88 protein-coding genes, 1 tRNA gene and 1 other RNA gene are annotated in these 104,504 nt (G+C 67.3%); 52 read left to right on the top strand and 38 right to left on the bottom strand.

Going from position 1 to position 104,504, the window contains the following annotated elements; all coding sequences use genetic code 11:
- Positions 1–91 precede the first annotated feature (91 nt).
- Entirely contained in the window at positions 92–1,054 is a 963-nt protein-coding gene (locus AC1D1W_RS05420; protein ID WP_476943192.1) for an RluA family pseudouridine synthase, read from the top strand.
- Between the two features lie 27 nt (positions 1,055–1,081).
- Positions 1,082–1,717: a DedA family protein gene (locus tag AC1D1W_RS05425; RefSeq protein WP_243181527.1), complete on the top strand. Its 636-nt coding sequence runs from the start codon at positions 1,082–1,084 to the stop codon at positions 1,715–1,717.
- On the opposite strand, the gene AC1D1W_RS05430 is transcribed toward AC1D1W_RS05425, so the two are convergent.
- The 3 genes from AC1D1W_RS05430 to AC1D1W_RS05440 form a co-directional block, all read right to left on the bottom strand.
- Positions 1,714–2,019: a hypothetical protein gene (locus tag AC1D1W_RS05430; protein ID WP_018774310.1), complete on the bottom strand. Its 306-nt coding sequence runs from the start codon at positions 2,017–2,019 to the stop codon at positions 1,714–1,716. The two genes, AC1D1W_RS05425 and AC1D1W_RS05430, sit on opposite strands and share 4 nt — an antisense overlap.
- Before the next feature lie 187 nt (positions 2,020–2,206).
- Positions 2,207–5,020, bottom strand: a complete 2,814-nt coding sequence (gene ppc / locus AC1D1W_RS05435; RefSeq protein WP_243181526.1) for a phosphoenolpyruvate carboxylase — start codon at positions 5,018–5,020, stop codon at positions 2,207–2,209.
- 249 nt (positions 5,021–5,269) lie between these two features.
- Positions 5,270–5,950 (bottom strand): NADPH-dependent F420 reductase, encoded by a 681-nt coding sequence (locus AC1D1W_RS05440; RefSeq protein ID WP_476943146.1) that lies wholly within the window; start codon positions 5,948–5,950, stop codon positions 5,270–5,272.
- 166 nt (positions 5,951–6,116) lie between these two features.
- On the opposite strand from AC1D1W_RS05440, the gene AC1D1W_RS05445 reads away from it, so the two are divergent.
- From AC1D1W_RS05445 to AC1D1W_RS05460, 4 genes are all read left to right on the top strand, one after another.
- Positions 6,117–7,133 carry an aldo/keto reductase gene (locus tag AC1D1W_RS05445; RefSeq protein ID WP_243181524.1) on the top strand — a complete coding sequence of 339 codons (1,017 nt, stop codon included), beginning with the start codon at positions 6,117–6,119 and terminating at the stop codon, positions 7,131–7,133.
- Positions 7,130–7,723, top strand: coding sequence for a TetR/AcrR family transcriptional regulator (locus tag AC1D1W_RS05450; protein ID WP_243181523.1), 594 nt, complete (start codon positions 7,130–7,132; stop codon positions 7,721–7,723). Before AC1D1W_RS05445 ends, AC1D1W_RS05450 begins: the two co-directional genes overlap by 4 nt.
- Positions 7,724–7,823: 100 nt before the next feature.
- Positions 7,824–8,444 (top strand): TetR/AcrR family transcriptional regulator, encoded by a 621-nt coding sequence (locus AC1D1W_RS05455; RefSeq protein WP_243181522.1) that lies wholly within the window; start codon positions 7,824–7,826, stop codon positions 8,442–8,444.
- Positions 8,445–8,463: 19 nt separating this feature from the next.
- Positions 8,464–9,342, top strand: a complete 879-nt coding sequence (locus AC1D1W_RS05460) for a DUF1684 domain-containing protein (RefSeq protein WP_476943147.1) — start codon at positions 8,464–8,466, stop codon at positions 9,340–9,342.
- Between the two features lie 36 nt (positions 9,343–9,378).
- On the opposite strand, the gene AC1D1W_RS05465 is transcribed toward AC1D1W_RS05460, so the two are convergent.
- On the bottom strand, positions 9,379–10,581 hold the full coding sequence (locus tag AC1D1W_RS05465; RefSeq protein ID WP_476943148.1) for an acyl-CoA dehydrogenase family protein: 1,203 nt from the start codon (positions 10,579–10,581) through the stop codon (positions 9,379–9,381).
- Positions 10,578–11,399, bottom strand: a complete 822-nt coding sequence (locus AC1D1W_RS05470) for an SDR family NAD(P)-dependent oxidoreductase (protein ID WP_476943149.1) — start codon at positions 11,397–11,399, stop codon at positions 10,578–10,580. Before AC1D1W_RS05470 ends, AC1D1W_RS05465 begins: the two co-directional genes overlap by 4 nt.
- A 193-nt stretch (positions 11,400–11,592) precedes the next feature.
- Here AC1D1W_RS05470 and AC1D1W_RS05475 point away from each other — a divergent pair, with 193 nt between their 5' ends.
- The 6 genes from AC1D1W_RS05475 to AC1D1W_RS05500 all read left to right on the top strand — a co-directional run bounded on the left by AC1D1W_RS05475 (position 11,593) and on the right by AC1D1W_RS05500 (position 18,523).
- Positions 11,593–12,810, top strand: coding sequence for a glycoside hydrolase family 76 protein (locus tag AC1D1W_RS05475; RefSeq protein WP_243181518.1), 1,218 nt, complete (start codon positions 11,593–11,595; stop codon positions 12,808–12,810).
- Between the two features lie 153 nt (positions 12,811–12,963).
- A complete protein-coding gene (locus AC1D1W_RS05480; protein WP_243181517.1) occupies positions 12,964–14,019 on the top strand; it encodes an iron ABC transporter substrate-binding protein in 1,056 nt (351 codons plus the stop codon).
- Positions 14,020–14,129: 110 nt separating this feature from the next.
- A complete protein-coding gene (locus tag AC1D1W_RS05485) occupies positions 14,130–15,629 on the top strand; it encodes an ABC transporter permease (protein ID WP_043436715.1) in 1,500 nt (499 codons plus the stop codon).
- Positions 15,626–16,810, top strand: coding sequence for an ABC transporter ATP-binding protein (locus tag AC1D1W_RS05490; RefSeq protein WP_243181516.1), 1,185 nt, complete (start codon positions 15,626–15,628; stop codon positions 16,808–16,810). Before AC1D1W_RS05485 ends, AC1D1W_RS05490 begins: the two co-directional genes overlap by 4 nt.
- 129 nt (positions 16,811–16,939) lie before the next feature.
- Positions 16,940–18,079, top strand: coding sequence for an aminopeptidase P family protein (locus AC1D1W_RS05495; protein WP_476943150.1), 1,140 nt, complete (start codon positions 16,940–16,942; stop codon positions 18,077–18,079).
- Positions 18,080–18,241: 162 nt separating this feature from the next.
- A complete protein-coding gene (locus AC1D1W_RS05500) occupies positions 18,242–18,523 on the top strand; it encodes a DNA gyrase subunit A (protein WP_476943151.1) in 282 nt (93 codons plus the stop codon).
- Between the two features lie 83 nt (positions 18,524–18,606).
- Here the strand turns inward: AC1D1W_RS05500 and AC1D1W_RS05505 are convergent, their stop codons facing one another.
- Positions 18,607–19,308 carry a GntR family transcriptional regulator gene (locus AC1D1W_RS05505; RefSeq protein WP_476943152.1) on the bottom strand — a complete coding sequence of 234 codons (702 nt, stop codon included), beginning with the start codon at positions 19,306–19,308 and terminating at the stop codon, positions 18,607–18,609.
- A 237-nt stretch (positions 19,309–19,545) separates the two neighbouring features.
- On the opposite strand from AC1D1W_RS05505, the gene AC1D1W_RS05510 reads away from it, so the two are divergent.
- From AC1D1W_RS05510 to AC1D1W_RS05530, 5 genes are all read left to right on the top strand, one after another.
- A complete protein-coding gene (locus AC1D1W_RS05510) occupies positions 19,546–20,712 on the top strand; it encodes a mandelate racemase/muconate lactonizing enzyme family protein (protein WP_476943153.1) in 1,167 nt (388 codons plus the stop codon).
- 93 nt (positions 20,713–20,805) lie between these two features.
- Positions 20,806–22,182 carry a cation:dicarboxylate symporter family transporter gene (locus AC1D1W_RS05515; RefSeq protein WP_243181511.1) on the top strand — a complete coding sequence of 459 codons (1,377 nt, stop codon included), beginning with the start codon at positions 20,806–20,808 and terminating at the stop codon, positions 22,180–22,182.
- Positions 22,183–22,300: 118 nt separating this feature from the next.
- Positions 22,301–23,248, top strand: coding sequence for a phosphoglycerate dehydrogenase (locus tag AC1D1W_RS05520; RefSeq protein WP_243181510.1), 948 nt, complete (start codon positions 22,301–22,303; stop codon positions 23,246–23,248).
- 35 nt (positions 23,249–23,283) lie between these two features.
- A complete protein-coding gene (locus tag AC1D1W_RS05525; protein WP_476943154.1) occupies positions 23,284–24,468 on the top strand; it encodes a tartrate dehydrogenase in 1,185 nt (394 codons plus the stop codon).
- Positions 24,469–24,528: 60 nt separating this feature from the next.
- Positions 24,529–26,457, top strand: coding sequence for a glycogen debranching N-terminal domain-containing protein (locus AC1D1W_RS05530; RefSeq protein ID WP_476943155.1), 1,929 nt, complete (start codon positions 24,529–24,531; stop codon positions 26,455–26,457).
- Here the strand turns inward: AC1D1W_RS05530 and AC1D1W_RS05535 are convergent.
- On the bottom strand, positions 26,410–27,192 hold the full coding sequence (locus AC1D1W_RS05535) for a phosphatase PAP2 family protein (protein WP_476943156.1): 783 nt from the start codon (positions 27,190–27,192) through the stop codon (positions 26,410–26,412). The genes AC1D1W_RS05530 and AC1D1W_RS05535 overlap by 48 nt on opposite strands.
- Before the next feature lie 79 nt (positions 27,193–27,271).
- Entirely contained in the window at positions 27,272–27,871 is a 600-nt protein-coding gene (locus AC1D1W_RS05540; protein ID WP_028278064.1) for a YdeI/OmpD-associated family protein, read from the bottom strand.
- Positions 27,872–27,963: 92 nt separating this feature from the next.
- Here AC1D1W_RS05540 and AC1D1W_RS05545 point away from each other — a divergent pair, with 92 nt between their 5' ends.
- Entirely contained in the window at positions 27,964–28,740 is a 777-nt protein-coding gene (locus AC1D1W_RS05545; RefSeq protein ID WP_476943157.1) for a VOC family protein, read from the top strand.
- A gap of 77 nt (positions 28,741–28,817) precedes the next feature.
- On the opposite strand, the gene AC1D1W_RS05550 is transcribed toward AC1D1W_RS05545, so the two are convergent.
- From AC1D1W_RS05550 to AC1D1W_RS05570, 5 genes are read right to left on the bottom strand one after another with little or no spacing between them, the layout of a single operon-like run.
- A complete protein-coding gene (locus AC1D1W_RS05550; protein ID WP_476943158.1) occupies positions 28,818–30,080 on the bottom strand; it encodes a M20 family metallo-hydrolase in 1,263 nt (420 codons plus the stop codon).
- A gap of 9 nt (positions 30,081–30,089) precedes the next feature.
- Positions 30,090–31,850, bottom strand: a complete 1,761-nt coding sequence (locus AC1D1W_RS05555; RefSeq protein WP_476943159.1) for an amidohydrolase — start codon at positions 31,848–31,850, stop codon at positions 30,090–30,092.
- A 19-nt stretch (positions 31,851–31,869) separates the two neighbouring features.
- On the bottom strand, positions 31,870–33,297 hold the full coding sequence (locus AC1D1W_RS05560; protein ID WP_476943160.1) for a gamma-aminobutyraldehyde dehydrogenase: 1,428 nt from the start codon (positions 33,295–33,297) through the stop codon (positions 31,870–31,872).
- Positions 33,298–33,309: 12 nt separating this feature from the next.
- Positions 33,310–34,935, bottom strand: a complete 1,626-nt coding sequence (locus tag AC1D1W_RS05565) for a thiamine pyrophosphate-dependent enzyme (RefSeq protein WP_476943161.1) — start codon at positions 34,933–34,935, stop codon at positions 33,310–33,312.
- Complete coding sequence (locus AC1D1W_RS05570; RefSeq protein WP_243181502.1) at positions 34,932–36,269, bottom strand: MFS transporter; 1,338 nt, start codon at positions 36,267–36,269, stop codon at positions 34,932–34,934. Before AC1D1W_RS05570 ends, AC1D1W_RS05565 begins: the two co-directional genes overlap by 4 nt.
- A 153-nt stretch (positions 36,270–36,422) precedes the next feature.
- On the opposite strand from AC1D1W_RS05570, the gene AC1D1W_RS05575 reads away from it, so the two are divergent.
- From AC1D1W_RS05575 to AC1D1W_RS05600, 6 genes are all read left to right on the top strand, one after another.
- Entirely contained in the window at positions 36,423–37,616 is a 1,194-nt protein-coding gene (locus tag AC1D1W_RS05575; RefSeq protein WP_243181501.1) for a PucR family transcriptional regulator, read from the top strand.
- Between the two features lie 38 nt (positions 37,617–37,654).
- A complete protein-coding gene (locus tag AC1D1W_RS05580) occupies positions 37,655–38,194 on the top strand; it encodes an NUDIX hydrolase family protein (protein WP_079551800.1) in 540 nt (179 codons plus the stop codon).
- A 120-nt stretch (positions 38,195–38,314) separates the two neighbouring features.
- Entirely contained in the window at positions 38,315–39,397 is a 1,083-nt protein-coding gene (locus AC1D1W_RS05585) for a DUF6707 family protein (RefSeq protein WP_243181500.1), read from the top strand.
- A 52-nt stretch (positions 39,398–39,449) separates the two neighbouring features.
- On the top strand, positions 39,450–40,175 hold the full coding sequence (locus tag AC1D1W_RS05590) for an SRPBCC family protein (protein WP_476943162.1): 726 nt from the start codon (positions 39,450–39,452) through the stop codon (positions 40,173–40,175).
- 33 nt (positions 40,176–40,208) lie between these two features.
- Positions 40,209–41,507: a tRNA guanosine(34) transglycosylase Tgt gene (gene tgt / locus AC1D1W_RS05595; RefSeq protein WP_476943163.1), complete on the top strand. Its 1,299-nt coding sequence runs from the start codon at positions 40,209–40,211 to the stop codon at positions 41,505–41,507.
- 257 nt (positions 41,508–41,764) lie between these two features.
- Positions 41,765–42,706 carry a type IV toxin-antitoxin system AbiEi family antitoxin domain-containing protein gene (locus tag AC1D1W_RS05600; protein WP_476943164.1) on the top strand — a complete coding sequence of 314 codons (942 nt, stop codon included), beginning with the start codon at positions 41,765–41,767 and terminating at the stop codon, positions 42,704–42,706.
- 156 nt (positions 42,707–42,862) lie between these two features.
- Here AC1D1W_RS05600 and AC1D1W_RS05605 read toward each other — a convergent pair whose 3' ends face one another.
- The gene (locus AC1D1W_RS05605) at positions 42,863–43,558 is read right to left on the bottom strand and encodes a queuosine precursor transporter (protein WP_459383777.1); all 696 of its coding nucleotides are present in this window, start codon (positions 43,556–43,558) and stop codon (positions 42,863–42,865) included.
- Between the two features lie 358 nt (positions 43,559–43,916).
- Between AC1D1W_RS05605 and AC1D1W_RS05610 the strand changes: the two genes are divergently transcribed.
- Positions 43,917–44,741, top strand: coding sequence for an ABC transporter ATP-binding protein (locus AC1D1W_RS05610; RefSeq protein ID WP_476943165.1), 825 nt, complete (start codon positions 43,917–43,919; stop codon positions 44,739–44,741).
- Positions 44,741–45,523 (top strand): ABC transporter permease, encoded by a 783-nt coding sequence (locus tag AC1D1W_RS05615; RefSeq protein WP_476943166.1) that lies wholly within the window; start codon positions 44,741–44,743, stop codon positions 45,521–45,523. The genes AC1D1W_RS05610 and AC1D1W_RS05615 overlap by 1 nt, the downstream gene beginning before the upstream one ends.
- 138 nt (positions 45,524–45,661) lie before the next feature.
- Here the strand turns inward: AC1D1W_RS05615 and AC1D1W_RS05620 are convergent, their stop codons facing one another.
- On the bottom strand, positions 45,662–47,125 hold the full coding sequence (locus tag AC1D1W_RS05620) for an MFS transporter (RefSeq protein WP_476943167.1): 1,464 nt from the start codon (positions 47,123–47,125) through the stop codon (positions 45,662–45,664).
- A 157-nt stretch (positions 47,126–47,282) separates the two neighbouring features.
- Between AC1D1W_RS05620 and AC1D1W_RS05625 the strand changes: the two genes are divergently transcribed.
- Entirely contained in the window at positions 47,283–48,179 is an 897-nt protein-coding gene (locus AC1D1W_RS05625; RefSeq protein ID WP_476943168.1) for a hydroxymethylpyrimidine/phosphomethylpyrimidine kinase, read from the top strand.
- A gap of 31 nt (positions 48,180–48,210) precedes the next feature.
- Complete coding sequence (locus AC1D1W_RS05630; RefSeq protein WP_243181492.1) at positions 48,211–48,573, top strand: iron chaperone; 363 nt, start codon at positions 48,211–48,213, stop codon at positions 48,571–48,573.
- A 91-nt stretch (positions 48,574–48,664) separates the two neighbouring features.
- Here the strand turns inward: AC1D1W_RS05630 and AC1D1W_RS05635 are convergent, their stop codons facing one another.
- The 3 genes from AC1D1W_RS05635 to AC1D1W_RS05645 form a co-directional block, all read right to left on the bottom strand.
- On the bottom strand, positions 48,665–49,936 hold the full coding sequence (locus AC1D1W_RS05635; protein ID WP_243181491.1) for a serpin family protein: 1,272 nt from the start codon (positions 49,934–49,936) through the stop codon (positions 48,665–48,667).
- Between the two features lie 103 nt (positions 49,937–50,039).
- The gene (locus AC1D1W_RS05640) at positions 50,040–51,788 is read right to left on the bottom strand and encodes a pyruvate dehydrogenase (RefSeq protein WP_476943169.1); all 1,749 of its coding nucleotides are present in this window, start codon (positions 51,786–51,788) and stop codon (positions 50,040–50,042) included.
- Between the two features lie 237 nt (positions 51,789–52,025).
- On the bottom strand, positions 52,026–53,537 hold the full coding sequence (locus AC1D1W_RS05645) for a helix-turn-helix domain-containing protein (RefSeq protein WP_476943170.1): 1,512 nt from the start codon (positions 53,535–53,537) through the stop codon (positions 52,026–52,028).
- 142 nt (positions 53,538–53,679) lie between these two features.
- Here AC1D1W_RS05645 and aceA point away from each other — a divergent pair, with 142 nt between their 5' ends.
- Both aceA and aceB read left to right on the top strand, forming a co-directional pair.
- Complete coding sequence (aceA, locus tag AC1D1W_RS05650; RefSeq protein WP_459383768.1) at positions 53,680–55,011, top strand: isocitrate lyase; 1,332 nt, start codon at positions 53,680–53,682, stop codon at positions 55,009–55,011.
- Positions 55,012–55,227: 216 nt separating this feature from the next.
- A complete protein-coding gene (gene aceB, locus AC1D1W_RS05655) occupies positions 55,228–56,892 on the top strand; it encodes a malate synthase A (RefSeq protein WP_476943171.1) in 1,665 nt (554 codons plus the stop codon).
- 219 nt (positions 56,893–57,111) lie between these two features.
- On the opposite strand, the gene AC1D1W_RS05660 is transcribed toward aceB, so the two are convergent.
- The 8 genes from AC1D1W_RS05660 to AC1D1W_RS05695 form a co-directional block, all read right to left on the bottom strand.
- Positions 57,112–58,296 (bottom strand): MFS transporter, encoded by a 1,185-nt coding sequence (locus AC1D1W_RS05660; protein ID WP_243181487.1) that lies wholly within the window; start codon positions 58,294–58,296, stop codon positions 57,112–57,114.
- 106 nt (positions 58,297–58,402) lie between these two features.
- Positions 58,403–58,750 (bottom strand): cupin domain-containing protein, encoded by a 348-nt coding sequence (locus tag AC1D1W_RS05665; RefSeq protein ID WP_476943172.1) that lies wholly within the window; start codon positions 58,748–58,750, stop codon positions 58,403–58,405.
- A 35-nt stretch (positions 58,751–58,785) separates the two neighbouring features.
- Positions 58,786–60,201, bottom strand: a complete 1,416-nt coding sequence (locus AC1D1W_RS05670) for an NAD(P)/FAD-dependent oxidoreductase (RefSeq protein ID WP_476943173.1) — start codon at positions 60,199–60,201, stop codon at positions 58,786–58,788.
- 106 nt (positions 60,202–60,307) lie between these two features.
- Positions 60,308–61,912 carry a dipeptide ABC transporter ATP-binding protein gene (locus AC1D1W_RS05675; protein ID WP_476943174.1) on the bottom strand — a complete coding sequence of 535 codons (1,605 nt, stop codon included), beginning with the start codon at positions 61,910–61,912 and terminating at the stop codon, positions 60,308–60,310.
- Positions 61,909–62,766, bottom strand: coding sequence for an ABC transporter permease (locus AC1D1W_RS05680; RefSeq protein ID WP_476943175.1), 858 nt, complete (start codon positions 62,764–62,766; stop codon positions 61,909–61,911). Before AC1D1W_RS05680 ends, AC1D1W_RS05675 begins: the two co-directional genes overlap by 4 nt.
- Positions 62,763–63,782: an ABC transporter permease gene (locus tag AC1D1W_RS05685; RefSeq protein WP_476943176.1), complete on the bottom strand. Its 1,020-nt coding sequence runs from the start codon at positions 63,780–63,782 to the stop codon at positions 62,763–62,765. The genes AC1D1W_RS05680 and AC1D1W_RS05685 overlap by 4 nt, the downstream gene beginning before the upstream one ends.
- 2 nt (positions 63,783–63,784) lie before the next feature.
- A complete protein-coding gene (locus AC1D1W_RS05690) occupies positions 63,785–65,428 on the bottom strand; it encodes an ABC transporter substrate-binding protein (RefSeq protein WP_476943177.1) in 1,644 nt (547 codons plus the stop codon).
- Positions 65,429–65,465: 37 nt separating this feature from the next.
- Entirely contained in the window at positions 65,466–67,133 is a 1,668-nt protein-coding gene (locus AC1D1W_RS05695) for an amidohydrolase (protein ID WP_476943178.1), read from the bottom strand.
- A 171-nt stretch (positions 67,134–67,304) separates the two neighbouring features.
- Here AC1D1W_RS05695 and AC1D1W_RS05700 point away from each other — a divergent pair, with 171 nt between their 5' ends.
- Positions 67,305–67,997, top strand: coding sequence for a TetR/AcrR family transcriptional regulator (locus AC1D1W_RS05700; protein ID WP_476943179.1), 693 nt, complete (start codon positions 67,305–67,307; stop codon positions 67,995–67,997).
- A 94-nt stretch (positions 67,998–68,091) separates the two neighbouring features.
- Complete coding sequence (locus AC1D1W_RS05705; RefSeq protein ID WP_243181479.1) at positions 68,092–69,570, top strand: gamma-aminobutyraldehyde dehydrogenase; 1,479 nt, start codon at positions 68,092–68,094, stop codon at positions 69,568–69,570.
- 26 nt (positions 69,571–69,596) lie between these two features.
- Here AC1D1W_RS05705 and AC1D1W_RS05710 read toward each other — a convergent pair whose 3' ends face one another.
- Positions 69,597–70,808 (bottom strand): ROK family transcriptional regulator, encoded by a 1,212-nt coding sequence (locus AC1D1W_RS05710; protein ID WP_476943180.1) that lies wholly within the window; start codon positions 70,806–70,808, stop codon positions 69,597–69,599.
- A gap of 256 nt (positions 70,809–71,064) precedes the next feature.
- On the opposite strand from AC1D1W_RS05710, the gene AC1D1W_RS05715 reads away from it, so the two are divergent.
- From AC1D1W_RS05715 to AC1D1W_RS05770, 12 genes are all read left to right on the top strand, one after another.
- Entirely contained in the window at positions 71,065–71,820 is a 756-nt protein-coding gene (locus AC1D1W_RS05715; RefSeq protein WP_243181477.1) for a sugar phosphate isomerase/epimerase family protein, read from the top strand.
- On the top strand, positions 71,817–72,974 hold the full coding sequence (locus AC1D1W_RS05720; RefSeq protein WP_476943181.1) for a Gfo/Idh/MocA family protein: 1,158 nt from the start codon (positions 71,817–71,819) through the stop codon (positions 72,972–72,974). Before AC1D1W_RS05715 ends, AC1D1W_RS05720 begins: the two co-directional genes overlap by 4 nt.
- Positions 72,975–72,983: 9 nt before the next feature.
- Complete coding sequence (locus tag AC1D1W_RS05725; RefSeq protein WP_476943182.1) at positions 72,984–74,186, top strand: Gfo/Idh/MocA family protein; 1,203 nt, start codon at positions 72,984–72,986, stop codon at positions 74,184–74,186.
- Position 74,187: 1 nt separating this feature from the next.
- Positions 74,188–75,183, top strand: coding sequence for a sugar phosphate isomerase/epimerase family protein (locus AC1D1W_RS05730; protein WP_028278028.1), 996 nt, complete (start codon positions 74,188–74,190; stop codon positions 75,181–75,183).
- A 94-nt stretch (positions 75,184–75,277) separates the two neighbouring features.
- Positions 75,278–76,858, top strand: a complete 1,581-nt coding sequence (locus tag AC1D1W_RS05735) for a sugar ABC transporter ATP-binding protein (protein WP_476943193.1) — start codon at positions 75,278–75,280, stop codon at positions 76,856–76,858.
- On the top strand, positions 76,855–77,892 hold the full coding sequence (locus AC1D1W_RS05740; protein ID WP_028278026.1) for an ABC transporter permease: 1,038 nt from the start codon (positions 76,855–76,857) through the stop codon (positions 77,890–77,892). The genes AC1D1W_RS05735 and AC1D1W_RS05740 overlap by 4 nt, the downstream gene beginning before the upstream one ends.
- Complete coding sequence (locus AC1D1W_RS05745) at positions 77,889–78,998, top strand: ABC transporter permease (RefSeq protein ID WP_243181474.1); 1,110 nt, start codon at positions 77,889–77,891, stop codon at positions 78,996–78,998. The genes AC1D1W_RS05740 and AC1D1W_RS05745 overlap by 4 nt, the downstream gene beginning before the upstream one ends.
- Positions 78,998–80,218, top strand: a complete 1,221-nt coding sequence (locus tag AC1D1W_RS05750; RefSeq protein ID WP_243181473.1) for a substrate-binding domain-containing protein — start codon at positions 78,998–79,000, stop codon at positions 80,216–80,218. Before AC1D1W_RS05745 ends, AC1D1W_RS05750 begins: the two co-directional genes overlap by 1 nt.
- A gap of 91 nt (positions 80,219–80,309) precedes the next feature.
- Positions 80,310–81,158 (top strand): sugar phosphate isomerase/epimerase family protein, encoded by an 849-nt coding sequence (locus AC1D1W_RS05755; protein WP_243181472.1) that lies wholly within the window; start codon positions 80,310–80,312, stop codon positions 81,156–81,158.
- A 121-nt stretch (positions 81,159–81,279) separates the two neighbouring features.
- Positions 81,280–81,816, top strand: coding sequence for an N-acetyltransferase family protein (locus tag AC1D1W_RS05760; protein ID WP_476943183.1), 537 nt, complete (start codon positions 81,280–81,282; stop codon positions 81,814–81,816).
- Positions 81,817–81,871: 55 nt separating this feature from the next.
- Positions 81,872–82,606 (top strand): DsbA family oxidoreductase, encoded by a 735-nt coding sequence (locus tag AC1D1W_RS05765; RefSeq protein WP_476943184.1) that lies wholly within the window; start codon positions 81,872–81,874, stop codon positions 82,604–82,606.
- A gap of 130 nt (positions 82,607–82,736) precedes the next feature.
- On the top strand, positions 82,737–84,059 hold the full coding sequence (locus tag AC1D1W_RS05770; RefSeq protein ID WP_243181469.1) for a nicotinate phosphoribosyltransferase: 1,323 nt from the start codon (positions 82,737–82,739) through the stop codon (positions 84,057–84,059).
- Positions 84,060–84,110: 51 nt separating this feature from the next.
- Here AC1D1W_RS05770 and AC1D1W_RS05775 read toward each other — a convergent pair whose 3' ends face one another.
- Complete coding sequence (locus tag AC1D1W_RS05775; protein ID WP_243181468.1) at positions 84,111–84,653, bottom strand: ArsR/SmtB family transcription factor; 543 nt, start codon at positions 84,651–84,653, stop codon at positions 84,111–84,113.
- 74 nt (positions 84,654–84,727) lie between these two features.
- On the opposite strand from AC1D1W_RS05775, the gene AC1D1W_RS05780 reads away from it, so the two are divergent.
- Positions 84,728–85,978, top strand: coding sequence for an MFS transporter (locus tag AC1D1W_RS05780; protein WP_476943185.1), 1,251 nt, complete (start codon positions 84,728–84,730; stop codon positions 85,976–85,978).
- Between the two features lie 58 nt (positions 85,979–86,036).
- On the opposite strand, the gene AC1D1W_RS05785 is transcribed toward AC1D1W_RS05780, so the two are convergent.
- The 3 genes from AC1D1W_RS05785 to AC1D1W_RS05795 form a co-directional block, all read right to left on the bottom strand.
- Complete coding sequence (locus AC1D1W_RS05785; RefSeq protein ID WP_476943186.1) at positions 86,037–87,017, bottom strand: aldo/keto reductase; 981 nt, start codon at positions 87,015–87,017, stop codon at positions 86,037–86,039.
- A 161-nt stretch (positions 87,018–87,178) separates the two neighbouring features.
- Entirely contained in the window at positions 87,179–88,042 is an 864-nt protein-coding gene (locus AC1D1W_RS05790) for an SDR family oxidoreductase (RefSeq protein WP_243181465.1), read from the bottom strand.
- The gene (locus AC1D1W_RS05795) at positions 88,035–89,003 is read right to left on the bottom strand and encodes a helix-turn-helix transcriptional regulator (RefSeq protein WP_476943187.1); all 969 of its coding nucleotides are present in this window, start codon (positions 89,001–89,003) and stop codon (positions 88,035–88,037) included. The genes AC1D1W_RS05790 and AC1D1W_RS05795 overlap by 8 nt, the downstream gene beginning before the upstream one ends.
- Before the next feature lie 170 nt (positions 89,004–89,173).
- Here AC1D1W_RS05795 and AC1D1W_RS05800 point away from each other — a divergent pair, with 170 nt between their 5' ends.
- Positions 89,174–89,812, top strand: a complete 639-nt coding sequence (locus AC1D1W_RS05800; RefSeq protein ID WP_018774380.1) for a TetR/AcrR family transcriptional regulator — start codon at positions 89,174–89,176, stop codon at positions 89,810–89,812.
- A 33-nt stretch (positions 89,813–89,845) separates the two neighbouring features.
- Here the strand turns inward: AC1D1W_RS05800 and AC1D1W_RS05805 are convergent, their stop codons facing one another.
- Together AC1D1W_RS05805 and AC1D1W_RS05810 are read right to left on the bottom strand one after the other, a co-directional pair.
- Complete coding sequence (locus AC1D1W_RS05805) at positions 89,846–90,523, bottom strand: LytR C-terminal domain-containing protein (protein WP_243181463.1); 678 nt, start codon at positions 90,521–90,523, stop codon at positions 89,846–89,848.
- Complete coding sequence (locus AC1D1W_RS05810; protein WP_026266597.1) at positions 90,516–90,815, bottom strand: type II toxin-antitoxin system VapB family antitoxin; 300 nt, start codon at positions 90,813–90,815, stop codon at positions 90,516–90,518. Before AC1D1W_RS05810 ends, AC1D1W_RS05805 begins: the two co-directional genes overlap by 8 nt.
- A gap of 195 nt (positions 90,816–91,010) precedes the next feature.
- Here AC1D1W_RS05810 and AC1D1W_RS05815 point away from each other — a divergent pair, with 195 nt between their 5' ends.
- Complete coding sequence (locus tag AC1D1W_RS05815) at positions 91,011–91,925, top strand: Cof-type HAD-IIB family hydrolase (protein WP_476943188.1); 915 nt, start codon at positions 91,011–91,013, stop codon at positions 91,923–91,925.
- A 189-nt stretch (positions 91,926–92,114) separates the two neighbouring features.
- A complete protein-coding gene (locus AC1D1W_RS05820; protein ID WP_243181461.1) occupies positions 92,115–93,653 on the top strand; it encodes a stealth family protein in 1,539 nt (512 codons plus the stop codon).
- A 43-nt stretch (positions 93,654–93,696) separates the two neighbouring features.
- Here AC1D1W_RS05820 and AC1D1W_RS05825 read toward each other — a convergent pair whose 3' ends face one another.
- From AC1D1W_RS05825 to AC1D1W_RS05840, 4 genes are all read right to left on the bottom strand, one after another.
- Positions 93,697–94,638: a phosphodiesterase gene (locus AC1D1W_RS05825; RefSeq protein ID WP_476943189.1), complete on the bottom strand. Its 942-nt coding sequence runs from the start codon at positions 94,636–94,638 to the stop codon at positions 93,697–93,699.
- 243 nt (positions 94,639–94,881) lie between these two features.
- Positions 94,882–96,093, bottom strand: a complete 1,212-nt coding sequence (fdhA, locus tag AC1D1W_RS05830) for a formaldehyde dehydrogenase, glutathione-independent (protein WP_028278013.1) — start codon at positions 96,091–96,093, stop codon at positions 94,882–94,884.
- Between the two features lie 220 nt (positions 96,094–96,313).
- Complete coding sequence (locus AC1D1W_RS05835) at positions 96,314–96,799, bottom strand: glutathione peroxidase (protein ID WP_028278012.1); 486 nt, start codon at positions 96,797–96,799, stop codon at positions 96,314–96,316.
- 137 nt (positions 96,800–96,936) lie between these two features.
- Positions 96,937–98,370, bottom strand: a complete 1,434-nt coding sequence (locus AC1D1W_RS05840; protein ID WP_476943190.1) for a M23 family metallopeptidase — start codon at positions 98,368–98,370, stop codon at positions 96,937–96,939.
- Between the two features lie 285 nt (positions 98,371–98,655).
- On the opposite strand from AC1D1W_RS05840, the gene AC1D1W_RS05845 reads away from it, so the two are divergent.
- The gene (locus AC1D1W_RS05845; RefSeq protein ID WP_243181458.1) at positions 98,656–99,567 is read left to right on the top strand and encodes an oxygenase MpaB family protein; all 912 of its coding nucleotides are present in this window, start codon (positions 98,656–98,658) and stop codon (positions 99,565–99,567) included.
- 282 nt (positions 99,568–99,849) lie between these two features.
- Here AC1D1W_RS05845 and AC1D1W_RS05850 read toward each other — a convergent pair.
- A tRNA-Ser gene (locus tag AC1D1W_RS05850) sits at positions 99,850–99,934 on the bottom strand.
- A gap of 475 nt (positions 99,935–100,409) precedes the next feature.
- Between AC1D1W_RS05850 and ffs the strand changes: the two genes are divergently transcribed.
- The 3 genes from ffs (at position 100,410) to recR (ending at position 104,271) form a co-directional block, all read left to right on the top strand.
- Positions 100,410–100,506: signal recognition particle sRNA small type (ffs, locus tag AC1D1W_RS05855), an RNA gene on the top strand.
- 27 nt (positions 100,507–100,533) lie between these two features.
- Positions 100,534–103,620 (top strand): DNA polymerase III subunit gamma and tau, encoded by a 3,087-nt coding sequence (locus AC1D1W_RS05860; RefSeq protein WP_476943191.1) that lies wholly within the window; start codon positions 100,534–100,536, stop codon positions 103,618–103,620.
- A gap of 51 nt (positions 103,621–103,671) precedes the next feature.
- Entirely contained in the window at positions 103,672–104,271 is a 600-nt protein-coding gene (recR, locus tag AC1D1W_RS05865; protein ID WP_018774392.1) for a recombination mediator RecR, read from the top strand.
- The last annotated feature ends 233 nt before the right edge of the window (positions 104,272–104,504 follow it).

The following is a 104,504-nucleotide window of genomic DNA, read 5'->3' on the forward strand; positions in this document are numbered from 1 at the left end:
GGCCGCGGGGGGCGAGGGCTGCGCGGGGGCGCGGGGGGGGGCGAGGGCTGCGCGGGGGCGCGGGAGGCCGGGCCCGTAGAATGGTCGGGTGATGCAATCCCCCCTTCCCGTGCGCGACGGCGTCAACGCGACGCGTCTGCGCCTGCCGGACGAGGGCCCCTGGGCGACCGCGCTGGACTACATGATGCACCGCTGGGGGCACATCGATCCGCAGGGCATCGAGGACCGGTTCGACGCCGGCGAGATCGTCGGCGAGGCGGGGATCGCCCTGGACCGCAGCACGCCGATGCAGGACCATACGTTCATTTGGTACTACCGGACCCTGCCGCCGGAGACCCGGATCCCGGTGGAACTGAACATTCTGCACCAGGACGATCACCTGCTGGTGGTGGACAAGCCGCACTTTCTGCCCACCACCCCCGGCGGGACGTACATCCAGGAATCGGCCCTGGTCCGGCTCCGGAACCAGCTCGGCCTCCCGGACCTGATTCCCATGCACCGCCTGGACCGCATGACCGCCGGCATCCTGTTGCTCTCCACGAACCCCGAGACCCGGGGCAAATACCAGGTGCTCTTCGAAAAGCGCCAGGTCCAGAAGGAATACGAGTGTGTGTCCGCCGCAGAGCCCGCCCCGGGCCATCCCGCGGTGGACTTCCCTGTGGTGGTGCGGAACCGGATGACCAAGTCCCGCAGCTACCTGCTGGCCGAGGTTGTCGATGGCGAACCCAATGCGGAAACCCGGATCGAGCGGCTGCGCACGTTTGACGCTTCCGGCGCACCCGACGGCGCACCCGACGCCGACGGCGGCCCGCACCGCCGCGCGCTGTACCGGCTGGAGCCGCACTCCGGGAAGACCCACCAGCTCCGCGTGCACATGGCCTCACTGGGCCTCGGCATCGTCAACGATGCGTTCTACCCGGAACTGCTGGACAAGGCTCCGGACAATTACGCCAAGCCGCTGCAACTCCTGGCCCGCGGGATTCGCTTCGTGGACCCCATCTCCGGGAGCCCGGTGGAATACCGCAGCAGACTGGAACTCAGCGAGGCACGCTAGCGGCTGGAAGTGCGGTACCTTGTGCCCATGGACTTCGGAAATGCGGACAGCTGGGGCGCCGCGATCTATTTCTGGATCTTCCCCTTCGTGATCGGCGATGCGATTTTCCCGCCCGTCCCCTCGGAAATGCTGGTCATCACCGGCGGCGCGCTGTCCGCAGAGGGCCACATCAACGCGTTCCTCGTGGTGCTCCTCGCCGCGGTGTCCTCATGGCTTGGTGACCTTCTTGTCTTCCAGCTGTTCAAACGGCGGCTAAGCCACGTGCTCGACCGCTGGAAATGGGGTCTCCGGTTCCACGCGGCCGTGCATTCGGCGATCGCGAAAGCCGGCCGGTCCTCCACCTACGGCGCGATCATCGGCCTCCGCTTCATCCCCGGCGGGCGGCTGGCCACGACGGCCGCGGCGGGCATCGCCAACGTCTCCACCCGCGGGTTCAGCCTCTGCGCGGCCCTCGGCGGCCTGCTCTGGGCAGCCTGGTCCGTGGCGCTGGGCTATTTCATGGGCTCCGCCACCGGGCTGCCCTTCTGGGCGAGCTCCCTGATCGGCGTCGGCGTCGGGCTGCTGGTCGGAGCGGTCGTGGGCGTGATCGTGACGCGGCGCCGGGGCAGCCCCTCCCCCGTGGAGTCCGCCGTGGTTGACCCGGACGAGGAACTGGACTTTTAGACGGGTGCCCAGCGGCCGCGGCTGCGGCGCAGCACGGTCAGCGCACCGGTGAGCGCAACGCGTTCGACAGCGTCGCGCATCATGGCTGCCGACTCCAGCGCCTGGCTGTTTTCGGCGCTGTAGGCGGTGGCATCGACCAGGAAGCGCAGGTTCAGCTGTGGGACGCCGCCGGCGAGCTCAAGCTGGTGCGATTCGACGTGGTGCCGCGTCCCAAGCGCCTCGATGGCCGCGGCCATGACGGCCTCGGGAGCGGTGCCAGGCTTGAGCCCGGTGATCTTCAGTCTGGTCTGGAACGACGGCATGGAACAACCCTAGCCGCGCCGCCACGCTCCCTCACCTTCCGCACCCAAAACCCCAACGCTCCCTCACCGGGAGAGGGAGCGTCCGGGGAAGAACCGCAGGACCTGAGGGAGCGTTTGGAAATTCCCCGCAGAAGGTGAGGGAGCGTCGTGGGAAAGGCCGCCATACCTGAGGGAGCGTCGGAGGGGGCTACCCGGTGTTGCGCAGCCCGGCGGCGACTCCGTTGACCGTGATCAGCATGGCCCGCTGGAGCCGTTCGTCGATCTCGGCCCCGGTCATGCCCTCCGCGGCCTCGGCCCGGACGCGGCGCAGCAGTTCCACCTGGAGGTAGCTGATGGGGTCGAGGTACTGGTCCCGGATCTCGAGGGAGCGCTTCAGGGTGGGCTGGGCATCGAGGATCACGTGCTCGCCGGTAAGGTTCTGGATCTCCTCGACCGTGAGCTCATATTCGGCCCGGATGGCACGGAACAGGTGGTGCAGTTCCGCCGGCACCAGGGTGGAGACGTAGTAGCCGGCAATGTCCATGTCCGTCTTCGCCAGGGTCATCTCAACGTTGGAAAGCACCGAGCGGAAGAAGTGCCAGCCCTCGATCATCTCCTGGAGCTGGGCCGAGTTACCGGCCTCGCGCGCGGCTTTGAGGCCGGAGCCCACACCGAACCAGCCCGGCACGATCTGCCGCGACTGCGTCCAGCCGAACACCCACGGGATGGCGCGGAGACCCTCCAGCCCGGCGCCGGAGTCGGGGCGCTTGGACGGACGGGATCCGATGTTGAGGGATCCCAGCTGCTCCACCGGGGTGGACGCCATGAAGTAGGCGGGCAGATCGGGGTCATCAATCAGCGTGCGGTAGCGCGCAAACGCGGCGTCGGAGACGGTTTCCATGACGTGGCCGTAGCGCACCCGCTGGTCCTCCGAGGTGCGCGGGGTGCGGTGCAGGGCCGAGCCCTGCAGTACGGCGGCCAGGGAGAGCTCGAGGTTTTCGCGGGCCAGCTCCGGCAGGGAGTACTTGTCCGAGATGACCTCGCCCTGCTCGGTGAACTTGATCTCGCCCTCGAGCACGCCGTTGGGCTGGGCCATGATGGCATCGTAGGTCGGCCCGCCGCCGCGGCCCACCGAGCCGCCGCGGCCGTGGAAAAGGCGCACGCGGACTCCGTGCTTGGCCGCCACGTCGCGGAGCTTGCGCTGGGTCTTGTAGATTTCCCACTGGCTCGTCATGACGCCGGATTCCTTGTTGGAGTCCGAGTAGCCGAGCATGATTTCCTGCACGTCTCCGCGGAGCCGGACGAGTTCGCGGTAGGAGGCATCGGAGAGCAGCCGGTCCACGATTTCGGCCGAGGCGCGGAGTTCGTCGACGGTCTCCAGCAGCGGCGCGAAGCCGATCTTGGCGTAGGGCGCCTCGCCGAACAGGCTGACCAGGCCGGCCTCGCGGGCCAGCACGGCCGCGGCCAGGACGTCGTCCGCGCCGCGGGTCATGGAGATGATGTAGGTCTCGATCACGTCGGGGCCGTAGGTGCGCAGGGCGCGGCGGATCTCCCGGAAGACGTCGTAGGTGCCGTCGGCGACGCCGTCGAGCTTGATCGGGTGGCCGGAGAGCGGGCGCCGGGACGCAAGTTCGGAGCCCAGCACCTCGAGCCGCTCGGCGCGGCTGAGTTCCGCGTACCGGACACCGGGCCCGCCAAGGCGGTCCATGAGCTGCCCGACGGCGTCATGGTGGTGGTCGGCGTGCTCGCGGATGTCGAGGGTGGCCAGGTGCAGGCCGAAGGAGGCGATGGCGCGGCGGACCCGGGACAGGGCGCCGTCGGCGGCGAGGGCCGCGTGGTGGTTCCGCAGCGACCGTTCGAGCAGGCCGAGCTCGGCGAGGAGCTCCGCGGTGGCGGTGTAGTCGCGGCCGGGCTCGTGCGCGGATCCGGCCGCGACCCGGCGGCCGGTGTTGATCAGCTTGGCCTTGATGCAGGTGAGTTTGAGCCGGTAGGGCTCCTGAGCGTTCAGCTCGAGGACGCGGCGGTCCAGGCCAGGCAGGTTCCCCAGGTCGACGTCGATCGAGTCCAGGAGCTCCTGGTCCGCCCCGGCCAGCGCGGTCGAGTTGGACAGGATGGAGATGAGCCCGTCGATCAGGCCGATGCTGATCCGCACGGCGTGCTGGTTCTGGATCTGGAGGATTTCGCGGGTGACGGCGGCCGTGACGTTGGGATTGCCGTCGCGGTCCCCGCCGATCCAGGAGCCGAAGCGGATTGGGGCCTTCTGCGGCGGCAGCGTGACGCCGTGCTCGGCAAGCAGCTCGGAGAGGTCCGAGAGCATTTCCGGCATGGCGTCGCTGAGGATGCCGGTGAGGTAATAGATGGCGTTCCGGGCCTCGTCCACGGGGGTGGGCCGGACCTGGCGGAGCTCGTCCGTCTGCCACATCTGGTCGATCACTTCGGACAGGTGGCGGTCCTGGCGGCGGCGCGCGGACGTGCCCTCCGCCGTGGATTCGGACAGGATATCCGAAAGCCGGCGGATTTTGTCCAGCACGGAGCGGCGGGAGGCCTCGGTGGGGTGTGCGGTGAAGATGGGGCGGACGTCGAGTTCATTGACGACTTCCTGCAGCACGGAGTTGCCGGCCTGGTCCGCGATCTCCTCCACGGCTTTGGCGAGCCAGCCGTCCTTCTCCTGCCGGGTGCGCAACCCGCGGACCCGGTGGACCTGCTCGGCGGCGTTCGCCAGGTGGAAGTAGAACGCAAAGGCGCGGACCAGGTCGGTGGCCTGCTCCAGCGGCAGGGAACCGAGCAGTTCGCGGACCTGGGCGACGACGTCGTACGAGCTCCACGGCCCGGTAGCGTCGGCGCCGCCGCGGGCGGCTTCCTTGGATTCCTTGGTCAGCAGGCGCACCTGCTCCACCAGGTCCAGGAGCTCGGGGCCGTGCTGGCGGACCAGGGATTCGCCGAGGAGGGTGGAGACCCGGCGGACATCAGCCCGGAGTTCGGCGGCAAGATCGGTGTCGGAATGCATTGCAGTGTCAGCCATGGAAACTATCTTTCGAGGGTTCGACTTGGCTCGTACACTGCGCTGGATACTGTGAGCCCGATTACTTCTTCCCATGGGATGTTACCCGCAGGCACTCCCTGCTGGAATTCCGTCTCAGATAGTGTCATGCCCCGCCGCGCCGCCCCGACGTCCCTCCCCCGGGGACCCCCGGGACCCCAACCAGTTCGCAGCAGGGGTCGTTCCGAGCTCCCAGAACGGCCCCTGCTGCGAGCTTGGCGGGTGAAGGGGTTAGCGCGCGATCTTGAAGTTGAACTCGCCGGTGCCCAGCGCGCCCCAGATCCGCAGCCAGATCGGCAGGACCATTTCCGCACCGCGGGCACTCGTGATGTCGCCGAGGTCGATCACGTCGCGGTGGCCGAAGCCCTTGAGGAGTTCCGTCACGGCCGCCTTGGCGCCGGCCTCGTCCCCGGAGACGAACACCGTGTGGTCACCGCCGGCCACCCGGGCCGGATCGACCATCACGGACGCGGTCATGGTGTTCAGCGTCTTCACCACCTTGGCCTCCGGGAAGGACCGCTGGATCTCTTCACCGAGGCTGTCCGTGTTCACCGGGTTCAGCGACGGCGGCATGCCCTGCGAGAAGTCCAGCGGGTTGGCGATGTCCATGATGATCTTGCCGGCCAGGTTCGGGGTCCCCGCTGCGGCCAGCGCGGCCAGCGAGCCGGCACCGTTGGTGGCATTGACGATCAGCTCGCCGTCGGATGCCGCGTCAGCAAACGCGGCGACGTCGACTCCGGCGTTTGCGGCGTGCCACTCGGCGAACGGCGCGGTGCCCATCATGTCCGGTTCGGTCCGGGCGAGCGTCGCCTGCGGGTCGCGGGTGCCGATCACGACGTCGTGCCCCAGCCCTGCCAGTGCGCCGGCAATCGTGCGCCCCACCATGCCGGTTCCCAGTACTGCAATCTTCATGGCGTCCTCATTCTGAAGTCGTGGAGTAGACAGGTTCGTCTACGTATGGGCATGACGCTATCAGACAGACCTGTCTACGGCAATAAGCGCGCGCCCGACGCCCCGCCCGCCTCATCTCAGCTGACAAAGTTTGAAATCTGTCAGCTGATTGTTTTATGGTCATGGCATGACAACTTCTACTCTCGGCACCCCCCGCACCCTGGGCTCCACCGGCCCCAGCACCGCCGCCATCGGCCTCGGCATGATGGGCATGTCCGATCTTTACGGCCCCGCCGACGACGCCGAGAGCGTCGCCACGATCCAGGCCGCCCTCGACGCCGGCGTGACCCTGCTGGACACCGGCGACTTCTACGGCATGGGCCACAACGAAATGCTGCTGCGCGACGCGATCCGCGGCCGACGGCGCGAGAGCGCCCAGATCAGCGTGAAGTTCGGCGTCCTGCGCGATGCCCGGGGCGGATGGAACGGCGTGGACACCCGTCCGGTGGCCATCAAGAACTTCCTGGCCTACACCCTCCGGCGCCTCGGCACCGACTACGTGGACATCTACCGGCCGGCCCGCCTGGATCCGTCCGTTCCGGTGGAAGAAACCGTGGGAGCACTGGCCGAGCTCGTGCAGCAGGGCCTGATCCGCCACATCGGCCTCTCAGAGGTCGGCGCCGACACCCTGCGCCGCGCCAACGCCGTCCACCCGGTCTCGGACCTCCAGATCGAGTACTCCCTCCTCTCCCGTGGCATCGAGCAGGACATCCTGCCGGTGGCCCGCGAACTGGGCATCGGCATCACGGCATACGGCGTGCTGTCCCGCGGCCTGGTTTCCGGCCACTGGCCGGCCGCCGGAACCGGGAACCAGCGCGACTTCCGGGCCCACCTGCCCCGGTTCTCCGGCGAGAACCTGCAGCGGAACCTCGAGCTCGTCGAACGGCTCCGCGAAATCGCCGACCGCAAGGGCGCGACCGTCGCCCAGCTCGCCATCGCCTGGGTCCTGTCCCGCGGCGAGGACATCGTCCCCCTCGTTGGCGCCCGCCGTCGGGAACGGCTTTCCGAATCGCTGGGCGCGGTCGATCTGCTCCTCTCCGCCGAGGACCTGGCAGCGATCGAGGCCGCCGTCCCCGCCGACTCGGCCGCGGGCACCCGCTACGACGCCGGCCAGATGGCCATGCTCGACAGCGAACGCCGGTGACCCCTGTAGCCGCCGTCCTGACCGAGGAGCGCATCCTCGACGCCGCCGAAGACGTGCTGCGGCGCTTCGGACCGGCCAAGGCCACGGTGGTGGACGTCGCGAAGGCCTTGGGAGTCAGCCACGGCAGCGTCTACCGGCACTTTCCCACAAAGGTGGCGCTGCGGGACGCGGTGGCCCGGCGCTGGCTGGACCGCCTCGCGGAGCCGCTGGATCCTGCCCGCGATACGGAGGGCCCTGCCGCGGAACGCCTGCTCCGCTGGCTCGAACGCCTCGCGGCCATCAAGCAGGGCATGGCGCTGAACGATCCGGAGCTGTTTGCCACGTTCGGCCAGCTGACCGCCGAGGCGCGGGAAGTGGTGGCGGCCCACGTTGACCACCTGGCCGCAGCGCTCACCGAGATCATTGCCGACGGCGTCCGCAGCGGCGAATTCGCCGTCCCGGATCCGGTGCCGGCCGGCCGTGCCGTCCTGCACGCCACGGCGCGGTTCCACCACCCGCTGCACGCTTCGGAATGGTCGGCCCCGGCCATCGGGGCCGAGCTGCGCGAGGTCTGGCGGCTGCTCGTGCGGGGTCTGGCCGCCCGCCCGTAGCCGCCGGATCAGGCGGAGGCGGGCCGGCGGTCCGTCGTTGACGAGGCACAGGGCGAATGACACTGCGGCGTAGACAGACTTGTCTGTGTACGATTGAGCCATGACCTCGCCAGCAGCCACCGCCGCCCCGGCTGCCCGCACCCCTGCCGGGCATGCCAGGGAGAAGATCCTGGCCACGGCCTTCCGGCTCTTCTACGCGCAGGGTTTCCGGGCCGCCGGCATCGACACGATCATCGCCGAGTCCGGCGTCGCGAAAGCCACTTTCTATAAGTACTTTCCCGCCAAGGACGACCTCATGCTGGCCTACCTGGAGAAGGTGGACGGCGTCTGGACCGGGCAGCTGCACGCCGCCGCCGAGGCCGCCGGCGAGGACCCGGCCGAGCAGCTCGTGGGCCTGTTCGATGCCCTGACAGCCGCCTGCCGGCGCGACGGCTACCGCGGCTGCGCCTTCATCAACGCGGCCGCCGAGTCGGCCGCCGGCACCCGCGTCCACGACCGGACCGTGGCCCACAAGCGCCAGATCCGCGCCTGGATCCGGGACCTCGCCGCACGCGCCGGCGCCGGGGACCCGGACCAGCTCGCCCGCAGCCTGACCCTGGTACTCGACGGCGGCCTGGCAAGCGGGGTGCTCGACGGCGACCCGGCCGCGGCCGCCGCAGCCGGAACCACCGCGGCCCAACTCGTGGCGGCCAGCCTCAAAACCCCACCCGCCACCAGCTGAAACCCCCTTGGAGGTGCCCATGACCACCCCTGACCCTGAAACCGGGACTGGCTCGAAGCCCACGCCTGATGCAGTGCAGAACCCGCAGCTGGCCCGCTGGCAACGCTTCCGGAACAGCCGCAACACGGCCCTCGCCAGCGAGCACGGCTGGCTCACGCTGACCTCCTTCCAGTGGCTGGAAGGCGAGCCGGCCGCCGTCGAGCTCGCCCCCGGCCTCTGGTCCACAGACGGCACCGCGGCGTTCCTCACCGCCGCCGCGTCCGACGGTCTGACCCTCGTCGAAACCGGCGAACCCGTGGACGGGACCATCAGCGCCGTGCTCGCCGACGAGGAATCACTGATGTGGGTCCAGTACGGCGGCGACGACGGCCGCCAGGTGGTGGTGGAGCTCGCCATGCGGGCGGACAAGTACGCCATCCGCACGCGCGACTCGCAGTCGCCGGCGTTCACGGAGTTCGACGGCGTGCCCACCTTCGACTTCCGCCCGGACCTGGTCATCGAGGCCAGGTTCGCGCCCTATCCCGAGCCCGTGGATGTCCCGATCGGCACGGCCAACCCGCTCGTGGACGGGGTCCACCGCTCGGTCGGCGAGTTGGTCTTCCGGCTTCCCGGCGCGGACCACGAGTTCCACCTGCAGGCCGAGGAGGAGAAGCTCGGCGCCCTGACGGTGACGTTCCACGACGAGACCAACGGGGAAAGTACTGACGAGTGGCGGAAGGTCTCCACCGCGAGGCCCCGCGTCGACTCCTTGGGAAATAGGTCGGTGATCCTGGACTTTAACCGGGCCATCAACTACCCGAGCGCCTTCACCCCGTACGGCACCTGCCCCATGCCGGTGCGGAACAACAGCCTTGATGTGAAGATTGAGGCCGGCGAGAAGGAACCCGGCCTCTTCTGAACGGGTCTAAACGGTCTAAACGGTCAAAGCCGTCTTCTAGACGATCGCGGACACCCCGGTGATGGCGCGTCCCGTGATCAGGGTGTTGATCTCGAACGAGCCCTCGTAGGTGTAGATCGCCTCGGCGTCGGAGAAGATCTTGGCCATCCGGTAGTCGGTGACGATCCCGTTGCCGCCCAGCAGGGACCGGCCCATCGCGACGGTTTCGCGCATCCGGGCGCTGACATAGGACTTGGCGAGGGCCACCTGCGGCATGTCCCCGGCGCCGGCGTCCTGCAACTGGGCGATCCGGACCATCATGCCCATGCTGGCCACGGCGTTGCCCAGCATGGTGACCAGCTGCTGCTGGACCAGCTGGAACTTCGCCAGCGGGCGGCCGAACTGCTGGCGTTCGACGGCGTACTGCCGGGCGACGTCGAACGCCGCGAGCTGCTGCCCCACCCCCTGCCAGGCCACCATGATCCGGGAACCGCGCAGGAGCTCATTGGTGTCCTCGAAGCTGCTGATCCCGGCGAAGCGGTCCGTTTCGGCCACCCGGACGTCGGTGAAGACGATGTCCGCGTTCTGCACCGTGCGCAGGGCAATCTTGTTCTCGATCCGGCTCCGGCTCACGCCCGGCAAGGTGGCGTCGACGATGAAGCCGCGGATGCCGCCGTCGGCCTCGTCCCGGGCCCAGACCAGCATGTAGTCGCAAAACGTCCCGTTGCCGATCCAGCGCTTGGCGCCGTTGAGCACCCAGGCGTCGCCGCCGCCGGCCGCGCCGCCGGGGACCCGGCGGGCCCGGGTTTCCATGCCGCCGGCAACGTCCGAGCCGTGGTCCGGTTCCGTGAGGGCAAAGGCACCGGTGGTGCGCAGGCTTGCCGCGTCCTCGAGCAGGCGCGCTTTCTGCTCCTCGGAGCCGAAGCCGTAGAGCGACTCCACGAAGAGGTCGTGGTGGACCAGGAAGAAGGTGGCGAGCGAGGTGTCCACCCGGGTCATCTCGGCGATGACGATCCCGGCGAACAGGTTGCTGTAGCCGCGCTGGGCCGGGGCGCTGAGCTCCAGGGCGGCCAGCTTGGGCAGGATGTGGGCCGGGAATTCGGCCTTGTTCCACCAGTCCGTGGCGAACGGGGCAACCTCGGCGGCCAGGAACTCGCGCAGCTGCGCCAGCTTGGCCCGCTCCGCCGTGCTGAGCAGGGCTTCGTAGTCGAAGAAGTCCGCCGTGGGCAGCACAGTCCCGGCCATCTCAGACCCGGTCATTTCGGGCCCATGCGGATGGCACCGTCGAGGCGGATTATCTCGCCGTTGAGCATGGCGTTCTCCACAATGTGCGCGGCGAGGTTCGCGTATTCGGCCGGCCGGCCCAGCCGCGAGGGGTGCGGCACCTGCTGGCCCAGGGAGTCCTGCGCCTCCTGGGGCAGGCCGGCCATCATGGGAGTCTCGAAGATGCCCGGCGCGATGGTGACCACCCGGATCAGCGAGCGCGCGAGTTCGCGGGCAATCGGCAGCGTCATGGCGGCGACGGCACCCTTGGAGGCGGCGTAGGCGGGCTGGCCGATCTGCCCGTCGAACGCGGCAACGGAGGCGGTGTTGATGATGACGCCACGTTCGGGGCCGCCGAGTTCCGTGGCGGCGGGCTCGGTGGCTGCCATGGCGGCCGCGGCGAGGCGGATCACGTTGAAGGTGCCCACGAGGTTGACCTGGATGACGCGGTTGAAGGCCTCCAGCGGAAGGACGCCGTCGCGGCCCAGGACCTTGCCGGGGGTGGCGGTCCCCGCGCAGTTGACCACGATGCGCAGCGGGCCGAGGGCTGAGGCGGCGTCGACGGCGGCCTGCACCTGCGCCTCGTCCGTGACGTCGGCCGGGACAAAGACGGCCCTGCGGCCGCCTCCGGCAGCAGCTTCTCCGGCGCCGGCAGCGGCGGATGCGGTCAGTTCGGCGGCAAAGGCGTCCCCGGCGGAACCCGGCAGGTCCACGAGGACCACCGAGGCGCCGGCGTCGAACAGGCGCCTGGCCGTGGCCGCTCCGAGACCCGAGGCCCCGCCCGTGATCAGCGCGACAGTACCCTTGATGTCCATCCATCCTCCTTGATGTGGAACCGAACCCCGGCTGCGAAGCCTCGACGCGGGCGGCGCCTGCAGAGGCGGCACGCGGGGAACATTAGTTAGTGAATGTTAACTGGAATGCGGCCAATGCGCACCTTTGGGCCGCACACGCCGAGGCACAGTCACGGTCGCGGTCCGGACGGGCTCCCGCGATTACGCTTGAGCCATGACCCGAGCCGACGCCTCCGCCCCCAACTGGTCCTTCCGCGCGGACGAGGCCGCCCGCTCGGTGACCAGGCTCTTCGGGCAGCGGCTCTTCTTCCTCCCCGGGACCCACATCGCCGCGATCCTCCGGCCCTCGGGCCGGCTGAAGAACCTGTCCCGGCCCTGGCACTACTGGTGGCAGGCACACTACCTGGACTGCCTCGTGGACGCCGGCCGCCGGGAACTGGGGTCCCCCCGGAATCCTGGAACCAAGTTCGACGGCGAGAACCGGCCCAGCGCCGGCCGGCTCGCCTCCCGGCTCGTCACGGGCATCCGGCTGCGCAATTTCCTCACGGTGGTCAACAACTACTACGACGACATGGCCTGGCTGGCCCTTGCCACGCTCCGGCTGGACAAGCTCGCCGAGGACACCCGCAAACACACCGGCCGGGAGCGCAACGCCAAGGTCCTGCAAAGCCTGACCCTGCAGTTCGACTCCGCTTCCACGGACGATCTGGGCGGCGGTACATTCTGGAGCACGAAGCGCGACTTCAAGAACACCCCCGCCACCGCCCCGGTGGCCCTCTATTACGCGCGGACCGGCAACCGGACCAAGGCGCAGTCCCTGCTGGACTGGCTGGATGCCAGGCTGTACGAGCCCGGCCAGGGCCTGTACCGTGACGGCCTCCGGATTTCCGGGACGGGCGAAGCCGTGCTGGAAGAGACCATCTACACCTACAACCAAGGGCCCGTCCTCGGCGCACTGCTGGAACTCGGGGGCGAGCCCAACCTCGGGCGAGCGGCCGCATTGGTGGACGCCGTGGCGGGCAACCTCACGCAGCCGGCCCCGCTGCTGGGCCGCACCGCCGCGGTGCTGCGCTGCGAGGGGACGGGCGACGGCGGGCTCTTCACGGGGATCCTCGTCCGCTACCTGGCCCTCGCCGCCGTCGACGAACGCCTCCCGGCCGAAACCCGGGCCACGGCGGCGGCGCTTGTGAACGATACGGCCGAGGCCCTCTGGGAGGGCCGCCGGATCCTCCCTCCACACGACCGCCTCGCGCGCCGCGGCAGCCATCTGGTCTTCTCCGACCGCACCGACGCGCCGGCACGCCGCAGCTACCCGGAAGGGGCCGCCGTCGAACTCTCCACGCAGCTGCAGGCCTGGATGGTGCTCGAGGCGGCCGCCTCGATCGCGCAGGCGTCCGCCCCACAACCCGGCGACAATTACGTCACGCAATAGTATCGTAATTGATGTGATCCTCATCACTTAAACCAGCCTCAGGTTGGTCGCTTAGGTTTGGCTAACCTACAGTCTTTCTTAGTGAGCATGCCCTAACTTCCCCGCTCACGGGGGGCAGGGCACTACGACGACTTCCTTGTAGAAAGTAGCCCCATGAAGATCCGCACCAACGCGCTGGCGGGCATCGCCCTGGCCGCCACTGCCGCCCTGGGCCTGGCCGCCTGCGGCTCCGGTTCCTCCGCCACGGCCGGCAGCAGCACCGCCGCCAACGGCTCCTCCGCCGGTGAGATCACGGTCTATAACGCCCAGCACGAATCCCTGACCAAAGAGTGGATCGACGCCTTCACCGCCGAGACCGGCATCAAGGTGACCGTGCGCCAGGGCGACGACACCGAGATGTCCAACCAGATCGTGCAGGAAGGCCAGGCCTCACCGGCGGACGTCTTCCTCACCGAGAACTCCCCCGCCATGGCCCAGGTGGAAAACGCCGGCCTCTTCGCGGATGTGGACAAGGCCACCGTGGACCAGGTCCCCGCCGAATTCCGCCCCTCCACCAACAAGTGGACCGGCATCGCGGCCCGCTCCACCGTCCTGGTCTACGACAAGAACAAGATCAGCGCCGACAAGCTGCCCAAGTCCATGCTGGACCTGGCCAACCCCGAGTGGAAGGGCAAGTGGGCTGCCTCGCCGTCGGGCGCCGACTTCCAGGCGATCGTCTCGGCCCTGCTGGAACTCAAGGGCGAAGCCGCCACTGAGGCCTGGCTCAAGGGCATGAAGGAAAACTCCAAGCCATACAAGGGCAACAGCACGGCCATGAAGGCCGTCAACGCCGGCGAAGTCGACTCCGCCCTGATCTACCACTACTACTACTACGGCGACCAGGCCAAGACCGGCGAGAACTCCAACAACGTCACGCCGTTCTACTTCAAGAACCAGGACCCGGGCGCCTTCGTCTCCATCTCCGGCGGCGGCGTGCTGAAGTCTTCCAAGAACGCCGCAGCGGCCCAGTCCTTCCTGAAGTTCATCACGGGCAAGAAGGGCCAGGAAGTGCTCCAGAAGGGCACCTCCTTCGAATACGCTGTCGGCTCGGACGTCCCGTCCAACGACAAGCTGGTTCCGCTCAAGGAGTTGCAGGCCCCCACCGTGGATCCCGCCAAACTCAATTCCGCCAAGGTCACCGAGCTGATGACCCAGGCAGGACTGCTGTAGCCGCAGTGACTAACAAGCTGGCGGTCCCCGGTCCCTCTGGGGATTTGACGACTGACACGACGACGGCGGGCAGGGGTAAACGCCCCCGCCCGCCTTTCGGCGTCTCTGTCGTGTCCATCATCGCGGTCCTCATCGCCCTGTTTTCCCTGGTGCCCCTGGCCTACGTGGTCTTCATGACAGCCTCCACCGGCTGGGACACCGCAATGGCCCTGATCTTCCGCCCGCGCGTGGGCGAACTCCTGCTGAACACGGTGCTGCTGACCGTGGTGACGGTGCCGCTGTGCCTCGTCCTGGGCGTCGGCGGCGCGTGGCTCGTCGAACGCACGTCCCTTGTGGGCCGCAAGTGGTGGGCCGTGCTGCTCGCCGCCCCGCTGGCCATCCCCGCCTTCGTCAACAGCTACGCGTGGGTTTCCGCGGTGCCGTCCCTTGGCGGGCTGTGGTCCGGGGTCCTGATCGCCACCCTGTCCTATTTCCCGCTCGTGTACATCCCGGCCGCCGCGACGCTCAGCCGCCTGGACCCGGCGATCGAACAGTCCGCCGCCTCCCTCGGCCTCGGCGCCTGGCGCGCGTTCTTCCGCGTGGTGCTCCCGCAGCTGCGCATTGCCATGACTGGCGGCGGGCTGCTGGTCGCGCTGCACCTGCTGGCCGAATACGGGGCCTTCGCGATGATCCGCTTCGACACCTTCACCACCGCGATCATGGTCCAGTACCAGTCCACGTTCAATGGCACCGCCGGGAACATGCTGGCCAGCGTCCTGGTGTTCCTCTGCCTGATCCTGCTGCTCGTGGAGGTCCGCAGCCGCGGCAGCGCCCGGTACGCCAGGATCGGCTCCGGAGCCCAGGCGCGCGCCTTGCGCCTGCCCCTGCACGCCTACCAGCTCCCCGCCCAGCTGTCCCTGATCGCCCTCACCGGGCTGGCGTTCGGGCTGCCGCTGACGTTTGTGCTGCGCTGGATCGTCGCCGGCGGCCCGGAAATCTGGGCTGCCGAGGAATTCATGCCGGCCCTCCTGCAGACCTTGGCCTACGGCCTCGCGGCGGCCGTCGCCACCACCGTGGTCGCGTTCCCCATGGCTTACCTGGCCGTGCGGCGTCCCGGCTGGTTCAGCAAGTCCCTGGAGCTGTCCAACTACATCACCAGCTCCATGCCCGGGATCGTGGTGGGCCTGGCCTTCGTGACCGTGAGCATCCGGATGGTTCCCAGCATGTACCAGACCTCAGCGCTGCTCATCGCGGCCTACGTGCTGCTGTTCCTCCCCCGGGCCCTCGTGAACATCCGCTCGGGGCTGTCCCAGGCACCGAAGGAACTCGACGAGGCCGCCCAGGTGCTCGGCAAGCCGCCACTGCTGGCCTTCCTGCGCGTGACGCTGCGGCTCACGGCCCCCGCCGCGGCTGGCGGCGCCGCCCTGGTGTTCCTGGGGATTGTCAACGAGCTCACCGCCACCCTCCTGCTCTCGCCCAACGGGACCCGCACCCTCGCCACCGAGTTCTGGAGCAAGAGCAGCGAGATCGACTACGCTGGCGCCGCCCCCTATGCGCTGCTGATGATCCTGATCTCCGCGCCCATGACCTATCTCCTCTTCCAGCAGTCCAAGAAAGTAGCCGGACAGTGACCGATGTTTACCCGTCGCGTGAGGCCCCCTCGCGCCTCCCCGAGCCGCGGGTCGCGGCTTCCGTGGCCACCAGCACCAACAGCCACCTGGAAATCGACGCGGTCACCAAGAACTTTGGGCCCCAGGCCGTCCTCAAAGGCGTCAACCTCTCCGTCGCCAAGGGCGGAACGACGGCGATCGTGGGACCCTCCGGCTCCGGCAAGACCACGCTCCTTCGCCTGATTGCCGGCTTCGAGCACCCGGACACCGGCAGCATCTCGCTCAACGGGAGCAAGGTGGCCGGGGAGAACGCCTGGGTCCCCGCCCACAAGCGGCACGTCGGCTACGTCGCCCAGGACGGCGCCCTGTTCCCGCACCTGACGGTCGGGCAGAACATCTCCTTCGGCCTGGACGCCACCCAATTGCCCGGCGGGCGCCGCGGCGTCAAGTCGCGGGTGGGCGAGCTGCTGGAAATGGTCTCCCTGGACCCGGCCATGGCCAAGCGCCGCCCGCACCAGCTCTCCGGCGGCCAGCAGCAGCGGGTTGCCCTGGCCCGGGCGCTGGCCCGCAAGCCCGCGCTCATGCTGCTGGACGAGCCCTTCTCCGCCCTGGACGCCGGCCTGCGGGTGGCCACCCGCCGCGCCGTGGCCCAGGTCCTGAAGGACGCCGGCGTCACCACGATCCTCGTCACGCATGACCAGGCCGAGGCGCTGTCCTTCGCCGACCAGGTGGCCGTGATGCGCGGCGGCAAGCTGGCCCAGATCGGCAACCCGTTCGTCGTCTACACGCGCCCGGCTGACCGCGCCACCGCCGAGTTCCTGGGCGACGCCGTGATCCTGGATGCCTGGATGGAAGGCTCCCTGGCCACGTGTTCGCTCGGCGGGATCCCCGTGCGCCGCCCGCCGGCCCAGGGCCGGGTCCAGCTGATGCTGCGGCCTGAGCAGATCCGCATTTCCGAGGACGGCCCCATCCGCGGCACGGTGGTGGACACGGACTACTTCGGCCCCGAAACCACAGTGCGGCTCCAACTCCCCGTCCCGCCGGTCCTTGCCGCCGGCGCCATCCCGGACCACCGCTACCCCGGCGGCGGGGAAATCATCACGATCCGGCACTGGAACGCCTCGATCGCCCGCCCCGGCACGGAGCTGCGGCTTCGCGTGGTGGGCGAGGCCGTCGCCTTTCCGATGGATGAGCAGCCGTAACGTCGAGATTCGGCGTCCTGAGCCACTGTGCCCCGAAGGCTCACCCGCGACGGGTGATTCCAGGGTGACTGCAGCGGCTGTCCGGGCGATGGGTTGACCGGTGATGCCCCGCGCACGAGAATGCGAACCATGAGTGATCATCGCGGCCTTTCCGAGCCGGCTCCGTTCACCGCCGATGACTTCGCCGAGCGGTTGCGGCGAGCAGCCCACGCCGCCCAGGATGCCGGGCTCGACGGCATCCTGGTCACTCCCGGACCGGACTTGCTGTACCTCACCGGGTATGCACCCGTGGCCATCACTGAACGCATCACCATGCTCGTGATCCCCGTCGATGCGGAGCCCGCCATGATCGTTCCGAGGCTTGAGAGGCCCGACGCGGAAGCGGCCGCCGGCGCCTCGAATCTGCGGATCACCGACTGGACTGACGGGAGCGACCCCTACACGGAATCTGCCACGCTGATGGCCGGCACCGGACGTTATGCCGTCTCTGACTCGGCCTGGGCCATGCACCTCCTCGGCCTGCAGGATCGACTGCCCAAGTCGTCCTACGTCTCGATGACGACCGCCCTGCCGATGCTTCGGGCGATCAAGGATGACGACGAGATCGAGCGGCTGGCGGCGGCCGGCGCGGCTGCAGACCAGGCGTACGAGGAGATCGTCACCGTGCGGTTCGCTGGGCGCAGCGAGACCGACGTCGGTTCTGATCTCGCCGACCTGCTTCGCCAGTTCGGTCATTCGCAGATGGACTTCACCGTCGTCGGTTCGGGTCCGAATGGAGCCAACCCTCACCACGAGATCGGCCCGCGGATCATCAAGGACGGAGACATGGTGGTGCTCGACTTCGGCGGCCTCAAACACGGCTACGGATCAGACACGACGCGGACCGTGCACGTCGGCGAGCCCGCCGCCGAGGAGCGCGAGGTTCACGACGTCGTCAGACTCGCGCAGCAGGCCGGGTTCGAGGCCGTGCGTCCAGGCGTCGAGTGCCAGGAAATTGATCGCGTGTCCCGGGCGGTGATCACTGAAGCCGGCTACGGCGACTACTTCATTCACCGCGTCGGGCACGGAATCGGGCTGACGACTCACGAGCCGCCGTACATGGTCGAGGGCGAAACCCAGATCCTCCAGCCCGGCATGTGCTTCTCGATCGAACCCGGAATCTACCTGCCGGGCAGGTTCGGCGTACGGATCGAGGACATTGTGACGGTCGTTCCCGACGGCGGACGGCGACTCAATCAGACCTCGCACGAGATGAGAATCGTCCACTAGATAGCCGACCTGGTCCACGATCTGACGTGGCCTCGGAACGGGATCGCTTCACCTGCGGTGATTGCGAAGTAGATGACGGCGTTTCCCATGCACATCATGTGCTCGGCGCCGCCCTCGGCGGTCCCCTCCTCCGGCAATAGTCGTGCATGGAAGAATCGCACCATGAATGCGGAGCAGCGGAGGCGTGCTGAGGACACTCTGAGAGTCGTGGACGCCCTCGTGACGGCGATGGGTCGGCGGGAGCATGTCTTCCACGTGGTCGAGGATTCAGAGGACCTAGACGAAGCGATCCGTCGTCTGATGGAACTGTTGGAGCTGGATGAATTGTCCTGCCGGGTAATCCTGGACATGCAAGTCAAAGGGTTCACTCGCGAACGGCGCCGGATTATTGCTGCTCACGCGGAAGAAATCAGATCGAGCCTGTCGTCTGGCGGGGAACCATAGAAAGCCGTTATGCAGGGGCTCTCTGATTCCCATATGACCCGCCCGCGGCCGGTTCCTGACGACCGGAGGGAAGCCGGCGGATACTAGGCGGTTTTCTCCAGGGGCGTCGACTGGACGTTCTCGCGTTCCTCCAGGGCTCCGGTTACTGAGGCTGTCAGGCTGTTGGCGATGTGGGTGCGGGCGAGTTCGGCCGCACCGGCGCCATCCCCGGCAGTGACGAGCTCAAGGATCTGGTGGTGCTGGTTCAGGTCGATCGTGCGGGGCTCATCCCCGGAGGGGAGTTCGAGACCGATGCGGCGGTAGCGGTCGGATTTGTCCCACAGGTCATCAAGGAGCTTGATCATGACGTCGTTGTGCGAGGCGGCGTAGACGGCCCGGTGGAATTCCCGGTGAACTGTGATCGCTTCCTCGCCCCAGACCCGCGTGACAGGCAGGAGCTTCCCGGCGGCTGCGCGCATTGCTGCTATATCGGCGTCAGTCCGGCGGGAGGCTGCCAGTTCTGTTGCCGATGGTTCGAGTGAGAGACGGACTTCAAGGAGTTCCCGTGCCTCGGAGGCGCTCATGGTTGCCACCCTGGAATCCCGGTGGGTGTCCATGATGATCAGGCCCTCACTTGAGAGCCGGCGGATCGCTTCTCGCAGGGGGGTGATGCTCATTTGCATGTTGTCGGCCAGCTCGTACTGGGAGATGCGCGAGCCGGGGGCAAGGCCACCGGAGAGGATCAGCTGGCGGAGTTCGTTGTACGCGAGACTGCCCTTACTGGAAAAGACGTTCGTGGTGCTCATCTGCCGCTCCGAATCTCTTACCGAGGTGTGGCCCCCGTTGCTCACAGTGTAGTTCCTTGGAAACATCTTATAAGAAATTCCACGGGAAGGCTTGTGCCCCCCGTCACCCCTGGGCTAGCCTTTGATCCAAGGTCTTATAAGATATTCGCTCGAGGGGCTAATGTCCTTCATCGCTTGGGGTCAGTCTCGATGCAGGTCTTATAAGAAATAAGATTCCCACTCAGGAGAGATTCAAAGATGAAAATCGTTTCCGCCCACGTCGGCACCATTCCCATCAGTTCCTCGATCCGGAACGCCTTCATTGACTTCACCAAGATGGACTGCACGATCATCGCCCTCGTCTCCGATGTCTTCGTCGACGGCAAGCCCCTGGTTGGCTATGGCTTCAACTCCAACGGCCGCTACAACGCGACAGGCATCCTGAAAGACCGCATTCTTCCCCGCATCATGGATGCCCCGTCCGAAGACCTTCTCGATGAGGACGGCCAGCTCTCGCCGGAAGAGGCGTGGGACCTGATGATGTCCAACGAAAAGCCCGGCGGACACGGTGAACGCTCAGTCGCCGTCGGCGTCGCCGATATGGCCCTGCACGACCTCGCCGCGAAGATCGCTGGCGTCCCGCTCTACCGGTGGATCTCAGACCACTACGGCGACGGAAACCCGGACAAGGACGTCTTCGTCTACGCAGCCGGCGGCTACTACGCACCCGGCAAGAGCCTCGAGGACCTGCAGAACGAAATGCGCGGCTTCCTCGCCAAGGGCTACAACGTGGTCAAGATGAAGATCGGCGGCGCCGACCTCGCCGAAGACCTTCGCCGCATCGAAGCCGTGATCGAGGTCCTCGACGGCGACGCTTCCCGCCTCATGGTGGACGTCAACGGCAAGTTCGACCTCGAGACCGCGCTGGAATACGGCAAAGCCATCGACCAGTACGGGCTGTTCTGGTACGAGGAAGTCGGCGACCCGCTGGACTACGCCCTGAACGCCACCCTCTCTGAGCACTACAAGAACCCGATCGCCACCGGAGAGAACCTGTTCTCCCTCCAGGACGCACGGAACCTGGTCCGCTACGGCGGCATGCGCCCGGACCGCGACTTCATACAGGTCGACCCGGCCCTGAGCTACGGCCTGACCGAATACCGCCGGATCCAGGACATGCTCGCCCAGCACGGCTGGTCCTCACGCCGCTGCATCCCTCACGGCGGACACCAGTTCTCCCTGCATATAGCCGCAGCCCTCAAGCTCGGCGGCAACGAATCCTACCCGGGCGAGTTCCAGCCCACCGGCGGCTTCACTGACGATGCTGTCATCGTCAACAGCCGCGTGGCCCCTGGCGATCTGCCGGGCATCGGGCTCGAAGGCAAGGCTGAGTTCTACAAGGTCCTGAGCGCACTGCACAACTAAACCATCCGGCAGTGCCCCGGTCCCGGGCAGCACCACTGCCCGGGACCGCACCTCCCCAATTTTCTCAGTCTGACGTGCAAAGGAGCACCCACGATGTCGTCCCACACCATGCAGAACCCGCAACACTCAGCCCAACCGCCCAAGCAGCGATCCCGGTTCGGCCGGCTGCTGCGCGAGCTCTGGTTCCAAGTCGTCCTGGGCGCCGTCCTGGGCATCGCCGTCGGCCTGCTCCTGCCGTCCGTCGGCAAACAGCTCACCCCGCTCAGTGACTGGTTCATCGCCTTGGTGAAGATGATCGTCATACCTGTGGTGTTCTGCGTGGTGTCCTTGGGCATCGCCTCGATGGACAGCCTGCGCAAAGCCGGCCGCATCGGCGTCAAGGCCCTGGGCTACTTCATCGCCCTGTCACTAGTGTCGATGCTGATCGGCCTGATGGTCGCCAACGTCTTCCACCCCGGCACGGGCATGAACATCGATCCGTCCAAACTGGACGCAAGCAAAGTGCCGGCGGCCGCCAACAAAGGCTTCGATGGTCTCGAATTCGTCAGCAACATCATCCCGGAATCACTGTTCGGGGCCCTGACCGGCCACACCATCATCGCCGCGCTGATGGTCTCCATCGTGTTCGGTGCCGCCCTGAACGTCTCCGGAGAATCCGGCGCGTTCCTCACCAAGGGCATCCAGGCCCTGTCCGTTGTTATCTTCAAAATCGTCAGCTGGGTCATGCGCCTTGCCCCCATCGGCACGTTCGGCGCACTCGCGGCCGTCGTGGCCAACTACGGCACAGCCAGCCTCCAGCAGCTGGGCTACCTCGTCCTGCTGTTCACCGGAACCTGCATCGTGTACGTCGTCGTGGTCCTGGGCGCTATCGCCCGTGCCTGCGGACTGAACATCTTCACGGTGATGCGCTACCTCAAGGCCGAACTGCTGATCGCCCTGAGTACCTGCTCCAGCGAAGCAGTCCTCCCGCAGCTGATCAAGAAGCTCGAAAATATGGGCGTCGGCAAGTCGACTGTGGGCATCGTGATCCCGTCCGGGTTCTCCTTCAACCTCGACGGATCCGCCGTCTACCTGACCATGGCCTCCGTGTTCCTGGCCCAGGCTGTCGGCATGGACCTGTCCTGGGAACAGCAGCTCGTCATGGTCGGCGTCATGATGCTCACCAGCAAAGGCACTGCGGGCATCGCCGGCGGCGCATTCATCGTCCTGGCCAGCACCTTGAGCTCCGTGGGCGGCATCCCGCTGGCCGCCCTCGCACTCATCGTCGGCATCGACCGGCTCCTGAACGAAGGGCGCGTCTTCATCAACGTCCTCGGCAACGCGATGGCAGCAGTGGTCGTCGGCAAATGGGAAAAGGACTTCGACCCGGAACAAGCCCGCAAAGCCCTGCACGCCTCAGGCCAGAAAAAGAACGAGATCGAGTCAAACACACCGACCGAAGTGGAAGCAGAAAAGATCGAGGTCCACTAAMACCAAAGATCCCCAGGGCCGCCGCACAAGCCGCGGCGGCCCTGGCCCGCGTAGACCGGAAGCCACCGCCACCGACGGCCGCGCATCCGATCGAGCAAAGAGAGGACCCACCGGCACCATGGCTCCACGCATCCTGATCACCACCGACTACCTCCACCCCGGAGACACCGTTGACCAGCTCCTCCGGGAACGCGGTCTGGAACCGGTCTACTCGCCAGCCCGGGGGCCGCGGACCCTTGAGGAACGCTGCTCGTTGTTCGATGGCATGTCCGGCGCGATCCTCGCCAGCGAAACGGTCACGGCCGACATGCTCACCGGCGCTGGCGCTCTGCAAGTCATCGCGCGCAGCGGCGTGGGGTACGACTCAATCGACGTCGAAGCCGCCGCGGCGCGAGGGATCAGGGTCTGCAACGCCCCCGGAACAAACCACCACTCGGTCGCCGAACTGACCATCGGGCTGATCATCATGGCCGCACGCCGCCTCGTGGAGGTCACCGCCGCCGTACGTCAAGGCCACTGGCCACGGGAAGCCGGCCACGAACTGCACGGTTCCACCCTGGGCATCATCGGCTACGGCCCCGGCGGTCGCGCGACCGCGAACCTTGCTGTCGCCCTCGGCATGACCGTCCTGGTCAGCACCGCCCACCCCGACCGCGATAACACCGCGGTCCAGTTCACCGATCTCGACGCCGTCATCCGCGACGCCGACTACCTCTCCCTGCACACCCGCGGAGGCCAGAGCACAGGCAAACTCATCGATGCGCCCCGGTTGCAGGCGATGAAACCCACCGCCGTCCTCATCAACACGGCCCGCGGCTCACTCGTGGATGAAGAGGCCCTGGCCAAGGCACTTTACGACGGCACCATCGCCGGTGCCGCGCTGGACGTGCTCGAGAGCGAACCCCTGAACGGCGACAGTCCCCTTCGGGGCCTGAACAACGTGCTCATCACCTCCCACCTCGCCGGACAAACGATCGAGGCACGGACACGGGCCGGGCTGGCAGCCGCGCACGCCGTCATTGACGTCCTCGAAAACCGCGAACCGGCACACCCGGTGGACCGCTAACCCCGAATACCTAACAACGACAAAGAAGGATCCTGATGTCGAAACACCACCGCATCGCAGTCATTCCAGGCGACGGAATCGGCACCGAAGTCGTGCCCGAAGGACTGCGCGTCTTGGACGCCGCCGGCTCAGCGTTCGACCTGAACCTCACCTATGAACACTTCGACTACGCCTCGGCTGACTACTACACCCGGCACGGGAAAATGCTGCCCGACGGATGGTTCGAGGAACTGAACCAGTTCGATTCCATCTTCTTCGGCGCTGTCGGGTGGCCTGACGTCGTCCCCGACCACGTTTCACTGTGGGGCAGCCTCCTGCAGTTCCGCCGCCACTTCGACCAGTACGTCAGCCTGCGCCCGGTCAAGCTTCTGCCCGGCGTGCCCAGCCCTTTGGTCGGGAGGGTTCCGGGCGATGTCGACTTCTACGTCGTGCGCGAAAATACCGAAGGCGAGTACTCCAGCATCGGCGGGAAGATCTTCGAAGGCACCGACCGCGAAACGGTGATCCAGGAAACCGTCATGACCCGCACCGGTGTGGACCGGATCCTGAAGTACGCCTTCGATCTGTCCCAGAGCCGGCCCAAGAAGCACCTCACTTCCGCCACGAAGAGCAACGGAATCTCCATCACCATGCCCTACTGGGACGAACGGGTGCAGGCCATGTCCGCCGCGTACCCAGGGATCAAGGTGGACAAGTACCACATCGACATCCTGGCCGCTAACTTTGTCATGCACCCTGACTGGTTCGACGTCGTCGTCGCCAGCAACCTCTTCGGCGATATCCTCTCCGACCTCGGACCGGMCTGCACCGGAACCATCGGCATCGCCCCCAGCGGCAACATCAATCCCGAACGCAAGTTCCCCAGCCTCTTCGAGCCCGTCCACGGCTCCGCCCCGGATATCGCCGGCAAGGGCATCGCCAACCCCATCGGGCAAATCTGGTGCGCCGCCATGATGCTCGAACACCTGGGAGAACCCGAAGCTGCGGCCGCCATCACCACCGCTATGGAAACCGTGCTCGCCCGCGGGCAACAAGCCCTCACACCCGACATGGGCGGCAACGCCACCACAGAAGAACTGGGCACAGCGGTGGCATCAGCCCCTGACCGCACCATGACCCCGTCAACCGGACCCGGCACCCGGCAGGCATCCTTCGGAGAGCGGATCGATATCAGCCGGCGGACCTTCCGGCGGCCGGCGGCCGACGCCATGACCTGTTAGGCGGTCGGCAGCGGGCTGTGGCGCATTGAGACCGCCCAGTGCCCGGCATAGGGTAGGCGGATGACTGTTCAGCCAGGCCTGCACCGCCAACACTGCTCCGTTGCCGCCCCCACCCAGCTGTGGCTCGATCCGGAAGGCCGCCTGGCCGGGGAGGTCAAACCGCCCGGAGCCGGTGACTCCGCTGATCCGGCCGGCTTCACCGGGCTGCTCCACGGCGACACCCGGATGCTCTGCCGGGCGCTGGTGCGCGTCAACGGCCTGGAACCCGAACCGGCCACCGTCGAGACGGAGCCCGGCGGCGTCCTGCGCGTCCGGGGCCTGGTCCGGGGCATCCCGGGACCCACGGAGGATCCCGCCGTCGAGCTCCTCCAGACCTGGACGGTGACGCCGGGCGTGGTGCGGCACACCCTGCAGCTGCGCACCTCGCTGGATTCCCTCGACGTCGAAATCGACGTAGCCCTCGCGGCCGACTTCACCGACATGGCCCAGATCCGCCTCAGCCGCTTCCGTGACCCGTCCGCGCCGGTCTCTGCCGATGAGTCCACGCTGCGCTGGCAGGAGGGTGGCAAGACCCTGGCGGTCGCGGCCCCGGGCGCCGTCACCCCGGAAGGCCACCTCGCCTGGCGCGGAACCCTGGGCCGGGGCCGGCCGTTCGAGGCCGAATGGCAGGCCGTCCTCACCGACCATGATGACGCCGTGGTGGCTGCCCGCCCGCCCGCGGCCAGGTCGCCGCGGACCGGACCGGCCGGGGCCCTGGGCCTGCTCCTGGATAACTCCCTCGATGACGTGGCCGGGCTCCGCCTGGCCACCCGCCAGCTGCCGGACGCCCCGTTCATCGCCGCCGGGGCGCCCTGGTACTTCACGCTGTTCGGACGGGATTCGCTGTGGGCTGCGCGGCTGTTGCTGCCTCTGGACACCGGCACGGACAACGGGCTGGCGGCGGGCACTCTGCGCGCGCTGGCTGCTTTCCAGGGCACCCGGACGGACGCGGCGGCCGCCGAGGAACCCGGCAAGATCCTGCACGAACTGCGGTCCAAGGAACTGGTGCTGGAGAGCCAGAACCTGCGCCTGCCGCCGGTGTACTTCGGGGCGGTGGATTCCACCCCGTTATGGCTTTGCCTGCTCGGTGAACTCTGGCGCACCGGCCGGGACGAGGACGCCGTGCGGTCGCTGCTGCCGAACGCGGCTCGCGCCGCGGAGTGGCTGCTCGCCGCCGGCTCCACCGGAGCGGACGGCGCAGCCGGCAACGGCGGGTTCCTCAGCTACCGTGACTCCACGGGCCACGGCCTGAGCAACCAGGGCTGGAAGGATTCCCGGGACGCCATGCAGTTCCGCGACGGCCGGCAGGCCGAGGGGCCTATCGCCCTGTCCGAGGTGCAGGGCTACGCGTACCAGGCAGCCATGGAGACGGCGGAACTGTTCGACGCGTTCGGGGAACCGGGCGCTCAGGCGCTGCGCGACTTCGCCGTGGCCCTCCGGATCAGGTTCCGGGAGCGCTTCTGGGTTGAGGACGACGGCGGGCCGTTCCCGGCCATGGCCCTGGACGGGCACGGGGTCCCGTTGGACATCCCGGGCTCAAACATGGGACATCTGCTGGGCACGGGCATCCTGGACGCGGCCGAAGCCCGGATCGTCGCAGACCGGCTGGTGAGCCCCGAGCTGTTCTCCGGCTACGGCGTGCACACGATTTCGCGGCGGGCCGCAGGGTTTTGGCCCTTCAGCTACCACTGCGGCTCGGTCTGGAGCCACGACACCGCCATCGCGATCCGCGGCCTCCTAGCCGACGGTTTCGTCGCAGAGGCACGCACCCTCGCCGACGGCCTGATCGCGGCGGCGGCCTCCTTCGGGCACCGGTTGCCGGAGGTGTTCGCCGGGGTGCGGGCCGAGGACTCGAGCGTCGCGGTACCGTATCCGGCGTCGTGCCACCCGCAGGCGTGGTCCTCAGCCTCGGCGGTGGTGATCGCCCAGGCGATGGGCGTCGGACTCTGACAGTCCCGCGTCCACTGGGCTATGCCCGGACGGGGCCGCGGCGGCGCGCAGCCCGTCGGCCAGGATAACGATCCCGGTAACGGCGAGCGCCAGGCCCATGGAGGCGAGCACGTCCGTCAGCCAGTGATACCCCAGGTACAGGCGGCTGAAGGCAACCACCAGTGTCCCGGCAGCCGCTGCCGCGAAGCCGAGCACCGACGTCGTCCGTTTGCCCGTCCGCGTGCCGCGGGCCGCCAGCAGCAGGTAACTGAGGACGCACAGGAAGACGCCGGCCCCGAAGGTATGGCCGGAGGGAAAGGACAGGGCGTCGTCGGGTCCCAGCATGAAGCCGCTGGCGGCGGGCCGGCTCCGGCCGACGTCGTGCTTCACCAGCGTGGACACCGCGAAGGTGGCCGCCATAGCGCCGACCAGCAGGGCTGGACGCCAGACTTCACGCTTGAAGACCGCCCAGGCCAGTGCCACGGCGCAGCCGATCACCGTCATCCACAGCGGCGACGTCACCGTGGTCACGGCCGCCAGGATGGCGGTGGCCAAGGGGGTCCGGGACGCCACGATTCCGTCGTGCACGGGCGCGTCCAGGTCAGCCACGCCGCTGTTCGACTGCACGGCGGCGAGCACGGTCCAGAAGATCGTCTCACCCGCAATTAACAGGCCCGCTGCCACGAAGAAKAGCCGTTGTTGGGACGGCAGCGGCAGGCGGGCAGGGGGTCGCGGGGCACGCTGGGCAAGGAGCATTCGCCCAATCCTGCCAGAGGCAACTCCCTGCAGCCAGCAAGGCCGCTGGGAATTCTCTGGGATGCGCGGCGGGCGAGCGCTACGGTTCCGGGGGCCGCCTGGTCTGCGGGTACGGCGTGTCGAACCTGGCCAGCATCTCCACGAACCCGGCGATCTTCCTCTCCCGGGTGGAGGCCTGCTTGACCGAGTTGGTGCGGTAGATCAGGGCATACCGGTTCACGGACGTCAGGACCTCGAACATCGCCTGCGCCCGCGGGTCCGCCGCGATGGCGGCGGCGAGGTCATCCGGGACCTCCGCCGTCGCCGCGCCCGAATAGGCGGCCTCCCAGCGCCCGTCCGCCTTGGCGGCGGCGACGGCCGCCTGCCCGGCGGGGGCCATCCGCCCCGCCGCCTCCAGGCGGTCAATTCGCTCCACGTTCCGGGCCGACCACACGCTCTTGGGTCCCCGCCGGGTCATCCGCTGGAATGAGCTTTCCTCGTCCCGGCGCCGCCCCTGCCCGTCGATCCAGCCGAAACACAGCGCCTCCTGCAGCGCGGCCTCGTAGTCCAGCTCCGTCACCGATCCGCCCTTTTTGTGCAGCACGAGCCACACGCCGGGACTCTGCGCGTGGTGCTGCTCCAGCCAGGCGCGCCACTCGGCGGCGTCCTTCACCAGCAGTTCCTCAAGTTCAGCAGCCATGGCCCCATTGTGCCCTGCTGTGCTGACCGGAGGGGTGCTTTGGTGGCACCATGTCAGGAGGAGCCAAAAACCGTCCCTCGCAAGGAGATCCCATGCTGCGCGTCCGCCCGATCCACTACACCTCCCGCATGGACCGGTGGGAGGGCCTGCTGTCCGCCCTCGGCATGGTGCGCACGGTCGACGACGGCGACTGGCAGGAGTTCGACGCCGGCTCGGGCCGCCTCGCGCTGCACCGGGTAGCGGCGGGTGCCGCCGGGGCTGATGCCGCTGCCGGTGCCGGTGCCGGAATGGTGCTGGATGGAAAGACTGACTTCGGCGTCGAGGTCGGGGATCTGGCGGAGTTCGCGCGCCGCACCAATCTGGCCGGCGCGGAGGACGGGACCACCCCGGCCGAGCTGGTCAGTGCCCGCCACGGCGATACCTGCCGGATCACGGGCGAGGACGGGTTCGGCTTCTTCGCGGACAGGGCCGCCCACGGCGCGCAGTGCGCGGACGCCGATCCTGCCCTCGCCGTCGTCGAAGTCTGGTTCACGCCGGACGCTGCCGCCGCCGCGCAAACCCTGCGGAACATGGGCGCCCGGCTACGGCCGGCCCCGGACGACGACGAAACGGCGGATTTCACGGCGAAGAACGGCGGCGTGCTGATGGTCCGGCCCGCCAGCGGCGCCGCCCGGACCGGCCTGGGCTTTGAATACACCGGCGACCTCGGTGGCCTGCGGGACCGCCTGGCGGCCGCCGGCCACCGGGTCAGCCTGACGGAAGAGGCCTTCGGGCGGACCCTGCACGTGGCCAACCCGGACGCGGCTGACCTGCCTGAGAACCCCAACGGGGCGATGCTCTGGATCTCCCAGAAGCCGGAAGGCGCCTGAGACGGCACTGGCCAGGCGCCTGGGGGTTCCGCGGTGGCCGCGGAGGACCTGTGGAGTTCAGCCCTTGGTGGCCGCGGTCAGTCCTCCAGCGCCCCGTTGCAGAGCCGGTTCACTACCTCGGTGAGCATCGCCAGGCCGGCCACGATGTCCTCGTCCGTGGTGTATTCGTGCTCGTTGTGGGAGATCCCGTCCACACTGGGCACAAACAGCATCACCGTCGGGACCAGGTCCTTCATGTTGGTCGAATCGTGCCCGGCCAGGGTCATGACCTGCTTGTTCGCCAGGCCCAGGTCCGCCGCCACCTTGGCTGCGAGTTCCACGCCTTCGGGCTGGTAGGGGGTCACGGGCCAGGTGTGGGCGTGGTTGCGCTCCACCGTGACGTTCGCCAGCCGTTCGATCCCGGCGATCCGCTCGTCCAGCAGGGCGTCGGCCTCGGCAAGGACAGCCTCGTCGGCGCTGCGCAGGTCCAGCAGCAGGCTCACCCGGGACGGCACCACGACGGGCGAGTTGGGGTAGACGTTCAGTTGTCCCACGGAGGTGTGCAGCACGCCGGGGAAGGTGTCGGCGAGTTCCCGCGCGGCGACCACCATCATGGACGCGCCCAGCAGCGCGTCCTTCCGGTCCGCGATCACGGTGGAGCCGGTGTGGGCCTGCTCGCCGTGGACCACGAACTCGTATTTGTTGGCCGCCCAGTTGGAGTTCACCAGCCCGATGGTGATGCCTTCGCGTTCCATGCTCCGGCCCTGCTCAATGTGTATCTCGGCACAGTACGCGGCTTCGGGGCCCTCATAGCTGCCGCGGCAGCCGATCGCGTCCAGGGCCTCGCGGACCGAGACTCCGGCCGCGTCCGTGGTGGCCAGCGCGGTCTCGAGTTCGAGCTTTCCGGTGTAGACGGAGGAGCCCATCATGGACGGCTTGAAGCGGGAGCCCTCCTCGTTGAACCAGTTGACCACCGCGATGTTGAACCGGGGCTGCCCGGCTGCTCCGGCCGCGGCCCACTGCTCCACGAGCCGGAAGGCCGCGTGGGTTGCGGCGAGCACGCCGTACGCGCCGTCGTAGCGACCCGCCGTCGGCTGGGAATCCATGTGGGATCCCACCACCACGAAGGGGGCACCCGGCACGGCCTCATAGAGGCCCCACTGGTTGCCGACCCGGTCGAACCGTACGGTGAAGCCCTTGGCCTCCAGCAGGCCCGTAAGCCATTGCCGCTGCTGGCCGTCCGGCACGCTGGCGGCCTGGCGTTCCACACCGCCGTTCTCGGTAGCGCCGAATTCGCTCATGATGTGGAAGTCCCGCACGAACGCGGCGTCGCGGGTGCTGAAAGAGGTCTGAGTGGTCACGGTTTTCCCCTATGAACGATTGGTGGCTGTGCTGAAGAATGGACCGGTTGCGGCCGAATCGACCGCAACCGGGGACGTGAGGCCGGGGGTCCGGAACGTAAAGCTCCCCCCGACGGCGGTTGCCAGCACCTCGAGGTCGGCGATGCTGCCCGCGGTGAGCGGGGACCCGGACAGGACGGTGAAGTCGGCCAGCTTCCCGGTGGTCAGTGAGCCTTTGATGCCAGACGTGCCCGTGGCTGCGGCGGCTCCGGTGGTGTAGGCCGCCAGGGCCTGGAGCGGGCCCAGCCGCTCGTCCGGGTTCCCGAACACGGCCCCGGAGGCGGTGCGCCGGTCCACGAACGCCTGCATGCCGCGGAGCACGTTTCCGTCGGCCACGGGGCGGTCGGAGCTGCCGGCGAGTGTCACACCGGCGGACAGGAACGACGCCGCCCGATAGGCCCAACCGAGCCGTTCCGGGCCGAGGGACAGCGTCATGCCGTCCCCGCCGTCGGCGAAGAAGCTCGCCTGCGGGGTGACGGCGATGTCCGCGGCGGCCAGCCGTTGCAGCTGTTCCGGCCGGGTCATCGAGGCGTGTTCGATCCTGTTGGGCACGGTCCGGGGGCCGTATTTGGCGGCGCAGCCGGTGATGATGTCGATCGCGAGGTCAACGGCGCGGTCGCCGATGGCGTGCGCCGCGATCGACCAGCCGGCCGCGTAGGCGGCCTCGATCTTTGCCCGGAGCGCGTCCGGTTCGGCCTGGAAGTAGCCGGTGTTGCCGGTGTTGTCCGTCCCGCCGTGGCTGCAGTAGTCATGGCTGACCGCGGCCGTTTCGCCGAGCAGTGACCCGTCCAGGAAAACCTTCGCCGGGCCCAGGGACAGGAAGTCGCCGCCGAAGCCGCTGGCGATGCCCAGATCCAGTCCGGCCGGCGTGGTGCCCGGCGGGTGCTGCCCGCCGAGCGGGTGGAGGACATCCAGAACGGGCATCAGCTGCGCCCGGGCGTGGAGCCTGCCCGCGGAGGCCGCCCGCTGGTAGGCGGCCAGCTCCACAGGGCTGTGGCCGATCCAGCCGCCGCCGATCCCGGCCTCGGTGAAGCTCGTGATGCCCTCCGCGGCGTAGTAGCTGGTGGCCCGGTCCAGTGCGGCTTCGATCGCCTCGGACGAGTACGGCAGGATCAGCTGCTGGATCAGCTGCTGCGCGGTTTCCTGGACCAGCCCGGTGGGGCGGCCGTCGGCGTCGCGGACAATGACGCCGCCGTCGGGGTCCGGAAACGACGCCGGTTCGGCGCCGGCCAGCCGGAGCGCAGCCGTGTTGACTACGGCCATGTGCCCGGAGTTGTGCCGCATGAACAGCGGCCGGTTTCCCGTAATCCGGTCCAGGACGGTGATGTCCGGGAACTCGCCGCCGTGCTGCTGCTGGCTGAAGCCGGTGGCCAGCAGCCAGTCCGGTTCCGGCCCGGTCCCGGGCTCCGGCTCTGGCCCTGCCTCAGGCCGCGCGCTGTCTGCCGCCATGCCGGCCTCCAGCAGGGCGTAGAGCTGCGTCAGGCCGCGCGCGGCGGAGACGTCCAGTTCGCCCAGGCCGAGCCCGAACCAGGTGGTGTGGCAGTGGGCGTCGATGAAGCCGGGGGTCACGGTGGCGCCGCCGAGGTCCAGGACTTCGGCTGCGTCCAGGCCTGCCAAGTCGTCGTCGAGGCCCACAATCCGGCCCTGCCAGACTCCCAGCGAGGTGGCATGCGGGCGGCGCTCATCCATGGTGATGATGTCCGCGTTGCGCAGCAGCAGATCGAGTTTCAAGGGTTACCTACGCGGTTCTTTAGCGGTGGGAGGTGGTGACTGACTTGATGCGGGTGTAGTCCTCCAGGCCAAAGACGGAGAGGTCCTTGCCTGTCCCGGAGTGCTTGAAACCGCCGTGCGGTGCCTCGGCCGGGATCACCTGATGGCAGTTGATCCAGACGGCGCCGAAGTCCAGCTCATTGGAGACCCGGGTGACCACTCCGTGGTTGTTGGACCAGACGCTGGAGGCCAGCGCGTACTTGGTCCCGTTGGCCAGCTCCAAGGCTTCGGCCTCGTCCCGGAAGGGCTGGATGGTGACGACGGGTCCAAAGATTTCCTCGCAGACCACCTCGTCGGCCTGGAACACCCCGTCGATGACGGTGGGTTCGAAGTGGAAGCCGGCGCCCGTCCGCTTGCCTCCGGCCAGGACCCTGGCGTTCGCGGGCAACCGGGACATGAAGCCTTCTACCCGGTCAAGCTGGGCGGCGCTGTTCAGCGGACCCAGGTCCGCGGCGTCGCCGCCCACCTGCAGCGCTGCGGCTGCCGCGGCGAGCGCGGCGCCGAACTCCTGGTGGATGGAGTCCTCGACGAGCACACGGGTCACTGCGGTGCAGTCCTGCCCGGCGTTGAAGAACGCACCGAGCGCGATCTCCCTGGCCGCCAGGTCAATGTCGGTGTCGGCGAAAACGATCGCCGGTGCCTTGCCGCCGAGTTCCAGGTGGACGTCCTTGAGGGTCTTCGACGCCGCGGACATCACCTGAGCCCCGGCCCGGGTGGAGCCGGTGATGGACACCATTTCCGGGATCTCGTGATCCACCATGGCGGCACCGGTCCCCCGGCCGCCGCAGATGACGTTGACGACGCCGGCGGGGTAGGCCTCCTGCGCCAGTTCGCCCAGCACCAGGGTGGACCAGGGCGTGGTGTCGGCCGGTTTCAGGACCAGCGTGTTGCCGGCGGCGAGCGCCGGTCCGATCTTCCAGATGGCCATCATGAACGGGTAGTTCCACGGGGTGATCTGGGCGACCACGCCGAGGGGTTCGCGCCGGACGCTGGAGGAAAAGCCGCGGACGTATTCGGTCTGGGCGGTCCCGGACACCACGCGGCAGGCGCCGGCGAAGAAGCGCAGCTGGTCGGCGCCGCGGAGGATCTCGATCTCGCGGGTGATCTGGCGCGGCTTGCCGGTGCAGGCTACCTCGGCGTCCAAGAGCCTGTCGACGTTGGCCTCGATGAGGTCGGCGAGTTTGAGCATCATGGCCTGGCGTTCGGCCGGGGTGGTCCGCTTGTAGCTCTGGAAGGCGGTGTGGGCGGCCTGGAAGGCGCGGTCTACGGTGGCGGCGTCGCTGTCCGGGGCGGTGCCGAGCTGGACTCCGGTGGCGGGGTCGAAGAACGGCAGGGTGGCCGCGTCCGAACCGTCGGCGGCACTGCCGGGGACGATCTCACCGTTGATGATGTTGTGCAGGGTGATCATGACAGGCTCCGGTCAGTTGCTGGCGGTCTTGGGCGAGCGGGTGGTGGGGTCCTGTGGGAGGTGCAGGACTGCCGGCAGCCCGGAGTCGACGGCACGGCGGAAAGCGGCGCCGAAGTCCTCTGCCTTCTCGACCCGTTCGCCGTAGCCGCCGTAGGACCGGGCCAGTGCGGCGAAGTCCGGGTTGGTCATGTGTGTGCCCGAGGGCCGGCCCGGGTAGTGGCCTTCCTGGTGCTCACGGATCGTGGCGAAGATGCCGTTGTCCACCACGAGGGCGATGAACTTCCCGCCGTGGCCCATGGCCGTGGCCATTTCCTGGCCGTTCATCATGAAGCAGCCGTCACCGGCCACGGAGATCACCTGGCGGCCGGGGTAGGCCAGGGAGGCAGCCACCGCCGCCGGGATCCCCATGCCCATGGCCCCGTTGCGGGGTGCGGCGAGTGAGTTCGCGGTGTTGTGCTTCAGGTAGCGGGCCGGCCACAGCGAGTGGTTCCCCGCCCCGTAGGTGATGACGGCGTCGTCGTCCATTTCCTGCTTGAGGATTTCCATGACGACGGCGAGGTCCACCCCCGTGCCTCCATCCGGCTGCGCCGAGGAGAATTTTTCGTAGTCGGCACGGGCCCCGGCCAGCCAGCCGGCCTCGGGATCCGCCGCGGAATCCGTGGCGGCGAGTGCGGTGGCGAAGGACGCGACGTGGGCCGGAATGTGCTGGTCCAGCCGGCCGAAGTGGCCCAGCAGATCGGCGCCGGGGTGGACGACGACGGTGACGGCATCCAGTCCGCGCTTGTAGCCGTCGGAGAGCACGTCGGCGCGGACGCAGCCGACGAAGACCAGCAGGTCGGCCTCGTCGAGGCGGCGGGCGTTGGCGTCGCTACGGGCGTAGCCGAGGTAGCCGGCGTAGGAGTCGCTGCCGTGCGGGACGGCGTCATAGGCGCGGAAATCCGCGAGCACCGGGATGCCGTGGCGGGCGGCCCAGCCGGCCAGCGCGTCGGAGGATGCCTGGTTCCAGCCTTCGCCGCCCACCACGATCAGGGGCTTCTTGGCCGCGGCCAGGCGCGTCTCGAGGCCGGCGAGATCGGCTGCTGCAGGTTCAGTCCGGGCGACGGTCCGGGGCTCCACCGTGGCCGATTCGATCGCGTGGACCAGCACGTCTTCGGGCAGGCCGATCACCACGGGTCCCGGCCGGCCGCTGAGTGCTGTGAAGATGGCGTCGTCCACCACGCGGGCGGCGGAGGCGGCGTCGTCGAGCGTCACGACTTTCTTGGCGGTGCTGCCGAACCAGGCGTTGATGTCGAATTCCTGGAACGACTCCCGGCCGCGGTCCGCGACCGGGATGAGGCCCACGAACAGGATCATCGGGGTGGCGTCCTGGTGCGCGGTGTGGATGGCGATGAAGGCGTTGGCTGCACCGGGACCACGGGTCACCATGGCCACGCCCGGAAGCTCCGTGAGCCGGCCTTCGGCTAGGGCCATGAACCCGGCGCCGCCTTCGTGGCGGGTCACCACGGTTTCAATGGAGGATCCGTGCAAGCCGTCCAGCACATCCAGGAAGCTCTCCCCGGGAACACCGTAGACGCGCTGGATACCGGCTCGTTCCAGCTGGGCAACAATCAGGTGCCCGGCGGTGGTTGTTGCACTCAATGCTTCATTCCCTTTTCTTCGATACTCAGTGCGGGGAGGAAAATGCCGGACAGCGCGGTCAATACGGACACCACCAGCAAGATGATGGCGCCGGGCCAGAATGAGTTGCCATTGGCGGCCACGAGGGCGGTGGCGATCAGCGGCACGAAGCCGGAGATGACGCCCGCGCTGTTGGAGGTGATGGCGACGCCGGTGTACCGGACCTTTGTGGCGAAGAGTGCGGTCAGGGCCGTTCCGGACACCGCGTAAGGGATGGACAGGGTGCACACGCCGATGATCATGGCGATGATGACCAGGGCGGGGTTGGCGGTGTCGATGGCCAGGAAGACCGGCACGGCGATGACGGCGGATGCGATGCCGCCCCAGAGGATGACCTTGCTGGCACCGTATTTCTCGCCCATGCGGCCAGCCCAGATCAGGGCGAAGATTTCGAAGACGGCAGCGAGGAGCGAGCCGAGAAGCAAGGTTTCGTAGGGCATCTTGAGCACCTTGGTGCCGTAGAAGACTACGAAGCTGGTGATGAGGTAGAAGCCGCCGATGCCCAGCAGCGCCGAGCACATGCCCACCAGGATCTGGCGCCAGCTCTTCGTCAGGACGCCGCGGATGGGGGCGTGCTCGGTCTCGCCAGACTCCATGAGGGCTTCGAATTCCGGGGACTCGCTGAGCTTGCTGCGGATCCACATCGAGATGGCCAGCAGCGGGATCGCCGCGATGAACGGGATGCGCCAGCCCCAGGCATCGAAGTTGGCTTGGCCCACCAGGTAGAGCATTCCGAAGAAGCCGCCGGAGGACAGGATGGTGCCGATAGGCGAGCCGAGCTGCGGGAGGGCAGCGTAGCGGGCGCGCTTGGCAACCGGGGCGTTTTCGACTGCGATGATCACCGCGCCGCTCCACTCGCCGCCGACGGCGAGGCCCTGCAGGATGCGCAGGGCAACCAGCAGGATGGGGGCCGCGACGCCGATCGTCATGTAGTTCGGGAGCAGGCCGATGAGCCCGGTCACGAGGCCGATGCCCACGATGGTGACCATCAGGATCTTCTTGCGCCCCACCTTGTCCCCCAGGGCCCCGAAGATGAAGCCGCCGATCGGGCGGGCCACGAAGCCCACGGCCAGGGTGGCAAAGGAGCTCATGGCCGAGACGAAGGGGTCCTGGGACACGAAGTACTGCGCGTTGAACACCAGCGCTGCGGCCGTCGTGAACAGGAAGAAGTCGTACCACTCCAGCGCCGTTCCGACGAGGGCCGCGAGGGCGACTTTCTTGGCCACGCTCTCATCGACAACCCGGGGCAACTGCGGACTGGCGGTGGTGGTGGCGTTGCTTGCGCTGCTTGCCATGATTACTCCAAATAATGCGGAAGGGATGGAACCGGCCGATAAGGCCGACGGGGTGTGACTGCGCTCACCCGGTTTCTCTTGTTCCATTCTGCCAGTACATTTCGTCCAAAAAACTAGCATTGCATCACGCATTTCCATGCCTAAAATGTGTGAATGCACAATTTTCATTCGCCGGGTGATTCCCTGCGCTGGGCCGAACTGGTGGAGCTGCTCCACGGGCGGCTGGACACGCTGGCCGAAACATTTACGGCGAGGGTCCGTGACATCCCCGAGTATGCCGAAAAACAGGTGGGCTCCGGCGATCTCGAAGTGACTGCGCGCGAAACATTCAGGCGCCTGGTGGACGGGCTGCGCGGACAGGAACTCCGGCAGCAGTCCACCCTTGGTCCGGCGATGGAGTCGCTCCTCGAATTTGCTGCCGATCTGGGCGCCAAACGCGCCCGGGCCGGCATCCCGCCGGAGGCGCTCATCTCGGCCGTCCGGCTGGACTTCAGCATCATCTGGGAAGGCCTGCTGCAGATCGCCGATGCCGAGGACGCCGCGCTGCTGGCATCCAGTGTGGACAGGGTCTGGCGCGTCGTGGACCAATTCGCCACGCGCACCCACACGAGCTATCTGACCGAACGCGTGCGGATGGCCCAGGAGGAGTCCAGCATCCGCCGCGAATTCATTGCCCGGCTCTTCAACCAGGCTAGCCCCACCGCGGAGACCGTCAGCCAGGTCGCCGCCGCCCTCGGCGTGGACTCGACCGCCCGCTTCGGACTCGTGGCGGCCAGTGGCGACGCAGCAGTGAGTCTCCGAACGGCCGCGACCAGCCTGGGCTCCGGGCAACAGACTCGCAGCCGGTTCTTCGTCCACGAATTCGGTGGGAACACCTACGCGTTCTGGCCGCTCCCGCCATACCGGGACGGCGCCCGGCACTCTGTTCCCGCCGCGTTGACCGACATCCCATGCGGTTATGTTCCGGGCGTCGCCGGGCTGCGGGCGCTGCCCGCGGCCGCCCGCACGGCCGGAAGCCTCGCCTCCCTGCTGCGGCCTTCCGATTCCGGGCCCCTGTCAGCGGAGGCCGCCTGGGCCCGGCTGGCCAAGCAGCAAATGCTCGACGTCGGCCTGGACCTGCTGGCCGACCTTGAGGCCGGCCTGTCCGGGTGCCGCGGCGGCGAACGGGAGCGGCTGAAAGAAACCGTCCAGCATTACTTGGAAACAGGGAGCATTACGGCGACAGCGCAGCAGCTCTTCTGCCACCGCAACACCATCCTCAACCGGATCAGCCGCTTTCAGGATCTGACAGGCGTGGACCTGGCGGTCCCGGCGCAGACGGCCCGGCTCGTCGTCGCTTGGGCGTGACGCCGGGGTTCGGGGACGGGATGGGGTAGAACTTAACCATGAATGTGCGCACCCCTGACCCGAATCCCGGCTGGCTCTCCGACGACGACCTGTTCGAAGCGCGGGGCAGGCTGCCGATGGTCTATGTCGAGGCCGTTCCGGTCCGGCTGGACCCCCTAGGGTTCGTGAACGAGGTCGGCACCCTCCTGCAGGCCGACGAGGACGGCACCATGGTCCGGTCCCTGGTGTCCGGCCGCGTTCTCTACCGCGAGACCATCCGCGCCGCCCTGCTCCGCCACATGGAGAAGGACCTGGGCCCGCTCGCCTTCCCGCAGCTTCCGGTCAGCCCGGTGCCGTTCACCGTGGCCGAGTACTTCCCGTCGCCGTCCCATACCGGCTTCACGGACGACCGCCAGCACGCCGTTGCCCTGGCGTACATCATTCCTGTGACCGGCGAATGCTCCCCACGGCAGGACGCCCTTGAGCTGACCTGGATGACCCCGCAGGAGGTCATGGGCACGGACGTGCAGCTCGAATTCAGCGGCGGCCGGGGGGCCTTGATCCGGCAGGCCCTGGCTTTCGCGGGAGTCGGCAACTAGCCGGTTCCCTTGGGCCCGGCGCCGGCCGGGGACTCTCGGGGGCTCCCCTGCGTCCCCGACTTCGTGCGGCCGATTTTGTAGACTGTTGGGCGGACCGCAAGAGAACTTTAAGGACTCCCGATGACCCACCCCCCAGCCTCCCGGAACTACAGTGAACAGCAGGCTGGATCTCTGCGGGCCGGTGACCACCTGATTCTGCCCGACGGAAACCGCTCCGCCGAGATCCATCGCGTGGATGTCGAAACCGACGACTTTGGGACTCCCGCCATGGTGTTGGCGACCCTCAGCGGTGGCGGTGTGCTGCGGATCGCGGCGGGATCACTGGTCCGCGTTACGGACGACGCCGGGGCCGGCACCCCGGCGTCCGACGGCGGCGCGACCGGCACGCCAGCTCCTTCCGATTTCGGCGCCCCCGCGCCGGACGAGGCTGAGCCGGTCGCACCTGGGCCCGACGCAGCTGAATCCGACACTGCTGGGTCCGACGCACCTGGCTCCGACGCTGCCGGGCCCGACAATACGGCGGCCGCCGCCGTCGTCGTTCCTCCCCAGCCTGTTGCGCCCCCCGCCGTGAGCGGACCCAGCGAAGCGGACCTGGCGCTCATCCCGGCACCCGACGGCACGCCGGAGTCGGTGGTGGAGGCCGCGGCCGAGGCCCATCCGGGCGCCGTCGGGGTGCTCCTGCTCAGTGAACGGCTCGCCAAGGGCATCAACACCAAGTCCGGGAGCTGCCTGAAGGATCTCAGCGACCTCGCGCACGAGCTCTTCGTCACCCTCAAGGACCCCGACAACGCCCTGGCGGTCGCGGACCTGCTCAACGTCCTGCCGTTCGACGGCAACCCCGACCGCTGGGCCTCCGTGGAGTCATCGCTGGCGCTCTCTAGCTACATCTGCCGCCAGCTGGGTCAGGACCAGCGCGCCGGGATCTACGAGAAACTGCTCCGCGCGCCGGAGGCCATGGAAACGGACCCGTTCAAGGCCCGGATCAACGCCAAGGTGCGCCAGCGCTCGCTCAACGAGCCCAACCTGTACGACAAGGAAATCTTCCGCTCGATCGACAACGCGAACCAGGATGCGGAACGCGACTGGCGCCTGCTGCGGCTCGAGGCGCTCCTGTTCCTGCGCGCGCACGGCGGCTCCGAAACGATCGGCACCGTTGAGCTGGAACGCCGGATCGCCAACGAGCTCGAATCGGTCCGCGCCTGAGGTCTAGCGTTGGGCCCTACCCGTGGCGGGCACGGAGTTGTAGATTCACCCCATGACGAACAATCTGAGCGTTGTGATCAATTCCGACGCGCAGCAAGTTTGGACCATGCTGCGCGAACCCGCCAAGATCGCCCAATGGCACGGCTGGGTGGCCGATGACCAAGAGGCCGAAATCAACGAAATCTACTTCGGCCCCAATGTGGTCGAAGGCGCCGACCACACCTCCCTGGTAGTCGACGGCGGCGACGTTTTCACCCTGAAACCTGTCCCCACGGGCACGGAGGTCAGCGTCACCCGGGCGGCAATCGACCACAATTCCGAGTGGGCGGCCTGGGACGAGGACATCACCCAGGGCTGGCTGACATTCCTCCACCAGTTGCGCTTCTCCCTGGAACGGCACCCGCACGGCAAGCGCCGGACCTTCTTCTTCTCCGTGCCCGGCTCCGGCGGTTCCGCGATAGAGAAACTGGGGCTCAGCGATGTCCCGTCGCCGGGGGACCCGTATTCGCTCACCCTGCCCACGGGCGAGGAAATCTCCGGCAAAGTGTGGTTCCGCAGCAACCACCAGGTGGGCCTGACGGTCCACAACTATGCCGAGCACGGGGACGGCCTGCTGATCGTGGCGGACCAGCCCGCCATCGCCGACGTCCGGCCCGACGGCGGATCCCTCGCAATCGTCTCCACCTACGACCTCGGGGCCCACCAGCTGGAGGCGGTCCGCGACTACTGGGACAAGTGGCGGGCTGAGAACTACCCCACATCGGATCCCGTCCACTGAGTCCTGAGCTGCGTTAGCTGGCACACTTGAACCGTGCCAGCCAATCCTGACTTCGCGTCTTCGTCCCCCGCGCCCGCCCGGCAGTCCGAATTCTCCTTCCGCGTGGGCAAACGCCTGAGCGAGGCGTGCCCGCCGTCGGCCGGGCAGGTTGCCGCCAACGGCGGTGAGTTCCTGGGCCGGACCGGCACCATCGCCACCCCGCACGGGGAGATCCAGACCCCGGCGTTCATCGCCGTCGGCACCAAGGCCACGGTCAAGTCCGTGCTGCCGGAATCCATCGCCGAACTCGGCGCGCAGGCGGTGCTGGCCAACGCCTACCACCTGTACCTGCAGCCGGGCGCGGACATCCTGGACGAGGCCGGCGGCCTGGGCGCGTTCATGAACTGGCGCGGGCCCACGTTCACCGATTCCGGGGGCTTCCAGGTGATGAGCCTGGGCTCGGGGTTCAAGAAGGTCATCGACATGAAATCGGTGGACAATTCAGGGCCCGACGACGCCGTCGCCCCCGGAAAGGAACGCCTGGCCCACGTGGACGAGGAAGGCGTGTGGTTCAAGAGCCATCTCAACGGCGACCGGCACCGCTTCAGCCCCGAGATCTCCATGAACGTCCAGCACCAGATCGGCGCGGACATCATGTTCGCGTTCGACGAGCTCACCACGCTGCAGAACTCCCGCGGCTACCAGGAGGAGTCCCTGGAGCGGACCCGGCGCTGGGCCGAGCGGTGCATCACCGAGCACTTCCGGCTCACGGACGAGCGCGCCGGCAAGCCCTACCAGGCCCTGTTCGGGGTGATCCAGGGCGCCCAATACGAGGACCTGCGCCGCAAGGCCTGCCGCGACCTCGGCGCCATGAACTTCGACGGCTACGGGATCGGCGGGGCGCTGGAGAAAGAGAACCTCGGCACGATCGTGCGCTGGTGCAACGAGGAACTGCCGGAGAACAAGCCGCGGCACCTGCTGGGCATCTCCGAACCGGACGACATCTTCACGGCCATTGAAAACGGCGCGGACACCTTCGACTGCGTCTCCCCCACCCGGGTGGCCCGCAACTCGGCGTTCTACCACCCCACCGGCCGGTTCAACCTCTCCGGCGCCAAGTACAAACGCGACTTCGGCCCGCTGCAGGAAGGCTGCGACTGCTACGCCTGCCTGAACTATTCGCGGGCCTACATCCATCACCTGTTCAAGGCCAAGGAGATGGTCTCGGCCACCCTGATCTCGATCCACAACGAGCGCTTCGTGGTGAAGATGGTCGACGACGCCCGGCTCGCCATCGAGGCAGGCAAGTTCTTCGAGTTCAAGGCCGAGACCCTGGCGAACTACTACTCCTAGGGCGCCCCGGCGTCCAGCCGGACCTCATCGTCCGCGGCACCACCGCCCGCGTTCCCACCCGAAGCGGCCGGCCTCTCGAATTCGCGGGAAACCACCGACTTCGCCGTAACTTTGCGGCGCCCTCGCCACGTTCCGGCGAATTGGGCGGCGTCCAAAGCAGCCGTCCCCCAAAGAAGCCAAGGTGCGGCGCTCTCGTGTTATCCACATAGCGACGGCGGGGCCTCCCGCCTGCTCCTGCAGCGGCCGAAGCTGGTGGCATGACGCATAACCCCGTGTTGGAGCTGCCGCCGGCCGGTAACCTCTGGCGCACCGAACAGCTCCTGGATCTCGGCTTCAGCTCGCGCGCCGTCCGCTCGCTCCTCGATTCAGGCACCCTCGTCCGGCTCCGGCACGGCTGCTACATCCGCGCCAGCCTCTGGAACGCCCAGTCGCCTACTGTCCGGAGCCGGCAGCTCATCTACGCGCACGCCCACGGAACGCGTACGACGTCGACAGGAGCCTTCCACTACAGCCACACTTCCGCAGCGCGCCTCCGCCTCCTCCACCTGTGGGAAGTGGATGACATGATCCATGTCCTCCAGAAGGTACGGCCCTCGAACGAGCGACACGGCAGGGACGTCCGCTGCCACACGCGCCCCTTCGCCGACCACGACGTCGCCGTGGTGAACGGCCTCCGGACCACGTCCCTGGAGCGCACGACGGCCGACTGCGCCATGCTGCTGCCCTACAGGCCGGCGTTGATCCTCACCGACCACGCGCTTCGACTCGGCGCGGACCCGGGCGCCCTGCAGGCCATGGCAGATGATCTGGACGGCCGCCGGGGCATTCGGACTTTCCGCCGCGTCCTGGCCGCGGCCGATCCTCGCTCCGAATCTCCCGGTGAGACCCTGACCCGCGACCTGATCCTGCGGCTGCGGATCCGACCACCTGAGCCGCAGCTGGAAGTGTCGAGCCGCGCCGGGCGCCATCGCCTGGACTTTGCATGGAAGGAGGAAAAGGTCGCCCTCGAGTTCGACGGCAAGATCAAGTACTTCGACTACAGGCCCGCGGCCGAGGTGCTCTTCGAGGAACGGCGTCGGGAGAAGGCCTTGGTTGAAGAGGGCTGGCGGTTCGTCCGCGTGGAGTGGAAGGACCTCTTTCGCGAGCAGGAATTCAAGCACCGTCTGCTTCGTGCGCTGGCCGGCCGCCGGTGCCCCTGAGCGTCGAATGCGTTGCGGCGCCCGGCACCCCGCACCCCGCAGACTCGAATTCGCCGGTAGCGCGCCACGTCGTCGGACACTTACGGCGACACCGCGGGTTTCCGGCGAATTGGGCGGCTGCTGGCTCCGAACCGGCCGGCGCACGGCGGCGGAGTCCTAGGCGCCGTAGCTCGGTTCGCGCTTCTTGACCCAGCCGATGGCGAGCGAGGTCAGCGGCACGAAGGCGAACTCCACGAGGGTCTTGTAGAGGAAGCCCACGAGGACGTAGTTCACGAACATCGCGGCGTCGGTAATTCCGATCACGGATGCGGCGATGCTGCAGAAGATCAGGGTGTCCACGAACTCACCCGCCACGGAGGAGCCCATGATGCGCGCCCACAGGGACCTTTCCCCGGTCCGCGCCTTCATCTTCACCAGGATCCAGGAGTTGATGGTCTGGCCGGCGAGGAAGGCCAGCAGCGATGCCAGCACAATCTGCGGGACCGGCCCCAGTGCGCCTTCCAAGGCTGCCTGTTTGGCGGAACCGTATTCGTCGTCGAACCCCGGCAGGGCGATGATGACCCAGTAGCAGAGCGACGCGAAGACGGACAGCGCAAAGCTGGTGATGATGGCCTTGCGCGCCACTTTGAAGCCGTAGACCTCGCTGATGACATCGCCCAGGATGTACGCCAGCGGGAAGAGGAAGAAGCCGCCGTCGGTGATGACGGGGCCGATCGCCACGCCCTTGGACGCCCCGATGTTGGACAGGATCAGTACCACGGCCATGACAGCGAGCATGATGCCGAAATGCGGGGAGCCGATCGAGGCGAACCTTGGTGCGGCTGACGCCGGGAAGGTCTTGGCGGAAGTCATGGGTATTCCATTCGTAGTGGTTCGCTCGGCGGCCCACACCCGCAAAGGGAACACGCTGGGCGGCCGGCTGTATTAGCACTGGACGGTCCCGGTAACACAAGCAGCCGGAACCGCCTCCATTCTCGCACCCGACGGTGCGGGCACGGCGGTATGGGGGCGGCGGCATGGGAGTCTGGGCGGCGGCCAGGAGCCGCGAGTTCGCGGCAAGCCCTCGAGCTCGCGGTAAATGTACGGCGACCCGGCGCGCTTCCGGCGAATTCGAAGTCGCAGCGCTTCCGCACTGCCCATCCTATGAAGCTTGCCCACACCCTGTGAACGCTCCGGGCGTGGTGGCAGGATGGGGCCAAGGAGGAGCCCCATGCCTGACACCGCAGTTTCCACGCGCGCCCTCGTCAAGCGGTACCGCGACGTCACCGCCGTCGACTCGCTCAACCTCGACGTCCGCCGGGGCGAGATCTACGGGTTCCTCGGCAGGAACGGGGCGGGCAAAACGACAACCATCCGCATGATGCTCGGCCTGATCCGGCCGAGCAGCGGGGAGGTGAGCGTCCTAGGCCAGCGCATCATCCCTGGCGAGACCGCCGTGTTCGCCCGCGTTGGCTTCCTCGTCGAGACCGCGACCGCCTACCCCAACCTCACCGTGCGCGAGAATCTGGATATCCAGCGCCGGCTCACGGGCTCGCCGCCGCGGTCGGTCGCCGACTCGATCACGCTGCTGCGCTTGGATCCTTATGCCGATCGGCGTGCCGGGCAGCTCTCGCTCGGCAACAAACAGCGTCTAGCCCTCGCCCGCGCACTGCTGCACTCCCCCGAACTGCTCGTGCTCGACGAGCCCGCCAACGGCCTTGATCCGGCCGGCATAGTCGAGATCCGCGAGCTGCTCCGTTCGCTCGCCGACAAGCGCGGCGCCACCGTCTTCATGTCGAGCCACATCCTCGCCGAGGTCGCTCACCTGGCCGACCGCATCGGTATCGTCCACGACGGCCGTCTCATCGAGGAGTCGTCGCGCGACGAACTCGCCGCGAAGGCACGCGCGTTCGCGACTGGCGCCTACACCCCGGAAGAGCGCGAGCAGGCGCTGCTTACACTGGATCTGGAACGCTACTTCCTGGCGCGGACGGGCGATGCGCGCGGTGCCGATGGCCGGAGGAGCGGCGCTTCGTCCGAGGGCGGCGCGGTTTGATGTTCGGTCAGGTTCTTGGCACCGAGTTCATGAAGCTCCACCGTGCCAAGGCGACGTGGGCCACGCTGGCGGTGCTCGCGATCATGCCGCTCGGTATTGCGCTTTTCATGTGGATCGTGCGCGAACCGGGGCGGGCGGCCCAGCTGGGGCTTCTGGGTACCAAAGCCAGCCTTGCCGGGCTTGAGGCGACGTGGCTCCAATACTTCTACATGCTCACGCTGGTCTTCGGTGTCGGCGGGATGCTGCTGCTGACCTTCATCATCGCCCACCTGTTTGGCCGGGAGTACGGTGATGCCACCGCCAAGAACATGCTCGCGCTGCCCGTAGCCCGTCATTGGTTCGCCGTCGCCAAGCTGGCGGTCGCGGCCGTATGGTGGATGGCGCTCATCGTCATAGTCCTCGTCGAGGCCATGGCGATCGGACTGGTGTTGGGGCTGCCGGGGTTCTCGGCAGAGTTGGCCGCGGCGGGAATCGCACACGTGCTCCTCGCTGCGACGATCTCATTCCTGCTCGCGCCCGTGGTCGCCTGGATCGCTGTGTGGAGCCGAGGCGAAGTGGCCCCCATCGCTTTCTCGCTCGTTATGCTGGCCCTGGGCAATCTGTTCGGCAAGACCGGCTGGGCGGAGTGGTTCCCTTATTCGATCGTCCCGCTGCTGATCGGCATGGTGGCCGATCCTGTCGGCTCGCTCCCGCCAGGCAGCTATGTTGTGCTCGCGGGAACGTTCGTGGCGGGCACCGCCGCAACGATCCTGCAGCTGCGGTTCGCAGACAACGCCCAATAGCGTGGGCCCGGGCCGCCGTCGTTGTCGCCGTCCATTCGCGCCTTAGGCCGCGAGTTCGCCGGATACGCGCCAAGTCGCCGTGAACATACGGCGACCCGGCGCGCTTCCGGCGAATTCGAGGACGGCCTGCGGCCTGCCCTAGCGGCGCGAGGCGTCGATGAGGTCCTTGTCCTCGTCCCTGCCGCCGTCGCCCGGACCACCAGCAGCCGCATCCGCGGCCGCGCCCGGACCAGCAGCCGCCCCCGGGGCCGCGCCCGGACCAGCAGCCACCCAGGCGTGGCCCTGTTCGTGATCCAGGTGCGTGGACTTCTTGTTCTTCAGGGCGAAGATGTAGACCAGCAGGGAGATGCCGATGGCCACGGTGACGTAGGTGAAGAACAGCTCTTCCTGTCCGGTCTTCTGCAGTGCAGCGCCGATGAGCGGGACGGTGCCGCCGAAGAGAGAGTTGGCGATCGCGTAGCCCAGGCCCACCCCGAGGGCACGGATGGACGCGGGGAAGAGCTCGGCCTTCACCAGGGCGTTGATGGACGTGTAGCCGCCTACGATCAGCAGGCCGCCCATCATGAGCAGGAACGCGGTGATCGGATCCTTGGTACCGGCGAGCGCGGACAGGAGCGGCCAGGTAAACAGGACGCCGGTGATGCCGAACCACAGCAGCAGCGGTTTGCGGCCTACCTTGTCCGAGATGATGCCGTAGACCGGCTGGAGCAGCATGAAGATGAACAGTGCCCAGAAGTTGATGACCGACGTGTCCGTCTTGGCGATGCCGGAGGTATCGTTCATGAACTTCAGGATGAAGTTGGTGTACGTGTAGAACGCCACCGTGCCGCCAAGGGTGATTCCGATGCAGATCATGAGCGGCTTCCAGTAGCTGGTGAACAGCAGCTTCATGGTTCCGGGCTGCGCCTGGCCTCCCACGGCAGGGGCCTTTGCGGCCTCGAGCTGTTCGGCCGAGACGGTTTCCTCCATGGAGCGCCGCAGCCACAGGACCACCAGCGCGGCCACGCCGCCCACCGCGAACGGGATGCGCCAGCCCCACTCGGTCAGCTCGGCCTTGGGCATGGCGTTCTGCAGGACCACAAGGACCAGCAGTGCCAGCATCTGGCCGCCGACCAGGGTGACGTACTGGAAGCTGGAGAAGAAGCCGCGGCGCTTGGAGGTGGCAGCCTCGGACATGTACGTGGCGCTGGTGCCGTACTCACCGCCCACGGAGAAGCCCTGGATCACGCGGATGAGGACCAGCAGGATCAGGGCCCACAGGCCGATCACGTCCTGGGTGGGCAGCACCGCGATCGCGAAAGAGCCGGCGGACATCATGGTCACGCTCAGTGTCAGCGCGGCTTTGCGGCCCTTGCGGTCGGCGTAACGGCCAAAGAACCAGGCACCGATCGGGCGCATCAGGAAGGACGTCGAGAAGACGGCCATCGCCTCGAGGCCGGCCTGGAGCTCGTCCTTGGAGTTGAAGAAGTGCGCCTGGAAGTAGGCCGCGAACACGGTGTAGACGTAGAGGTCGTACCACTCGACAAGGTTGCCGGCCGAGCCTTTGAGGATGTTGCCGACGGCTTTCCGGGTCTGGGCCGCTTCGGTCAGTTGGGTGCTCATCAATGAACCTTCCTGGATCCGGCGCCGCCGGTAAGCAACACCGTCCGCCACCCTAGCCCGCGTGATCCGGAACACTCAGGTTTTGTTCATACTGTTCATGGAATGTTTGTTCATGAGCACAATGCTGGCGGATTTGGCGGGATGGCAGGATGGGACCATGACTTCTACCGCATTCGATTCCACCGCCCTGGCGGATGGCGCTGCTGCTTCCGATACAGCTACCGGGCCCGCCTCCTCCCCCGCCGTCGCGCTGACCATCGCAGGCTCCGAGGCGACCGGCGGCGCCGGCGCGCAGGCTGACCTGAAGACGTTCCAGGAACTCGGCGTCTTCGGGATCGCGAACCTGACCTGCATCGTGTCCTTCGTCCCCAAGGACAACTGGAACCACCGCTTTGTCCCGGTGGACCAGCAGGTCATCGCGGACCAGCTGGAAGCGACGACGGCGGCTTACGGTGCCGCGTCCGGCGCACCGGCCGTGCTGGACACCGTCAAGATCGGCATGCTGGGCAGCCCGGCGACGATTTCGACCGTGGCCGCGGCGCTGGCGGCCGGGCAGTTCGCCAACGTGGTGCTGGATCCGGTGCTGATCTGCAAGGGCCAGGAGCCGGGCCACGCCCTGGACACCGACCAGGCGCTCAAGTCCCACATCCTGCCGCTGGCCACCTTCGTCACCCCCAACCATTTCGAGGCCGAGTCGCTCTCCGGGCTGGAGATCACCGACGTCGAGTCCCTCAAGGCCGCCGCGGTCCGCATCCATGAGCTCAGCGGCGCCGCGGTGCTCGCCAAGGGCGGCGTGCGGCTCGAAGGCCCCGACGCCGTCGACGTCTACTATGACGGCGAAACCCTGGAAGTCCTGTCCGCCCCGAAGGTGGGCGAGGTGGCAGTCTCCGGCGCCGGGTGCTCATTGGCCGCGGCGGTGACGGCCGAGCTCGCCAAGGGCGCGACGCCGCTGGCCGCCGCCCGGACGGCGAAGGCGTTTGTGACCGCCGGCATCCGGAACCGCGTGGCCTCGGGCGCCCCGTTCGATGCCTTGTGGCAGGGCGGCCCGCGCTAACTCGTTGCTGGGATCATTGGAGGAAACGGCAATGGCACAGCACTTTGAGTCCGTGGAGGAATACATCGCCTCGTTTCCTGCTGACGTGCAGGAGGCGCTGCAGGAGATCCGGCGGCACTGCCATGCCGCGGTACCAGGATCAGGGGAGATGATCAGTTACGGCATCCCGACGATCACGCTCGGGGGCAAATACGTCGTCTATTTCGCGGGCTGGGCGCACCACATCTCCGTCTACCCCGTGCCCGACGGCGACGAATCGCTGAGCACGGAACTCGCCCCCTACCGCGCAGCGAAGGGCAGCCTGAAGTTCCCGTTGCGGAAGCCTGTCCCGTACGAGCTGATTGGAAAAGTGGCGGCGGCCTTGGCACAAGAGCGCCGGAGCGGGACTCCCTAAGCCGCCGAGTTCGCCGGAGTCCCTCCAATTCGCCGGAAGTTTGTGGCGAACTGGAGGGCTTCCGGCGATGTGGGTGCCGGTAGGCCACCCGTCAGCGCGGGTCCGCGACCTTCCCCATGAAGACCGGGAGCCCGGTTTCGGTGTGCACGACCTGGTAGAGGAACGGCCGGTCGAAGTCGATGGTCTGGTCCGGGAGGGGCCGCACACCGGTCACGGCGCCGTTGATCTGCGTCACGGCGGCGGCCACCGTTCCCTTCTCGGCAACGGTGATGTCGGCGGCCTGGGCGGCCTGCGTAAGCGTCAGCTTCGGCTGGATGGCGTCGAAATCTTCGGTGGTCACCAGGGTCCTGGCCAGTCCCAGCGCTTCAAATACCTTCCGCAGGTCGAAGGTGCTCTTGTGGTCCCACTTGGGCAGGGAGATCAGTGCGGAGACCTCCTGGGCCGTGTCCAGGGCCGCCGCAATTGCCGCCAGCTTGGCCGCCGTGAGGGTCTCCGGCCCAACGCCTGGACCGGGCAGCACCAGCCGCATGGCAAAACCTTCTGCGTATGGCAGCTCCACCGCCCGCCAGCCAGGGCCCTCCGCATAGGCCAGCTGCAGCGAGTTGTACATGGTCGGCACGCTGATTTCCTCGCCACCTGAGGTCGTGAAAGGTCCGTCCGAGGTGTCGTTCGGGTCGAAAGGAGACTGCCACGCCGCGGCGAAGTACAGGGCATTGAGGAGGCTGAACGTGTTGTCGCGATCGTACTCCGCGGGTGCTTTCTTGATCCGGCCGCCCGTGTTCCGGTCCACCCAGGCATCCAGGGCCGGCCTCGTGGCGGCCTCATCCCGGAAATCCACGGGGTACACCCCGGTGCCGTAGTGCCGGGCAAGGGTTTCCAGGTAGTTCCTCCCGGTTGGTACATCCTTGTCCACAAACAAACCGTTGGCCGCATGCATGACCGGCTTCCGGGGCGGATCCTTTTCGTCGACCGAGCCGGGATCACCGTCATACGCCGCCAGGGACTCGAGCAGGGCGTTCATGGCCTCATCCCGGTTGCCGTCCGGGAGCCCCAGCACCTGGTCCATTTCGACGGCGGTCTCCCCGGACGCCCCTGCCCGCAGCATGGCGAGCGCGATCAGCAGGCTGCCGGGGGACGACACCACGTTCCCTTCGGCCCCGTCACCGCCGTCGGCCAGCAGCGCGGCTCCCAACGTCAGGGCGGAAGCCCGGAATGCCTGGAATTCGGCAGCGTACGCGGCGCGGTCCACCGGAACCCGTTCGACGCCGTCGGCCTTCACAAGCCCTGGTACCGGGGGCGCACAAGCCGTGAGCACCGCGATGGTTCCCGCCGCCACAATTTTCGCCACGCGGTGATCTTTCATGGCCACACCTTTCGCCTCGATGGGTGCGCAGTTCGCCGGAATGTCTCCGGTTCGCCGGACATATCCGGCGAACCGGGCAGCTTCCGGCGAACTCGCCGGGCCCCTAGCGCCGCGGGACGTTCCGCAGGTTGCTCCGTGCCATACTGACGGCCTCGCCGGCACCCCGGTTCAGGACCACTTTGGACATGGCCGTGGCGAAGCCCAGGACCTGCGCGCCCTTGATCTTCGGCGGGAGGGACAGCGCCTTGGGGTCCGTGATGAGCTCCACCAGCGACGGGCCGGGGTGGGCGAAGGCTTCCCGGTACGCAGCCTCGATGCGGGACGGATCCGTGACGCGCTCGGCGTGGTAGCCCAGGGCCCGGGCAACGTCCGCGTAGTTGGCGTCCGGGACGTCGACGCCGAAGTCCGGGAGCCCGTCCACCAGCATCTCGAGTTTCACCATGCCCAGGGTGGAGTTGTTGAAGACCACCACGTTCACGGGCAGCCGGTGCGCGGCGACCGTGATGAGCTCGCCCAGCAGCATCGACAGGCCGCCGTCGCCGGAGACCGAAACCACCTGCCGGCCGGGGTAGGCCAGCTGGGCGCCGATCGCGTGCGGCAGCGCGTTGGCCATGGACCCGTGCAGGTACGAGCCGATCAGCCGGCGGGTGCCCAGCGGGTTGATGTACCGGGCGGTCCAGACATTGCACATGCCGGTGTCCGCCGTGAAAATCGCGTCCCTCGCCGCCACCTGGTCCAGCAGGGAGGCAGCATATTCCGGGTGGATCGGCTGTTTCGTCCCGACGTTGCGGGTGTACGCCCCCACGGCCTTGTTCATGAGCCGGTCGTGCTTCTTCAGCATCGCATCCAGGAAACGGCGACTCTTCTTGGCCGTGACCAACGGCATGAGGGCGGCAAGGGTGGGGAGGACGTCGCCGTGCACTGCGACGTCGACGTCGGTCCGCCGCCCCAGTTTGTGCGCGGCCCGGTCCACCTGCGCCGTCCGGGTTCCGGGGAGGAACTGGTCGTACGGGAAGTCCGTTCCCAGCAGGATCAGCAGGTCCGCGTCCTCGATGCCCTCGGCCGCGGCGCCGTAACCCAGCAGCCCGGTCATGCCGATGTCATAGGCGTTGTCGTACTGCATGAAGTCTTTGCCGCGGAGGCTGTGGCCGATCGGCGCCGCGATCAGCCCGGCGAGCGCAATCACCTCGTCGTGCGCGCCCTCGACGCCGGCACCGGCAAAGATGGCCACCTTGCCGGCGGCGTTGATGGCGTCGGCCAGTTCCTGCACACTCGCGGGGTCCGGCATCAGCGCCGCCGGCCGGAAGGTCGCCGGGGCCGGCGTTTCGGCCGTCGCCTCCAGGCCGGCGATGTCACCGGGAAGGGTCACGACGGCGACGCCCCTTAGGCCGACGGCGTGCTGGATGGCGCTGTGCATGACGCGGGGCGCCTGCTCCGCGGTGCTGATCAGCTCGGAATAGACCGAGCACTCGTTGAAGAGCCGGTCGGGGTGGGTTTCCTGGAAGAAACTGCTGCCGATCTGCTTGCTGGGGATGTGCGAGGCGATGGCCAGCACCGGCGCCCCGGAACGGTTGGCGTCATACAGGCCGTTGATCAGGTGCAGGTTGCCGGGCCCGCAGGAGCCGGCGCACACCGCGAGCCGGCCGGTCAGTTGGGCTTCCGCCGCCGCGGCGAATGCGGCCGCCTCCTCATGCCGGACATGGATCCAATCGATACCGCCCTGTTGCGAGCCGCCGGTCTTGCGGACGGCGTCGACAATCGGGTTGAGGCTGTCCCCCACAATCCCGTAGATCCGCTGCACGCCGGCAGCCTGGAGTTGTTCGATGAGCTGGGTGGCAAGTTCCTTGGCCATGGGCGCACGCTCCCGCGAGATAGATCGATGAGCTGACACAGGCCAATATAGTCTGCCCTGCGGTCAGCCACGCCCAAGGGGACGCTCCCTCACCTTCTGCAGCAAACTCCCGGACGCTCCCTCACCTGATGTGCGGGAGCGACGCACCGAAAGCCGCAGGAAATGAGGGAGCGACGAGCAGTAACGGGCAGGATCTGAGGGAGGGTCCAGGAGGAACCCGCAGGAACTGAGGGAGGGTCAGCTCCCCGAGTGCGCCTGCAGGAAGGAGTAGACCTCGGTCTCGTCCACGCCCGGGAAGGCGCCCGGCGGCATGGCCGCCAGCAGGTGGGAGTGGGCCCGGGCCGAGGGCCAGGCGTTCCCGGCCCATTCGGCGGTCAGCGACGCCGGCGGGCGGCGGCAGCAGCTTTCGTCCGGGCAGGTGGACTTGGACCGCTCGGTGGTGTCGCGGCCGCGGAACCACTTCACGTGCGCATACGGGACACCCACGGAGAGCGAGAACTCCCCGTTCGCGGAGCGTTCCGTCCTGGCCGTGCACCAGTACGTCCCGGCCGGGGTATCCGTGTACTGGTTGTAGGCGCTGAACTTGTCCGGGACGTCGAACACCACCCGGGACGTCCAGTTCTTGCATGAGGGCTGGCCCTCGATGGCGCCGGTGTGGTCCTGCGGAAACGTCACGCCGTCGTTTTCGTAGGCCTTGTAGATGATGCCGCTCTTGTGGGTCTTCTGGAAGTGGGTGCGGATGTCCAGGTGCTGGGTGGCGAGGTTGGTGAACCGGTGCGCGGCGGTCTCATAGGACACGGCGAAGGCGTCCCGGATGTCCTCCACCGCGATTTCCTTGGCCTGCTTGGCCCGCTGCAGGAACTCCACGGTGGCCTGCTCGGGCAACAGGAGCGCGGCGGCGAAGTAGTTCGTGGCCACGCGCTGCATCAGGAAATCGCCGTAGTTGTTCGGCGTCTGGTGGCCCAGGACGTAATGGCCCAGCGCCTGCAGCAGCACCGAACGGGGGTCGTGATCGCTGCGGGCGTTCTGCGTGAGATAAATTCGGCGGTTCTTAAGATCAGTCACCGAACGCGTGGAATGAGGGAGATCACCCACATGGTGGAGGCTGAATCCGAGATGCCCGGCGATGTCCGAAATGACGTGGTGGGACAGCGGACCGCTGGTGTGGCCCACCGAGGCCAGGACCTTCTGCGCCTCGGCCTCATACGCGGGGAAATAGTTGTTCCTCTCGCGCATCATCGCGCGCAGTTCACCGTTCGCGCGGCGGGCCTCCTCCGGCGTCGCGACCTGCTCATTGAGCCGGCGTTCAAGCTCATGCTGCAGGCCCACCATGGACTCCAGCACATCCATCGGAAGCCGCGAACTGATGCGGATCTTGGGCAGATTCAGGGACTCATAGATGGGGCTGCGCTGGTACCGTTCCAGCTCGATCTCCAGCGCCGCACGCCGGTTGGGCGGCTCCGCGCCGAGCAGTTCGTCGATGCTCACCCCGAGTGCCGCAGCAAGCTGCTGGAGCAGACCCAGCTTGGGCTCGCGTTTGCCGTTTTCCATCAGACTCAGCTGGCTGGGGGCCGTCCCGACGGCGGCACTCAGGTCGTCGAGCGTGAGCCCTGCCGCCTTGCGCAGATGCCGGACGCGCCGGCCCAAGCTGATGACATCCACCTCCGGCGCTGCGGGCGCGGACGACGCAAGGGCTTGGCGGTTCCAGCTGGTTGAGTGCATTTCTTGAGAATACGCGAAGAAGTGCATTTCTTTCCATAGCTTTGGTCTAGAAACCCCTTGGAAAGTGCAGAAAAGTAGAACTCACGGAAAGATTCACTATCCGGGAACAACCAACCAGGCTCTGCAGAGACGCAGACTGACCGGCCCCGGACCCACCAAGGAGACAAAGATGACTGCAGCATTTGAGCCCACCCAGCAGACGCCCGAACAGCAGGCCGCCGCACTGGAGCTCGAGTGGGCCGCCAACCCGCGCTGGGAAGGTGTGACCCGGGACTACAAGGCCTCCGACGTCATCCGCCTCCGCGGCCGCGTCTCCGAAGAACACACCCTCGCCCGGCGCGGCTCCGAAAAGCTGTGGAAGCAGCTCACCGAAGAGCACAAGACCGGCGGCTACACCAACGCCCTCGGCGCCCTGACCGGCAACCAGGCCGTGCAGCAGGTCAAGGCCGGCCTCCGCGCCATCTACCTCTCCGGCTGGCAGGTCGCCGCGGACGCCAACAACTCCGGCCACACCTACCCGGACCAGTCGCTCTACCCCGCCAATTCCGTTCCCACGGTGGTCCGGCGCATCAACAACGCCCTGCTCCGCGCGGACCAGATCGAGTTCTCCGAGGGCATCCAGACCGTCGAGGACTGGATGGTCCCGATCGTGGCCGACGCCGAGGCAGGCTTCGGCGGCCCGCTGAACGCCTACGAGCTCATGAAGTCCATGATCCAGGCCGGCGCCGCGGGCGTGCACTGGGAAGACCAGCTCGCCTCGGAAAAGAAGTGCGGCCACCTCGGCGGCAAGGTCCTGATCCCCACCCAGCAGCACGTCCGGACGCTGAACGCGGCCCGGCTCGCCGCCGACGTCGCCGGTACCCCGTCGGTCATCATCGCCCGCACCGACGCCGAGGCGGCCACCCTGATCACCTCCGACGTCGACGAGCGCGACCAGGAATTCATCCTCCGCGAAGGCGGCCAGCCGGTCCGCACCCCGGAGGGCTTCTACAAGGTCCGCAACGGGATCGAACCCTGCATCGCCCGCGCCAAGGCCTACGCCCCGTACTCCGACCTCATCTGGATGGAGACGGGTACCCCGGACCTGGAACTGGCCCGCAAGTTCGCCGAATCCGTCAAGGCCGAGTTCCCGGACCAGATGCTCTCCTACAACTGCTCGCCGTCGTTCAACTGGCGCAAGCACCTCGACGACGCCACGATCGCGAAGTTCCAGCGCGAACTCGGCGCCATGGGCTTCACCTTCCAGTTCATCACCCTGGCCGGCTTCCACGCCCTGAACTACTCGATGTTCGACCTCGCCCACGGCTACGCCCGGGAAGGCATGAGCGCGTACGTCGAGCTGCAGGAGAAGGAATTCGCCTCCGAGTCCCGCGGCTACACCGCCACCAAGCACCAGCGCGAAGTCGGCACCGGCTACTTCGACGACATCGCCACCGCGCTCAACCCGAACGCATCCACCCTGGCCCTGGTGGGATCCACCGAAGAAGGCCAGTTCCACTAGACACCCGACGGCGGCGCTTCCGCCCGGCCCTTCGGTCCGGCATTGCTCTGCCTGCTATTCCCCATGTCCGGGCCCGACCTCGCTGAGCGAGGACAGGCCCGGACACAGGGCCCCTTTTACGCAGGCTGCCGCAATACCGGCACCTTCGGCCTCGGGGGCACCGCACCTGACGCACGGCCCGCCGTCGAACTTGCTTCTTCTCTAAGGAGATTTGAAATGAACAGCTTCACTGACAACTTCACTATCAACGGGATCACGTTGACCGCGCAGCCGATTTGCCGGCAGGGCGAGGTCCTCACGCCGGACGCGCTGGCGTTTGTTGCCAAGCTGCACAAGGCCACGGCAGGGCGCCGTCGGGAGCTGCTGCAGGCACGGCAGGAACGCCGCCAGCAGATCTCCAAGGGCCAGGACCCGCGGTTCCTGCGCGAGACCGAGTCCGTCCGCAACGACCCGAACTGGCGCGTCGCTCCCCCGGCCCCGGGCTTGGAGGACCGCCGCGTGGAAATCACCGGGCCGGTCGACAAGAAGATGACCATCAACGCGCTGAACTCCGGCGCCAAGGTGTGGCTCGCGGACATGGAGGACTCCTCCACGCCGTCCTGGCGCAACGTGATCCAGGGCCAGCTGAACCTCACGGACGCGCTGGAACGCCGGATCGACTTCACTTCCCCGGAGGGCAAGGAGTACAAGCTGCGCCCGGCCGGGGAACTGCCCACAGTCGTGGTCCGCCCCCGCGGCTGGCACCTGCCGGAAAAGCACATGCTCATCGATGGCACGCCTATTGCCGGCGGGATCGTGGACTTTGGCCTGTACTTCTTCCACAACGCCCGCCGCCTGATCGCCCAGGGCAAAGGCCCGTACTTCTACCTGCCCAAGATCGAGAGCCACCTCGAGGCCCGGCTGTGGAACGACATCTTCATCCTGGCGCAGGACCTACTGGGCATCCCGCAGGGCACCATCCGCGCCACCGTGCTGATCGAGACCATCACCGCGGCGTTCGAAATGGAGGAGATCCTCTACGAACTCCGCGACCACGCCGCGGGCCTGAACGCCGGCCGCTGGGACTACATCTTCTCCCTGATCAAGAACTTCCGCACCCGCGGCCCGCGCTTCGTGCTCCCGGACCGCGGCCAGGTCACCATGACCCAGCCGTTCATGCGCGCCTACACCGAACAGCTCGTGCGCGCCTGCCACAAGCGCGGCGCCATGGCGATCGGCGGCATGGCCGCGGCTGTCCCCAACCGCAAGGACCAGGAGGCCAACGCGATCGCCTTCGAGAAGGTCCGCGCGGACAAGACCCGCGAGGCCGGCGACGGCTTCGACGGCTCCTGGGTGGCGCACCCGGACCTGGTGCCGGTCTGCCGCGAGGTGTTCGACGGCGTCCTCGGCGAGCGTCCGAACCAGCTCGAACGCCTCCGCGAGGACGTCACCCCGGACGACCGCGCGCTCCTGGACATCTCCACGACCACCGGAACCATCACCGAACAGGGCATCCGGAACAACATCGAAGTCGGCATCCGCTACATCGAGTCCTGGCTCCGCGGCAACGGCGCCGTAGCCATCCACAACCTGATGGAGGACGCCGCCACCGCGGAAATCTCCCGCTCGCAGCTGTGGCAGTGGATCTTCGTCCGCGCCATCACCGACCACGGCGACTTGATCACCCGGGAGTGGGTGGAGGACATGCTGGACGAGGAATTCGCCAAGCTGGAGCGCTTCGAAGGAGACCGTTTCGCCGACGCGCGGGACATCTTCGAGGAAGTCACCCTCAGCACCGAGTTCCCGGCCTTCCTGACACTGCCGGCCTACGACCGCTTCCTGCACGAAGCGCGCGACGGCGCCGGCGTCGCCAGCGGGGACCCCGCACTGCTTCCGGCGTAGGACTCCGCGTCCCGGGCAACCGGGTCCGCACAGATTTCCGTTGGCTGGGCTGCCAGGCCCTTCGCAACAGGCACCCCGAAATCCGGGTGGCAGTCCAGCAACGGAAAATCCCCCCGTACTCGACAACGGCGTCGAGACGACAGGTAAGGCCCATGTTCCCCGCGAACATGGGCCTTACCTGTCGTCGCGATTGACATCACCCCGGCGCGCGACAGCGAATCAGTGGGGCTTCGGCACCCGCCGCAGTGACAGCGAGGTGCCCAGGATGAACGCGGCCACCGAGCACAGGATCATCAGCAGCGGGCCCGTCCAGGCGCCGGTAGTCCCGTGGACGTAGCCCAGCAGGGTCGGCGCCACTGCCCCGAAGGAGTATCCCGTCCCCTGGACGACGGCGGACATCCGGGCCGCCGAGGCCTGGTCCCGCGCCAGCCGGATAATGGCCAGGAAGATTAGCGTGATGCCGCCGCCCTGGGCCACACCGCCGAAGGAACACCACAGCCACCACAGCTCCGGTGCGAGCAGCAGGCCCACGGGTACGGTGAGCCACAGCAGCCCAAGGGCGAGGCCCACCGCCGTCGTACTGGCGAACCGGGCCGCCAGCGGCACGCCTAGTCCGCCCACAATGGCCAGGATCTGGAAGAGCGAGGACCCCGCCCCGGCGGCTGCCGGCGACATGCCGAGTTCGTCAGAGAGCAGGCTTGGCAGCCAGGCGGTCACTCCGTAGTACGAGAACGCCTGCCCGGCGAACCCGAAGGTCAGCGCTGCCGTGATCCACCGCGAGGTGAGCTTGCCGGGCCGCCGCGGGTCCGCCGCGGGGATGGCAGCAGGTATGAATGCCCGCCGGCCAACCGCAATCACCCACACGGCGGCAGCCGCCACCGCGAACAGGCCACTGGCGGCAATCGCGGGCCGCCAGCCCAGCAGGTCAGCCAGCGGCGCCGACACCATGGAGGTCAGGAACGAGCCGATGTTCAGTGCCGCGGTGTAGGTGCCCATTGCCGCGCCTTGCCGGGCGGGGGTGAAGTCACGGCGGATGATCAGCGGGACCACGATGTTGCCGATCGTGATGGCGACGCCGAGGATCACCGTGCCCAGCATGACCAGGGCACCACCGCCGGCCGAGCGGACCACGACGCCGAAGAGCACGCCGAGCAGGGTCAGGGTGATGGCGAACTCGGGCCCCAGCTTGCGTCCGGCCAGCGAGGCCAGGGGCGCGGCGAGGGCAAAGCACAGCACCGGAATGCCGGTCAGGAATCCCAATTCCACCGGGGTAAACCCGAGATCGTCCTCCAGTTGGGCGATCACCGGGGCAACCGCCACCAACGGGCCGCGCATGTTCAGCGCGATCAGCCCGATCGCGAGCATGAGGAGCCAGCCGCGCGGCGCCCGGGCCACGCCGCTCATGGGGTGGGCCGTTGCCCGGCGGCCGGGCAGAAATATGCTTTCATCAGTCCCATTGCTATCACGGGCCCCTGCCGCACCCGCGGAATGTGACGTTTCCGGGGCGGGGCTATTGGCCCGCGAAATAGATCTTGCGAAGCGTCTCGGTGACGGTCCACGACGTCCGTTGACCTTGGCGCAGCCGTACGACGTCGCCAGTTGCGACGTCCAAGGTGCTTCCGTCGTCGAGGAACACGAGGCGGGCCTTCCCGCTCAGGACGACAAAGACCTCCTCGGCCTCGGTATCAGTGGCAGTGCCCGGGGTCATTTCCCATATGCCGACGCCGCATCCCGCCAGGTCCTCAAGCTCGCGAACCGCTGTGCTGGGATTGCCCAGAACAACCTTGTCGGCGGAAAGCGGCTCGTGTTTCAGGTCAAGACCGAGTGCCGCTGTGTGCTCGGCCGCTGAGTCCGTCATTGCTGGGTCTCCTCTGGTGGGGTCAATGGGGGTGTCTAGGAGTCGAAACCCAGCCCCACGGCGTCGAGCGTCTTGAGGATAAGGTTCCGCTTGCCCGCATTGTGATCGGCCCGGTCCATCGACCAGCGGGTCAGGTTGATCCCAATCGAAGCGAAGGGCTCGGGCGGGAACGGGAGCGGGCGTTTGCGCACCATCTCAAGGCGTGTCCGCTCGGTTTCGTGTCCGGCCAGCAGGTCCAGCATGACATCGGCGGCAAAGCGGGTGGACCCAACACCCAGGCCCGTGAAGCCTGCGGCATAGGCCACCCGTCCCTTTCGGGCCGTACCGAAAAAGGTGCAGAACTGGGTGCTGGAGTCGATGGCGCCTCCCCACTTGTGGCTGAACTTCAATCCCTCAAGCTGCGGAAACGTCGTGAAGAAGTGGCTGGCCAGCTTCCTGAACGTCTCCTCCCGGTCCTCGTACGCCTCCTTGACCTGGCGCCCCGCGTAATAGATGGCGTCGTAGCCGCCGAAAAGAATGCGGTTGTCCTTGCTCAAGCGGTAGTAGTGGAATTGATTGGCCATGTCGCCGATGCCTTGGCGTTCCTTCCAGCCAATGGCGGCGAGCTGTTCGTCCGTGAGCGGCTCGGTCATGAGCGCGTAGTCGTAGACCGGCACGGTCATGAAGCTGTTCCGTTTCAGGAGGGAGGGGAAGACATTGGTGGCCAGGGCTACCTGCTTGGCCCGAACGCCGCCGGATCCCGTGTGCACGCGGACGCCGCCAGGCAACCCTTCCAGCCCGCTGACGCGGGACTCTTCGAAAATTTGCACGCCGAGCTCCGTCGCCGCCCGCGCCAGTCCCGCGGCCAGTTTGGCGGGATGGATCATGGCGGCCCCGTCCTTGTGCCAACGGCCGGCGAGGTAGGTTGGCGAATTCACCGACGCGCGCATCGCATCGGTGTCAAGGAAAACCCCACCCCCGCCGTCGCTCTTAAGCGATTCAACATGGTGCGGTTCCACGGCCACGTTGAACTCGCCCGTGCGCTCGAAGTCGCAATCGATCTGATAACGCTCAACGGTCTCCTGGATCCCGTCCAGGTTTTCCATGCCCAGGCGCTCCAACTGGTCCAGTTCCTTGGGCCAGCGGTTCTTGCCGTTCTCATAGCCATGCGTCAGGCTCGCAACGCAGAACCCGCCATTGCGGCCGGACGCGGCCCAGCCGACGCGTTGCGCCTCGACGACGATTACGTCAAGTTCCGGATTGCGTTCTTTGGCCCGCAGGGCCGTCCACAGGCCTGTGTAGCCCGCGCCCACTACAACGAGATCGGCTTGAAGCTCACTCTCAAGCTGGGGGTACCGAACCACGTCATCGCCCAGATCGTCGATCCAGAATGGTCGGTGCACGGTGTCCGCCAAAGCCTGCTCAACAATTGCCGAGCCCGGGAAGCTCCGCTCAAAAACGGTCGTATGCACTGGAATCTCTCCTATTTGTGAGTGCTTTGTGAGCACTTTGCGAGTGCCCGAGGCACCTGGGTTGGTGGCACACGTTGGTTGTACAGGCGCCGGCATAGATGTCGAACTAAGCGGGCTGCTCTTCCCAGAGGGCCCTCGGCCGTGAGTCGAGGAGCGTGCGGGTGTAGTCGCTGGTGGGAGCAGACAAGATCTTCGCCGTGGGCCCTTGCTCCACGATCTGGCCTTGCTGCAGCACAAGAAGCTCCGCGCACAGCCTGGAAACCACCGCGAGATCGTGGGTCACGAAGAGAATGGTCAGGCCCAGCTGCTCCCGCACTTCCTCCACGAGCTCCAGCACTTGCGCCTGGACCGAGACGTCCAGGGCACTGGTGGCCTCGTCCAGGACCAGCAGCTTGGGCCGCGCAGCGAGGGCCTTGGCAATCGCCACGCGCTGCCGCTGCCCGCCCGAAAGTGCCCGCGGTTTGGAGTCGAAACGCTCCGGGCCGATGCCCACGCGTTCGAGAAGCTCCCGGGCGCTCTGCACGGCGTCTGCCCGCCCCTGTCCCTGGTGGAGCCGGAAAACATCCGCCACCGCCTTACCCACGGCAATCCTCGGATCCAGGGAAAGGTAGGGATCCTGGAAGACAATCTGAACGTCTTTGGCCAGGAGCTTGCGTTCACGGGCCCGGAGCGGACGTGGCGCCCGGACCCGGCCGTTGATCGCGAGTTCGCCCTCATCGGCCGTCTCGAGCGCGACAATCATTCGCGCCAACGTGGACTTGCCCGAACCTGACTCGCCCACAACGCCCAGGGAGCCGCCAGGGGCAAGGGTGAACGTGGCGTCGTTCAGGGCGGTCAGCATTTCCCCGCCCGGCAACTCATAGCGCCGGCCCAGGCCCTTGACCGAGAGCAGCGGCATGGTGCCGTCGGCCGCGGGCGCTGTCGGGACCTTGTCGAGCTCGATGCGCGGCGTGGCGCCGACCAGCTGGCGGGTGTAGTCCGCCTGCGGGCTCAAGAACACGTCGCATGCCGCGCCATGCTCCACAACTTCGCCCTTGCGCAAAACGTAGACCCGATCGCACAGGGAGGCGGCGAGGTTCAGGTCGTGCGTGATGAACAGCATGCCCATGGCCCGCGCCTGTTGCTGTTCGCGCAGCAATTCGAGAATCCCGGCCTGAGTGGTGACGTCCAGGGCTGTGGTCGGCTCGTCGCACAAGAGCAGTTCGGGCGAATCGAGCAGCGCGGCCGCAATCATGACACGCTGGAGCATGCCCCCGGACAGCTGGTGCGGATACTGCCGCATCATCTCTTTGGTCCGCCGCAGGCCCACCTGTTCCAGCTGCGTGATGGCCCGCTCGACCGATTCTTCCCGGCTCAGGCCACGCCATCTCACCAGCGTCTCGGTGAGGAAATCCCCCACCGTGCGTACCGGGTTGATGCCGGCGCGCGGGTCCTGGAAGATCATGGAGGCGCGGTTGCGGCGCAGTTGCAGCAACTTGGCCGCCGGGGCACTCGTCGTGTCCAGGCCCTGTACCTTCACAGACCCGGAAAGCCTGGAGGTTTCCGGAAAGAGCCCCAGAGCGGCCCGGGTGGTGAGCGATTTCCCGGAACCAGATTCGCCCACCAGGGCGACGGCCTCGCCATCGTCGACGTGCAGTGAGACCTCGTTCAGGAGCGCCCCGCGGCCGGGGAACTGCAGCGTGAACTGGTCAATTTCAAGGAGCTTGCTCATGAAAGCTTGCCTCCAATCCGGTCGGAGAGTTCCTCACCGATGACGTTGATGGATACGACAATAAGAACGACGACGAGCGCAGGCAGGAGGGCCGGCAGCACATGGCCGCCGAGCAGCGCGCCCCGGGCCTCCTCGATCATGGCGCCCCAGTCGGAGGTTGGCGGCTGGATGCCGAGGCCAATAAACGACAGTGCCGCGAGATCGGCGAGCACATAACCGAAATTGAGCGTGGACTGGGCGCCAACGGTGGGGACCAGGTTTGGCATGACCCGTCCCAGCACCACCCAGGGAGTCCGGAATCCCAGTACCCGGTAGGCCTGGACATACGGTCGGCCCCGTTCGGCGACCACCAACTGCTGCGTCAAACGCGCCACGTACGGGATGTAGCTGATGGTCATGGCCAGTATCGGCGCCATAAGGCCCTTGCCGAAGATGGCAATGGCCAGCATGGAGAGCAGCAGTGCGGGGAAGGCGAAGAGCAGATCGAAAATGCGGGTCAGGATCCTGCTGATCCAGCCGTCCGTCCATCCGGCTGCCAGGCCTAAGAGCAGGCCCAGGACCGTGGACGCTGCCACCACAATCAACGGGCCCATCAGCGACGTTCGCCCCCCGAACATGAGCCGGCTGAGGAGGTCGCGGCCCAGGGCATCGGTGCCGAGCCAGTGGGCGCTGCTTGGCCCGCTCAGCACGCTGGAGAGATCGACGAAGTCCGGATCGTACGGCGCCATGACCGGGGCGAGGAGGGAGAGCAACACGACGACGAGCGTCACCGTCACTGCCATCCAGCCCGTGACCGACAGGAGGCTTCCGTAGCGCCGGGTCCTCAGGAGGGGAAGCGTTCCTGTGAGAGTCATCGGGACTCCGTTCCTGCGGCGATCCGCGGGTCAATGAGGGGTTGGATGAGATCAACGACCGTGTTGGCCAGGACAAATGCCGTGACAACGATCATGACGATCGCCTGAACCACCGCGAAGTCGAGCCGGTCGATCGACTGGACCAGAAGCTGGCCGATCCCGGTCAGGCCGAATGTCTGCTCCACGATGGCGCTTGAGACCAGAAGGCCGGCGATCAGTACCCCGCTCACCGTCAGAATGGGGCCCAGGGCGTTGCGGAGCACGTGCCGGAACACCACGGAACTGCGTGTGAGGCCGCGGCTGGTGGCCACCTCCACGTGTTCGCGGATGAGTTGTTCGTTCATTGAGGAACGCGTCACCCGGGCCATGAAGGCAATGAAGGTCACGCCCAGCGCCAGGGCAGGGAGTGTCAGGTGCCAAAGCCGGCTCGGCCCTTCATCACCGCTGCCGAAGGAAGGAAACCACCCCAACTGGACCGCGAAGAGGGCGGTCAGAGCAATCGCCGCAACGAACGGCGGTATGGCACCGGCTGCCGTGACCGTGATGAGGATGAAGCGGTCCCAGCCGCCCTTGTTCAAGCTTGCGAGCATGCCGGCAATGAGGCCCAGAACTGTGATGAAGACGGCGGCCAGGGCCACGAGTTCCAGCGTCACGGGCAGGCGGTTGAGCAGCACATCGCTCACGCTCTGGCGGTAGGTCAGCGAGCGGCCCCAGTCACCGTGGAGGATGCCTCCGATCCACGTGACATACTGCTCGATCGGAGGCTTGTCCAGGCCGAACTGTTTGGTGATCTCCGCGAGGGCCTCCGGTTTGGGGCTCCGGCCGCGCAGGAGGAAGCGCGCCGGGTCGCCCGGCAGGACAAAGCGGGAGAAGAACACGATCAGTGAGGCGAAGAACAGGGTGATCAGCAGCGTTCCTACCTTGCGGAGCACCAGGGCTAATGGTGCCGCCGTCGGGCTTTTCTTCGTTGCGGGGGACGGTGGGGCGGGTGGTGCTGCCAGTTGGGTCACAGCCACGGCTACCGGCCTCCAATCGTTGCTGCCCAGGGGTAGTACATGTAGTTGATCGACGGCGTCACGCCCGTGATGCGCTTGCCGAGCCACAGTGCGGTGACGGTCTCATAGAGCGGAGACCAGACCACGTCCTGGCTGGCGATTTTCGCCGCCTGGGCCGTGAGCCGGTTTCGCTCGGCGTCGTCTTCGGTGCCGACCGCGCTGTTGATGAGTTGGTCATACTCGGCGTTGGACCAGCCACCGTAATTGCTGAAATCGCCGGTACGGAGCACGGAGTACATTTCAAGGGGTTCGGCGCTGGAGAGGTACCAGGACGTCTCGAAGAGATCGACACCCTTGCGGGCCTCGGGGTCGGAGAACAGCGTCGTGTACTTGTCATTGGACATGGTCTGAATCTCCGGTGCCAGGCCGATTTCCCGGGCAGCGGAAGCAACGGCACGCGAGGTGATGTCGAAGGCCGCGGTGAGGGACGCCGTCGCGTAGACGAATTTCTTGCCTGTAGCGTCGGCTTCCTTGATGAGGCGCCTGGCCTCGTCAAGGTTGTAGTCCTGTTTGTCGGGCGATTCGAAGGCCGAATTGACCGTGGAAGGCTGGGCACCAACCCACACGTTCCTGGTGGTCAGCGCATYGGTCGTCTTGCCGTAGCCCTGCTCTGCCGCCTGAAGGAGCGCCTCACGGTTGATGGCCATCATGAGGGCCTTGCGGACCCGGACATCGCCGAAGACGCCGTTGAGATTTGATGTGACCAGGCTTTGCACCGAGGTGTCGTTGCCGAAGTAGACGTTTCCGGCGTCGGTGTTGGCTTTGAGGATGTCCAGTGCGTTGGAGGGAACCTGCCAGCTGCCATCGATCTCGCCGGTCTGCAGGGCGTTAACCCGGGCATTGGCGTCGGGGAGGATCTTAAAGGTCATCTGCTTCGCCTTGGCCCTGAGGCTTGGATCCCAGTAGTCGTCGAAGCGCTTGAGCGTGATGCCYTCCCCGGCCTCCCAGTGGTCAAATTCAAAGGGGCCCGTGCAATTCACGCCTGTGGTGGCGTTGCCGTAGTCCGCGCCGTCCTTGGCGAGGGTCTTGGCGGATTCCACAACGCCGGGCGCCCCGACCAGCGCGGAGTTCAAGGCGTAATCCGGGACACTGGTGGTGATGGTGACCTCGTAGTCGCCGGTCTTCCGGATGTCGGCCACTCGTTCAAAGGAGGAAGCCCAGAAGGAACCGACCTTCTCATCGACATGCCGCTTGAGCGAGGCCACCACGTCCGCGGCCGTCAGGAGGCTGCCGTCGTGGAAGTGGACTCCCTGCCGGATGGTGTATACCCAGGTCAGGTCGTCAGGGTGCTCAAATTTGGTTGCCAGCCCCGGCGCGGAGGTCAGGTCGGGGTTCCAACGGAAGAGCGATTCGCACATGTTTGCCAAGACCTGGTTGTCCGGGTAGTCGAACGCGTAGGCGTAGTCGAGCGAAAACGGCTCGGCGTAGAGCGCCCAGCTGAACTGGTCAATTTCCTTGTTGGGTTTGGGCGTCGAATTGCTCAGGGTGAATTTGGCGGCGACGGTGCCGCCCGCAGTTGTGCCGCACCCGCTGAGCATGAGGCCAATGGCCGAGCAACCGGCGACGACGGCGCCCAGCCGTCGACGCGATGTGCGTGTGGGAGCCATGCGCATCCTTCCTCTAATCATGAAAGGCGTCCCGGTTCTATGACGGATCCAGCCGGGCAAAGACGCGCTCGCCGGCAATCCAGGTTTCGTCCACTTGGGCGGTATGCAGTTCCTCCGCGGGAATGTCGAAGAGGTTCCGGTCAAGGATCGCCAGGTCGGCGAGGGCCCCGGGGCGGATGATGCCGGTGTCCGAGTCCATGTGGTTGATCCATGCGGCGCCCTGGGTGTAGGCATCAAGGATCTGCTTGAGGGAGAGTTTGTGGTGTTCCGGGCCGAGCGGTTGCTGCGAGCCACCTGGCTCCACTCTGTTCACGGCAACGTGGATGGCCAGGACGGGGTTGGGCGACGAGACTGCCCAATCACTTCCCGCGGCAAGATGTGCCCCTGCCGCCGCGAGTTCGCCGAAGGGGTAGTGCCTTTCCTCAGCATCGGCCTCCAGGAACGGCAGCGTCAGTACGTCCAATTGTTCTTCGTGGCAGGCCCAGAGTGCTTGGAGGTTGGCTGCTGCCCCGAGGGCCGCGAAACGCGGCACGTCCGCCGTGCGGACCACCTGAAGGTGGGCGAGATGGTGGCGGTTAGTGCCGGGGCCATTGACAGTGCGTGCCCGCTCGACGGCGTCGAGCGCATTGGTGACGGCGCGGTCGCCCAGTGCGTGGAAGTGGACCTGGAACCCGTTGGCGTCGAGGTCTGTGACGAACTCCCGCAGCTGCGCGGGGTCAAAGAACTCGATGCCGTGGTTGTCCGTGTGGTGTCCGTGGCGATCGCGGTACGGCGTGTGCATGGCGGCTGTGAAGTTCTCCGCCACCCCATCCACCATGACCTTCACCGTTGCCGCGGACAACCGCAGCGGATCGCAGGCGTCGGCGACACGATCGCGGCGCGCCAGGATTTCGGCGAGCTGTCCCCGGCCGGCTGAGCGGTCCCACCACTGCGCTGCCCGGACGCGGACCCGGAGTTCATCGGCGTCGAGCGCCTTGAGGTAAGTCTCCAGGGTGTCCCCGAATGGGCTCTGGGAGGTACCCACCCAGGCATCCTGCCACGCCGTGATGCCATAGGAGAGCATGAGCTCCTGCGCCCAGAGCAACCCTTCGTAGGCCTGTTCCGGGGAGATGCCCGGGTGCACGTGGTCAAAGAGTCCCATCGCACCCTCATGGATGGTGCCTGCGGGGTAGCCGTCGGCCTCACGTTCGAGACGGCCGCCGTCGGGGTCCGGCGTCCCGGCGTCGATCCCCGCCAGTTCAAGGGCCTTTGTATTGGCCCAGGCCCCGTGGTGGTCCCGGTTCTGGACCAGCACCGGGCGGTCAGATACCACCGCGTCCAGCATCTGCCGGGTGGGCGTTCCACCAGCAAAGCAGTCCATCGACCAGCCCGCGCCGAGGATCCACGGCTCGTCGGGATGTGACTCGGCGTAGCCGCGCACCGCGGCCACTGCCTCCTCGGCACTGGTGGTCCGGGTTAGGTCGCACTGCAGGTGTTCGACGCCGGCCATGATCGGGTGGACGTGGGCATCTTGAAACCCGGGGATGAGGAGGCGTCCGCGCAGATCCACGCGGATTGTGGCGCTGGTGGCCAGCGAGGCTAATTCCGCGCCGTCCCCTACTGCCAGTACACGCCCGCCGGCAACAGCCAAGGCGGCGCGGACAGGGCGCTCGTCCTCGCCCGTGTATATCCAACCGTTCTCAAAAATCGTCTCAGCGCAGGCCATGGGTTCCCTTCCTCGCAAACTTCTGGTGTCCTGCGTCACACTATGTGGCCATCAACAGAATGTCAACGACGTTGACAACGGCAATGACAATACCTTTGACTAGGAGTGCCGGGACTCGTGTACCGTGGGGATCGCACGCAGGGAAAAGAACTTCAGGAGAGGCGGTGATACGTGGCCCAGCCCAGGCCCGGTCGAGTCGAGGAACAGCCCACGGACCGGCGAGTACGTCTCGATGCAGACATGATCGTCGACGCCGTGCTGGAACTTGCACGGGACGAACCCCAGTCCCGCTTCACGTTCAAAAGCCTCGGCGAGGCACTCGATGTGAACCCCACCGCCATGTACCGCCACTTCCGCAACCGGGACGCGATCCTGCGCGCGGCGCTGGACAGGCTCTTCTCCATGGCGCTTGAAGAAGCAACCGCTTCGGACGCGCCCCTGGACTGGCGGCCCCGCCTGGAGCGCTACCTCCACACCCTGATCGAAGTCTTCATCAAGTTCCCGTCGATTGGCTGCGACGCCTTTGCCACCGACACCTTCGGCCAGGGCGAACTGCACTGCATCGAATTCGTCCTCGGTTGCCTGCGGGACGCCGGTCTATCCGGGGACCGGCTCGTGCACTACTACGGCGCGCTGGAGAGCTACACTCTGGGGCACGGATCCGGCATCGCCCAGGAAGTGCTGGCCAAACCGAGCTCTGACGGCCACGAGCCCTGGCTCCAGGCGGTTGCAGTCGCTTCGGTCAGCGGCTTCCCGCTGATCGAGGAACACCGCGATCGACTCCTGGGGCTTGACGGCCTGAACGTCTTCGCCGCGGGCCTCAGCGCCATTCTCGATTCCGCCGAGCGCGAGGGCACCCGCTAGCCGGGAACCCTCCAACAGGGGGTCCGGTAGTAGGGAGCCGCGTCACGGGCGTCGCCCCGGCATCAACTACCCATCCATCCCCCGAGGGAGCATCATGTACCAATTCATCAACGGCCGCACCGAGCAGGGCACTTCCACCCACACGCACGACGTCGTGAACCCCGCCACCGGCGGGGTGGTGGCCACCGTGGACCTTGCCAGTGCGGCCGACGTTGACCGCGCTGTCGCGGCAGCCCGCGCGGCCTTCGCCACGTGGGCCCGCACGGCACCGGGCGAACGGTCCGCGATACTGCACCGTTTCGCGTCGATCCTGACGGAGCGAGCCGAGGAATTCGCCCGTGTGGAGAGCAGCCAGACCGGCAAACCCCTCCGGTTGACCAGGGGTTTTGACGTCCCGGGCACCATCGACAACATTGAGTTCTTCGCAGGCGCCGCGCGCCACCTAGAAGGCAAGGCAACGGCCGAGTATTCGCCAGATCACACCTCCAGCATTCGTCGCGAACCCATCGGCGTGGTGGGCTCAATTGCACCCTGGAACTATCCCCTCCAGATGGCGGCATGGAAAATTCTTCCCGCCATCGCCGCCGGCAACACCATCGTCCTCAAGCCGGCCGAGATCACACCCCTGACGTCAGTAATGTTCGCCCAGGCGCTCAACGACGCCGGGCTGCCGCCAGGCGTCGTCAACGTCCTGGTGGGCACCGGCCCCGAAGTGGGCGCGGCACTGATGCGCCACGAAGGCGTAGACATGGTTTCCTTCACCGGCTCCACCGCGATCGGCCGCACCGTGCTGGAAGCCGCGGCCGTCAACACCAAGCGGGTTCATCTCGAGCTGGGCGGCAAGGCGCCGTTCGTGGTCTTCGAGGACGCCGACGTGGACGCCGCAGTGCACGGCGCGGTCGCCGGGAGCCTGATCAACTCGGGCCAGGACTGCACGGCGGCCACACGGGCCATTGTGCACCGTTCCATCTATCAGGAATTCGTGGACAAGCTCGCGACGCGTTTCCGGGACATCCGCCTGGGCTTGCAGGACGACGAGGGCGCGGACCTCGGTTCCTTGGTCTCAGTCAAGCACCGCGAGCACGTCGCGGGAATGGTTGAGCGTGCCCGCGGCTATGCGAAGGTGCTCACCGGCGGCGAAATCCCCAGCGAAGGCGTCCTGGCCCGTGGTGCCTTCTACCCGCCAACGCTCATCATTGACGCCGCCCTGGACAGCGAGATCGTCAAGGATGAAGTGTTCGGCCCGGTGCTGGTGGTATTGCCTTTCGACGACGATGACGAGGCCATCCGCCTGGCCAACGACACTGTCTACGGGCTGGCGGCCTCCGCTTGGACCAGCAATGTGCACCGGGCCATGCGCGCGACCCGGGAGATCAACGCGGGCTGCGTGTGGGTCAATGACCACATCCCGATCATCTCCGAGATGCCGCACGGCGGCTTCAAGCAGTCCGGCTTCGGCAAGGACATGTCCGCCTACTCCTTCGAGGAATACACCCAGGTCAAGCACGTGATGTTCGAGCTGAGCGGCAGCGCGGAAAAGGACTGGCACCGCACCATTTTCCAGCTGCGCTGAAAATTCCGGGCCGGGGCCGGCGGGCCCTAGCCCGTGGCCTGCAGGGTCGCCTCAATGACGGCGGGCGAGAGTACGTGCTGGGTGACCATCTGGCTGGCACCGAGGATCGCGGCCTGGTCCCCGGCCCGGGACACGCCGATCCGCAGGTGGGTCGTGGCCAGGGGCAGCGAGCGCCGGTAGACCACCTCGCGGACTCCGGCCATGAGGTGCTCCCCGGCCTGGCCGAGGCTTCCGCCGATGACAATCATTGAGGGATTCAGCAGGTTCACGACCGTGGAGAGGACGTCGCCGAGGTCCCTGCCGGCCTGCCGCAGCGCCTGGATGGCCCGCAGGTTGCCCTCGGCGACCAGGCGCAGCACATCACCGCCGTCGTGCGCCGGCAGGCCCTGCTGCGTCAGCGCCTTGGCGACGGCAGGCCCGGACGCCAGGGCTTCCAGGCAGCCGTAGTTCCCGCAGCGGCACAGCACGTCATCGCCGCGCGGAACCCGGACGTGACCAAGGTCGCCGGCCGTCCCGTTGGCCCCGCGCTGGAGCTGGCCGCTGCTGATGATGCCCGCCCCGATGCCGGTGGCCACCTTGATGAACAGGAAGTTTTCGTCGTCGGGCCAGTGCGCCGTGCGCTCCCCCAGCGCCATGATGTTCACGTCGTTGTCCACCAGGACCGGCACCGGGAGGGACCGCTGGACATGGCGGACGACGTCGAACCCGTCCCAGCCGGGCATGATCGGCGGCTTCACCGGCATGCCGGTGGCGTGCTCCACCGGCCCCGGGAGCCCGATCCCGGCGCCAGCCAGATCCGCGGCGCCCCGGCCGGCCCCGGCGAGCAGCCGCAGCCCTTCATCGACCACGCGGTCCAGGACAACCACCGGGCCGTCGGCGACATCCTGCGCCAGCCGGTGCTCGGCGAGTACCTTCCCGCTGAGATCCGTAACGGCGATGATCACGTGGGTGGCCCCGACATCCACGGCCAGGACGACGCGGGCGGCCGGGTTGAAGGCAAAGCGCGACGGCGGCCTGCCGCCGCTGGAGCTCGCCTCCCCCGCCGGGCCAACAAGGCCAGAGACCATCAGCGCGTCGACGCGGGAAGCGACAGTGGACCGGGCGAGCCCGGTGGTCAGGGCCAGCTCCGCGCGGGTCCGGGCCTTGCCGTCGCGCAGGAGCTGGAAGAGGTCTCCGGCGCGGGACAGGCTGCCGCCGGCCCCGGGGGCTGCGGGCTCGGTGCCGGTGGGCGTACTCATGAGTAAGTGATAGCACGGAGATCTTCTGCATGTCACGCTTCACAAAGATCGACACGTGGTTTCCACCTTTTGCTTGACGCCCGGCAAAAGCTTCCCTAGCTTAGAGCCATCGTGTTCCTCCGCTCCAGACAAATCATCTCGCTGCCCATGGGCGTGCAGTCCTTCCTCGCGCAGAATCAAACGGAGTGGACGCCCCCTTCCCGCTGTCAGGGCTGTCCCTCTCACCTTCGAAGCCGAACTCGTGCAAAGGAATCCCGTGTCTTACTCAATCCAGCTGTACACCCTCCGCAACGCCCTCCAGGAAGACCTGCCCGGCACCATCAAAAAGGTCGCCCAGCTCGGCTTCACCCAGGTTGAGCCCTACAACTTCGTGGCGACGGCCGCCGAGCTCGGCGCCGCCCTGAAGGAAAACGGCCTGACCGCCCCGTCCGGCCACGCCCCGCTGCTGAGCCAGGACCAGGACGAAATCTTCGCCGCGGCCAAGGAGTTGGGCATCAGCACGGTGATCGATCCCTACCTGCCAGCCGAGCACTGGCAGTCGGCCGAGGACATCCAGGCCACCGCAGCGAAGCTCAACGCCGCGGCCAAGAAGGGCGCCGGGTACGGCATCCGCGTCGGCTACCACAACCACGCCTGGGAGCTGGAGTCCAGCATCGAGGGCCAGACCGCGCTGGAGTACTTCGAGGGACTCCTCGACCCGGAACTCGTCCTGGAAGTGGACACCTATTGGGCGGCCGTCGGCGGCCAGGACCCGGTGCAGCTGCTGCAGCGCCTCGGCGACAGGGTCAGGTTCATCCACATCAAGGACGGCCCCGTCTCCACGGACACCAAGGCGCAGCAGCCGGCCGGGCAGGGCAAGATCGCCGTGCGGGACGTCATCGCCGCGGCGCAGTCCCTGGAAGTCGGCGTCGTGGAATTCGACGACTACTCCGGCGACATCTTCGACGGCATCGCCCAGAGCCTGGGCTACCTGCAAAGCGGTTCCGCCAACGCGCAGGGCGTGAATGCATGAGCGCCGCAGCGAACCGGGTAACGGTGAACCAGGTATCACCGAACCGTGCCACCGGCCGCGGCCCGGTGGGCGTCGCCGTCATCGGCGCCGGCAACATCAGCAAGCAGTACCTGGACAACCTGACCGTCTTCCCCGACCTTAAGGTCCACGTGATCGCCGATCTCTTCGAAGAGGCGGCCGAGGCGCGGGCCAAGGAATACGGCATCCCGGAGTGGGGCGGGGTGGACGCCGCCCTGAACCACCCCGACGTCGAAATCATGGTCAACCTGACCATCCCGGCCGCGCACGTGGAAGTGGCCACGGCCGCCGTCAATGCCGGCAAACACGTCTGGACGGAAAAGCCGTTCTCGCTCGACCGCGATTCCGGCCTGGGCCTGCTGAAATTGGCCGACGCCGCGGGGCTGCGGCTGGGCTGCGCCCCGGACACGTTCCTGGGCGCCGGGCTGCAGACTGCGCGGCGGCTGATCGAACGCGGCGACATCGGCACCCCGCTGACGGCCATGACCACGTTCCAGACGCCCGGGCCGGAATCGTGGCACCCCAACCCCGCATTCCTCTTCCAGCACGGCGCCGGTCCCCTGTTCGATATGGGCCCGTATTACCTCACGGCCCTGGTGCAGACGTTCGGCTCCGTGCGCCGCGTGGCCGCGACCGGTTCCAAGGCCAAGGAGGTCCGGGTCATCGGTTCCGGGCCCCAGGCCGGCGAGGAATTCACGGTCGAGGTCCCCACCCACGTCTCCGCCATGGCCCAGTTCGAGTCCGGCGCGTCCTCCCACAGCGTGTTCAGCTTCGAGTCCCCGCGGCTGCGGATGGGCTTCGTGGAGATCACCGGGACGGAGGCCACCATCTCGCTGCCGGATCCGAACTACTTCGACGGCGACATCAGGCTTTGGCGCGCCGGCGACGAGGAATGGACCGTTATTCCGGCCACCGGCCCCAGCCAGGGCCGCGGCATGGGCGTGCTGGACATGGCCCGCTCCATCCGCGCCGGCGTCCCGCACCGCGCCACCGGCAACCTCGCCTACCACGTCCTGGACACCATGGTCTCGATCTCCGAGTCGGTCGGTTCCGGCACGTTCATCGATGTGGAAAGCTCGGCCCCCACCTCCGCAGCCCTCCCCGAGGACTGGGACCCCGCCGCTTCCACACTCTAGGGACCAGCAATGAATTCCCACGAAACCACCCCCGGCCGCGCACCCGGTTCACGTTTGGGAGTGGCCATGATCGGGTACGCGTTCATGGGCAAGGCCCACTCGAACGCCTGGCGGAATGTTGCCAGCTACTTCGACGTCCCGGCGTTCGAACGGTGCGTCCTGGTCGGCCGCGACCGGGACGGCGTCGCCGAGGCGGCCGCAAAGTACGGCTGGGCCGAGTCCGCCACGGACTGGCGCGAGGTGATCGCCCGCGATGACATCCAGATCGTCGATATTTGCACGCCGGGGTTCATGCACGCGGAAATCGCCATCGCCGCGCTGGCCGCCGGCAAGCACGTCCTGGTCGAGAAGCCGCTGGCCAACACCCTCGCCGAGGCCGAGGCCATGGCGGAGGCGGCCCGGGCCGCGCAGGAGGAAGGCGTGCAGTCCATGATCGGCTTCAACTACCGCCGGGTCCCGGCCCTGGCGCTGGCCCGGGAGCTGATCGCGGAGGGCCGGCTCGGCGCCGTCCGGCACGTCCGCGCCGCCTACCTGCAGGACTGGCTCGTGGACCCGGACGTGCCCATGACCTGGCGGCTGAACAAGGACACCGCCGGCTCCGGCGCGCTGGGCGACATCGCCTCGCACGCGATCGACCAGGTGCTGTTCCTCCTAAGCGAGCCGGTCACCGAGGTCTCCGGCCGGCTGCACACCTTCACCCGGCAGCGCCCGGGCGCCGCCGGGCTCGAGGAGGTGACGGTCGACGACGCCGCCTGGGTCATGCTGACCCTCGCCTCCGGGGCCATCGCCTCCGTGGAGGTCTCCCGGGTGGCCACCGGACAGAAAAACTCGCTGAAGCTGGAGATCTATGGTGACAAGGGTGCCTTGCTGTTCGACTTGGAGGACCTAAACGAGCTCGGCTTCCTGGACGCCACACTGCCGGTCCGCGAGCAGGGCTTCCGCCGCATCCTGGTCAGCGAACCCGAGCACCCGTACCTTGAAGCATGGTGGCCGCAGGGCCACGTGATCGGCTGGGAACACACGTTCACGCACGAGATCCGCGACTTCCTCGTCGCGGTGGGCACCGGAACCCAGCCGTCGCCGTCGTTCGAGGACGGCCTGAGCGTCCAGCGGATCCTCGCGGCCGTGGAGGAAAGCGCCGCCGCCAAAGGTTCACTCATCCAGCTGACCCCGTCCGCACGGACCACCCAGACCACTACCGAAGGAGCCTGACATGCCCCGCCCGTACACCCTGTTTACCGGCCAGTGGGCCGACCTGCCCTTCGAGGAAGTCGCCCGCCTGGCCTCCGGCTGGGGCTACGATGGCCTGGAAATCGCCGTCTCCGGCGACCACCTGGACGCCTGGCGCTGGGACGAGCCCGGCTACGTCGAGTCCAAGCTGGCTGTGCTTCAGAAGTACAACCTCAAGGTCTGGGCCATCTCCAACCACCTCAAGGGCCAGGCCGTGTGCGATGACCCGATCGACTTCCGGCACGAGGCGATCGTCGGGGCCAGGGTCTGGGGCGACGGCGACCCCGAGGGCGTCCGGCAGCGCGCGGCTGAGGAAATGCAACACACCGCCCGGCTCGCCAAGGCCCTCGGCGTCGACACCGTGGTCGGGTTCACCGGATCCTCGATCTGGCAGTACGTCGCGATGTTCCCGCCCGTGCCGGAGAAAGTCATCGAGGCCGGCTACCAGGACTTCGCGGACCGCTGGAACCCCATCCTGGACGTCTTCGACGACTGCGGTGTCCGCTTCGCGCACGAGGTCCACCCCTCCGAGATCGCCTACGACTACTGGACCACCGTCAGGACCCTCGAGGCGATCAGGCACCGTGCGGCCTTCGGCCTGAACTGGGACCCGTCGCACTTCATGTGGCAGGGCATCGACCCGGTCTCCTTCATCTGGGACTTCAAGGACCGGATCTACCATGTGGACTGCAAGGACACCAAGCTGCGGCCCACCGGCCGGAACACCGTTCTGGGCTCGCACCTGCCCTGGGGGGACCCGCGCCGCGGCTGGGACTTCGTCTCCGCAGGCCGCGGGGACGTGCCCTGGGAATCCTCGTTCCGGGCACTCGCAGCGATCGGCTACGACGGCCCCATCTCGATCGAATGGGAGGACGCGGGCATGGACCGGCTCCACGGCGCCCCCGAAGCCCTCGCCGCGCTCAAGAAGTTCGACTTCCCGGCCTCGAACACCTCCTTCGACGCCGCCTTCAAGCAGTAAGAGACCGGCCGGAAAGCGGCAATAGTGAACGCTCGTTCACTTCTTGACGGATCAGAACCGGTGCTGTAACAGTTAGCTCGTGGAGGGCGCATCGATGGAGAACCACAACGAAACTGATGCCGTGAATGCTTCCGAGGCGCTCCATTCCGGCTCTCCGGCTCCCCCGCCAATCCTGGAAGTCCGCGGACTGACCAAGAGTTTTTTCGGCGTACCCGTACTGGAGGATGCCCATCTCAGCCTTCACCGGGGCCAGGTACACGGGCTCGTGGGGGAAAACGGCGCGGGCAAGTCCACCCTGATGAAGGTGCTGGCCGGGGTGTACCAACCCGACGCCGGAACCGTACTCCTGGACGGCCAGGAAGTGACTTTCAGCCATCCCACGAAGGCACACGAAGCGGGGCTGTCATCGGTGTTCCAGGAGTTCAACCTCCTCCCCGACCGGACGGTGGCCGAGAACATCTACCTTGGCCGGGAGCCGCGCCGCGGACTGCTCGTGAACAAGACCCTGATGAATTCGCAAACGGCGGAGTTGCTTGACTCCCTGGGGATCGCCGCCATCCGGCCCAGCACGCAGGTGCGGAGCCTGACGGTGGCTGAGCAGCAGGTAGTGGAGATCGCGAAGGCGGTAAGCTACGACGCCCGGATCATCTCCATGGACGAACCCACTGCGGCCCTGGCCGGCGCCGAGGTCGGACTTCTCTACGAGATAGTGGCACGCCTCCGTGAACGTGGCACGGCCATCCTCTACGTCTCCCACCGGCTCCGCGAAGTGTTCGACCTTTGTGACGTCATCACCGTCCTGAAAGACGGCAAGGTGGTCAGCACCCTACCCGCCTCCAAACTCGACGACGCCCAGCTGGTCCGGCTGATGGTGGGCCGGCCCATCTCGGCGTTCTTCCCGGACAAGTTACCCCGGGAGGATCTGACGCCAGACGGTCCCGAGGAGAAGCCGATCCTCGAGTTGCAAGGCGCCGGAAACGGCCAGCTGGACGGGATCAGCCTCAGTATCCAGCCCGGCGAGATTGTCGGCCTGGCAGGACTTCAAGGGTCCGGGCGCACGGAATTGCTTCATGCCATTTTTGGCGCAGCACCGTTCACCCGCGGAACGATGAAAATGGCCGGTGGGGAGCTGCTGCCCAAGTCGCCCCGCCAAGGCGTGCGGTCCCGGATGGCCCTGATCACAGAGGACCGCAAGGCTGAGGGCCTGAGCCTGAACCAGTCCATCCTGGACAACGCACTCAGTGTCATCAGGTCGGTCTTTCCGCGCCGCACGGGAGCCGTCAGGACAGAAATCCCGGGCGTATTCTCCTCCCTCGAGGTTATCGCGCGGGACCTGGACCAGGAGGTGCAGTACCTGTCGGGCGGCAACCAGCAAAAAGTGGTCCTCGCCAAGTGGCTGGCTATCCGCCCCCTGCTCGTCCTGCTGGATGAACCCACCCGTGGCATTGACGTGGGAGCCAAGGTGGCGGTGTACCGGCTGATGCGCCAGCTCGCGGCGGAGGGCAAGGCCATTTTGATGGCCTCCAGCGAGCTTCCGGAGGTTATCGGAATGTCGGACCGGATCCTTGTCATGCGTGATGGCCGGCTCGTCGGCGAACTGCCTGCCGGTACGTCGGAAGAAGCCATCCTCCAGCTGGGAACCGGCGCCAGGACAGCACCCGAAGGAGAGGCATGAAACAACGAGCAAGCTTCTTCCAGAGACTGTCCTCCACGCAGATCGTCTACCTGGTGGCGCTGGTGACACTCATCCTGGGAGTGTTGCTGGTGAACTCCATCGGGCGGAGTTTCTTCAGCCCGGGAAATATCTCGAGCATCCTGACAGGAACCAGTGTTCTGGGCTTCATCGCGATCGGCCAGACACTGGTCATCCTGGCAGGCAGCCTGGATCTGTCAGTTCCCTACGTCACCAGCCTGGCCAGCCTCATCGCTGCCGGGGTGATGGCCAACAATCCAAACAACGTCTTGTCCGGAGTCCTGCTGACGCTGGGCACCGCAGCGGTCATTGGACTCGCGAACGGGCTGATCGTCGCCCGCCTGAATGTGCATGGATTCATCGCCACGCTTGGTGTGGGCCTGATCATCAGTGGCTTCCTCGCCACCAATTTTAAGGGCAGCTTCGGCGAGACACCGCTTGCGTTCCGCCTCGTCGGAGCCACGGGGATCGGCCCGGTCCCGATCTCCACGATCATCATGCTGGCCTGCGCGGGCCTGGCCGGCCTGCTCCTGCACCGCACCCGCGTCGGCCACCACCTGTACGCTGTCGGCGGCGACATTGCCGTCGCCCGTACATCGGGAATCCGCGTTGACGTGCCGGTCATTACGGCGCATGTCATCTGTTCAGTACTGGCGGGAATGGCAGGGCTGCTCCTTGCCAGCAGGCTGGGCGTGGGCAGTCCCACTGTGGGTTCCCAGGGCGGCTACGACCTGCTCTCCATCGCAGCAGTTGTGCTCGGGGGCACGTTGCTCTCCGGCGGCAAGGGGACTATCACCGGCACCCTCGGCGGCGTGCTGATCTTTGCCATGTTGGACAACATCATGTCCGTCATGCAGGTCAACCCGTTCCTGAAGGATGTGGTCAGGGGCGTAGTCATCGTCGTCGCCGTCGCCGTCTATGCCCGTCGCCGGATCGTCAGCAGACCGGAACGGTTCCCCGCAAAAGGGTCCGTGGAAACGCCCGCGGCCCAGCCTGTGCCCGTGGAGGGGCCATGAGTACGGCTTTGAACTCCGAGCGCAGCGCCATTCTCAAGCAGAACCGTGCCAGCCGTTCCGAGCGGCTCCTGCGCGCCGTGCGCACCCCCGGCGGCGCCGTCTTCGTCCTGCTGACCGGCCTCCTGGCGACGATCATCGTCCTAAACCCGTCCTTCGGGGAGCCGGGTTCCTTCATCCGGTTCGTCGGCAGGACTGCCCCCATTGCCATTGCCGCCATCGGCCAGTACTTCGTCATTGTCGCCGGGGAATTCGACCTGTCGATGGGATCGGTCGTGACGATGCAGGTCATCGTTGCCGGCAACCTGATACGGCAGGACGATTCCAAGGTGATCCCCGTGCTGGTCCTGATGCTGGTGCTGGGCGCCTTCATCGGACTGGTGAACGGATTGATCACAACCTTGCTAAAAGTCCCGAGTTTCATTGTCACGCTGGGCATGATGCTGGCGCTTCTCGGGCTGGTCCTCTACTGGACCGGCGGCGCGGCCCAGGGGAACCCTGCGGACAGCTTCCGGCAGATCGGGCGCGGCGGCATCCAGGACGTTCCGGTTCTGGACATCATTCCGTACCCGGTCATTATCCTGACAGCGGCGGCGGTCGCGGGGTTCGTCCTGATGCGCCGCCCCTACGGCCGCATGCTTATCGCGGTCGGGGACAATCCTTCGGCGGCCGCACTCGCCGGCTCGCGCGTCTGGTGGGTGCGGACGCGGGCCTTCATGATGTCTTCGCTGTCGGCCACCGTGGCCGGCATCCTGCTCGTGGGTTACGCGGGCGTGCATCCGTCGGTTGGGCGCGGGTACGAGTTCACGGCGATTACCGCCGTCGTCCTCGGGGGCGTTGTGCTGGGCGGGGGGCGCGGCTGGGTCCTGTCCGCCGCGGCGGGGGCGTTCGCCCTCGAGTCCTTGTTTACCCTTCTGAACTTCATGGGTCTCCAGGCGACGTGGCGGGACACGGTCCAAGGAGCAATCATCATCATCGCCGTGGCCGCAGCATCCAGGTCGTGGCAGCGCAAGCGCAAGGGGGCCAGTTCCGCTGCCCATGACGAACAGCACCAATTGGCCGCAGCACCCACGCCCGCCGAGGGCACCGAACAAGGAGGAAGAGTCTGATGCGCAATAACTCTGTCCGCGCGATCGCCCTTGCCGCAGCATTGCCGCTGGTGGCCCTGACCGGATGTACCACCGAACCATCCGCCACCCAAACGACAGGGACTGGCACCGGCTCTGCGGCGGCATCCAGTCCGGCAAGCAAAGACTGGTTTGACCAGTCGCTCTACGACACACAGAACCAGCAGCGGTCGGCAACCTTTGAAGGGAACCCGGAGCAGCCCTATCTGCAGTACATCGCGGGCCCGATGAGGGACACGTCCAAGTTCAAGGCCCCGGGAGCGCACAAGGTCTGCTTCGCCAACGCCTCCATCTCCAACCCCTGGCGGCAAACCGGGTGGATCACCATGAACCAGCAGCTCAAGGCACTCCAGGGCACCGGCGTCATTTCTGAAATGGAGACCCGGGACGCCAAGGACAATGACAACACCCAAATTGCCGACATTGACTATTTCATCGCCGAGGGCAAATGCGATGCGTTCGTCATTTCACCTAATTCCACGGCCGCCCTCACCCAAGCCGTTGAACGTGCCTGCGAGACAGGCAAACCCGTGGTGGTGTTTGACCGCGGTGTAGAGACTGACTGCGCCACCACGTTCATCCACCCGATCGGTGGGTTCGCCTGGGGCATCGACACCGCCACTTTCCTGAGTGAAAGGCTTCAGTCCGGGGACAAGGTGGTTGCCCTTCGCATCCTCCCGGGTGTGGATGTCCTGGAGCACCGCTGGGCGGCGGCCAAGAAGATCTTCGAGGAAAAGGGAATTCAGGCCAAGGACTACTTCACCGGCGCCGACCCCACGAAGATCAAGAACATCATCTCCGATGAATTGGCCACAGGTGACGTCAAGGGCGTGTGGATGGACGCCGGAGACGGTGCGGTGGCTGCCCTCGAGGCCTTTGAGGATGCCGGCAAGAAGCTGCCCGTGATGACCGGCGAAGATGAGATGAGCTTCCTGACCAAGTGGAAGCAAACCGGGATCGACGCCATGGCCCCGGTCTATTCCAACTTCCAATGGCGGACCCCGCTGCTGGCCTTGGAAAAGGTCTTCAAGGGCGAGCCGATTCCGGCCGAATGGGTCCTGCCGCAGAAGCCCATCCTCAAGGACGAACTGGACCAGTGGCTACAGCGTAACCAGGGCATGCCCAGCGGGCACTACGCCAAGTTCGGCGGCGAGGACCTGGCCGGCTACCCGGAGGTCTGGCAGAAACGGCAGATTCCCTGACGCAGCCCCCGCGGTCCCGCGATATACCCCCTCCCCGCGGGACCGCCGCGTCTGGAACAGTCGGCAGGACAAACAGATGGAAGGAGACAGCTTGGAGCGTCTGACCGGAATCAGCACCTGGGTCTGGGAATCCCCCTTGACCGACTCCAACCTTCCCGGGCTGTTGGCGAAAATCGCCACCATAGGGTTTGACGCCGTCGAACTGCCGCTGGAAAACGAGGGCGATTTCACGTCCGCAGCAGTGGTGGAATCCCTCGAGAGAAACGGGCTGAAACCGTTCGTGGTGGGGGCCATGGCACCGGGGCGAGACCTGGTGGCGGCGGATCAGGCTGCCGTGGAAAGGACCCAGGCCTACCTGTCAGCCTGCATCACCATGGCCAGCAGCATCGGTTCGCCTACTGTCTGTGGGCCGTTCTACTCCCGAACTGGCCGGGTCTGGCGAATGTCGCGGGAGCAGCGACGGGACGCCTACGCGGAGCTGCGCCGAAACCTCCAGCCGGTCGCGGCCCGGGCTCAGGAGGCGGGCGTGGTGCTTGGCATCGAACCCTTGAACAGGTATGAAACATCGCTGATTAACACGGTGGACCAGGCACTTGAGGCCCTTGGACCGCTGCTCGGGAACGGAGTCGGCCTCGCGTTGGACAGCTACCACCTTCACATCGAGGAGCGTTCGGTGGCCGCGGCGGTCCGGACCGCCGGAGAGCATCTGGTGCACGTGCAAGTCTGCGGCAACGACCGCGGCGCGCCCGGTGGGGACCAGACCGATTGGAAAGGCTTCCTGCAGGTCCTGAATGAAGTGGGCTACACGGGGCCCCTCAACATTGAAAGTTTCACGGTCGACAATGCCGCCATTGCCGTCGCGGCGTCGATCTGGCGTCCCCTGGCTCCAAGCCAGGACGAGTTGGCTGAAAGTGGCCTGGCTTTCCTGCGCAGCCTGTGAGTGCGCTGCAGGGCATGGCGACCACCACCGCTAGAGTCTTCTAGGGACAGCCAACGCCGCTGGATGCGCCGTTTGACGGCGTTGGCCGGAGAGAAATTCACCATCTGCCGGGAGATCCCCCATGACCCACATACTCCGAACAGCCACCGCGGACGACGCCGGGAGGCTGGCAGCGCTTGCGGCCGTCACCTTCCCGCTGGCGTGCCCGCCGGAATCCCGGCCGGAGGACATCGCGGCGCACCTCGCCAATACCCTGAGCGAGGCCAACTTCCGGGCTTATCTGGCAGATCCGGCGGTCACGGTGCTGGTGATCGACGCCGACGGCGACCTCCGCGGCTACAGCCTGCTGGTGGCCCGCCCCGCCCGGGACCCGGAGGTGGCCGCGGTCCTGAGTGAACTGCCGTGCACCGAGCTCAGCAAGTGCTACGTCCACCCGGAGCACCACGGGCTCGGCGCCGCGGCCGAACTGATGCATGCAAGCATCGGCGCGGCCGCGGCGGCCGGCGCCCGCGGGCTCTGGCTCGGCGTCAACAGCCAGAATGCCCGGGCCATCCGGTTCTACGAAAAGTCCGGCTTCCGCAAGGTCGGCACCAAGTCCTTCCAACTGGGCACCACCGTGGAACACGACTTCGTGATGGAGCGCCCGGTTGCGCCGTGACGAAGCCGACAGGCCGCCGGGGAATGGACCCGGCGGCGGCGCGGTTGTTGCGGGCATGAAGATTGAGATCTGGTCCGACGTCGCCTGCCCCTGGTGCTACATCGGCAAACGCCGTTTCGAAACCGCCCTCGCGGCCTTCCCGCACCGTGATTCCGTGGAGGTGCAGTGGCGCAGCTACCAGCTGGACCCCACGCTCCCGGAGCACTACGACGGCACCGAACTGGACTATCTCAGCACGCGCAAGGGCATGGCTCCGGCGCAGGTATCGCAGATGTTCGAGCACGTTGCGGCCCAGGCCAAGGGCGAAGGGCTGAACTACCGGTTCGACGCCGTCGTGGTCGCCAACAGCTTCACGGCCCACCGGCTGATCCACCTCGCGGCCGCCCATGGCAAGCAGGACGCTGCGAAGGAACGCCTGCTCAGCGACCACTTCGAGCACGGCAAAGACATCGGCAGCCAGGAGTACCTGACCGCTCTGGGCCTTGACCTCGGACTCGACGCCGGCGACCTGGCCGAACTGTTCAGCACGGACACCTACGCCGACGCCGTCCGCAACGACATCGCCGAGGCCCGCGCCCTGGGCATCAGCGGCGTCCCGTTCTTCGTGATCGACCGGAAGTTCGGACTCTCCGGCGCCCAGCCCGCCGAAACCTTCACCGCCGCCCTCGAGCAGGCGTGGCAGGACAGCCACCCGCTGGTCATGGTGGGCGCCGGCGCGGAAGCTGCGGATGCCACCACCGATTCCCACGCGGAATCCGGCGCCTGCGGCCCGGACGGCTGCCCCGTCTGAGCCCGGCATCGTCGAAGTCGCCGGAGACTCCCGGACTCGCCGGAAGTTTCCGGCGACTCGGGGCGTTTCCGGCGAACTCCCGGCACTGGCGGCATCCTGCGGCTTCGGGCGGCCCGGCCTAGAGTTGATCATGGACACTTCGGCCGGACCGGACGGACCCCGGACCTCCCTTTTTACCGACCACTATGAGCTGACCATGTTCCAGGCGGCCCTCCACTCCGGGGCCGCGCACCGCCGGTCCGTCTTCCAGGCCTTCGCCCGGGGACTGCCGGCCGGGCGCCGGTACGGCATCGTGGCCGGCACCGGCCGGCTCCTCGAGGGGATCGCGAACTTCCGCTTCGACGAGGACGACCTCGCCTTCCTGGCCGCCACCGGCGTGGTCCACGAGGACACCCTGGAACACCTGGCCGCCTTCCGGTTCTCCGGCGACATCTGGGGTTATCCGGAGGGCGAGGCCTACTTCCCGCACTCCCCCGTCCTGATCGTCGAATCGACGTTCGCCGAGGCCTGCGTCCTGGAGACCTACGTCCTGTCAGTGCTGAACCATGACAGCGCTATCGCCTCGGCCGCATCCCGGATGACCAGCGCCGCCGGCGGCAGGCCCTGCATTGAGATGGGCTCCCGCCGCACGCACGAGGAAGCGGCCGCCGCGGCGGCCCGCGCGGCTGTCATCGCGGGCTTTTCCGGCACGTCCAACCTGGCCGCCGGACGGCGTTACGGCCTGCGGACCATCGGCACCGCGGCCCACTCCTTCACCCTGCTCCACGACTCCGAGCGCGACGCCTTCGCGGCGCAGCTTGCCTCGCTCGGGTCCGGCACCACGCTGCTCGTGGACACGTACGACGTCGAAGCGGCCGTCCGCACCGCCGTCGACCTCGCCGGAGACAAACTTGGGGCCATCCGGCTGGACTCCGGAGACCTCGTGGCCCAGGCACGGTGGGTCCGCGAACTCCTGGACAGCCTCGGCAACGTGCACACCAGGATCGTGGTGACCTCGGACCTGGACGAATTCGCCGTCGCCGCGCTCCGCTCCGCCCCGGCCGATTCCTATGGCATCGGCACGTCCCTGGTAACCGGATCCGGGGCGCCAACGGCCGGGATGGTCTACAAGCTGGTGAGCCGGGCTGGTGACTCCGGTGAGCTGGCTGCTGTGGCGAAGACCTCGAAGGACAAGATCAACATGGGCGGGCGCAAATTCGCCGTGCGCCGCCTCGACGACCGCGGCACCGCCACCCACGAGGTCCTCGGCGTGGACCACCCACCGGCCGCCGGAAGAAACGGACGCCCCCTCCTGCAGCAGTTCATGAAAGACGGCGAAATCCAGCCCGGCTGGACGGGCCCGGACGCGGTGGGGCGGGCCCGGGACCGGCACACGGCTTCCATGGCGGAGCTGCCCCGGGTGGTGGACAGGCTGCAGCCCGGCGAGCCGGCCATCCCCACTATCTACGAATAAAGCCCGCTAAGGCGACGCAAGACCCAAAGTTCGTTCTGGGAGGACGGCGACCTAGTCTGACGTCCGGTGCAGGACAAAGATGCCGCCGTAGGCGGGCTGGTCCAAGCGCTGCCTGTCGCTGTCGGTGTATTCACTCAGCACAGCGTGGATGCGGGTGGTGAGGTCCTCAGCATCTTCCTCGGAGAGGTGCAGAACGAAGCGTGAGAGGCTGGCGAGCGCTTCCGGTCCTGCTTCTGTCAGCTCTTCCCGGAACGCCTCGAGCGGGGCCAGCGGACCGGCGGGACCGGCTTCACTCAGTGCGGTGTCGAGCTTCCAGGACCGCCCCGTGGAACGATACGGCTTCTCCAGCGCGCCACTCTCGCCCGTGCGGACCCCGGCAGGTTCAAGGAACCCCGTTGAGAGCAACTGCCGCACGTGATAAAGCACCGTTCCGGGATCCTGGCCCAGCCGGTCGGCGAGTTGTTTGTTGGTCAGTTCGTGGAGCCCGCACAGGCGCAGGATCCTCAGGCGCAGCGGATGGGCCAGCGCCTTAATTTCCCGGGCGCTCGCGACGGGTCTTTTTTGGTCCGCCCTCGACTGCTCTGGGTCCGTCATGTCCCAATCCTACAATCCGATGTACTGGATTCAATCACCTTGAATTTTCTCAATCACTGTGGAATGGTCCACCTATGACTAGTCACGCTGCGCAGGTGAAGGAACGGCATCGTGCGCCGCTGGGTGCGTCCTACTGGAAGCTGTGGACCTCCTCCGGGCTCTCCAACCTCGCGGACGGCGTCTTCAAGATCGCGCTGCCGCTGCTGGCCATTCAGTTCACCCAGTCACCCACTCTGGTTGCCGGGCTGAGCGTCGCAGCGACGCTTCCCTGGCTCCTCTTCGCCCTCACTGCCGGCGCGCTGACCGACCGGCTGGACCGGCGCAAGCTCATGTTGTGGGCCAACCTCAGCCGGGCGGTGCTGCCCGCCCTGCTGGCCGCCGTCGTGTTGCTGGATGTGGGCTCCATTTGGGCTCTGTACGTTGTCGCACTGATGGTGGGTGTGGCTGAGACGCTTTACGACACCTCCGCGCAGTCGATCATGCCGCAGCTGGTGCACAGGGATCAGCTCTCGCGCGCCAACGGCCGGCTCTACGCCGTCGAGCTCACCACCAACCAGTTCATTGGTCCCCCGCTGGGCGGGCTGCTGGTGGCCATGGGTCTGGTTGCGGGCGTTGCCGTGCCGGCGGCCCTGTGGCTTGCGGCCGTTGGCGGCCTGCTCCTGGTCCCGGGGGCATTTCGCACAGAACGTGAGCAGAAGACGACACTGCGATTCGACATTGCTGAGGGGCTGCGGTTCCTCTGGAACCAGAAGATCCTGCGCACACTCGCGGTGATGACCGGGGTGTTCAACTTCGCATCCAGCGCGGCCTTCGCGGTCTTGGTGCTCTTTGCCGTGGGCCCGGCTTCACAGATGGGGCTGTCCGAAGTGGGGTTCGGCCAGCTGTTGACCACCTCCGCTCTCGGCGCCTTCGTTGGCTCGTTCATGTCCGAGCGGGTGGAGGCCAGGCTCGGCCGGTCGACGTCCCTGATGCTGACGATCTTCGGGGCCGCGCTGTTCGTGGGCGCGCCCGCCCTGACCGACAACCCCTATGTTCTTGGCCCAATCTTCTTTGTGGGCGGCATGCTGATCGTGCTTTGGAATGTCATCACCGTATCCCTGCGCCAGCGCATTACTCCCAACCGCCTGCTGGGCAGAGTCAACAGCGCCTACCGCCTGCTGGCGTGGGGCACCATGCCGCTTGGTGCAGCAGCCGGCGGTCTGCTGGCCCAATGGCTGGGGCTGCAGGTCATGTTCGGCATCATGGGAGTGCTGACGCTCGCGCTACTGGGGATGATGCCCGTCCTCACAAACAAGGCAATGGCCGCGGCCGACGTCGAATCCTAAGTTGCTGCCAGGGGCGCGGATCGGGCATCCGCGCCCCTTGTTTGGTGCYGGATGGCTGTCAGCTGTCGATCGAGGCCATGTTGGCTTCGTCGTGGCGTTCCCCCGCGGCGGGCCGGAGCGCGTTCAGCCGCTCCAGCTGGTCACGGGTGAGTGCGATCCCGTCGGCCGCGGTGTTTTCCTCGACCCGGGAGACCCGGCGGGTGCCGGGGATCGGGGCGATGTCGATCCCGCGGGTCAGCAGCCACGCGAGGGCGGTCTGCGCGGGGGTCGCGCCGATCTCGGCGCCGATGGCCTTCACCTCGTCGACGATCGCGAGGTTGCGGCGGAAGTTCCCACCCGTGAACCGGGGGTTGGTCTTGCGCCAGTCGTCGTCGGCGAAGTCATCGACGGAGCGGATCTGGCCCGTCAGCAGCCCGTGTCCGAGCGGCGAATACGGAACGAACCCAATTCCGAGGCCGCGCAGCAGCGGCAGGATCTCCGCCTCCACGTCCCGGGTCCACAGCGAGTACTCCGTCTGCAATGCCGAGACCGGCTGCACGGCGTGTGCCCGGCGGATGGTTTCCGGGGAGGCCTCGGACAGCCCGAAGTGCAGCACCTTGCCCTCGGTGATCAGGTCAGCAACCGCGCCGGCCGTCTCCTCGATCGGGGTGTTCCGGTCGATCCGGTGCTGGTAGTACAGGTCGATGTGGTCGGTGCCCAGGCGCTTGAGGGAGCCCTCGACGGCGGCCCTCACGTTCGCCGCGCTGCTGTCGACCACGCCGGGGCCGCCCCCGGAATGGGAGACCAGGCCGAACTTCGTTGCAATCCTGACCTGATCGCGGCGTCCCTTGACGGCTTGGCCGACGATCTCCTCGCTCAGGAACGGCCCGTAGATCTCCGCGGTGTCGATGTGGGTGACCCCGAGGTCAAGGGCGCGGTGGATCGTCCGGATCGACTCCGCGTTATCCAGGGCGCCCTCACTGGTGTAGGTGCCGGCCATGGTCATGGCGCCGAGTCCGACGCGGGAGACTTCCAGGCTTCCGAGGAGTGCGTTCTTCATGGTGTATTTCCTTTGGGTGTGGTTCCCCGGCCTGGAATGCGGGCACTGCCCACAGCGTGGCAAGGGTTTTGGGCGGCCGGTAGCCATTGGCGTCCAGCGGATATGTCGAGACTGGGTGGACGACGACGGGACGCTCCCGACGTCGTCAGTTTGCGTCGGTGTCAGGCGTCGTCGTGGGCCAGGTTGCTGGAGAGCTCGCGGTGGGCGTCGGCCTGGACCTGGAGTTCCTTGGCCCGGGCCTCAAAGACTCCAACGGCGTCCGCTCCGGCGGCGAAGCGCAGCGGCGGTTCATCCAGCTCCGCCAGTTGGACGAGGGCGACGGCGAGCTTGGCCGGGTCCCCGCCCTGAAGGCCGTTCATCCCTTTCCACGCGGTGACTGTCTGCTCGGTCCGCTCGGAATAGTCCCCGATAGTGGATGCCGCGTAGCTGGTGGATTCCGGGGTGAGGAGCTCGGTGCGGAAGAATCCCGGCTCAACGATCATGGTGCGGATGCCGAACGGGTCGACTTCGGGGGCCAGGGATTCGGCCCAGCCCTCGACACCGAACTTCGAGGCGGCATATGCGGAAAGGAACTCCCCGCCGGCGATGCCGGCGGTCGAGGAGATTGTGACCAGCAGGCCAGAGCGCTGGGCCCGCAGGACGGGCAGGGCCGCACGGGTGACGTTTATGGGTCCGAACATGGTGGTTTCGATCTGGGCCCGGAAGTCCTCCGGGGAGATTTCCTCGAAGAACCCGGCGTAGAAGTTGCCGGCATTGTTTACGAGCACGTCGATCCGGCCGAACCGGTCCACGGCGGCGGCGATGGCGGCGGTGGCGTCGGCGGGGTTGGTGACGTCGAGTTTTACGGCCAGCAGGTTCTCGTTCTCGCCGACTGCCAGGGCGGCCTTGTCGGGGTTGCGGCCGGTGGCGACGACTGCGTGGCCGGCGGCCAGGGCGGCCTTGGCGATGTCAATGCCCAAACCGCGGCCTGCCCCGGTGATAAACCAGACTTTCTGCCCGGTCTTGGCGTCGTTTTGCTCAGTCATGTTCTGTCTTTCCTGGGTTAAGTGTTCCGGGCCGCGCGTGGGAGCGCAGATCCGGGATGGAAGAGTCGCCGGGTGTGGTTTTCGTCGGAGGCGTTGCCGCCCAGCTGGCAAGGAACGCCAGCGCGTTTTCGGACGCGGACCCCGGCTCCGCAGTGAAGGTGTACAGAGTTTGTCCCTCATCGCCGGGAAGGTAGAGGGTCTCGAACTGCAGCGACACGTCGCCTGCGACCGGATGGTGGAAGCGCTTGGTTCCCGTGGTGTGGATCCGTACGTCATGGCCGGCCCACAATGCGGCGAAGTGCCCGCTGCGTGTGGTCAGCTCGCCGACTAGTTCGTTCAATGCGCGGTCATGGGGATTCCGTCCCGCTTCCGATCGGAGCATCGCCACCGTGGTGGCGGCGATTGCGGACCAATCGGGGTAGAAGTCCCCTGCCCCCGGATCGAGGAAGAGGTACCGTGCCTGGTTCGGCAGCTGGCCCGGAGCCTCCGGGCCAGCGGCTGCTGTGGACTCGAACATCGGCCCGTACAGCGCGCGCCCCAAGGAGTTGGCGGCCAGCACGTCCGAGCGTCCGTTCTGCACCAGGGCCACCGCTCCGGTCATCCTGTCCAGCAAACGCACTACTCCGGGACGGACCCTCTGCTGCGGTGGCCGGCGCACCGGCCGCCGGGAGGACGGCGTGTCGGCCGTTCTGGCCAAGTCCATCAGATGCGTCCGCTCTGCCTCATCCAGCTGAAGGGCGGAGGCCACAGCGTCGAGGACCGAGTCCGAGACGCCGCGGATGCTGCCGCGTTCCAGCCGCGTGTAGTAGTCCGTGCTTACCCCGGCGAGCTGGGCGACTTCCTCCCGACGCAGCCCCGGCACGCGGCGCAGCCCGCCATAGTTGGGGAGGCCGGCCCGATCCGGGGTGATCTTCGCCCGGCGCGAGATCAGGAAGTCTCGGATTTCATCTTTTCTGTCCACATCCACCACGCTACGCAGGCCGGACGGGCGGTGGCAGTGTCTATCAGACACCCCCAGTTGAGGCGGTGGATACAGGTGTGGCCCCTCAGAACCGGTCGATGTTCATAGCCTGGCCGTGTCACAGTCCGCCGCCCGGCTGCTTTGGTGACAGATCGCGCTAAAGTGTGCGTATGCCTAGGATTTCGGCCGCGAGCAACGCCGCCCAACGTGCCGAGACCCAGCGCCGCATCCTGACCGCGTTCGGGGAACTCCTCTTCACCCACGGGCTCCCCGGCCTGACGATGACGGACGTCGCGCGCCATGCCCAGATCGGCCGGACCGCCGTCTACAACTACTACGCGGATATCGAAGAGCTCCTCATCGCCTACGCGCTGGATGAGACCGAGCGGTTCCTGCTCGATCTGCGCGAATCCCTCGATGCACTGGAGAACCCGGTGGAGCGCCTGGCCGTCTACGTCCGCGCCCAGGTGGAGGACCTGAGCCGGCGCCACCTGCCGCCGGGCCCGGCCATGGCGGCGGTGCTCTCGCCGTCGTCGTTCGCCAAACTGGCCGACCACGTGGGTGAGCTCAGCGTGCTCCTGCGGGGCATCCTGCGCGACGGCATGGCCCAGGGGTACCTGCCCGAGTCGGACATTGCCCAGCTGGCCCAGCTCATCCACGGCACGCTCTCCTCAAGCGCTGCGCGGGGCGACGGGGCGGGCCAGGACGCCGAGGCCGAGGCACGGCTCGCCCGGACGGTGCGGTTTGTCCAGCTGGGGGCCGGGGCCAGGTTTGACGACGCCGGCCGGCCGGTCCGCACCATCCGCTAGGTCCCGCGCCGGGAAGGCCGGAAAGCTGTGCCTTTAGCCCGTGCCGGGCGTCGCCGTGGGTACGGCGGGCAACGTGGCCTCATCCACGATGCGCCGGTTCTCGCGGGGGCAGCTGAGCTGGCCCGGCGTCTGGTCCACGAGTTCCGGCTTGGCCAGTTCCTTGAAGTCGCCGGTAATGATCACGTCCACGCTCGCGTCCGCGCGGCCGTCCTGGACATAGTCCGAGCCGGGCACGTGGCGCTGGACGCTGAAGGCGGCCGACTGGCCCGCGGCACCGGAGACCACCAGCGCCACGCCGCGGTAGCTCGACGTCGTGTTCCCCACGGTACCCACCAGGAACTTCCGGGCGGCGAGCTGGTCGGCCACGCTCCGGGCCAGGCCCGGCCGGCTCGTGGAGTTGTAGATGTTGACGTGGACCTTCTGCGGCGGCGCGTAGTCGTAGGTGGCCGCCGGGCACACCGACACTGCCGCCCTGCTCCGCTCCGCCCCGGGGATCTTGATCTGGCCGTTCATGATGGCGAGGGCCACCACGATCGCGGCCACGATGAGGCCGACAAGCATCACCAGGACAACGCCGTGCAGGATCCTGCGCCGCAGCCGGTGGGGGTTCTTTGCCGTATCGTCCTGCTCCACGAACGTGGCCCTCAGCTCGGAGCCACTGATGACGCGGTGCCCGTGCAGGACTCTGACGTCTGGCGGCTTCCTAGCCATTTATCACGAGGACCCGCGCATGAATTGCGGTGCGCTGGTGCAGCGCGGTGCGGACTGCCCGGTGCAGGCCGTCTTCAAGGTAGAGGACGCCGCGGTATTCCACGACGTGCGGAAAGAGGTCGCCGAAAAACGTGGAGTCCTCGGCCAGCAGGGCTTCAAGGTCCAGTGTGCGCTTCGTGGTCACCAGCTCATCAAGCCGGACAGGACGCGGGGGCAGGGCCGCCCAGTCCTTGGGCGTGGTGTAACCATGGTCGGGGTACGGGCGGCCCTCGCCCACAGCTTTGAATATCACCTTGCCAGCCTAGGGAACTTCGACGCCCGAAGGAACGAATGTCCCCCGGCGGCGTGAGGTTGTGGCCAAACGGTAACCATTTGTCACACGACGCGTTGACACGACCAGCGCCTGCCGCCTGTCACATCCAGCGCAGGGCCGTCGATCTGCTGCGCGGCTCACCCAAACGTCCCGTGCGGCTGACAGAATGGCCGTATGACTTCACCCGAGACTGCCCCTGTTCCGTCGTCGTCGGCCCCCGTGCTGGCGCTGCTGCTCGACGTCGACGGTCCGGTCGCGAGCCCGGTCACCCGCGAGGTGCAGCCCGGCATCATCGCCGACTTGGTGGCCCTGGCCGCCGCCGGCGTGCCGGTCATCTTCAACACCGGCCGGTCGGACGCGTTCATCCGCGAGCAGGTCATGGAACCGATGATCGCCGCCGGGATGCCCGCCGGCACCCTCATCCACGCCATTTGCGAGAAGGGCGCCGTCTGGTTCAGCTACACGGCGGAGGGCCCCGGCCCGGTCCACATGGACCACGAGCTCGCCATTCCGCAGGCCTTCGGCGATGACGTGCGCCGCCTGGTGGCTGAGGACTACTCCGCCCACATGTTCTACGACGAAACCAAGCGGGCCATGGTCTCCGTGGAGCAGCACATTGCCGTCCCCAACCCCGACTACCGGGCCGAGCAGGAACTCTTCGACGCCGACGCCATGGGCATCATGGCCCGGCACGGGCTCGGTGTGGTGCGGCTGGACCACCACGTCCCCGATTCGGATGACCAGGTCGACTTCCGCGTCGATCCGACCATCATCTCCACCGATATCGAATCGGTCCGGCTGGGCAAGGACCTGGGCGCGAGCCGGGCCGTGGAGTTCCTGGCCGCGCAGGGGATCACGCCGCAGGCTTGGCGCACGGTGGGCGATTCCCGCACGGACTACGCCATGGCCGACTGGCTGCACCACAACGACCACGCCGTGAAGCACGTCGACGTCCGGCCCGCGGACGGTATCCCCGTCAAACCCTACGAGGTTCTCACCGCCGCCGATCTGGGGCTCGGCGAAGACGTGATCCACGACGACGCCGGTGCCGCCTTCCTGCACCACTGGCTGGCCATCGTCACCGGCTGAGCCCCCGCTCCGCCGTTACGGTCGGTCACATTTCGTCGTCACGCACGCCGCGCGGCGGCCGGTTTTCCGCGGCAATTTTGAGGCCCGCGTTATCATGCAAGTAGACACCAACGCACTCAAAGAAGCGGGAGCTCAGACATTACAGAAGCAGCGATCCAAGACGAGATTTACTATGGCAGCCAGGCATCTGTGGACGCCCACGCCGAGGTCACGTCGGCGGCCGCAGTCGCCAGATTCCGGACCCGCTCCGATGTTGTCCGCCACCGCGGCCGCTATGCGCTGATCAACGAAAACCGCACGCCGTACCAGGCCATGGTCGAGGACCTGATGTTCCTGCGTTCCGTCCTGGCCGGCGCCGGTATCGGCTACCTGCTGGTCCGCGGCAACAACCATCGCCCTGTGGTCGCCGTCGACTGGAAGGACCGCAAGGAACTCCGCGACGCCCTCGTGGAGGCGTGCCGCGACGAGCCGATGTATTCCATGAGCGTGGACGCAAAGAAGAAGTCGTCCGTGCTGGTGGCCGACGGCGAGCTGTCGCCGAACCGCCAGGCCCGGATCTTCCGGCTTTACCGGCCCAGGGTCGAACCCGAGGGCGGTTTTGAATTCGGGGCTTCCGCCGGCGTCCAGCTGGAGCTGTGGAGCTTCGAAGGCGATCAGCTGATCCTGCCGATCGAGAACTCCCTGACGCGCCGCACCATGCTGGCCCAGGACGCAGTGCGCGGCACGGTGGAACGCTACGGCCACACGTGGCCCACCATCGAGAACATGTTCGCGGACCACGCCAGCGACATCAGCTTCGACGTCGACCTGGTCTTCTCATGGGTTGACGGCAGCTCCCCCGAGTACATCGCGGCCCGCCGCGCCCGCATGGCCGGCGTGGTGGTGGGCGAGGGCGATGACCACGAGGCCCGCTTCCGCCAGATCGATGAGCTCAAGTACGCCCTTCGCTCGGTGTACATGTTTGCGCCGTGGATCCGCCGGATCTTCATCGCCACGGACTCCCCCGCGCCGTCATGGCTGGCCGACCACCCGAGTGTGACGATCGTCCGGAGCGAAGAGTTTTTCGCCGACACGTCGGTTCTGCCCACGCACAATTCGCAGGCCGTGGAGTGTCAGCTGCACCACATCGAGGGGCTCTCCGAGCACTTCCTGTATTCGAACGACGACATGTTCTTCGGCCGCGCCGTGGGCCCGGACATGTTCTTCACTCCGGGCGGCATCACGAAGTTCATCGAGGCCGAAACCCGGATCGGCCTGGGCGACAACGACGCCGAACGCAGCGGCTTTGAGAACGCCGCCCGGGTGAACCGCAAGCTGCTCCGGAACCGCTTCGGCCGCATCACCACCCGGCACCTTGAGCACACGGCGGCCCCGTTGCGGCGCAGCGTGGTCGAGCAGATGGAGCAGGAGTTCCCGGCCGAGTTTGCCAAGACCGCCGCGAGTACCTTCCGGGCAGCGGACAACATCTCCGTGACCAACTCGTTCTACCACTACTACGCGCTGCTCACGGGCCGGGCCGTAACCCAGACAGCTGCCAAGGTGAGGTATGTGGACACCACGGCGCGGGCCGGCCTGAACTACCTGCCCAAGCTCCTGGCCAAGCGGAACATGGACTTCTTCTGCCTCAACGACGGCAGCTTCCCCGAGGTCCCGGCGGAAGAGCGGGCCGAACTGGTCACGGACTTCCTGGAGAAGTACTACCCCATCAAGGCGCCCTGGGAGAAGTAACGGACCGTGACCAAAACGGGCGCCGCGTCGGCCGGGGAGTGAATCAGTTCAGGGTGGTGTACCTGCGGTTCGCCGGCGTCCGGGACGGGGCCTCGAGCTTGGCCTTCTCAGGGACATGGATCCCTGCGGCCGCGAGCCGGCGCTGGACTTCCTCCGGGGAGACCAGCTCCCCCACCGCCGGCGAGTCGCCGAGCAGCACCACGGAGTGCACGATCGTGTGTTCGTAGACGTGGACCAGGTTGAACGCCTGCCCTCCGTCGCGGCCTCGGGTGCCGCCGACCGGAACGTTCAGATCCTGCGTGTAGCAGGTGGCCGAAGCCACGGACACAGGGATGCCCGCGAACGTTGCGGTGGTCGAGTAGTGCAGGTGGCCGCCCAGGATGGCGCGGACATCGGAGTTGCGCAGGACGCCGGCAAGCGCCGGCTGGCCCCGGAGCTCCACGAGCACGGCAAGGTCCAGCACGGACGGTACCGGCGGGTGGTGCAGGGCAAGGATGGTCCCGTCCGGGGCCGGGGTGGCCAGTTCAGCAGCGAGCCAGTCCAGCTGGTCGTGGCTCAATTCACCGTGGTGGAAGCCGGGCACGGAGGTGTCCAAAGTGATGATGCGCAGCCCGTTGACGAAGTAGCTGTGGTCCACGGGCGCGTCATTGTCGGCCTGGTCCAGGAGCCCGGCCCRGAAATTGGCCCGGTTGTCGTGGTTGCCCATCGCCCAGATGACCTTGGCCCCCAAGGCCTCGCACGCCGGGTCCACGATGGCGCGGAGCTTGGCATACGCCTCGGGTTCGCCCAGGTCAGCCAGGTCGCCCGTGAAGATTACGGCTTCGGGGCGGGCTCCGGAGGCGTGGACCTCCTCGAAGAGTTGCCTGAGCAGGGCTTCGCTGTCCACGACGCCGTGCAGGGGTTGCGGACCCCCCAGCAGGTGGGGGTCGCTCAGGTGAAGTAGGAAATGACGTGGCCGGGGGTGTTCGGCCTCGATGCGCTCCATTGCTGCCTTCTTGGTTGGGTGGAAGCGGTGCTTCCAGGGTCCCTCTCAGTAAGAACTATCCAACCAGACATTGGGCAAACAATGTAAAAACTGGGACAGGCATATTGGAAAAATGGGCGTTAACAGGTGGCGTGCCCTCACATGCCCTTTCCGGCATATACGGGGCGGGGAGGCCCGGCGGCACTCCCGAAACCCCGGGGCTTCGGGGCGGGACGGACAGTGCCGCCGGGTTTACGGTTTCCGCTAGCTCAGGTAGCCGTTCGGGTTAAGCACGAACTTCGTCGCCGCGCCGGCGTCGAATTCCGCGTAGCCCTTCGGCGCGTCCTCCAGGGTAATCGCCTTCGCGTTGACGTTCTTGGCGATATGCACCCTGTCATGCAGGATCGCCATCATCAGCTGCCGGTTGTACTTCATGACCGGACACTGTCCCGTGGTGAAGCTGAGCGACTTTGCCCAACCCGTTCCGAGGCTGAGTGAGAGCGAACCTTTCTTCGCGGCCTCGTCCACGCCACCCGGGTCCCCGGTGACGTAGAGCCCGGGGATGCCCAGGGCACCGCCGGCGGCCGTTACCTCCATCAGCGAGTTCAGGACGGTGGCGGGGGCCTCGTGGGCTCCGGCCCCGTGCCCCTTGGCCTCAAATCCCACGGCATCCACGCCGCAATCGACTTCCGGGACGCCCAGGAGTTGCTCGATCTGTTCGGCCGGGCCGCCCTTACTCAGGTCGATGGTCTCGCAGCCGAAGCTGCGCGCCTGCGCCAGGCGGTCCGCGTTCATGTCACCCACAATCACGACGGCGGCACCCAGGAGCTGGGCACTGGTCGCCGCGGCCAGGCCCACGGGCCCTGCGCCTGCCACGTAGACGGTGGACCCGACGCCGACGCCTGCGGTGACCGCACCATGGAATCCGGTCGGGAAGATGTCCGAGAGCATCGTCAGGTCCATCATCTTTTCGAGGGCCTGGTCTTTGTCCGGGAACTTCAACAGGTTCCAATCGGCATACGGCACCAGGACGTAGTTGGCCTGGCCGCCTACCCAGCCGCCCATGTCCACATAGCCGTAGGCGCTGCCCGGCCGGTCGGGGTTGACGTTCAGGCAGATGCCGGTCTTGCGCTCCTTGCAGTTCCGGCAGCGCCCGCAGGCGATATTGAAGGGGACGGAACAGATGTCCCCCACTTTGATGAATTCAACATCCGGGCCCACTTCGACCACCTCGCCGGTGATCTCGTGGCCGAGCACCAGGTCGGCGGGTGCCGTGGTGCGCCCCCGGACCATGTGCTGGTCCGAGCCGCAAATATTCGTGGCCACGGTTTTGAGGATTACGCCGTGGCGCACCTGCCGGCCCACGTTGGCGGGGTTGACCCCCGGGCCGTCCTTGAGTTCGAAGGTGGGGTAGTCAATGTCGATCAGTTCGACCTTGCCAGGCCCCTTGTAGGCAACGGCTTTGTTCCCTGTCATCTATTTCCTCCTGCTTTCACGGGCCCCGTGGTGGGCGCCCTGGTGTGATTCACGAAGTTCTTTGATGCGCCCTCCACAGGAACACCCGGCCACACTGCCGACGGCTGCCAGAGTTGCTTGCGCCGCGGGGAAGTCCGGAATGTTGGAGGGTCCGGCCAGTCTAGGCGCTAAGCATGCTTAGGGATAGGGCTGAGTTCCTCTGGACCCCGGGCCGGTCGGGTCAGTCGAGGGCGGACTGAACGGCTTCGATGATCTCCGGCGCGTCAGGCTCAACGGTGGGCGCAAAGCGGGCGATGACTTCGCCGTCGCGGTTCACGAGGAACTTCTCGAAGTTCCACTTCACGAGGCCGGGCAGGATGCCGGTCTTGAATTTGGTGAGCTCGGCGTAGAGCGGGTGCTGGTTCTTTCCCCGGACGTTGGCCTTGACCGTCAGCGGGAAGGTCACCCCGAAATTGCGCTGGCAGAACTCGGCAATCTCGGCCTCGCCGCCGGGCTCCTGCCCGGCGAACTGGTTGCAGGGCACGCCCAGGACCTGGAAGCCCTGGCCCCGGAACTTGTTGTGCAGCGCCTCGAGTCCAGCGTACTGGGGCGTGAAACCGCACTGGGACGCCACGTTGACCACCAGAACCACCTCGCCCTTGAATCGGCCAAAATCGGTCTCGGTCCCGTCGATGAGGGTCAGGGGAATGGAGTGCAGAGCTGTCATGGGGCGCGTCCTTGCGTTGTCGATGGTCCGGAGCAGGGAATCTGAACTGGTCACTCCATTATTCGGCACCGGGGGCTGCGGGTATGGGTGTGCCTCCCGGACATGACGCCGGAACAATGCCATGGGGCGCGGCGGGGCTAGCCGCCGGGCGTCGCTGAAGGCGTCGCTGAGGGTTCTGTTGTCACTGCCGTCGTGGCCGACTGCGTGGCCGCCCGTGGCTTCGGCGTATCGGCCGGCGCGGTGATTGGGTCCGGCTCCACAGTGAGCGGGGCCGGCACGGGGGTGGCCGTCTTGGCGGCAGCCTCCGTCGCGGTTGCGGAGGACGGCGCAGGCGCGGAGGACGGCGGTGCCACCGGCGGCGGGACCGATACCGGTGCTGATGGCTTGGCGGAGGCTGTTCCCGTCCGGGTTGGCGCCGGCGTCGGGGTGGGGGTCGCCGTCGGCGTCGGGGTGGGGGTCGCCGACGGGGTCGGGGTCGCAGTTGCCGACGGGGTCGGGGTGGGCGCGGCAGGCGTGGTCGTCGTGGCAGTCCCAGTCGGCGTCGGGGTCGCGGAGGCAGTGCCGCTCGGCGTCGGCGTCGGCGTCGCGGAGGCAGTGCCCGTGGGCGACGGCTTAGAGGTGGCGGAAGGCGTTGGGGACGGTTTGTCGGCGGCGGCTTCAGTAGCCGCAGGCGAGGCACTCGCCGATGGCTTGGCGGCCACCCCGGCAGGCTGCTCCTGAACGCCGCCGGCCACCACATGGGTCAGGTCTTCCCGGACAGGAATCGCCCAGCCAATCCCCGCATTGGTTGCCTTACCGGCGTCGGGTGCGTAACTGGTCATGTCGATCGGGCCGAGTTGATCCACCTGCTTGATGGGCAGAAATGTCCAATCGCGCGGATCAGTGTGGGAGCCGTTGAGGATGGTTTCGAAGTGAAGGTGGCAGCCGGTGGAGGATCCGGTGGTACCAACCCGGGCAATAATTTCCCCCACCCGCACGGAGTCGCCCTTCTTGACCGCGATCGCCTCCAGATGGTTGTACGTGGTGATGAGACCGTTGCCGTGGTCGATTTCCACCCGGTTTCCGCCGCCCCACGGGTGCCACCCGACGGCCCGCACCACACCGGCGTCGGCGGAGTAGACCCGGGTGCCGCAGGGGGCCGCGAAGTCCTGGCCCCAGTGGAATTCGCCCGCGAATCCCGTCAGGGGGCTGGTGCGCAGCCCGAACGGGGACGAGGGCACCAGTGATTCCAGCGGGGCCATGAGGAAACCCGGTGCGGGCCGGTGCAGGGCCGCCGAGGCCACATTGAGCTCGCCACGCACCCCTGCCCGGGTGGCCGTGTCCACCGTGCTCCGGCTGAAGGCCACGAGCGCCTGGGCATCGGCGGTGACAGCGCCGGTGCCGGGAGTCCCCGCGGGCGCGGTCGCGGCGGAGTGGGCCAGCGGGTCCAGGGCTTCCGGTCCCACGTCGCCGGAGGGAGGCATGGCGGCCGTCGGGACGGCGGTGGGCGCGCCGTAGGTCGCAAAGGCGCTCAGTCCCTGAAAGCCGCTGAATGCCAGCACGGCCAGGGACAGGCACAGGCCTCCGGACACGCAGCGCACGGCAATGGTCCGTGCCCTCGCTGACTGCTCACTCGATGAGTTTCCCCAGTGTTTTCCCACGAAATGACTCCCGCTATATGTCCGCCAGACCCCAATCTTCACGGACTTACCTCCCTATGTGACCACAGACGGCCGGGTCTGTGAACCGTCAGCGCGCTCCTTTTGCGGGACCAATCGGAGATCCGCGGATGTCCCCAGTAGCTTGCCGGCGGCGCCCCAGTAGTTCTCCGCACAATTGCAGGTGCCGCACGCCGCCGGGACGGGTAAGAATGAAGGATGCGAAATGTCCTCAGGGAATGGCAGGCGGAACTCAAACAGACGTTCACGGGGACGCGCGATTCGGTGCCCGAGTGGGTGCCGGGCCTGGCCGAGGGGGACGACGCCGGGTACCACTTGCCCGGCTCGGCCGTCTGGGCCGTGCACGGGGACATGCCAACCATCGTGGCGGGAATCCGGGCACTGCTGATGCAGGCGCTCCATCCCGGCGCGTTGGCCGGAGTCCACGATCACTCCCGTTTCCGCGAAGACCCGCTGGGCCGGCTGGCTGGCACGATCCGCTGGATCTTCACCGTGACGTATGGCTCCACGGATACGGCGAAGGCGGCATCGGACTGGGTTCTTCGGCTGCACCGGACGGTGCGGGGAGAATTTGTGGACGGCCACGGCATCAGGCGCAGTTACGCGGCCAATGATCCCGAGCTGCTCCGGTGGGTTCACATTGCCTTCACAGACGCTTTCCTCTCTGCCCACAAACTGTGGGGGCGGCCGATTCCTGGCGGACCTGATGCCTACGTCCGTGAGTGGGCCCAGGCCGGCCGGCTGATGGGCGTCGAGGCACCACCGCTGAGCGAAGCGGAAATGCGCCAGCAGTTGGACCGCTGGTACGACGACGGCGAGCTCCGCTGTGACGAACGGGTCACCGAAACGGTGGCGTTCATTCGCGACCCGCCCCTGCACCCCGCGCTCAGGCCTGGCTACCGGGTGCTGTTCGCGGCCGCCGTGGCAAGCCTCGAGCCCAAGTACCGGGAGCTTCTGGGCCTGCGGACCGCGCGGCTGGGCCCGATACCGCTGCCGGTAACCCTGGCCACCCGGGTCACGCTCGGCGTGGTGCATGTGGCCCTCGGCCGGATGGGCCCGAGCGAGCAAGCTGCCCGCGCCAGGCTGCGCCGGCTGGGCTACCGGGCCTGAGTCTGGGCCGGCGGGCGGCTGCGGTGGTTTTGCTGGTTTGTGGCGGGCCGGCTGGGGCACGGGGGCGGCTAAGGCACGGGGCGGCCCCGGGGGGGCGCAGTGCGGCTGGGGCACGGGGCGGCCCGGCCTCCAAGCCGACTTGGCGGATGAATCGGTGCCGGTACTGCCGGAGGACGCAACCTTGGCCAGAACCTCACGAGAACCTCACGAGGATAGAAATGCCGGGGACACGAACGGCCCGGAGACGCAAAATGGCCCCGGTCCGAGGACCGGGGCCAACCGCGGAGAATGGGGGATTTGAACCCCCGAGGGCGTTAACCCAACACGCGTTCCAGGCGTGCGCCATAGGCCGCTAGGCGAATTCTCCAGTTGCTTCTGAATCAAAAGCAGATACTAGAATACCTGAACTTTCCAGCTTCGCCCAATTGGGCCTCCCGCCCCGGCCTGCGGCTCCTCCGCGGGACATGCCCCGCGGCCCACTTGAGGGCTGGACATAGCCCCAAAATGCCCACTCCTTCCCGCCAAGAATGGGCATGCCCCACACTGCCCACTCCCGGGACCGGACATGTCCCCCAGCCCGCCGGAGCGCTGGACATAATCTCGACCAGCCCACTCCTTCCCGCCAAGAATGGGCATGCCACACACTGCCCACTCCCGCCACTTGGACATGCCCAGCGGTCCGCCCGACCGCTGGACATAGTCCCACCGCGCCCACTCCTGCAGCCCACTCCTGCAGCCCACTCCTTCTCGCCAAGAATGGGCATCTCCCGTCGAGGATTAAGGGCCAAACCGGGCCAAACCGGGCCAATTCGGGGCACACCCAATCGTCAGGTAAACTTGCTGACGGCCCCTCATGTGGCGTCATCCTGTTGAACTCCCCCAGGACCGGAAGGTAGCAAGGGTAAACGGGCTCTGGCGGGTGCATGAGGGGTCTTTTATGTCTGTGCCGATTGGTAGGGTTTATCTGTGACTGTTACTACCGCCCTCTACCGTCGATACCGCCCCGATTCGTTCGCGGACGTTATCGGGCAGGAGCACGTCACCGAGCCTCTCATGACGGCCCTGCGCAAGAACCGCGTCAACCACGCCTATCTCTTTTCGGGCCCCCGCGGCTGTGGCAAAACCACCTCCGCCCGCATCCTGGCCCGCTGCCTGAACTGCGCCGAGGGCCCCACGGACACCCCCTGCGGCAAGTGCCCCAGCTGCGTGGAACTCGCCCGCGGCGGCTCCGGCTCCCTGGACGTCATCGAGATCGACGCCGCCAGCCACGGCGGTGTGGACGACGCCCGCGACCTCCGGGAACGGGCCACCTACGCCCCCGTCCGGGACCGCTACAAGATCTTCATCATCGACGAAGCCCACATGGTCACGTCGGCCGGGTTCAACGCCCTGCTCAAGATCGTCGAAGAACCGCCGGAACACATCAAGTTCATCTTCGCCACCACGGAGCCGGACAAAGTCATCGGCACCATCCGTTCCCGCACGCACCACTACCCTTTCCGGCTGGTGCCGCCGGAGCCTCTCATGGCGTATCTGGAGCTGCTCTGCACCCAGGAGAACGTCCCCGTGGCGCCCGGGGTGCTCTCGCTCGTCATCCGCGCGGGCGGCGGTTCGGTCCGCGATTCCCTCTCCGTGCTCGACCAGCTCATGGCCGGCGCCGGACCAAACGGCCTGGACTACGAACTCGCGGTCGCCCTCCTGGGCTACACGCACGCCTCCCTGCTCGATGACGTCGTCGAAGCCGTCGCGGCGTCGGATGCCGCCACAGTGTTCCGCGCTGTGGACCGCGTCATCCAGACCGGGCACGATCCTAGGCGCTTCGTCGAGGACCTGCTCGAACGCTTCCGCGACCTCATCATCGTCCAGGCGATGCCCGAAAGCGCCCAGTCCATCCTCCGCGGCATGCCGGCGGACCAGATCGCCCGCCTGCAGAACCAGGCGCACAACCTCGGGGCGGCCGAGCTCTCCCGCGCCGCTGACGTCACCAATACCGCTCTCACCGACATGACCGGGGCCACCTCGCCGCGCCTGCACCTGGAACTGCTGTGCGCCCGCATCCTGCTGCCCAGCTCCGAGCAGACCGAGCGCGGCATCGCAGCCCGGATCGACCGCGTCGAGCGGCGTTTGAACTACGCCGGGAACGACGTCGGAGCCCCCCTCGCCGCCGCTCCCGCACCTGTTGCCGTTTCGCCTGCACGCACGGAGCAGGCAGCCGCGCCACAGTTGCCTGCAGCGGACGTGCCCGCCGCACCCTCGCACGCCGCGCCGGCTGCCACAACCACCGCCCCCTCCGCCCCGCGTCAGGGCGAGCAGCCGCCGGCCACAGTCTCCGCGCCCGCCAGGCAGGACGAGCCCGTCCGAGAACCGCTGACGGCGCCACGGGTCAGCACCAGCGACTGGCCTGTGGACGAACCCGCGGCGGCCAGCCGGCCCGCCCCGGCCGCAGGTCCCGCCGCCGCGCCTCCGTCCCTGCCCGCGTCAGAGACTGCCTCAGCGGCTGCCCCATCCGCCCCCGCACCGTCCGCCCCCGCGGCATCTACCCCAGCACCTTCCGTCCCTGCGCGCCCCGAGCCGGCCGAGCCCGGCAGGGCGCCTGCCGCTGCTCCCGGGTCTGCCGCCGGCCCCGGAGCCGACGTGGAGGTTTTGCGCCGCGCCTGGCCCGAAATCCTGCAAACGCTCACCAAGATCAAACGCAGCACCTGGGCACTGGTGGAACCCAACGCCCAGGTCGGCCACTTCGAGGACCACGTCCTGACCCTCGCGTTCACCACCACGGGGCTGGCGGGCGCCTTCGGCCGGGCCGACCACGCCGAGAACCTCCGGCAGGCGATCCACAAGACCATCGGCATCGATTGCCAGATCCGGGCCGTGGCCGGCAGCAGCAACAGCCCAGCGAGCTCTGAGCCAAACCCAAAAGCGCCGCCGGCTAGCCCGGAGACCCCGGCATCGTCCGCAAGCCAGGCGACATCGGCCGACGTCGCCTGGGGCCTGAGCCCGGCTCCCCAGCAGGCCCCATCTCCGGCCAACGATGCCGCTGAAGCCGTCCCCTCGCGGGCGGCCGCGGCGCACGTTCCCGCCGCCTCAATGCCTTCGACGCAACCCACTCCGGCCCCCGCGGCCCAGGCTCAGGTCCGCGCAGCCGCGCCGGCAGCCGAGCCGGCAGCGGAACCGCAGGCGCCTGCCCCCGCGATCCAATCTCAGGTCAGCGCAGCCGAGCCAGCAGCCGGCTCGGATGGCCCTTCGGAGCCTTCCGGGTCCTACGCCGATGACGACTGGGGACCGCCCCGGGACGAGGACGCCCCTCCGCTGGACGAGGAACCACCCCTGGGTTGGGACCCCTCGCCCGTAGCCACGCTGCGCCGCCCCGAGCCCGCGGCTGTCGCTACCGCTCCGGCCCGCAAGTCCCCTGCCGCGCCGGCATCCAAAACCGCCGGTTCCCCGGCCGGGACACCGGGCGCAGACCCGGACGCGTCGGATGACGCGTGGGCCCGCGCCGTCGAGCAGTCACCCGGCGTCTGGACGGTCGGCACAGATTCGAACCTCGGCCGGTACACGAGCCCGGATGTCGAGCCCGCTGCGTCCGAGCCCGAGCCGAAGCCTGTGCACTACGAGCCGGCGGCGGCACAGATCCCGGAGTACGCGGGTGTCGTGTCCGCGCCGTCCGGACTGGCCTCGGACCACCAGGCCCGGGCCGAAGCGGCTCCGGCGCCGGCGGTTGCGGAGTCTGTTGCGCCGCGTGTGGCCGCCGCTGCCGTAGCTGCCGTCGCGGAGGCTGTTGCGGTCACTGCCGTTCCCGACGCTGCCGCTCCGGCAGGCCGGCAAAGCCTGTACCAGCGGCTGTCGAACAGTCCCGAGGCCGAGGCCGGGCGGGCGAAGGCCCCCGCCCGAGCCGCCGCCGCGACCACCGTCTACGTACAGGACATCCCCAGCGCCGACGACGAAACGATCGAGGAATCGGGCGTCTTCGGCCGGGCCGCCGTCGAGCGTATTCTGGGCGGGAAACTGGTGGAAGAGCGCTCCCTGGATGGAAGCCCGCTGCCGCCCCGCTTCTAGCAGACCCCCTGCCGGCTGGCCCCGGCCCCACTCCAAACGAACGAGGACATTGTGTACGAAGGCGCAGTTCAAGAGCTGATCGACGAGCTCGGACGCCTTCCCGGAGTGGGGCCCAAGTCAGCCCAGCGGCTGGCCTTCCACATCCTCGAGGCCGATCCGCAGGACATGAAGCGGCTTGTCGATGCCATCACCACCGTGAAGGAACGGGTCAAGTTCTGCACGGTTTGCGGGAACGTGACCGAGCAGGAACTGTGCAACATCTGCCGCGACCCGCGCCGGGACCCCACGGTTATCTGCGTCGTCGAAGAATCCAAGGACGTCCTGGCGGTGGAACGCACGCGGTCCTTCCGCGGCAGGTACCACGTGCTGGGCGGCGCGATTAATCCGATCGCCGGGATCGGTCCGGAACAGCTCCGGATCCGTGAGCTGCTGACCCGGCTCAACGACGGCGCCATCCAGGAAATCATCATCGCCACCGACCCCAACCTCGAGGGCGAGGCCACGGCGACGTATCTGGCCCGGATGCTCAAGTCGATTGGCATCGCCGTCACCCGGCTGGCGTCCGGCCTGCCCGTGGGCGGGGACCTGGAATACGCCGACGAAGTCACCCTCGGCAGGGCCTTCGAGGGCCGCCGCAACGCCCTGAGCTGACGCACTAGTGGCCGCCGCGGCAGCGACACCCCGGCCCACCATCCGGCCCGGCGGACATGTCCAGGGCCCACGCCCAGGAATGGACACAATGCCCTCATGCCCACTCCAGGCCACCAAGAATGAGCATGTCCCGCGACAGCACTGAGCATGTCCGCACCTGGCCCACCATCCGGCCCGGCGGACATGTCCAGGGCCCACGCCCAGGAATGGACACAATGCCCTCATGCCCACTC

Source organism: Arthrobacter sp. P1_B4, from assembly GCF_056406555.1.

What these genes read in the sequence shown, in the direction of transcription:
- AC1D1W_RS05620 (WP_476943167.1), bottom strand. Translation starts at nt 47,125, where the DNA reads ATGAGCACCCAACTGACCGAAGCGGCCCAGACCCGGAAAGCCGTCGGC.
- aceA (WP_459383768.1), top strand. Translation starts at nt 53,680, where the DNA reads ATGACTGCAGCATTTGAGCCCACCCAGCAGACGCCCGAACAGCAGGCC.
- AC1D1W_RS05605 (WP_459383777.1), bottom strand. Translation starts at nt 43,558, where the DNA reads ATGACTTCCGCCAAGACCTTCCCGGCGTCAGCCGCACCAAGGTTCGCC.
- AC1D1W_RS05640 (WP_476943169.1), bottom strand. Translation starts at nt 51,788, where the DNA reads ATGGCCAAGGAACTTGCCACCCAGCTCATCGAACAACTCCAGGCTGCC.
- AC1D1W_RS05585 (WP_243181500.1), top strand. Translation starts at nt 38,315, where the DNA reads ATGACCCACCCCCCAGCCTCCCGGAACTACAGTGAACAGCAGGCTGGA.
- AC1D1W_RS05420 (WP_476943192.1), top strand. Translation starts at nt 92, where the DNA reads ATGCAATCCCCCCTTCCCGTGCGCGACGGCGTCAACGCGACGCGTCTG.
- AC1D1W_RS05665 (WP_476943172.1), bottom strand. Translation starts at nt 58,750, where the DNA reads ATGACGGACTCAGCGGCCGAGCACACAGCGGCACTCGGTCTTGACCTG.
- AC1D1W_RS05615 (WP_476943166.1), top strand. Translation starts at nt 44,741, where the DNA reads ATGTTCGGTCAGGTTCTTGGCACCGAGTTCATGAAGCTCCACCGTGCC.
- AC1D1W_RS05570 (WP_243181502.1), bottom strand. Translation starts at nt 36,269, where the DNA reads ATGGCAAGCAGCGCAAGCAACGCCACCACCACCGCCAGTCCGCAGTTG.
- AC1D1W_RS05645 (WP_476943170.1), bottom strand. Translation starts at nt 53,537, where the DNA reads ATGCACTTCTTCGCGTATTCTCAAGAAATGCACTCAACCAGCTGGAAC.
- AC1D1W_RS05465 (WP_476943148.1), bottom strand. Translation starts at nt 10,581, where the DNA reads ATGACCGGGTCTGAGATGGCCGGGACTGTGCTGCCCACGGCGGACTTC.
- AC1D1W_RS05580 (WP_079551800.1), top strand. Translation starts at nt 37,655, where the DNA reads ATGAATGTGCGCACCCCTGACCCGAATCCCGGCTGGCTCTCCGACGAC.
- AC1D1W_RS05775 (WP_243181468.1), bottom strand. Translation starts at nt 84,653, where the DNA reads ATGACGGACCCAGAGCAGTCGAGGGCGGACCAAAAAAGACCCGTCGCG.
- AC1D1W_RS05725 (WP_476943182.1), top strand. Translation starts at nt 72,984, where the DNA reads ATGAATTCCCACGAAACCACCCCCGGCCGCGCACCCGGTTCACGTTTG.
- AC1D1W_RS05460 (WP_476943147.1), top strand. Translation starts at nt 8,464, where the DNA reads ATGACCACCCCTGACCCTGAAACCGGGACTGGCTCGAAGCCCACGCCT.
- AC1D1W_RS05730 (WP_028278028.1), top strand. Translation starts at nt 74,188, where the DNA reads ATGCCCCGCCCGTACACCCTGTTTACCGGCCAGTGGGCCGACCTGCCC.
- AC1D1W_RS05545 (WP_476943157.1), top strand. Translation starts at nt 27,964, where the DNA reads ATGCTGCGCGTCCGCCCGATCCACTACACCTCCCGCATGGACCGGTGG.
- AC1D1W_RS05440 (WP_476943146.1), bottom strand. Translation starts at nt 5,950, where the DNA reads ATGAAGATTGCAGTACTGGGAACCGGCATGGTGGGGCGCACGATTGCC.
- AC1D1W_RS05770 (WP_243181469.1), top strand. Translation starts at nt 82,737, where the DNA reads ATGGACACTTCGGCCGGACCGGACGGACCCCGGACCTCCCTTTTTACC.
- AC1D1W_RS05510 (WP_476943153.1), top strand. Translation starts at nt 19,546, where the DNA reads ATGAAAATCGTTTCCGCCCACGTCGGCACCATTCCCATCAGTTCCTCG.
- AC1D1W_RS05500 (WP_476943151.1), top strand. Translation starts at nt 18,242, where the DNA reads ATGAATGCGGAGCAGCGGAGGCGTGCTGAGGACACTCTGAGAGTCGTG.
- AC1D1W_RS05445 (WP_243181524.1), top strand. Translation starts at nt 6,117, where the DNA reads ATGACAACTTCTACTCTCGGCACCCCCCGCACCCTGGGCTCCACCGGC.
- ppc (WP_243181526.1), bottom strand. Translation starts at nt 5,020, where the DNA reads ATGGCTGACACTGCAATGCATTCCGACACCGATCTTGCCGCCGAACTC.
- AC1D1W_RS05520 (WP_243181510.1), top strand. Translation starts at nt 22,301, where the DNA reads ATGGCTCCACGCATCCTGATCACCACCGACTACCTCCACCCCGGAGAC.
- AC1D1W_RS05515 (WP_243181511.1), top strand. Translation starts at nt 20,806, where the DNA reads ATGTCGTCCCACACCATGCAGAACCCGCAACACTCAGCCCAACCGCCC.
- AC1D1W_RS05560 (WP_476943160.1), bottom strand. Translation starts at nt 33,297, where the DNA reads ATGATCACCCTGCACAACATCATCAACGGTGAGATCGTCCCCGGCAGT.
- AC1D1W_RS05425 (WP_243181527.1), top strand. Translation starts at nt 1,082, where the DNA reads ATGGACTTCGGAAATGCGGACAGCTGGGGCGCCGCGATCTATTTCTGG.
- AC1D1W_RS05455 (WP_243181522.1), top strand. Translation starts at nt 7,824, where the DNA reads ATGACCTCGCCAGCAGCCACCGCCGCCCCGGCTGCCCGCACCCCTGCC.
- AC1D1W_RS05745 (WP_243181474.1), top strand. Translation starts at nt 77,889, where the DNA reads ATGAGTACGGCTTTGAACTCCGAGCGCAGCGCCATTCTCAAGCAGAAC.
- AC1D1W_RS05610 (WP_476943165.1), top strand. Translation starts at nt 43,917, where the DNA reads ATGCCTGACACCGCAGTTTCCACGCGCGCCCTCGTCAAGCGGTACCGC.
- AC1D1W_RS05780 (WP_476943185.1), top strand. Translation starts at nt 84,728, where the DNA reads ATGACTAGTCACGCTGCGCAGGTGAAGGAACGGCATCGTGCGCCGCTG.
- AC1D1W_RS05805 (WP_243181463.1), bottom strand. Translation starts at nt 90,523, where the DNA reads ATGGCTAGGAAGCCGCCAGACGTCAGAGTCCTGCACGGGCACCGCGTC.
- AC1D1W_RS05800 (WP_018774380.1), top strand. Translation starts at nt 89,174, where the DNA reads ATGCCTAGGATTTCGGCCGCGAGCAACGCCGCCCAACGTGCCGAGACC.
- AC1D1W_RS05590 (WP_476943162.1), top strand. Translation starts at nt 39,450, where the DNA reads ATGACGAACAATCTGAGCGTTGTGATCAATTCCGACGCGCAGCAAGTT.
- AC1D1W_RS05635 (WP_243181491.1), bottom strand. Translation starts at nt 49,936, where the DNA reads ATGAAAGATCACCGCGTGGCGAAAATTGTGGCGGCGGGAACCATCGCG.
- AC1D1W_RS05505 (WP_476943152.1), bottom strand. Translation starts at nt 19,308, where the DNA reads ATGAGCACCACGAACGTCTTTTCCAGTAAGGGCAGTCTCGCGTACAAC.
- AC1D1W_RS05475 (WP_243181518.1), top strand. Translation starts at nt 11,593, where the DNA reads ATGACCCGAGCCGACGCCTCCGCCCCCAACTGGTCCTTCCGCGCGGAC.
- AC1D1W_RS05530 (WP_476943155.1), top strand. Translation starts at nt 24,529, where the DNA reads ATGACTGTTCAGCCAGGCCTGCACCGCCAACACTGCTCCGTTGCCGCC.
- AC1D1W_RS05600 (WP_476943164.1), top strand. Translation starts at nt 41,765, where the DNA reads ATGACGCATAACCCCGTGTTGGAGCTGCCGCCGGCCGGTAACCTCTGG.
- AC1D1W_RS05735 (WP_476943193.1), top strand. Translation starts at nt 75,278, where the DNA reads ATGGAGAACCACAACGAAACTGATGCCGTGAATGCTTCCGAGGCGCTC.
- AC1D1W_RS05750 (WP_243181473.1), top strand. Translation starts at nt 78,998, where the DNA reads ATGCGCAATAACTCTGTCCGCGCGATCGCCCTTGCCGCAGCATTGCCG.
- AC1D1W_RS05660 (WP_243181487.1), bottom strand. Translation starts at nt 58,296, where the DNA reads ATGAGCGGCGTGGCCCGGGCGCCGCGCGGCTGGCTCCTCATGCTCGCG.
- AC1D1W_RS05790 (WP_243181465.1), bottom strand. Translation starts at nt 88,042, where the DNA reads ATGACTGAGCAAAACGACGCCAAGACCGGGCAGAAAGTCTGGTTTATC.
- AC1D1W_RS05430 (WP_018774310.1), bottom strand. Translation starts at nt 2,019, where the DNA reads ATGCCGTCGTTCCAGACCAGACTGAAGATCACCGGGCTCAAGCCTGGC.
- AC1D1W_RS05495 (WP_476943150.1), top strand. Translation starts at nt 16,940, where the DNA reads ATGAGTGATCATCGCGGCCTTTCCGAGCCGGCTCCGTTCACCGCCGAT.
- aceB (WP_476943171.1), top strand. Translation starts at nt 55,228, where the DNA reads ATGAACAGCTTCACTGACAACTTCACTATCAACGGGATCACGTTGACC.
- AC1D1W_RS05760 (WP_476943183.1), top strand. Translation starts at nt 81,280, where the DNA reads ATGACCCACATACTCCGAACAGCCACCGCGGACGACGCCGGGAGGCTG.
- AC1D1W_RS05705 (WP_243181479.1), top strand. Translation starts at nt 68,092, where the DNA reads ATGTACCAATTCATCAACGGCCGCACCGAGCAGGGCACTTCCACCCAC.
- AC1D1W_RS05765 (WP_476943184.1), top strand. Translation starts at nt 81,872, where the DNA reads ATGAAGATTGAGATCTGGTCCGACGTCGCCTGCCCCTGGTGCTACATC.
- AC1D1W_RS05680 (WP_476943175.1), bottom strand. Translation starts at nt 62,766, where the DNA reads ATGACTCTCACAGGAACGCTTCCCCTCCTGAGGACCCGGCGCTACGGA.
- AC1D1W_RS05720 (WP_476943181.1), top strand. Translation starts at nt 71,817, where the DNA reads ATGAGCGCCGCAGCGAACCGGGTAACGGTGAACCAGGTATCACCGAAC.
- AC1D1W_RS05575 (WP_243181501.1), top strand. Translation starts at nt 36,423, where the DNA reads ATGCACAATTTTCATTCGCCGGGTGATTCCCTGCGCTGGGCCGAACTG.
- AC1D1W_RS05785 (WP_476943186.1), bottom strand. Translation starts at nt 87,017, where the DNA reads ATGAAGAACGCACTCCTCGGAAGCCTGGAAGTCTCCCGCGTCGGACTC.
- AC1D1W_RS05630 (WP_243181492.1), top strand. Translation starts at nt 48,211, where the DNA reads ATGGCACAGCACTTTGAGTCCGTGGAGGAATACATCGCCTCGTTTCCT.
- AC1D1W_RS05675 (WP_476943174.1), bottom strand. Translation starts at nt 61,912, where the DNA reads ATGAGCAAGCTCCTTGAAATTGACCAGTTCACGCTGCAGTTCCCCGGC.
- AC1D1W_RS05815 (WP_476943188.1), top strand. Translation starts at nt 91,011, where the DNA reads ATGACTTCACCCGAGACTGCCCCTGTTCCGTCGTCGTCGGCCCCCGTG.
- AC1D1W_RS05740 (WP_028278026.1), top strand. Translation starts at nt 76,855, where the DNA reads ATGAAACAACGAGCAAGCTTCTTCCAGAGACTGTCCTCCACGCAGATC.
- AC1D1W_RS05625 (WP_476943168.1), top strand. Translation starts at nt 47,283, where the DNA reads ATGACTTCTACCGCATTCGATTCCACCGCCCTGGCGGATGGCGCTGCT.
- AC1D1W_RS05710 (WP_476943180.1), bottom strand. Translation starts at nt 70,808, where the DNA reads ATGAGTACGCCCACCGGCACCGAGCCCGCAGCCCCCGGGGCCGGCGGC.
- AC1D1W_RS05695 (WP_476943178.1), bottom strand. Translation starts at nt 67,133, where the DNA reads ATGGCCTGCGCTGAGACGATTTTTGAGAACGGTTGGATATACACGGGC.
- fdhA (WP_028278013.1), bottom strand. Translation starts at nt 96,093, where the DNA reads ATGACAGGGAACAAAGCCGTTGCCTACAAGGGGCCTGGCAAGGTCGAA.
- AC1D1W_RS05540 (WP_028278064.1), bottom strand. Translation starts at nt 27,871, where the DNA reads ATGGCTGCTGAACTTGAGGAACTGCTGGTGAAGGACGCCGCCGAGTGG.
- AC1D1W_RS05845 (WP_243181458.1), top strand. Translation starts at nt 98,656, where the DNA reads ATGCGAAATGTCCTCAGGGAATGGCAGGCGGAACTCAAACAGACGTTC.
- AC1D1W_RS05835 (WP_028278012.1), bottom strand. Translation starts at nt 96,799, where the DNA reads ATGACAGCTCTGCACTCCATTCCCCTGACCCTCATCGACGGGACCGAG.
- AC1D1W_RS05480 (WP_243181517.1), top strand. Translation starts at nt 12,964, where the DNA reads ATGAAGATCCGCACCAACGCGCTGGCGGGCATCGCCCTGGCCGCCACT.
- AC1D1W_RS05470 (WP_476943149.1), bottom strand. Translation starts at nt 11,399, where the DNA reads ATGGACATCAAGGGTACTGTCGCGCTGATCACGGGCGGGGCCTCGGGT.